At 45.5% G+C, this 115,343-nt stretch carries 106 protein-coding genes, 3 pseudogenes and 1 riboswitch (1 of these 110 cut by a window edge); of the genes and pseudogenes, 38 read left to right on the top strand and 71 right to left on the bottom strand.

What is annotated here, in order from left to right:
* Positions 1–313 precede the first annotated feature (313 nt).
* The 7 genes from BLV90_RS03180 to BLV90_RS03150 form a co-directional block, all read right to left on the bottom strand.
* Positions 314–778, bottom strand: coding sequence for a GNAT family N-acetyltransferase (locus BLV90_RS03180; protein ID WP_091736040.1), 465 nt, complete (start codon positions 776–778; stop codon positions 314–316).
* Between the two features lie 106 nt (positions 779–884).
* Positions 885–1,721: a lipoate--protein ligase family protein gene (locus tag BLV90_RS03175; RefSeq protein ID WP_091736036.1), complete on the bottom strand. Its 837-nt coding sequence runs from the start codon at positions 1,719–1,721 to the stop codon at positions 885–887.
* 401 nt (positions 1,722–2,122) lie between these two features.
* A complete protein-coding gene (locus BLV90_RS03170; protein ID WP_177167871.1) occupies positions 2,123–3,871 on the bottom strand; it encodes a glycoside hydrolase family 3 protein in 1,749 nt (582 codons plus the stop codon).
* A gap of 64 nt (positions 3,872–3,935) precedes the next feature.
* Complete coding sequence (locus BLV90_RS03165) at positions 3,936–5,267, bottom strand: D-arabinono-1,4-lactone oxidase (RefSeq protein WP_091736031.1); 1,332 nt, start codon at positions 5,265–5,267, stop codon at positions 3,936–3,938.
* A complete protein-coding gene (locus tag BLV90_RS03160; protein WP_245726234.1) occupies positions 5,264–6,451 on the bottom strand; it encodes an amino acid deaminase/aldolase in 1,188 nt (395 codons plus the stop codon). Before BLV90_RS03160 ends, BLV90_RS03165 begins: the two co-directional genes overlap by 4 nt.
* Before the next feature lie 64 nt (positions 6,452–6,515).
* Entirely contained in the window at positions 6,516–6,893 is a 378-nt protein-coding gene (locus BLV90_RS03155; RefSeq protein ID WP_091736026.1) for a DUF779 domain-containing protein, read from the bottom strand.
* A 21-nt stretch (positions 6,894–6,914) separates the two neighbouring features.
* Complete coding sequence (locus BLV90_RS03150) at positions 6,915–8,447, bottom strand: aldehyde dehydrogenase family protein (RefSeq protein ID WP_091736023.1); 1,533 nt, start codon at positions 8,445–8,447, stop codon at positions 6,915–6,917.
* 389 nt (positions 8,448–8,836) lie between these two features.
* Between BLV90_RS03150 and BLV90_RS03145 the strand changes: the two genes are divergently transcribed.
* Entirely contained in the window at positions 8,837–10,759 is a 1,923-nt protein-coding gene (locus tag BLV90_RS03145; protein WP_091736020.1) for an alkaline phosphatase D family protein, read from the top strand.
* 62 nt (positions 10,760–10,821) lie between these two features.
* Here the strand turns inward: BLV90_RS03145 and BLV90_RS03140 are convergent, their stop codons facing one another.
* From BLV90_RS03140 to gcvT, 5 genes are all read right to left on the bottom strand, one after another.
* Positions 10,822–12,663, bottom strand: a complete 1,842-nt coding sequence (locus tag BLV90_RS03140) for an AMP-dependent synthetase/ligase (RefSeq protein WP_245726233.1) — start codon at positions 12,661–12,663, stop codon at positions 10,822–10,824.
* A 285-nt stretch (positions 12,664–12,948) separates the two neighbouring features.
* Complete coding sequence (locus BLV90_RS16790) at positions 12,949–13,203, bottom strand: SDR family oxidoreductase (RefSeq protein WP_177167870.1); 255 nt, start codon at positions 13,201–13,203, stop codon at positions 12,949–12,951.
* Between the two features lie 19 nt (positions 13,204–13,222).
* Complete coding sequence (gene gcvPB / locus BLV90_RS03135; RefSeq protein WP_091736017.1) at positions 13,223–14,698, bottom strand: aminomethyl-transferring glycine dehydrogenase subunit GcvPB; 1,476 nt, start codon at positions 14,696–14,698, stop codon at positions 13,223–13,225.
* The gene (gcvPA, locus tag BLV90_RS03130; protein WP_091736014.1) at positions 14,695–16,041 is read right to left on the bottom strand and encodes an aminomethyl-transferring glycine dehydrogenase subunit GcvPA; all 1,347 of its coding nucleotides are present in this window, start codon (positions 16,039–16,041) and stop codon (positions 14,695–14,697) included. Before gcvPA ends, gcvPB begins: the two co-directional genes overlap by 4 nt.
* A gap of 28 nt (positions 16,042–16,069) precedes the next feature.
* Complete coding sequence (gcvT, locus tag BLV90_RS03125; RefSeq protein ID WP_091736011.1) at positions 16,070–17,164, bottom strand: glycine cleavage system aminomethyltransferase GcvT; 1,095 nt, start codon at positions 17,162–17,164, stop codon at positions 16,070–16,072.
* 150 nt (positions 17,165–17,314) lie between these two features.
* A riboswitch (glycine riboswitch) is annotated at positions 17,315–17,406 on the bottom strand.
* Positions 17,407–17,652: 246 nt separating this feature from the next.
* Here gcvT and BLV90_RS03120 point away from each other — a divergent pair.
* A complete protein-coding gene (locus BLV90_RS03120; RefSeq protein ID WP_091736008.1) occupies positions 17,653–17,835 on the top strand; it encodes a hypothetical protein in 183 nt (60 codons plus the stop codon).
* Positions 17,836–18,016: 181 nt separating this feature from the next.
* Complete coding sequence (locus tag BLV90_RS03115) at positions 18,017–18,211, top strand: hypothetical protein (protein WP_091736005.1); 195 nt, start codon at positions 18,017–18,019, stop codon at positions 18,209–18,211.
* Between the two features lie 67 nt (positions 18,212–18,278).
* Here the strand turns inward: BLV90_RS03115 and BLV90_RS03110 are convergent, their stop codons facing one another.
* Positions 18,279–19,379 (bottom strand): CotH kinase family protein, encoded by a 1,101-nt coding sequence (locus BLV90_RS03110; RefSeq protein ID WP_177167869.1) that lies wholly within the window; start codon positions 19,377–19,379, stop codon positions 18,279–18,281.
* Positions 19,380–19,586: 207 nt separating this feature from the next.
* Here BLV90_RS03110 and BLV90_RS03105 point away from each other — a divergent pair, with 207 nt between their 5' ends.
* Together BLV90_RS03105 and BLV90_RS03100 are read left to right on the top strand one after the other, a co-directional pair.
* Positions 19,587–21,311: a DEAD/DEAH box helicase gene (locus BLV90_RS03105; RefSeq protein WP_091735998.1), complete on the top strand. Its 1,725-nt coding sequence runs from the start codon at positions 19,587–19,589 to the stop codon at positions 21,309–21,311.
* Positions 21,292–22,104, top strand: a complete 813-nt coding sequence (locus tag BLV90_RS03100; protein ID WP_091735996.1) for a YqhG family protein — start codon at positions 21,292–21,294, stop codon at positions 22,102–22,104. Before BLV90_RS03105 ends, BLV90_RS03100 begins: the two co-directional genes overlap by 20 nt.
* Before the next feature lie 10 nt (positions 22,105–22,114).
* Here the strand turns inward: BLV90_RS03100 and BLV90_RS03095 are convergent, their stop codons facing one another.
* From BLV90_RS03095 to betB, 3 genes are all read right to left on the bottom strand, one after another.
* The gene (locus BLV90_RS03095; RefSeq protein WP_091735993.1) at positions 22,115–22,894 is read right to left on the bottom strand and encodes an N-acetylmuramoyl-L-alanine amidase; all 780 of its coding nucleotides are present in this window, start codon (positions 22,892–22,894) and stop codon (positions 22,115–22,117) included.
* 139 nt (positions 22,895–23,033) lie between these two features.
* On the bottom strand, positions 23,034–24,242 hold the full coding sequence (gene gbsB / locus BLV90_RS03090; protein WP_091735990.1) for a choline dehydrogenase: 1,209 nt from the start codon (positions 24,240–24,242) through the stop codon (positions 23,034–23,036).
* Between the two features lie 27 nt (positions 24,243–24,269).
* Positions 24,270–25,727 carry a betaine-aldehyde dehydrogenase gene (gene betB / locus BLV90_RS03085; RefSeq protein ID WP_091736291.1) on the bottom strand — a complete coding sequence of 486 codons (1,458 nt, stop codon included), beginning with the start codon at positions 25,725–25,727 and terminating at the stop codon, positions 24,270–24,272.
* 271 nt (positions 25,728–25,998) lie between these two features.
* On the opposite strand from betB, the gene BLV90_RS03080 reads away from it, so the two are divergent.
* From BLV90_RS03080 to BLV90_RS03070, 3 genes are all read left to right on the top strand, one after another.
* Entirely contained in the window at positions 25,999–27,627 is a 1,629-nt protein-coding gene (locus tag BLV90_RS03080; RefSeq protein ID WP_091735987.1) for a high affinity choline transporter 1, read from the top strand.
* A gap of 130 nt (positions 27,628–27,757) precedes the next feature.
* A complete protein-coding gene (cudC, locus tag BLV90_RS03075; RefSeq protein WP_091735984.1) occupies positions 27,758–28,303 on the top strand; it encodes a choline uptake/conversion transcriptional regulator CudC in 546 nt (181 codons plus the stop codon).
* A 103-nt stretch (positions 28,304–28,406) separates the two neighbouring features.
* Complete coding sequence (locus BLV90_RS03070; protein WP_091735981.1) at positions 28,407–28,757, top strand: hypothetical protein; 351 nt, start codon at positions 28,407–28,409, stop codon at positions 28,755–28,757.
* A 66-nt stretch (positions 28,758–28,823) separates the two neighbouring features.
* On the opposite strand, the gene BLV90_RS03065 is transcribed toward BLV90_RS03070, so the two are convergent.
* The 8 genes from BLV90_RS03065 to BLV90_RS03030 form a co-directional block, all read right to left on the bottom strand.
* Positions 28,824–29,606, bottom strand: a complete 783-nt coding sequence (locus BLV90_RS03065) for a carbon-nitrogen family hydrolase (RefSeq protein ID WP_245726232.1) — start codon at positions 29,604–29,606, stop codon at positions 28,824–28,826.
* Between the two features lie 38 nt (positions 29,607–29,644).
* Positions 29,645–30,013 carry a hypothetical protein gene (locus BLV90_RS03060; RefSeq protein ID WP_091735974.1) on the bottom strand — a complete coding sequence of 123 codons (369 nt, stop codon included), beginning with the start codon at positions 30,011–30,013 and terminating at the stop codon, positions 29,645–29,647.
* Positions 30,014–30,458: 445 nt separating this feature from the next.
* Complete coding sequence (gene megL, locus BLV90_RS03055; protein WP_091735971.1) at positions 30,459–31,646, bottom strand: methionine gamma-lyase; 1,188 nt, start codon at positions 31,644–31,646, stop codon at positions 30,459–30,461.
* Positions 31,647–31,662: 16 nt separating this feature from the next.
* On the bottom strand, positions 31,663–32,040 hold the full coding sequence (locus BLV90_RS03050) for a hypothetical protein (protein ID WP_091735968.1): 378 nt from the start codon (positions 32,038–32,040) through the stop codon (positions 31,663–31,665).
* Positions 32,041–32,104: 64 nt separating this feature from the next.
* Positions 32,105–33,409 carry an anti-phage deoxyguanosine triphosphatase gene (locus BLV90_RS03045; RefSeq protein WP_091735965.1) on the bottom strand — a complete coding sequence of 435 codons (1,305 nt, stop codon included), beginning with the start codon at positions 33,407–33,409 and terminating at the stop codon, positions 32,105–32,107.
* A gap of 179 nt (positions 33,410–33,588) precedes the next feature.
* Positions 33,589–34,998, bottom strand: a complete 1,410-nt coding sequence (locus BLV90_RS03040) for a family 10 glycosylhydrolase (RefSeq protein ID WP_091735963.1) — start codon at positions 34,996–34,998, stop codon at positions 33,589–33,591.
* A gap of 18 nt (positions 34,999–35,016) precedes the next feature.
* On the bottom strand, positions 35,017–37,884 hold the full coding sequence (dacB, locus tag BLV90_RS03035) for a D-alanyl-D-alanine carboxypeptidase/D-alanyl-D-alanine endopeptidase (protein WP_091735960.1): 2,868 nt from the start codon (positions 37,882–37,884) through the stop codon (positions 35,017–35,019).
* A 215-nt stretch (positions 37,885–38,099) separates the two neighbouring features.
* Positions 38,100–39,032 carry a hypothetical protein gene (locus BLV90_RS03030; protein WP_143034984.1) on the bottom strand — a complete coding sequence of 311 codons (933 nt, stop codon included), beginning with the start codon at positions 39,030–39,032 and terminating at the stop codon, positions 38,100–38,102.
* Positions 39,033–39,301: 269 nt separating this feature from the next.
* On the opposite strand from BLV90_RS03030, the gene BLV90_RS03025 reads away from it, so the two are divergent.
* Both BLV90_RS03025 and BLV90_RS03020 read left to right on the top strand, forming a co-directional pair.
* Positions 39,302–39,700, top strand: a complete 399-nt coding sequence (locus tag BLV90_RS03025) for a fluoride efflux transporter FluC (RefSeq protein ID WP_091735954.1) — start codon at positions 39,302–39,304, stop codon at positions 39,698–39,700.
* Positions 39,697–40,056, top strand: coding sequence for a fluoride efflux transporter FluC (locus BLV90_RS03020; RefSeq protein WP_245726231.1), 360 nt, complete (start codon positions 39,697–39,699; stop codon positions 40,054–40,056). Before BLV90_RS03025 ends, BLV90_RS03020 begins: the two co-directional genes overlap by 4 nt.
* A 707-nt stretch (positions 40,057–40,763) precedes the next feature.
* On the opposite strand, the gene BLV90_RS03010 is transcribed toward BLV90_RS03020, so the two are convergent.
* The 12 genes and pseudogenes from BLV90_RS03010 to BLV90_RS02955 form a co-directional block, all read right to left on the bottom strand.
* Positions 40,764–41,465, bottom strand: coding sequence for an RHS repeat-associated core domain-containing protein (locus BLV90_RS03010; RefSeq protein WP_177167868.1), 702 nt, complete (start codon positions 41,463–41,465; stop codon positions 40,764–40,766).
* Between the two features lie 309 nt (positions 41,466–41,774).
* Positions 41,775–42,398 carry a GNAT family N-acetyltransferase gene (locus tag BLV90_RS03005; protein ID WP_091735945.1) on the bottom strand — a complete coding sequence of 208 codons (624 nt, stop codon included), beginning with the start codon at positions 42,396–42,398 and terminating at the stop codon, positions 41,775–41,777.
* Between the two features lie 40 nt (positions 42,399–42,438).
* The gene (gene rsgA, locus BLV90_RS03000; protein ID WP_143034982.1) at positions 42,439–43,503 is read right to left on the bottom strand and encodes a ribosome small subunit-dependent GTPase A; all 1,065 of its coding nucleotides are present in this window, start codon (positions 43,501–43,503) and stop codon (positions 42,439–42,441) included.
* Between the two features lie 197 nt (positions 43,504–43,700).
* Complete coding sequence (locus BLV90_RS02995) at positions 43,701–44,345, bottom strand: flavin reductase family protein (protein WP_091735942.1); 645 nt, start codon at positions 44,343–44,345, stop codon at positions 43,701–43,703.
* A gap of 82 nt (positions 44,346–44,427) precedes the next feature.
* On the bottom strand, positions 44,428–45,585 hold the full coding sequence (locus tag BLV90_RS02990) for a homogentisate 1,2-dioxygenase (protein WP_091735940.1): 1,158 nt from the start codon (positions 45,583–45,585) through the stop codon (positions 44,428–44,430).
* 83 nt (positions 45,586–45,668) lie between these two features.
* Positions 45,669–46,172, bottom strand: a complete 504-nt coding sequence (mobB, locus tag BLV90_RS02985; RefSeq protein WP_177167867.1) for a molybdopterin-guanine dinucleotide biosynthesis protein B — start codon at positions 46,170–46,172, stop codon at positions 45,669–45,671.
* Positions 46,173–46,281: 109 nt separating this feature from the next.
* Positions 46,282–46,905, bottom strand: a complete 624-nt coding sequence (locus BLV90_RS02980; RefSeq protein WP_091735934.1) for a SurA N-terminal domain-containing protein — start codon at positions 46,903–46,905, stop codon at positions 46,282–46,284.
* 126 nt (positions 46,906–47,031) lie between these two features.
* Positions 47,032–47,544, bottom strand: coding sequence for an adenine phosphoribosyltransferase (locus BLV90_RS02975; protein WP_091735931.1), 513 nt, complete (start codon positions 47,542–47,544; stop codon positions 47,032–47,034).
* A complete protein-coding gene (gene recJ, locus BLV90_RS02970) occupies positions 47,517–49,910 on the bottom strand; it encodes a single-stranded-DNA-specific exonuclease RecJ (RefSeq protein ID WP_091735929.1) in 2,394 nt (797 codons plus the stop codon). The genes BLV90_RS02975 and recJ overlap by 28 nt, the downstream gene beginning before the upstream one ends.
* Positions 49,911–50,025: 115 nt before the next feature.
* On the bottom strand, positions 50,026–50,928 hold the full coding sequence (locus BLV90_RS02965; RefSeq protein ID WP_091735926.1) for a cation diffusion facilitator family transporter: 903 nt from the start codon (positions 50,926–50,928) through the stop codon (positions 50,026–50,028).
* Between the two features lie 85 nt (positions 50,929–51,013).
* Positions 51,014–53,159: pseudogene (secD, locus tag BLV90_RS16750) on the bottom strand (protein translocase subunit SecD).
* 102 nt (positions 53,160–53,261) lie between these two features.
* Entirely contained in the window at positions 53,262–53,558 is a 297-nt protein-coding gene (locus BLV90_RS02955) for a post-transcriptional regulator (RefSeq protein ID WP_245726228.1), read from the bottom strand.
* A 184-nt stretch (positions 53,559–53,742) separates the two neighbouring features.
* On the opposite strand from BLV90_RS02955, the gene spoVB reads away from it, so the two are divergent.
* Positions 53,743–55,329 carry a stage V sporulation protein B gene (spoVB, locus tag BLV90_RS02950; RefSeq protein ID WP_245726227.1) on the top strand — a complete coding sequence of 529 codons (1,587 nt, stop codon included), beginning with the start codon at positions 53,743–53,745 and terminating at the stop codon, positions 55,327–55,329.
* Positions 55,330–55,337: 8 nt separating this feature from the next.
* Here spoVB and BLV90_RS02945 read toward each other — a convergent pair whose 3' ends face one another.
* Positions 55,338–56,024, bottom strand: a complete 687-nt coding sequence (locus tag BLV90_RS02945) for a DUF421 domain-containing protein (protein ID WP_091736282.1) — start codon at positions 56,022–56,024, stop codon at positions 55,338–55,340.
* A gap of 154 nt (positions 56,025–56,178) precedes the next feature.
* Here BLV90_RS02945 and BLV90_RS02940 point away from each other — a divergent pair, with 154 nt between their 5' ends.
* Both BLV90_RS02940 and BLV90_RS02935 read left to right on the top strand, forming a co-directional pair.
* A complete protein-coding gene (locus tag BLV90_RS02940; protein WP_091735920.1) occupies positions 56,179–56,574 on the top strand; it encodes a TIGR04086 family membrane protein in 396 nt (131 codons plus the stop codon).
* A 187-nt stretch (positions 56,575–56,761) separates the two neighbouring features.
* A complete protein-coding gene (locus BLV90_RS02935; protein WP_091735917.1) occupies positions 56,762–57,604 on the top strand; it encodes a phosphatase PAP2 family protein in 843 nt (280 codons plus the stop codon).
* A 139-nt stretch (positions 57,605–57,743) separates the two neighbouring features.
* On the opposite strand, the gene yajC is transcribed toward BLV90_RS02935, so the two are convergent.
* From yajC to ruvC, 7 genes are all read right to left on the bottom strand, one after another.
* A complete protein-coding gene (yajC, locus tag BLV90_RS02930) occupies positions 57,744–58,064 on the bottom strand; it encodes a preprotein translocase subunit YajC (protein ID WP_091735914.1) in 321 nt (106 codons plus the stop codon).
* A gap of 34 nt (positions 58,065–58,098) precedes the next feature.
* Positions 58,099–59,244: a tRNA guanosine(34) transglycosylase Tgt gene (gene tgt, locus BLV90_RS02925; RefSeq protein WP_091735911.1), complete on the bottom strand. Its 1,146-nt coding sequence runs from the start codon at positions 59,242–59,244 to the stop codon at positions 58,099–58,101.
* Positions 59,245–59,357: 113 nt separating this feature from the next.
* Complete coding sequence (gene queA, locus BLV90_RS02920; protein ID WP_091735908.1) at positions 59,358–60,389, bottom strand: tRNA preQ1(34) S-adenosylmethionine ribosyltransferase-isomerase QueA; 1,032 nt, start codon at positions 60,387–60,389, stop codon at positions 59,358–59,360.
* A gap of 53 nt (positions 60,390–60,442) precedes the next feature.
* On the bottom strand, positions 60,443–60,661 hold the full coding sequence (locus BLV90_RS02915; RefSeq protein ID WP_091735905.1) for a DUF2905 domain-containing protein: 219 nt from the start codon (positions 60,659–60,661) through the stop codon (positions 60,443–60,445).
* Positions 60,658–61,659, bottom strand: coding sequence for a Holliday junction branch migration DNA helicase RuvB (gene ruvB, locus BLV90_RS02910; RefSeq protein WP_091735902.1), 1,002 nt, complete (start codon positions 61,657–61,659; stop codon positions 60,658–60,660). Before ruvB ends, BLV90_RS02915 begins: the two co-directional genes overlap by 4 nt.
* A gap of 34 nt (positions 61,660–61,693) precedes the next feature.
* Positions 61,694–62,311, bottom strand: a complete 618-nt coding sequence (ruvA, locus tag BLV90_RS02905; protein WP_091735899.1) for a Holliday junction branch migration protein RuvA — start codon at positions 62,309–62,311, stop codon at positions 61,694–61,696.
* Positions 62,308–62,814, bottom strand: a complete 507-nt coding sequence (gene ruvC, locus BLV90_RS02900) for a crossover junction endodeoxyribonuclease RuvC (protein ID WP_091735896.1) — start codon at positions 62,812–62,814, stop codon at positions 62,308–62,310. The genes ruvA and ruvC overlap by 4 nt, the downstream gene beginning before the upstream one ends.
* Positions 62,815–62,971: 157 nt before the next feature.
* Here ruvC and BLV90_RS02895 point away from each other — a divergent pair, with 157 nt between their 5' ends.
* The 7 genes from BLV90_RS02895 (at position 62,972) to BLV90_RS02865 (ending at position 69,254) form a co-directional block, all read left to right on the top strand.
* A complete protein-coding gene (locus BLV90_RS02895) occupies positions 62,972–63,451 on the top strand; it encodes a hypothetical protein (protein WP_091735894.1) in 480 nt (159 codons plus the stop codon).
* A gap of 313 nt (positions 63,452–63,764) precedes the next feature.
* Positions 63,765–64,034 (top strand): FeoA family protein, encoded by a 270-nt coding sequence (locus tag BLV90_RS02890; protein ID WP_091735891.1) that lies wholly within the window; start codon positions 63,765–63,767, stop codon positions 64,032–64,034.
* The gene (locus tag BLV90_RS02885; RefSeq protein ID WP_091735887.1) at positions 64,018–64,815 is read left to right on the top strand and encodes a FeoB small GTPase domain-containing protein; all 798 of its coding nucleotides are present in this window, start codon (positions 64,018–64,020) and stop codon (positions 64,813–64,815) included. Before BLV90_RS02890 ends, BLV90_RS02885 begins: the two co-directional genes overlap by 17 nt.
* Entirely contained in the window at positions 64,787–66,187 is a 1,401-nt protein-coding gene (locus tag BLV90_RS02880; RefSeq protein ID WP_091736262.1) for a nucleoside recognition domain-containing protein, read from the top strand. The genes BLV90_RS02885 and BLV90_RS02880 overlap by 29 nt, the downstream gene beginning before the upstream one ends.
* Before the next feature lie 125 nt (positions 66,188–66,312).
* Positions 66,313–66,669, top strand: coding sequence for an ArsR/SmtB family transcription factor (locus tag BLV90_RS02875; RefSeq protein ID WP_091735884.1), 357 nt, complete (start codon positions 66,313–66,315; stop codon positions 66,667–66,669).
* A 27-nt stretch (positions 66,670–66,696) separates the two neighbouring features.
* Positions 66,697–68,817 (top strand): heavy metal translocating P-type ATPase, encoded by a 2,121-nt coding sequence (locus tag BLV90_RS02870; RefSeq protein ID WP_091735881.1) that lies wholly within the window; start codon positions 66,697–66,699, stop codon positions 68,815–68,817.
* Positions 68,818–68,993: 176 nt separating this feature from the next.
* Complete coding sequence (locus BLV90_RS02865) at positions 68,994–69,254, top strand: hypothetical protein (RefSeq protein WP_091735878.1); 261 nt, start codon at positions 68,994–68,996, stop codon at positions 69,252–69,254.
* Between the two features lie 74 nt (positions 69,255–69,328).
* On the opposite strand, the gene BLV90_RS02860 is transcribed toward BLV90_RS02865, so the two are convergent.
* The 3 genes from BLV90_RS02860 to BLV90_RS16630 form a co-directional block, all read right to left on the bottom strand.
* Positions 69,329–70,075 (bottom strand): YebC/PmpR family DNA-binding transcriptional regulator, encoded by a 747-nt coding sequence (locus BLV90_RS02860; RefSeq protein WP_091736259.1) that lies wholly within the window; start codon positions 70,073–70,075, stop codon positions 69,329–69,331.
* 189 nt (positions 70,076–70,264) lie between these two features.
* Complete coding sequence (locus tag BLV90_RS16110; protein ID WP_281241995.1) at positions 70,265–71,335, bottom strand: phosphotransferase; 1,071 nt, start codon at positions 71,333–71,335, stop codon at positions 70,265–70,267.
* Positions 71,232–72,308 carry a LysM peptidoglycan-binding domain-containing protein gene (locus BLV90_RS16630; RefSeq protein WP_177167865.1) on the bottom strand — a complete coding sequence of 359 codons (1,077 nt, stop codon included), beginning with the start codon at positions 72,306–72,308 and terminating at the stop codon, positions 71,232–71,234. The genes BLV90_RS16110 and BLV90_RS16630 overlap by 104 nt, the downstream gene beginning before the upstream one ends.
* A 201-nt stretch (positions 72,309–72,509) precedes the next feature.
* Between BLV90_RS16630 and BLV90_RS02845 the strand changes: the two genes are divergently transcribed.
* From BLV90_RS02845 to BLV90_RS02835, 3 genes are read left to right on the top strand one after another with little or no spacing between them, the layout of a single operon-like run.
* Complete coding sequence (locus BLV90_RS02845; protein ID WP_091735872.1) at positions 72,510–73,307, top strand: GDSL-type esterase/lipase family protein; 798 nt, start codon at positions 72,510–72,512, stop codon at positions 73,305–73,307.
* 4 nt (positions 73,308–73,311) lie between these two features.
* A complete protein-coding gene (locus BLV90_RS02840; RefSeq protein ID WP_245726226.1) occupies positions 73,312–74,241 on the top strand; it encodes an ABC transporter ATP-binding protein in 930 nt (309 codons plus the stop codon).
* Positions 74,234–75,226 carry an ABC transporter permease gene (locus tag BLV90_RS02835; protein WP_091735866.1) on the top strand — a complete coding sequence of 331 codons (993 nt, stop codon included), beginning with the start codon at positions 74,234–74,236 and terminating at the stop codon, positions 75,224–75,226. Before BLV90_RS02840 ends, BLV90_RS02835 begins: the two co-directional genes overlap by 8 nt.
* 71 nt (positions 75,227–75,297) lie before the next feature.
* On the opposite strand, the gene BLV90_RS02830 is transcribed toward BLV90_RS02835, so the two are convergent.
* On the bottom strand, positions 75,298–75,576 hold the full coding sequence (locus BLV90_RS02830; RefSeq protein WP_091735862.1) for a hypothetical protein: 279 nt from the start codon (positions 75,574–75,576) through the stop codon (positions 75,298–75,300).
* Between the two features lie 452 nt (positions 75,577–76,028).
* Between BLV90_RS02830 and BLV90_RS02825 the strand changes: the two genes are divergently transcribed.
* The 9 genes from BLV90_RS02825 (at position 76,029) to BLV90_RS02785 (ending at position 87,466) form a co-directional block, all read left to right on the top strand.
* Positions 76,029–77,393 (top strand): aspartate aminotransferase family protein, encoded by a 1,365-nt coding sequence (locus BLV90_RS02825; RefSeq protein ID WP_177167864.1) that lies wholly within the window; start codon positions 76,029–76,031, stop codon positions 77,391–77,393.
* Between the two features lie 13 nt (positions 77,394–77,406).
* The gene (locus BLV90_RS02820) at positions 77,407–78,984 is read left to right on the top strand and encodes a pyridoxal phosphate-dependent decarboxylase family protein (RefSeq protein ID WP_091735856.1); all 1,578 of its coding nucleotides are present in this window, start codon (positions 77,407–77,409) and stop codon (positions 78,982–78,984) included.
* Positions 78,938–80,776: an IucA/IucC family protein gene (locus BLV90_RS02815; RefSeq protein ID WP_091735853.1), complete on the top strand. Its 1,839-nt coding sequence runs from the start codon at positions 78,938–78,940 to the stop codon at positions 80,774–80,776. Before BLV90_RS02820 ends, BLV90_RS02815 begins: the two co-directional genes overlap by 47 nt.
* The gene (locus tag BLV90_RS02810; RefSeq protein ID WP_091735850.1) at positions 80,751–81,344 is read left to right on the top strand and encodes a GNAT family N-acetyltransferase; all 594 of its coding nucleotides are present in this window, start codon (positions 80,751–80,753) and stop codon (positions 81,342–81,344) included. Before BLV90_RS02815 ends, BLV90_RS02810 begins: the two co-directional genes overlap by 26 nt.
* Positions 81,337–82,710, top strand: coding sequence for a lysine N(6)-hydroxylase/L-ornithine N(5)-oxygenase family protein (locus tag BLV90_RS02805; protein WP_091735847.1), 1,374 nt, complete (start codon positions 81,337–81,339; stop codon positions 82,708–82,710). The genes BLV90_RS02810 and BLV90_RS02805 overlap by 8 nt, the downstream gene beginning before the upstream one ends.
* A 5-nt stretch (positions 82,711–82,715) precedes the next feature.
* The gene (locus BLV90_RS02800; RefSeq protein ID WP_091735844.1) at positions 82,716–84,530 is read left to right on the top strand and encodes an IucA/IucC family protein; all 1,815 of its coding nucleotides are present in this window, start codon (positions 82,716–82,718) and stop codon (positions 84,528–84,530) included.
* Positions 84,531–84,602: 72 nt separating this feature from the next.
* On the top strand, positions 84,603–85,769 hold the full coding sequence (locus BLV90_RS02795) for an MFS transporter (RefSeq protein WP_091735841.1): 1,167 nt from the start codon (positions 84,603–84,605) through the stop codon (positions 85,767–85,769).
* Between the two features lie 94 nt (positions 85,770–85,863).
* The gene (locus BLV90_RS02790) at positions 85,864–86,502 is read left to right on the top strand and encodes a GNAT family N-acetyltransferase (RefSeq protein ID WP_091735838.1); all 639 of its coding nucleotides are present in this window, start codon (positions 85,864–85,866) and stop codon (positions 86,500–86,502) included.
* A complete protein-coding gene (locus BLV90_RS02785) occupies positions 86,486–87,466 on the top strand; it encodes an alpha/beta hydrolase (protein ID WP_177167863.1) in 981 nt (326 codons plus the stop codon). The genes BLV90_RS02790 and BLV90_RS02785 overlap by 17 nt, the downstream gene beginning before the upstream one ends.
* A gap of 58 nt (positions 87,467–87,524) precedes the next feature.
* On the opposite strand, the pseudogene BLV90_RS16745 reads toward BLV90_RS02785, so the two are convergent.
* From BLV90_RS16745 to BLV90_RS02760, 4 genes and pseudogenes are all read right to left on the bottom strand, one after another.
* A pseudogene (locus BLV90_RS16745) lies at positions 87,525–87,925 on the bottom strand (VOC family protein).
* 103 nt (positions 87,926–88,028) lie between these two features.
* Positions 88,029–89,060 carry an NADP-dependent oxidoreductase gene (locus tag BLV90_RS02770; protein WP_091735826.1) on the bottom strand — a complete coding sequence of 344 codons (1,032 nt, stop codon included), beginning with the start codon at positions 89,058–89,060 and terminating at the stop codon, positions 88,029–88,031.
* 231 nt (positions 89,061–89,291) lie between these two features.
* Positions 89,292–89,747, bottom strand: a complete 456-nt coding sequence (locus BLV90_RS02765) for an SMI1/KNR4 family protein (protein WP_091735823.1) — start codon at positions 89,745–89,747, stop codon at positions 89,292–89,294.
* Between the two features lie 24 nt (positions 89,748–89,771).
* Positions 89,772–91,103 carry an HNH/ENDO VII family nuclease gene (locus tag BLV90_RS02760; protein ID WP_143034981.1) on the bottom strand — a complete coding sequence of 444 codons (1,332 nt, stop codon included), beginning with the start codon at positions 91,101–91,103 and terminating at the stop codon, positions 89,772–89,774.
* A 642-nt stretch (positions 91,104–91,745) separates the two neighbouring features.
* On the opposite strand from BLV90_RS02760, the gene BLV90_RS02755 reads away from it, so the two are divergent.
* On the top strand, positions 91,746–92,687 hold the full coding sequence (locus BLV90_RS02755) for a 6TM ABC transporter family protein (RefSeq protein WP_091735820.1): 942 nt from the start codon (positions 91,746–91,748) through the stop codon (positions 92,685–92,687).
* A 254-nt stretch (positions 92,688–92,941) separates the two neighbouring features.
* Here BLV90_RS02755 and BLV90_RS02750 read toward each other — a convergent pair whose 3' ends face one another.
* The 6 genes and pseudogenes from BLV90_RS02750 to BLV90_RS02720 all read right to left on the bottom strand — a co-directional run bounded on the left by BLV90_RS02750 (position 92,942) and on the right by BLV90_RS02720 (position 97,473).
* The gene (locus BLV90_RS02750; RefSeq protein WP_091735817.1) at positions 92,942–93,844 is read right to left on the bottom strand and encodes a hypothetical protein; all 903 of its coding nucleotides are present in this window, start codon (positions 93,842–93,844) and stop codon (positions 92,942–92,944) included.
* Between the two features lie 17 nt (positions 93,845–93,861).
* Complete coding sequence (locus BLV90_RS02745; protein ID WP_091735814.1) at positions 93,862–94,398, bottom strand: sigma factor-like helix-turn-helix DNA-binding protein; 537 nt, start codon at positions 94,396–94,398, stop codon at positions 93,862–93,864.
* Positions 94,399–94,560: 162 nt separating this feature from the next.
* Complete coding sequence (locus BLV90_RS02740) at positions 94,561–94,914, bottom strand: RusA family crossover junction endodeoxyribonuclease (protein WP_091735812.1); 354 nt, start codon at positions 94,912–94,914, stop codon at positions 94,561–94,563.
* Positions 94,915–94,947: 33 nt separating this feature from the next.
* A pseudogene (locus BLV90_RS16470) lies at positions 94,948–95,543 on the bottom strand (DnaB-like helicase C-terminal domain-containing protein).
* Positions 95,506–95,742, bottom strand: a complete 237-nt coding sequence (locus BLV90_RS16625) for a DnaB-like helicase C-terminal domain-containing protein (protein ID WP_091735803.1) — start codon at positions 95,740–95,742, stop codon at positions 95,506–95,508. The pseudogene BLV90_RS16470 and the gene BLV90_RS16625 overlap by 38 nt, the downstream one beginning before the upstream one ends.
* A 276-nt stretch (positions 95,743–96,018) precedes the next feature.
* Complete coding sequence (locus BLV90_RS02720; RefSeq protein ID WP_091735800.1) at positions 96,019–97,473, bottom strand: amino acid permease; 1,455 nt, start codon at positions 97,471–97,473, stop codon at positions 96,019–96,021.
* Between the two features lie 407 nt (positions 97,474–97,880).
* On the opposite strand from BLV90_RS02720, the gene BLV90_RS02715 reads away from it, so the two are divergent.
* Both BLV90_RS02715 and gndA read left to right on the top strand, forming a co-directional pair.
* On the top strand, positions 97,881–99,008 hold the full coding sequence (locus BLV90_RS02715) for an alpha/beta hydrolase family protein (RefSeq protein WP_091735797.1): 1,128 nt from the start codon (positions 97,881–97,883) through the stop codon (positions 99,006–99,008).
* 130 nt (positions 99,009–99,138) lie between these two features.
* Positions 99,139–100,551 carry an NADP-dependent phosphogluconate dehydrogenase gene (gndA, locus tag BLV90_RS02710; RefSeq protein WP_091735794.1) on the top strand — a complete coding sequence of 471 codons (1,413 nt, stop codon included), beginning with the start codon at positions 99,139–99,141 and terminating at the stop codon, positions 100,549–100,551.
* Between the two features lie 100 nt (positions 100,552–100,651).
* On the opposite strand, the gene BLV90_RS02705 is transcribed toward gndA, so the two are convergent.
* The 6 genes from BLV90_RS02705 to BLV90_RS02680 form a co-directional block, all read right to left on the bottom strand.
* A complete protein-coding gene (locus tag BLV90_RS02705; RefSeq protein WP_245726225.1) occupies positions 100,652–101,797 on the bottom strand; it encodes an ABC transporter permease in 1,146 nt (381 codons plus the stop codon).
* A gap of 37 nt (positions 101,798–101,834) precedes the next feature.
* A complete protein-coding gene (locus BLV90_RS02700; RefSeq protein ID WP_091735787.1) occupies positions 101,835–102,749 on the bottom strand; it encodes an ABC transporter ATP-binding protein in 915 nt (304 codons plus the stop codon).
* Between the two features lie 29 nt (positions 102,750–102,778).
* Entirely contained in the window at positions 102,779–103,495 is a 717-nt protein-coding gene (locus tag BLV90_RS02695) for an ABC transporter permease (protein ID WP_091735784.1), read from the bottom strand.
* Positions 103,492–104,205, bottom strand: a complete 714-nt coding sequence (locus tag BLV90_RS02690) for an ABC transporter ATP-binding protein (protein ID WP_091735781.1) — start codon at positions 104,203–104,205, stop codon at positions 103,492–103,494. Before BLV90_RS02690 ends, BLV90_RS02695 begins: the two co-directional genes overlap by 4 nt.
* A complete protein-coding gene (locus BLV90_RS02685) occupies positions 104,202–104,594 on the bottom strand; it encodes a GntR family transcriptional regulator (protein WP_091735778.1) in 393 nt (130 codons plus the stop codon). Before BLV90_RS02685 ends, BLV90_RS02690 begins: the two co-directional genes overlap by 4 nt.
* Before the next feature lie 139 nt (positions 104,595–104,733).
* The gene (locus BLV90_RS02680) at positions 104,734–105,465 is read right to left on the bottom strand and encodes a polysaccharide deacetylase family protein (RefSeq protein WP_091735775.1); all 732 of its coding nucleotides are present in this window, start codon (positions 105,463–105,465) and stop codon (positions 104,734–104,736) included.
* Positions 105,466–105,615: 150 nt separating this feature from the next.
* On the opposite strand from BLV90_RS02680, the gene BLV90_RS02675 reads away from it, so the two are divergent.
* Positions 105,616–107,289, top strand: a complete 1,674-nt coding sequence (locus tag BLV90_RS02675; protein ID WP_091735771.1) for a pyruvate oxidase — start codon at positions 105,616–105,618, stop codon at positions 107,287–107,289.
* A gap of 123 nt (positions 107,290–107,412) precedes the next feature.
* Here the strand turns inward: BLV90_RS02675 and BLV90_RS02670 are convergent, their stop codons facing one another.
* The 7 genes from BLV90_RS02670 to BLV90_RS02640 form a co-directional block, all read right to left on the bottom strand.
* On the bottom strand, positions 107,413–108,390 hold the full coding sequence (locus BLV90_RS02670; protein ID WP_091736250.1) for a S66 family peptidase: 978 nt from the start codon (positions 108,388–108,390) through the stop codon (positions 107,413–107,415).
* 137 nt (positions 108,391–108,527) lie between these two features.
* Positions 108,528–109,484: a branched-chain-amino-acid transaminase gene (gene ilvE / locus BLV90_RS02665; protein ID WP_091735767.1), complete on the bottom strand. Its 957-nt coding sequence runs from the start codon at positions 109,482–109,484 to the stop codon at positions 108,528–108,530.
* Positions 109,485–109,731: 247 nt separating this feature from the next.
* Positions 109,732–110,601 carry a prephenate dehydratase gene (pheA, locus tag BLV90_RS02660; RefSeq protein ID WP_091735764.1) on the bottom strand — a complete coding sequence of 290 codons (870 nt, stop codon included), beginning with the start codon at positions 110,599–110,601 and terminating at the stop codon, positions 109,732–109,734.
* Positions 110,598–111,554: a homoserine kinase gene (gene thrB / locus BLV90_RS02655; RefSeq protein ID WP_091735762.1), complete on the bottom strand. Its 957-nt coding sequence runs from the start codon at positions 111,552–111,554 to the stop codon at positions 110,598–110,600. Before thrB ends, pheA begins: the two co-directional genes overlap by 4 nt.
* Entirely contained in the window at positions 111,541–112,617 is a 1,077-nt protein-coding gene (gene thrC, locus BLV90_RS02650; RefSeq protein ID WP_091735759.1) for a threonine synthase, read from the bottom strand. The genes thrB and thrC overlap by 14 nt, the downstream gene beginning before the upstream one ends.
* Positions 112,617–113,915, bottom strand: a complete 1,299-nt coding sequence (locus tag BLV90_RS02645; protein WP_091735756.1) for a homoserine dehydrogenase — start codon at positions 113,913–113,915, stop codon at positions 112,617–112,619. Before BLV90_RS02645 ends, thrC begins: the two co-directional genes overlap by 1 nt.
* A gap of 24 nt (positions 113,916–113,939) precedes the next feature.
* On the bottom strand, positions 113,940–114,386 hold the full coding sequence (locus tag BLV90_RS02640) for an ACT domain-containing protein (protein WP_091735753.1): 447 nt from the start codon (positions 114,384–114,386) through the stop codon (positions 113,940–113,942).
* Positions 114,387–114,531: 145 nt separating this feature from the next.
* On the opposite strand from BLV90_RS02640, the gene BLV90_RS02635 reads away from it, so the two are divergent.
* Together BLV90_RS02635 and BLV90_RS02630 are read left to right on the top strand one after the other, a co-directional pair.
* The gene (locus BLV90_RS02635; RefSeq protein WP_091736247.1) at positions 114,532–115,008 is read left to right on the top strand and encodes a low molecular weight protein-tyrosine-phosphatase; all 477 of its coding nucleotides are present in this window, start codon (positions 114,532–114,534) and stop codon (positions 115,006–115,008) included.
* Between the two features lie 225 nt (positions 115,009–115,233).
* Positions 115,234–115,343, top strand: the 5' end (the start) of a protein-coding gene (locus BLV90_RS02630) for a NupC/NupG family nucleoside CNT transporter (RefSeq protein WP_091736244.1). Its footprint extends 1,111 nt past the window's final position; the window shows 110 of its 1,221 coding nt (coding positions 1–110); its start codon is at positions 115,234–115,236; the stop codon falls past the right edge of the window.

The following is a 115,343-nucleotide window of genomic DNA, read 5'->3' as shown; positions in this document are numbered from 1 at the left end:
GGACTCTTCCGCGGTACCACCATTGGTTGGCACGTGTTAACCATCACGTACCCGCTCATGCGACAATTTGTCGCCTTTCCCGATAACGGTGGGAGCCGATCCGTTTTTACAAACGGCCACATCGAGAAGTGGGTTCAGACAGACATCCCCACGAAACCTTCCAGCCTATGGGTTTCGCTCTCTGCATGGTTGGTTAAGTCCATCCTACTAACTTCTGTCTACACGTTTCTCTATTCACTATCCGCTCATAGTTTGTGTATGATTATGCAATGGGGAGCACTTTGATGTCAAGTACTTCCCATTGCTTTTTCGATCACAATTGCTTTTCAAATTGTACCGCATCAAAATTTTGATCGGGCCAACGGATTACTCCAACCTTCTGATATCCCAACTTCTCATAAAGGGAAGGAAGCCAGGGATGATCCTTGGCTGTATCCAAGTAGATGCCATGACGTCCACGCTTACGGGATCGTTCCTCCGCGTAATCAATTACCTTCTTCCCCAGACCAAATCCTTTTAGGTCTGGGGAAATGCTAAACCAGCCGAGATGATCCATGTCATCTGAGTGATTTTTTAAGCGAACCGTTCCTTTTATGCATCTCTCATGATTGACCAGCACAAAGACCTCATGTTGGCGCACATTCTCCTCAACTGTCTCTAAGGACACATCTGTCGCTTCCATGTTATATCCCTGTTTTTTGATCGGGCGATACGCTTGATGTAATTGTTTTTGTATCGATAACGCATCCTGTAGTGTTGCCTTGCGAATCGTCCACATGCTCTCTTCCCTCCCGCCAACCCCGTTCAGTTTCGCTCTAGGAGCTTTTACTGGGGAATTATAACCTCCTGACAAGAAGGTGAAAACAGAGTTAACAAATCTGACACTATTTCTTCAAATTCCATTCATTGCATCCATAGCGGGATTGGGCTAACTCCCGGGCTAACTCCTCTTCGTATGCTGTTAGTTTGCCCGGAACGAGCTCTACATCCAACCCCTTTGCAAAACCTTGTTGGAAAGCATCGATTGCTTCCGCCATCGAAACTGGCTGATCTCGCAAATCATTGATAGCTACCGCTTTCGTCACGAAAATTCGCTTCAGCTTCTCCTTCACTTTGGCCGAAGGAAAACGCAGAATATCAAACAACAGATCGACATCCATATCCAAAAGAATCGACCCATGTTGTAGGATCGCACCACGTTGCCTAGTTTGTGCACTCCCTGCGATTTTGCGTCCTTCTACTACCAATTCATAGTTTGATGGAGAATCAAAGCATGCAGCCGATCCAAGGGACTTATACTTGGCTTGTTCCTCTTTTGTATCAAGAGGCACCATTTCTCCCTCTAAGCCTAGATTGCGAAACCCTTCAAGTAAACCTTGGCTAATTACTCGGTAGGATTCGGTGACTGAAGTAGGCATCCCTGGATACTCCTCACTTAGAGTCACACTATAAGTGAGCTCCTGATCATGGAGGACTGCACGTCCCCCTGTCAGACGACGCACAAAACCGACACCCTTTTCTTTGATTACATCCCTATCCACTTCTTTATCTACCTTTTGAAAATATCCGATGGAAAGGGTCGCTGGATTCCAGCCATAAAAACGAATCGTTGGTGGGGTCTTCCCTTCACTATGAGCGATGAGAATCGCTTCATCGATCGCCATATTCTCCGCACTATTTTTCATTCCAGATTGTATTAGTCGCCACTGGTTACCTGTCATCGTGAGATCCTCCACTCTTACTTAGCAAAGTTATGCTCGATATGCTTCCAAGTTAATCTCACCATTGTAGCGTAGAACGATATCCTGGACAAATCCGAGGAGGGGTAGGCATTTCGTTAAACTAAAATAACTAACTGTACAAAGACAAAAATATCTTCTAAAAAGAATTTCTTCACGCACATCGAGACCGATTATAATCTAGCAAATAAATAAATTAATGATTCTTCTTTATGAAGCACCCTAACATAGTAAAAAATTAACAAGTGTTGATTATCCAGAAGTTAGCTAGATGTGCGTGAAGGGGCACCAGGAGACTGGCCATTTCATTAAGAAAAAGGACCGATGATTGCCATCGCTCCCTTAAATAAGATTAGGCCGATTCCATGATTCTGGCTTTAGCCTCAGTTCTCTTTTTTCCAAACATACTTCAAGCCATGCCCATACTCATACAAACCTGGAATCGTCACGGGCAATTTACCCCTCGGAGAATTTGCCCCGAATAGGGTATCCACCGCCGCTTTTATAGAGACAGAGCGAAATCCATATGCGGTAACATAGGCATCTACCTCAGGAAACTTCATGATGTCGTAGGGATTACGAAAAGCGACGACGGTGATGGGTTTACCCAGTTTGGATAACTCCTGTACCAACTTCACCTGCTGGGGATAGAGACTTGCCGAATAGGTACCTACGATCAGGCGGTCCATTCCCCTTGCCATCTCTACAGCCTGAGCAATCTCGCTATCAGTGGGGCTAACCTTTGTCTGGTGAATTTCTGTTGTATTGGCATGGTAGGGAAGGACGTAGTCGCGGATGGAATACTGGCTAATAATCCCTAGTTTCTCATTCGCTTGCAATTTCAAAGGAAGTTGTTGGTTTTTATTTTTTACTAGGGTAATGGATTTTCTAGCCAATTGCATGGCTTTATTTTTGTGCTTAGGGGTTCCTACTCGCTCAGGCACCCTTTTTACATCGACTTGACGATGCTCGAACAACCCATATTTCCGTTTTACCTTGATAATCCGTCGAACAGAATCATTAATTCGTTTCTCTGAAATAGCACCTGAATGTACTGCTGCTACTAATTCGTTATACACATCCATCTGTTGGCCTGAGGTCAACTCAGGAGTTAGGAGAACAATATCGGCCCCTGCTTGAACTGCTTTCACCGATGCTTTTGGCACCCCTCCAAAGGTATCGGAAACACCTGCCATGGTCATCGAATCGGTGATAATAATCCCTTTGTAACCCATCTCTTTACGAAGTAAATCCGTTAAAATCGGTTTAGAGAGAGTAGCAGGTAATTCGGGGGTAGAATCGAGTGCTGGGACATGAATATGGGCCGTCATGATCGCGTCAATATTACTCTGGATCGCTCGTTTGAAGGGGACGAACTCTACCTTCTCCAGTTCTGCTCGTGGCTTATTAATCTCGGGTAAGCCTAGGTGAGAGTCCACAGCTGTATCTCCATGACCAGGGAAGTGTTTTGCTGTAGCGATCACACCGTGTCTCTGATAGCCCTTAATCGCTGCTTCACCTAAATCCGCAACCAAGGAAGGGTTCTCGCCAAAGGAACGCACCCCAATGACGGGATTGGCTGGATTCACATTGACATCTAAATCCGGGGCTAAATTCATATTGACCCCAATTGCCCTCAATTCATTCGCCGTAAAACGAGCCGCATCATAGGCTCCCTTGGATGACCGTGCCGCACCTAGGGCCATATTGCCAGGTAACTCCATCGCTCCTTGGGTTAAGCGGGCTACCACTCCACCTTCTTGATCCGTCGAAATTAAAAGGGGTACCTTCAGCCGTGTTTTAGCTGCAATCTCTTGTAATCCATTTGTTAGGTTTGCTACCTGGACAGGTTCTTTCACATTCTCTGACCAGGCAAACAAAATCACGCTTCCTGCACGAGTCCTTTGAATTAGATTACGAATTTCCTCCGTCGGCTCCGACCCTTTAAAGCCGACCATCATCATCTGACCCACTTTTTCTTCCACTGTCATCCGCTTCAGTACCCTCTCAACACTCTGTTCACCCTGATCCCCCCTTTTATGCCCCTCTGCACTGCTCATCGGTGCCCCGATAAACAGGGAGCATACAAGAAACAAGGACACTATCGTTCCCATAACCCTTCTCGACTTCATCCTCATCGCCTCTCTTTCTCTACCCATTGTATTGCAATGGGAATACAATGAAAATAAAGAAAATTCAAACCCTAGCACCCAGCCGCGATGTGTCTAAGATTGTTTTCAAATAGGGATTTAAAAACACTCCCTGAGGATCCATCCTTGAACGTAGCTCCTGAAAATCCTCCCAATGCGGATACATCTCAGCGAATTGCTCCGCCTTCAAACCATGCATCTTTCCCCAATGAGGGCGACCTTGGTAACGAAGGAAAATTTCCTCCATCGCCCGGAAATAAGGTCTCCACTCCATCCCTTTGTACATATGAACCGCTACAAATGCAGAATCTCGACCAAACGCTGGACTTAGCCAATTTTCCTCCCCACACACAAACCGACACTCCACCGGAAAATGAACAGCAAATCGTTCCTGTAAAATCCGTGATTTCATCTCTTCGAGCACCGACGGTAGTGCTTCGGCTGGGATACTGTACTCCATTTCAAAAAAACGAACCTTCCGCGGAGTCACAAAGATGTGTCGACTAACTCCTGTCTCCTTGACCGAAGGAATTCCCCAGGCAGATAAGCGGCTAACCTTCTCCGAAATACGAGGCTGTATGCGAGCCCCCTCGGAAAGACACCAAAAAAGACCATTTTCTAACACGTTGCGACTAAATCCCCCCCACCAACCACCCCTTGTAGCAGGCAAATCCGTCTTATTAATCCGCTTTGCCTGGACAATTTCTGTATAGGGAAACCAGTAGAACTCAAAATGACGATTCTCCCTCTTCAAATTCTCCAATGAATTCAATACTTCCTGTAATCCCATCCGCCGACTCTCTAATTGAAGCAAGTAACGTGGGAAAACACGGAGCTTTATCTCTACTATCAAACCCAGTGAGCCCAGAGAAATTCGCGAACCACAAAGGGTCTCTGGATTCTCCTCCTTGGTATGCGTCATAATCTCCCCATCCGCCGTCACAAAGGTGATTGCCACCACCTGACTGGAGATCGAACCAAAATTAACTCCAGTACCATGGGTCCCTGTACTAATCGCCCCTGCAATCGTCTGGGCATCAATATCCCCGAGATTTTCCATCGCCCACCCCTGCTCCTCTAACGCTAAACCCAGCACCGATAAAGGTGTACCTGCTCGGACCGTAGCCTCCTGACGGTCAGGATCGATCTTGACCACGCCCTGTAACCCTTCTAGAGAGACGAGGATTTCATCCGTTTCCACCAATGGGGTAAAGGAATGACCTGAGCCCACTGCTCGTATAGTCCGGCCAATAAATGCTGCCCGCCTCACTACATCCACCACCTCCTCGACGGTTACTGGACGCGCAATTTCCACCGGATGACATTCCACAGAGCCCGACCAATTTTTCCAGGGTACAGAAGAGATAGAATCCCTCATAAAAAGCACTTCCCTTCTCCACGGTAAGTTGGATGGCGATCCACGACTTGATCCCCCTTAATTACTAGGATCTCTGTAAAGCGCTCACACATTTCGCCAGCCTTGGCATGGCGAAAAAAGATAGGATCGCCTAAACCAAGCGCAAAACTTCCCTCGTATTGAACTGGAGTCTGTACCTCTCCAGCTCCCTCTAAGGGGAGAAGCTTCGCCCCCTCAGGTAACCATGGAGTAGGCAGGCGATCACTCCCACTAGCCCCTGAAGCAGGATAGCCGCCACCCAAACAGGTCACTATTCCAGGCGTGGGGCGCCGAGTGATCTCTAGAGCAAAGCCAGCCGCAGGCTCTCCTTGAAAGTCGCGATAATGATCAAAGAGGACCGAGCTAAAAAAACCAGAACCAGCAGCCACCTCTGTAATCACATCCTCCTGACTCGTCACCTTAAGACTACCTGTTCCCCCACCATTCACAAAGCGTAAAGATAACCCTAATTCCTTTAACTCCCTTATCCACTCTCCCCGTTGCTGCGCAATACGGCGAATCGAATGCCCTTTTAATAACCGCATCAAGCGATTAGTCAATGGACGGCCAGGCACTTGATCGCCCACTCCTGCCACCTGGGCTTCATACCCCATAATCCCTTCCAACTTTACCGATGGGGATTTTTCAATTCCCTTTACTACATCGATTAGCCGTTTTTGCGAACGAATCGGGGAACGCCGTACACCAAAATGAAGGCCTGGCCATGAAACAGACAGATCCATATCGAGACAAACAGGAAAAACCACTCCTATCCCTTGTCCGACCTCTTCTAATCGGGCAATATGCTCTTCATCGTCTACCATCAACGTCAGTTTCTTCCCGCGTAAAACCTCTTTCCCTACATCAGTTAGTGAAGTTCTTTCCCACGCAGGATAAGCCACCAATAAGTCATCCAACCCTTGCCGACTGAGAAATAAGGCCTCAGAAACTGTGTAACACATCACACCCTCAAATCGATCATCTGTCGCTAAAAGATGACGTATTAAGGGCACACAACGAATGGACTTGCTAACAATCCGAACTTTTTTGGATCCTGCGGCATGGAGAATCCGATCCTTATTCGTCGTAAGTGAATCCAGGTCTAAAAATGCAAGCGGCTTCGGGTAGTCGAGTAAAGCCCTTCGATACCGCTCATATCGATTCACCAAATGTCCCTCCCTTATCAATAAGATGGATGGAAAAACCCGCCATTGGGCGGGTTTTTCCATCTCACATCATGGTTTCAACAGGAGTTAGCGCTTTCTCCTCTTCTGCAGTAAACGGTCTGGAACGAATCAAAAATCGTACCCCCAGTGGGATCTCCAAGGAAAAGGAAGCCCCTCTTCCCTTGGTGATATCCACGGTCAATTGAGTATGCTCCCAGTAGGCAAATTGAGAGCGTGACATATAAAAGGGACAGCCATGCACTTCGCCAAGGAGAACATCTGATATCCCTGTTCGGAATTCACCCTGACGAAAACACATGGGAGAGGAGCCATCACAGCAACCTCCACTCTGATGAAACATCAACTCCCCATGTTCCCCCCGCAACTGATCGATTACCTTCTGCGCCTCATCAGTGACGAGCACGCGAGGCACTCGTTCCATAAAGACCCCTCCTTCCTTGACCTAGAACAGGCCAGTAGGGTTTTGGTCATAGGAAACCAATATATTTTTCGTCTGGCGATAATGATCCAACATCATTTTGTGATTTTCACGACCAATTCCAGATTGCTTATAACCACCGAATGCAGCATGGGCTGGGTAGTTATGATAGCAGTTCACCCAGACACGACCTGCTTCGATTTTACGAGCAATTTGGTAAGCCTGGTGGGTATCCCGTGTCCACAAACCTGCACCTAGCCCATATAAGCTATCGTTAGCGATTTCCAAAAGTTCCTCTTCATCCTTAAATGTGGTGACAGAGACCACAGGGCCAAAGATTTCTTCTTGGAAAATACGCATCTTGTTATTGCCCTCAAAAATGGTCGGTTGCACATAGAAGCCACCTGGGTGATGTTCATTTTTGAAAACATCGCCACCATAAAGGACCTTCGCGCCTTCTTTTTTACCGATATCAAAATAACTCAAGATCTTTTGGAACTGATCCTCAGATGCTTGGGCGCCCATCATGGTGGTTGGATCGAGTGGATCGCCAAGTTTTATGTTACGCACCCGCTCAATCGCTTTCTCCATAAACTCATCATAGATCGACTCTTGGATTAATGCACGAGAAGGACAGGTGCAAACCTCCCCTTGGTTCAGGGCAAACATCGTAAATCCTTCGACTGCTTTATCGAAGAAGGAATCCTTCTTCGCCATCACGCTTTCCGTAAAGATGTTGGGTGACTTTCCACCCAATTCGAGGGTAACTGGTTTAATGTTTTCCGAAGCAAATTGCATGATTAGTCGACCCGTTGTCGTCTCCCCAGTAAAGGCTATTTTGCCGATATCTGGGCAAGTAGCAAGAGCTTGACCCGCTTCTGGCCCAAATCCATTTACGATATTCAGCACACCTGGGGGCAGAATATCGGCGATGAGTTCAGCAAAGAGCAATACGGTCACAGGGGTTTGCTCGGCTGGCTTCAGAACGACACAGTTACCAGCGGCTAGGGCTGGCGCCATTTTCCAAACCGCCATTAGAAGAGGGAAGTTCCAAGGAATGATTTGACCGACGACACCGATTGGTTCTTTTACATGCATCGCGAGGGTTTTGGCATCGATCTCAGACATGCCGCCCTCTTCCGCCCGGATCACACCAGCAAAATAACGGAAATGGTCGCTCGCTAAAGGTAGGTCCGCCGCAAGACTTTCACGAATCGGCTTACCATTATCCCAAGTCTCCGATAATGCGAGTAATTCACGATTTTTATCTAACACATCAGCAATTTTGAGTAGCATTCGGCTCCGTTTTGCTGCTGGTGTATTTCCCCACCGTTCCTTCACGGCATGTGCTTTTTTTACTGCTAGTTCAATATCCTTTTTTTTGGATCGGGGAATGCGAGTGAAGACCTTTCCATCTACAGGAGACGGATTATCGAAATACTCACCACCAGCTGGTGGAACCCATTCACCGCCGATGAAATTTTCGTATTGTTTCTTAAACTGCAAGACACTTCCTTCGGTGTTCGGTTTTTTGTATCCGGCTAAGGTCACACTCATGACAAAACACTCCTCCTTCAAATTGTAAAACTGTGGAATCTAGATAAAGGACATGATCGTCCCTCTACAACACTTCAACAATATGAAAGCGCTTCCCTCCCTATTCACTGATTTTTTACAAAGACAGTATATGGAATAAATACTGTCAAAAAGGATAATGCCTCCTTAGAAAAAGTACGCCAGGAATCGTTTAGCTGAATCATTGCAATCATATTGCTTTTCCTATTGGGCTTTCACTGTCTTTATCCTAAAGGATCATTCGGTGAAAGCTACAGTTGTCTCACATTCAACGAATGAACCATCTATTTACAATCTATTCAAAAAATATTAAAATTTCATTGGTAGGATGTTTAATATTCTCTACTTTGTAAAATGTAGGAGGATGATGGATGACTTCCAATCGTAAATCACCCGCTCACCCCGAACGAAGAATCTTTCTTAAGTCACTGCTGGCAGGTTCCGCCCTTCTACTCTTAGAACATACCGGTGTGGACCGCTTTGCCCGTGCCTTTGCTGCTGAAGAATTCACTTCTGATTTTCCTCGCTATCTTCCTCAACAACCTCCTGGCCAAGGCTTTCCCCAATCGGTAGCCGCCGGGGATCCAACTGCTACAGGAGCCGTCCTATGGACAAGGGTGGACCCAACCATTCTTAATGGGATGACAGCCAAACACGTCGATCGTGGCCTCGTACAATGGCTCAATGGCTCTTCTCCTCCCGACTCTATCCGGCAAGCTATCCTAAAGGGAGAATTTGTGCTCCTTGAAATTTCTCTGACCCCCGACTTTAAAAAACCGATTCTTAGTGGGTATACTCCGATCTGGAAAGATTTCGACAATGTTGTCAAAGTGGATGTAGATGGAAAATTGGCTCCACGCACACTCTACTATTATCGCTTTATCACCCAGACAGGCCATGTCAGCCCTACTGGACGATTTAAAACACTGGTCGCAGCTGGGACCGAGTTATCCTCCGCACGTTTTGCTTATATCAGTTGTCAGGATTATGCCAGTGGTTACTTTCCGGTTTTAAGCTACGTCGCAGAAGAAGAGCTTGATTTTATTGTCCACCTTGGGGATTACGTCTACGAATCCGTCGATGAATCCGCCTATCAAAATCCACTTCCTGGCCGAAGCATCAAGTTGCCTAGCGGAGATTCTAAAGCCTTTACCACTGAGGATTATCGCACTCTCTACCGTACCTACCGCACAGACCCTCACCTACAACGCCTCCATGAAAACCACGCTGTCATCTCTATATGGGATGATCACGAATATGCCAACGATACGTACTATCCAGCGATAGCCCCCGATGACAACCTCACTTCTAATCCTACTAGGCGTCAAAGTGCCAACCGCGTCTGGTTTGAATATACACCTGCTCGTGTCGCCTTTGATGCGACAAAAGATTTTACTGACTCCCTACGTATCTATCGGACGGTACGCGTAGGAAATCTATGTGAGCTGATTCTGACTGATCAACGCCTTTATCGTAGTTCCCACCCCTGTGGTAGTGGAACCTTGGATCGATATTTTACGAATGGTTGCGCAACCATGAATGACCCCAATCAATCCATGTTGGGTACCCATTCTGGTCAAAAAGAGTGGTTCCTCCATCAATTAAAAACCTCGAATGCACTATGGAAAATCTGGGGCAACGAAGTTCAATTTACCCCACTGAAAGTATTGGGCCGTTGGCTGAACCTTGACGCCTGGGACGGATATGCAGGTGAACGCCTTGAAATTATCCGTAATTTGAAGGAAAACAATATCCAAAACTTTATCACCATTACAGGCGATCTTCATACCTTTGAAGCTAGTTTAATTAAAGAGAATTTCAATGAAGATTCTGATCAAAATGCTGTCGGTGTGGAGCTTATGGGTGGCTCCGTCACATCTGCCAACATCCTCGACATGGTCACTCAGTTATTTTCTAAGATAAAAAACTCCTCAAACCCGTTCCCTCTCGAAGCATTGGAGAAAATCACTCAAATGGATAAGGATATTGCACAACAAGTACAAGAAATAAAGGAAATGAGAAAAAAAGGACTTGTTACGATTTCTTCCTCACACCCACTCGTGGAAAAGCTATTTGAACAACTGATCAACTTGGTTCGCTTGGAAAATCCTTGGATCAAGCTTATCAATAGTAGTACCCACGGTTATTGTATCCTGGAACTATCTTCTGCCAAAACCACATGGACCGCGTATAGCGTGAACAATATTCGACAGAGTAGCACTTCCACTAAATCCTTGTTATTTCAATGTGAGGTACCACGAGATGAAGCAAAAATCGATGTTCTCCATAGGTGAAGACCACCCCCCGCGCAGTTGTGCACGGGGGGTGGTTTCACAGCGAAAAGGAGCTTTTTCCATCACGCTTCTCCAACTGCTACTTCCTCTGTCGGCATCGTCCCATCGTACATTGATTGGATCAACTCGCGATAACGCTCCTCGATCACCTTCATCTTCACCTTAAGAGTGGGTGTTAACTCCCCACCATCCACTGTCCACTCCCTATCTACAATGGCTGTCTTCTTAGGACGTTCAAAGGAAGCGAATTCCGCTGTCTTTTCCTCGACCTGTTGTACGATTAATTGCCGCACCTTGGGGTGGTTGATGATTTCTGTGAAGGTATCCGCTTCAATTCCTTCCCTTTTGGCCCAGGGACGAATATGTTCTATATCTGGAACAACTAAGGCAATTGTATACTTCCGCCCGTTACCGATTAGTGCAGATTGAGAAATAAAAGGGCTGTTATTCATTTCACTTTCTAAGGGCTGAGGAGCCACGTTTTTCCCTGTGGATAACACCAAAATACTCTTTTTGCGATCAATTAGACGCAGGTAGCCTTGCTCATCAAATTCACCTAGATCACCAGTATAGAACCAACCATCCTTGATCGCTTTGGCTGTCGCTTCTTCATTTTTATAATAACCTGCCATGACATTGGGTCCCTTGACCAACACTTCCCCATCAGGAGCAACACTTACCTCTACATTGGGAAGAGGCTTTCCGACAGTGCCGACTTTCGCCTTCATGGTAGGATTCGCAGTAATAATCGGTGATGTCTCCGTTAATCCATAACCTTCAATAATCGGAATATTCATCGCCCAGAAAAAGCGATTTACATCGGCATTTAGCGCAGCGCCCCCCGAAACCATCCCTCGTATTCTACCACCCAGTCGATCTCTCACTTTGCTATATACGAGGCGATCCGCTACTCGTAACTGTCGCCGAAGTGTAGGGGTGAGGGGATCACGGAAAACCCAATCCTCTTCATAAGAAGCTTGAAAACGATTATAACGTTCAATGCCCAGACTCATCGCCCAGTTGAAAATTTTCCGGCGTATGGGGGTAGCCTGTTTAATTTGTTCCAATACGGCGACAGATACCTTTTCAAAAAGGCGAGGGACACTCGTCATCATCGTTGGCCGGACTTCCAACAGGTTCTCTGAAATCTTATCGATTCCCTCAGCGAAAGCAACCGTAGAACCGACATATAGAGGAGCATACTGACCAACCATTCGCTCAAATACATGGGATAACGGGAGATAGGATAGACTGACATCCTCTCGACGTAAATCAACCACCCAGAATAGAACTCCTTCGATATTGGAAAGGAAGTTACCGTGAGTAAGCATGACACCCTTTGGTTTCCCCGTAGTGCCTGAGGTATGAATAATGGTAACTAACTGATCCCGATGAATCTTCATCCAGCCTTCTTCCCAAGCAATAATGGGCAGAGCCGCGCCTTCTTGTAATAGGTCTCGAAAGGATAGTACACCTTCTCCACGGGAAAGCCCTGGCTCAGGCTTCATCACTATAATATGTGATAAGTTTGCGTTACCCTCCTTTACCTTGGCGAACTGCGCTTCATTCTCTACGATCGCCGCAACACAGTCTGCGTTTTGTAACATATAAGCTACTTGATCGGCTGGTAGGGTCGGATAAATAGGAACGCTTACACCACCTAAACTAGCAATCGCCAAATCCGATACCGTCCACATTGGATTGTTCTCTGATAAAATCGCCACCTTATCTCCATCTTTGACACCAAGTCTTGCCAATCCCGCTGCAGCATCCCGAATTTGTTCCCAAAACTCCCGATAGGACAAATTTTTGTAAGCGCCTTCATTTTTCCACATCAAAGCCGTTTTATCAGGACAAGCTTCCACTGTCTTTTTTACCATCTCTACAAGGTTTCTCGATTTCAACAGAAGGCCTCCAATCCTGGGAAATCTAAACGATTTCATCCCATTATATATTTATGAAAAATTTCAGGAAATCTTCCCAGGCCTCTAATCATCTTTGATTACAATATTGTCAGGATGAAGCAGGAGCCCGTTTGCAAAATCGGTGTTCGTTGATTCCCCCCTTGTTTTGCTCTTCACTCTTCTAAATCATCTAGTTCTATACTATATATTTATCATTAAATTTAAACCACTACAACAAAAACGTTGTCTCCTAAAAATCAGAAGATGCTAAGAGCAACCTTGATTTTATCCCACCCCTTTTGCGATTCTTTGGTGAACCAATCTCTCTGCTGAAAATTTTCTTTCCACGTACATATTCCCGTGTTGCTGTCCCCAGTCAAAAATATCCTCAGCAAAGACGTCCTCATCCACATCTTCTGGCAAGTCCCCCAACACACTTACCGTCGATACAAAATGGAAGTGTATATTCTCTTGACACTCTGCGATTTGTAAGAGGCTTTCTGTTGACAAAAAAGAAGAAGTGCTTGGATATCCAAGCACTTCTTCTACTAAAATGATCTTATTTATCTTGTAAGGCGTTTCCTTTCTCCCATCGCAAAACCGGTTTACGGGCTGCCCTTACCTCATCGAGGCGTTTCACCAACGTTGTGTGGGGAGCTTCTTGGATCACTTCCGGATTTTCTTCCGCTTCCTTCGCGATCTTCCCCATCACCTCGATAAACTGATCTAAAGTCTCCTTGCTCTCGGTCTCTGTCGGTTCGATCATCATACACTCTTCCACGATCAGCGGAAAGTAGACGGTAGGCGGATGAACCCCGAAATCTAAGAGACGCTTTGCCATATCCAGCGTTCGTACACCTTGCTTCTTCTGCCGATTTCCTGATAGGACAAATTCATGTTTACAATGTTGCTTGAAGGGCACATCAAAATATTTTTCGAGCCGTTTCATCATATAGTTCGCATTAAGCACCGCATTTTCGGAAATTTGCCGAAGTCCATCTGGCCCCATCGTCCGAATATAGGCGTATGCTCGGACCAACATCCCGAAATTACCGTTAAAGGCCTTAACGCGACCAATCGATTGTGGTCCTTCGTAGTTAAGGAAATAGCCTTCCTCCCCTATAGATACGACGGGAACCGGAAGGAAAGGAACGAGGACATCCTTCACTCCTACTGGGCCGGATCCAGGGCCACCGCCCCCATGGGGAGTTGTAAAGGTTTTATGGAGGTTGAGATGCACCACATCAAAGCCCATATCCCCAGGGCGCGTTTTACCTAGGATCGCATTGGCATTGGCACCATCGTAATAGAGGAGTCCTCCCGCCTTATGGACGATATCGGCAATCTCCTTGATTTCTCGTTCAAAGAGGCCAAGGGTGTTGGGGTTGGTCAACATCAGTGCCGCCGTATCCTCTCCAACCACTTTCTTTAAATCAGCTACGCTTACAAGCCCTTCGTTGTTGGATGTAACAGTCACAGCTTCAAAACCAGCTACTGTTGCACTAGCGGGATTGGTCCCATGGGCAGAATCGGGTACGATCACTTTGTTTCGTTTAGTTTCGCCACGACTTTCATGGTACGCGCGAATCATCATCAGACCTGTCCACTCACCCTGGGCGCCCGCGGCGGGTTGTAAGCTCACTTGATCCATGCCCGTAATTTCAGCAAGATCTTGTTGCAATTCGTACATGAGTTGTAAGGCACCTTGAACGGTTTCCCCTGGTTGAAAGGGGTGAATTTTAGCAAATCCAGGGTACCTTACCACATCTTCATGCACTTTGGGATTGTATTTCATCGTACAGGAACCTAGGGGATAAAAGCCATTATCAATCCCATGATTGCGCCGCGAAAGTTCTGTATAATGACGAATTAAATCCAACTCCGATACCTCGGGAAATTCCGCAGGTATCTCTCGGATCATCCCCTCAGGCAACAGATTTTTCGGGTCAACATCAGGAACGTCATTTTCCGGCAAACTATATGCGACACGACCTGGTTTGCTGAGTTCAAAGATCAATTCCTTTTCTGCACTCATAGCAATCCCTCCAATTCAGCAACCAGTTCATCGATTTCTTCTTTCGTTCTCATCTCTGTCACAGCTAAGAGAGTAGAACCTATAAGTGCCTCATCATCCCGACCGAGATCATAGCCACCAATAATACGCTGTTTTATTAGAGCCTTATTCACCTCGGAAACAGGTTTGGACAGTTTGACAGCAAACTCATTAAAGAAAGGTTGCTCAAAGAGCGGCTCCACACCAGGTAGACGACTCAGCTGCTCTTGAGCATAATGAGCCTTGGAGAAATTGAGCCGGGCTAGTTTTTGCAGTCCTTCTTTTCCAAGGGCTGTCATGTGGACAGCAGCGGCCAGTGCGTTGAGTGCCTGGTTAGAACAGATATTGGAGGTAGCTTTCTCCCGTCGAATATGTTGCTCCCTCGCTTGAAGGGTCAATACAAAACCCCGAACATCCTCTTCATCCACTGTTTGCCCAACGATACGTCCAGGAACTTTGCGCATCAGCTTTCGTGTAACAGCAAAAAATCCGCAATGAGGACCTCCGAATTGCACTTGGATACCAAAGGGTTGTGCATCACCCACAACGATATCGGCACCAAATTCCCCAGGAGGTTTTAACAATCCAAGGGAAACGGGATTGGCGCTTACAATAAAGATCCCTTTATGTTGATGAGCAATCGGCTCGATAAGGGATAAGTCTTCGATATTCCCATAAAAGTTGGGGGATTGTACGATTACCCCAGCTGTATCACTATCGGAAGCTGCTTGGAGTCTCTCAAGATCTGTAATTCCTTCACGACAGGGGATCTCGATAACCTCTAGCCCCAATCCCTTCGCCTGAATCGCTAAAATATGGCGTGCTTCTGGATGTACCGCCGCCGAAACGAGAATCTTTTTCTTACCAGAAACCGAAGAGGCAACACCAGCCGCTTCAGCTAATGCTGTGGGACCATCATACATCGAGGAGTTCGCGACTTCCATCCCTGTCAATTCACAAATCATCGTCTGAAATTCAAAGATCGCTTGCAACTCCCCTTGGCTAATCTCAGGTTGATAGGGAGTATACGCTGTATAAAACTCAGAGCGTGAGATCACATGATTAACCACACTCGGTACATAATGCTCATACGCTCCTGCCCCGAGGAAGGATGCATATTGATCAAAAGATGCATTTTTTTGCGCTAAACGCCCCATATGCTTAGTAAGGGCTGGTTCAGACAGCGGCTTTGGCACCGCTAAGCTCCCCTGAAACCGGATCCCTTCTGGGATATCTTGAAATAGTTCATCAACAGACTCGATGCCGAGTACTGACAGCATTTCCCGTCGGTCCTGCTCTGTCATTGGTAGATAACGATATGTCATCCGGTCTCCTCCTCCGCGACTATTCTCTTCATTGTGAGCGTTTATAAAAAGGGGTGGGAACGATTTTCGCTGCCACGCGTTTACCACGAATCTCTACTTCAAGCTCTTGGCCTAACTCTGCTAATTCACTCTTAATCAGTGCAAGTCCTACATTTTTTTGTAATGTAGGCGATTGTGTCCCACTAGTAACAACACCGATTTCCTCTTCCCCACGATAAACAGAGTAATGAGAGCGCGGAATCCCACGTCCTGTCATCTCTAAACCTACCAACTTGCGTGGGGCACCTTCCTCTTTCTGTCTTGCTAATACTTCTCTACCAATAAAGTCCCCTTTATCCGGCTTTACAGCAAATCCGATCCCTGCTTCGATCGGACTAACACTTGCGGATAATTCATTTCCATAGAGAGCAAGCCGCGCCTCAAAACGAAGTGTATCCCGAGCACCTAATCCGCAAGGGATCACCCCTACATCCTCACCCGCTTGCAAAATTTTATTCCATAATACAGAGGCATCCTCTGCTGGTAGATAGATTTCAAAACCATCTTCACCAGTATACCCTGTACGGGAAACTAAACCATGAACCCCTGTAAGTTCGACATCCTCAACAAAACGGAACAATTTGATTGCATTTAGATCCGTCTCAGTCAGCTTTTGCAATACCGATTGTGCTAAGGGGCCTTGTAGAGCAAGTTGAGATGTCTTTTCAGAGATATCTGTCACTTCTACTTCGCCTGTGACGTGCTTTTCAATCCACTCCCCATCTTTAGCGATGTTGGCTGCGTTCACCACAAGCAAAAAGGAAGTCTCCCCCTTGCGATAGACCAATAGATCATCTACAGTGCCTCCATCAGGGTAGCACATCGCTGTGTACTGAGCTTGTCCAGGCACTACCTTCGTCAGGTCGTTCGTCGTCAGCCGTTGCAATAATGAGAATGCATCTGGACCCTTAACCTCGATTTCCCCCATATGGGAAACATCAAAGAGTCCCGCCTTTTCCCGCACTGCTTCATGTTCCCTTTTAATCCCGGAAAACTGGACTGGTAGCTCCCATCCGCCAAAGGGGACGAGCTTCGCCTCATCCTTATACACAGGATAGAGTGATGTCCGTTTTAATTCGGCCATAATTTTCACCTCCATGAGAATTGGAACTGCGTATGCAACTGGAGTGAAAGCTTCCTCATCTACCCCCTGTCCATGGTACCTGAGAGTTAAACCCGAATAAACCGGGTGTGCCCCTTGGGTGGCCATCGAACCAAGCGCTTTCCAGAGGAACGTCCGACGGGCGTCCTTTTGCCTGAGAGATTCACCCGAATGGGCTTGCTCCTTCGGCGCCACAACATTGTGGTCTCTCCTCCCGCCATCAACCGCCGTAGCTAGGAAATTTCCTTTCCATTGTGCCATAACTCTCTTTTTATTTCGATACCCTGCTGTAATCCTGTTCTACAACTCTATAAAAGATGTGCTCTTCTCTTCTACCATTCGTCTAGTCAACTTCTTTCTAATAGCATATGAATATATCAAGAAAGCGAGAAAGGATCAGAAAGATTTAGTTACACAAAAACGTCTTCCAAGATTTCAATCTCGCAATTTCCTTGAAAGGGGGTGACATAATGTCCGACTGGTGTCATGATCCATGTTGGTGTGATCCAAAACATGATCGTAAACATGATCGAAAAAAACGCGATAAAAAAGATGATGGTTGTAATACTAAAGTCGTCAACGTCAATGTCAACATTCTCAACAATGGTTCTATAGAAGATGCTGTTGATACTGATGGCGCAAAAAAAAAGTAGAAATCTCAGAAATCTTAAAAAATAGTGGCCTGTCAGAAGACGAAGCTCAAAGCATTGTTCAAGTAATCCGCAAGCATATCAAACGATAACTCTTCTACTTCGACCGGTCTTACTAGGCCGGTTATTTTTTTAGAAATAAATACTCATCCATGCCCTAGCGAGAATGGGAGGGGTATATACCATGTTTTTCGATGAATGGGAATGCTTAAAATGTCAGGAGTCAAAAAAACAAAAAAAAATCACCAACGTCAATGTGAACATCATCGATACCTCTGAATTGTTAGCGGCTATGCAAGCTCAACATAAGGAAATTCAAGCACTGCGTAAAGAAGTACAACAATTACAAAACCAGGTAAGAAAAAGCAGCAAAAAATAAATCCTCTACTCATACCACCAGAAGTTAGAACGGACCTCAGGATACACTTCTGGGGTCCGTTCTACTGTCATAGTCTCGTTCGACTGCTCGAACTAGGAAAAAGTTTCACTAGTTTTCTCTGTAGATAAGTGCGCCGATGGTAAATATACGAAAGAATGCGTCGATGTTCTTGGCGAAATTCTTCGATATCCCTAGATTTATAGGGTTCTTTTTGTACATAAGGAGTCAGCTGTCGATAGAAATTTTGAATAACCGGTTGTAAAACTTTAGGATGAAAATATTTCCGGAGGATCACGGTCATGATTTCACAATATCGCTTGCGATAAGCAGGAACCGCCAATAATCTAGCCGTTAGCTGATTGTCCCCACGAATGGAGACAAAGTTGGGTTTCATTACCTTCCCATTACAATCTCGCCCCCAAGTTGCATCAAAATCCCAGGGGATAATTTGAAAACGACCCGTCTGATGATTACGGTAAAGAGCGTAATTATGAAGAAACCCATCATAATTTTGTGTACAGACAACGCCTGCTAACCAACGAAGATAATTTTCTACATCTAAAAAGTTCCCCACCTTCGTTCCAAAAACGGAAGGACGAGTTCCATTGACCCATGCTAGAAAACTGCGCAAAGCCTCATCGTCATTTGAATAACCTTCCTTCCGCTCATATCCTGAAAGTAGATCATCTTTGAGTTGATTCAGGGAGTTTTTCTTAGAAAAATTGGCATCATCATTTATTGCATAATGAATCGAACCACTTGGTTTATTTCGCCTGCGAATAAATGAAGCATTCACCGACTCTAATGCAAGGTAAAGTCCTTCATCATGTTTATTTATCCTCAACCACACATGACGCGAACGAGGGGACATCACACCGATACTTCTAAAAAAATCAAGGGAAAGTTTGTTTCGGATAAAGGAGTTATCCACGTATTCCGCATTGAGATGCAATTCGTGTCCTTGATCTTGGTCAGTAATATAATACGATTTTTTTGAAAAGTAACGTGTGTGTGCTCCTCGATAACAGCACCCCACTCTTATACATTCCCCGTCTCCTGCCTGGAGCAGAGCAGGTGCAGGATGGCTACTCCATATATTATATTTCATATGTTGCCACACCGCTGGATCGATCTGCAGAGAGTATATAGGAAGTGTGGACTTCTGCACATCTATCCCCCCATCCCATCTTCTGTTCCTACTACAATATGAATAGGTTGTCATTCGTGAACGGCTTCTGAAAAAACCATCATTCGTCTCTAGACACCTCCGCCCTAGTTCACACCCTTCCTTTTCTAGGTCTCTGACACATAATGAGAGGAAAATACACTCATACTAGGATGGATTGTTCATTCTAATTCCGACGGAGGTATCTGGATGGAATCTATACCTATTCGTATGGATCGTACATGGTTAAACAATTTTCTAAAAAACATGGATCAAGATGCTGGATGGTCCACATGGGAAGGTTATCGGCTTGCCTTGGAAGCGGCTGATCACCAACGTATTCCTGATTTTGACACCCTCCGTTGTTTGGAATATGTTACTGGATTTGACCCTCTACCCCACCAAATCGAAACCGCCCAACGTGTTCTAGGAGAAATGAAAGGACGAGCTATTCTAGCTGATGAAGTAGGCCTTGGTAAAACCATTGAAGCTGGTCTTATTCTAAAAGAGTACATGGTACGGGGGCTTGTCAAAAGCGCTCTCATCCTTGTCCCTTCTTCCCTCGTCATCCAATGGACCCGTGAATTAAATCAAAAGTTCCAAATTCCTGCCACACCACAGAAAAAAGAGTGGATGTGGGAGCAATATGATATTCTCGTTGCTTCGATTGACACAGCAAAACGAGATCCCCATCGAAGTAAAGTACTTAATCGCCACTATGACCTCCTGATCGTTGACGAAGCTCATAAATTAAAAAATCGACGCACAAAAAACTGGCAATTCATTAATGAAATGAAGAAAAAGTACTCCCTCCTGCTTACAGCAACACCCATTCAAAATGATCTACACGAGTTGTACAACCTGGTCACGTTATTAAAACCGGGCCAATTGGGCCAGCAAACCTCCTTCAACACCACGTATGTAGCTGGCAAGCGAAAGCCTAAAAATGAAGAACAGCTACGGGATGAGGTACGCCGGGTCATGATTCGCAATAAGCGGAGTGATGGACATATCGCCTTTACCAAACGTCATGTCCGTACTATACCCATCACACTCTCTCCTGCTGAACGCGCCCTGTACGATGGAATAACTCAGTTTGTCCGAGAGCAGTATCAGTCCGCCCATAGTCAGTTAAAAAGCCTTCTCTCTTTGATCACTTTGCAAAGGGAGGTATGTAGTAGCCGAGATGCTGCTTTCCTTACCCTTTTTAAGTTGCTTAAACGGGGAACGGAAGGAAAAGATACCCTTTCACCCGAAATTACTCAACTTGTTGAACTACTCCGCGCTGTGGAAACTCAATCAAAAGTTGAAGAAGCACTTCGACTTGTACAGGAAATTAATGATAAGGTGATTATTTTCACCGAATATCGAGCTACCCAGGACCTATTGATTCGCGCTCTCAATGAACGGGATATCTATGCTGTTCCCTACCGTGGTGGCTTTGCACGCAATAAAAAGGATTGGATGCGAGAGATCTTCCAAAATCGCGCCCAGGTGATGGTTGCAACCGAGGCTGGAGGAGAAGGAATCAACCTTCAATTCTGTCACCACATCATTAACTACGATCTGCCTTGGAATCCGATGCGAGTCGAACAAAGGATCGGTCGTGTTCACCGCTTAGGTCAATCCCAAGATGTAACAATCTTTAACTTTGCGACCGAAAATACTATCGAAGAACATATTGTCTGGCTTCTTCATGAAAAGATCGATATGTTTCGCTCTGTTATTGGAGAAGTGGACACCATTCTGGAGCAAATGGGCTTAAACGAAGATGTGGAGAAAAACCTAATGCGTATTATGCTAGAGTCTCAGGATGACACAGAGATCAAAGAAAAACTCAACATACTGGGGGATAAATTTACCATTGCTGAAGAAGAAGTACGGTCAGAAATTGAGAGACGGGAAGTGTTGATGGATGGAACCCAGCCAAGTTAGATCCTTAGCCCTTCGATATTTAGAAGCATATGGCTGTCAGATCATCGAGACGCATCCAGACTATATAGAGAGCCGTCTATCGATACAAGTGGATAAGGATCTTATCCACCGCCCTTTTTATTGGATGTATGTAGAGAAGATGGGCTTGGAACCTCAGCCCGCCACACTGTTATTCACCTTTGAACCAGGGAAGGCCCCTCCTGGAGTTCGTGAGGATCTTCTCACCTCAGGAGCCCCACGTTTTCAACAAATGCTTCTTTCTGCACGCAAAAACGGCCGTTTTGTTCGTCTATATGAGGATAACAGCCGACGAGTGCAACGGAGGGACTCTCTTCCCTATGAACCATGGCTTGCTCTTCATTACCAGATTTCTTTTCTATGTGATCGAAAAAAAGATGATCTGGTGAGTCTAGGAATCCATCTTAGAACAGGGGAGATCGTTGAGAATTTTGATCAACAACTCCAACATCGAGAATGGAGCCATAGGCTACCGGATCGACGTCATACCCTCCCTCTACTCCTATCCATTCCAGAAGCCGTCGGAGAATTAGAGTATTGGCTTCAAGGCTGGATTGAACACCAGGACCTCACATGGGCGGATCATGCAATGGCACAGCTCAATCAGGAGCTAGCCCAACTCCATGCTTTTTACCCTGAAGAGTGGCGAATGAGTGACTCCCTCCACGAAGAGAAAAAACAGCGGTTACGTGAAACGGTCTGGCAATACCACCCCCGCGTGGAGGTAGAAACCGTTGGGGCAGGGCTCTTTTACCTTACTTCACAAAAGGAATAGTCCACTCTCTCTATCCGATAAAAACATGGGTCAGTCCCATCCGCTGGATCCGTTGCAAGCGCGCCTCTGCATTTGAACGAACTTGAAAAGCACCGGCTTGAACCTGGTAGTATTTCTGGGATAATCCCACATTCATGATGATCGATTCAATACCCCCTAGTCGTAGAAACCGCTGTCTTGCTACCGCTAGGTCTCGATCCAAAAAGGAGCCCGCGATAATTCGATAGACGATCCCGGCCCGTCTAGAAGATAATTGCAAAGCTCTAGCAACCCCTTCTCCCATTGCATGAGCCAACGTCGTCATAAAGGAGTGATTTTGTAAGTATCGTCGCTCCTTCATGGTATCGATAAATAAAGACTCCAAAAGCACCCCAGGCATCCTTGTGTAACGAAGAACATAAAAATCCGCCTGTTTTTCTCCACGGTCGATGATCTTGTAGGGTTCCAGAAGACTCATTACCTTGGAATGAAGTCGATGTTGTGCAGTTAAATATGCATTCGGCGTTGAGGTACTCTTCACATAACTTTCCCATCCCTTCTCCCCACCCGAATTGATGTGAAGGGAGCAAAAAAAGTCGGCATTCAACTGATTAGCATACGCAACTCGTTCTAAAAGACTAAGTGTACGATCGGTTGTCCTTGTCATACAGACATGAACACGATATCGACTCATCAGATAGCCTCTCATCCTAAGAGATAGTTGAAGGGTCAAATCCTTCTCTCGCAAGTCCCCCACAACTACTCCTAAATCATTCCCTCCATGACCTGGGTCAACAACAATTTTCACCATATAATAGAAATCATCTCCTTACTCTCCTTCCTATAAGTATATGAATCCTTCTCCTAGCCGCTTAGTACGAAAGCGGATGAGAGCAATACAAATTCAACACAAAAAAGACTTCCCAAAGGAAGTCTTTTTTGTGAATGAATCAATACAGTGTGGAGTCTTCCAGACCAAGGGAACGACGGTAAATCCATTGATAGTCCTCTACCCGTTTAATCACACGTGGGTTCCCAAAGGTTTGCGGATCTTCAAGAGCAGCTTGAGCGTACCGTTCGATTTGTTCTGGATCCACCCCTTGCTCGATCAAGCTGGGGATTTCGACATCCGCCACTAACTCTTCAACTGCAATGACAGCAGATTTTGCTGCTTCTTCCAAGGTCATCCCTTCCGTGTCTACACCCATCGCTTCAGCAATCCGGGCAAATTTCTCAGGGAAGCCCATCCAGTTAAATTCCATAACTGGAGGGAGCATAGCAGACACACACTGACCATGCATGACGGGAACCATCCCACCAAGGGTCTGAGCCATTGCATGAGCCGCACCTGCTGAGTCACTACCATAGGAAAGCCCTGCTAACATAGCAGCTTGAGCCATACCATAACGTGCTTCAATGTCACTGCCATTGGCGTAGGCGCGACGCAGATATTTCGCTGCATATTCAATGGCCAGTAATGCAAAAGCATCGGTGATCGGCTGAGACTGATGCATGGTGTAACACTCAATGGCATGGGATAGCGCATCTACACCCGTTGCTGCTGTAATATGAGGCGGCATCGACATATGGAGCTCAGGATCGATGATTGCTAGATGTGCTGGGATCAAAGGGCCACCCACGTTAAATTTGATTTCTCGTACAGGGTCTTTAATCACTGCCCACTGGGTTACTTCAGATCCAGTACCCGCTGTTGTCGGGATCGTGGTAAGGGGAGGAATTCGATTTTCCAGAGGTTTCCCAGCATCTGATGCTTCATAGGTTAAAAGTGGTTCAGGGTGAACCGCTTCTACTCCGATAGCTTTGGCTGTATCCATGGAGCTACCCCCACCAATCGCTACCAAGCCATCACAGCCCTGTTCTTTATAGATGCTACTTCCTTTTGCTATGAGATCGGTATCCGGTTCTCCTTGAATCTCGTGGAAAATATAAACTCCTAGACCTGCCGCCTGCAAGGATTCAGCGATAGGATCAATAATCCCGGCTTGATAAATCCCATTATCGGTTACAATCATTGCCTTCGTAACGCCCAACGCTTTAATTTCATCTGCAGCTTGCTTAGAAGCACCAATTCCAGATACTACTTTGGTTGGCATAATAAAATTCTTCTGATCCATCATTTGTTCAAATCGCATGGTCATTAGTGTTCAGCCTCCTCGTGATTCTCTTTAGTTGAACCAACCCATCGGTTGTGGGTTCAGATTTTTGAAGATGTGTTTCTGTTCGGTGTACTCTTCTAGCCCTGTTTTACCAAGCTCACGGCCAATGCCTGATTGCTTATAGCCGCCCCAAGGTGCTTGAGGGAAATAGGGGTGAAAATCATTAATCCAAACTGTCCCCATTCGTAAGCTCCGACTTACACGCTGAGCTCGATTCATATTCTGAGTCCAAACAGCACCTGCTAACCCATATACAGAGTCATTGGCAAGGGCAATCGCTTCTTCCTCCGTCTTAAAGGTTTCAATCGTCAAGATTGGACCAAAAGTTTCCTCTTGCACAATCCTCATACGTGCATCGCATCCATCAAAGATCGTAGGCTCTAGGAAAAATCCTTTTTCAAACTCGGGTCCTTCCGGCCGTTTTCCACCGATGAGGAGTTTAGCTCCTTCTTCTTGACCTACTTGAATATAGCCTTCTACCTTTGCACGATGCTCTGCTGAAGTAAGCGGACCGATTTGGGTAGATTCATCCATCCCATTACCGAGACGGATTTTTTTCACCCGTTTTACAAGCTCATCCACAAACTTATCGTGGAGGCTCTCTTCGATGATTAATCGAGCTCCTGCGGAGCAAACTTGTCCAGCATGAAAATAAACAGCATTCATCGCATAATCCACAGTGGTCTCAAAGTCACCATCCGCGAAAACGATATTGGGGTTTTTACCACCCAATTCGAGAGCAATTTTTTTCATATTGCCGCTAGCGGCCTGCATCACTTTTCGTCCTGTTTCAATTCCCCCTGTGAAGGAAACTAAATCGACTTGATTAGATTCTGCTAACTCTGCACCTACCGTTGCCCCTGGGCCCGTCACAACATTGACAACACCTGTCGGAAATCCAACCTCTTCCATCAACTCGGCTATTTTCAAGGTAGTTAATGGTGTAATTTCACTGGGTTTGATAACCAACGTACATCCAGCTGCTAAGGCGGGGGCGAGCTTCCATGAGGCCTGAAGTAACGGATAATTCCATGGGGTGATCATGCCACAAACCCCAACGGGTTCACGGACCACTTGGCTAGTCGCATCCGGCATCGGCGGATCGATCGTTTCACCACCATCTTTATCTGCTAATCCTGCATAATAGCGAAATACGCCTGCAATATCTTCCATGTCCGCGCGACTTTCCACAAGGGTTTTACCAGTATCGAGGGTTTCTAGCTTTGCCAATTCTTCATTATTCTGCTCAATAAGGGCTGCTACCTCAAATAGCTTCTTCCCTCGTTCTGTAGCAGGCGTATGCGGCCATTCTCCATTGTCAAAAGCAGCCCTTGCCGCCTGAATCGCTTTTTGTGTATCTTCACGACCCGCTTCAGGAACGATGGCGACCGTCTCCTGATTAAATGGGTTGATAATTTCTCGAGTTTCTCCAGACTCTGCTCCGATCCATTTGCCATTCACAAACATTTTTTTCGTTTCCAAGGTTTCACCCCTTATTGTTTGTACAGTTTTTTCTGTACGAACTGTTTAATTCTAATAATACCATTTCCCTTTCCGATTTGACAACCCGTCCCCTTTTTATTATGTACATTTCGTTATGCTTTCATTTTATAGCACCATCCCAACGCTCCTATTTTCGGTGTAGAATACCCTGCTTCCCCGTCGGAGATACTGAAGACGATGCTTTCGGCAAACTCATCCTACGAGTAGGTATCAAAAAAGGGGTTGAATATCCTTCATGGGTGGCACATCTAACAAACCTAACTGGAACATCATCGGGTTTATCGGGATTGGAGTCCTAGCTGTATTTCTATTGGTATACGCTACCCTCAGTGGTCGTGATATTTTTTGGACAGGCTTAATCTTTATGCTTTTTTTCTTCTTTATCATTTACTTCATCGGTGTCTATGCCGGGAATAAAAACGATACTGGATTACAAGGCATGATGTTAGCAGGAAGGTCGATCCCTCTCTGGATCGGGATGTTCTCGATGAGTGCTACCTGGGTCGGTGGAGGTTATATCAATGGAACCGCCGAGGCCACCTATAGTCCTGGTCTTGTCTGGGCGCAAGCTCCCTGGGCCTATGCGATCAGTTTGATAATCGCTGGTATTTTTTACGCACGCCGGATGCGTAACTATGAATTTACAACGATGATCGATCCACTTGAAGCACGCTTTGGGAAAAAAATCGCCGCTGTTCTCTTTCTACCAGCGTTAGCCGGAGAAATTTTCTGGAGCGGAGCTATCTTAACCGCATTGGGCACTACCTTTGGTACGATCCTTGGACTCGACTTCACCACATCCATCATCATCTCCGCTATCTTTGCTATCGCCTATACTGTGGTAGGTGGTATGTGGTCTGTGGCCTACACGGATGCTGTACAATTGTCCATCATTATTGTAGGTCTTTTCCTCATCGTTCCCTTCGCCATGAAACATACTGGAGGGCTACAGGAGAACTGGACACAATATGTGTCCAGTATTGGTAAAAATGGAACCAACTACGCCAGTTTTTTCCCTCCATTAAACGGTTGGAAAGACCCTAGCTGGGGAGATAAGTACTGGCAATGGTGGGACCTTGCCTTCCTACTTCTCTTCGGTGGAATTCCTTGGCAAGTATACTTTCAACGTGTTCTCTCTTCCAAAAGTGCATCGATCGCCATGTGGTTATCTATCATGGCTGGAGGTGTCGCCTTGATCGTAGCTGTCCCATCCATGCTAGTGGGGATTATTGGTTATAATGCAGACTGGACAGCACTGGGATTTCCCAAACCGGAAAACGCAGCCATGGTGTTCCCGTATGTGCTTCGCTATCTAACACCTAGTTTTGTAGCTGCAGTTGGGTTGGGCGCATTAGCAGCGGCGGTGATGTCCTCTGTGGACGCTTCTATCTTATCTGCGGCAAGCATGTCTTCCTGGAATGTTTATCGACCTCTCTTCAAACCGAAGGCAACTGCTAAAGAACTTGGAAAAGTAATACAACGAGCCATTTTGCTCGTTGGGGTAGCCGCCACTATCATCGCTCTCAATGTGAAGAGTGTAAGTGAACTATGGGTTCTTTGTAGTGATTTTGTCTATTGCATGCTTTTTCCTCAACTAACGATGGCACTCTTCTCTAAATCAGCGAACTGGTATGGCTCCGTCGCTGGTATCATCGTCGCCTTTATTCTCCGCATTGGCGGAGGAGAACCTGTTTTTAACATTCCGCATTTCCTGCCTTACCCCATGATCCATGAAGGAGTAGTACTCTTTCCCTTCCGTACCTTTGCAATGGTATGTAGCCTGATCACGATTTACGTTGTCTCTAAGCTTACTACAAAGCTAAGTCCCCCCGTTCCTCTACACAACCCACGTAAGATTACTTAATTTATTTCCTCATTCACCCCTTGGTTAACAAACAAGGGGTGAATTTCGATTGACAAAACCGTACAATATAAACTGTATATACAGATTGCAATGCTGTTTGTGATTTTCCCCTTAAAAAGGAGGGTACCCTTTGGTCACCCCTACAAAGATTGAAGAAGCACGGCGTGCTTACATTGAGTCCCTCACCGAGACAATGGCGATGTATGGACTAAGTCCTTCCATGGGCCGTCTTTACGGAACGATGTTTTTTCATGAAGATCCGATGACACTGGATGAAATGATGGACCTGACTGGTATGAGCAAAACTAGTATGAGCACTGGCGTTCGTGCGCTATCAGCTCTAAAACTAGTCCACAAAAAATGGCAAAAAGGGGTTCGAAAAGACCTTTATGAGGCTGAACATGATCAAGTTCGTTCCTTCATTGAATTTTTCTGTGTCATGTGGGATAAAGAAATTGAGCTGAATGCCCGTGCCCTATCACGAGCCGAAGAGAATTTAAATGGCTTATTGGATGATCCTGAGATCACTCCTGAAGAAGTAACGAACATAGAAATGGACCTTAATCGTCTAGCAAAAGCAAAGCTATATTATACCTGGTTACGTAATCTAGTAAAAACCTTTGAGAGCGGGGAAATTTTTGATCATGTTCCTGTCCCTGAATACTTGGACAAGTAGTCATTCATGGTGGCAAAGAAAAATCATGGATTGTCCACGATCAACCTTTACCTTACTGTGATACCAACTTTTCGATCAATTCAGCATAGGAGGAAGCTATCACATGTATAAATTGGATATTCAAATTGATATTGCTCGGGAAATTGAAGAAATGGACAAAAAAGCTTTCCATCAGGATCTGCGAAAGTTACTTAGTAAATATTTTGAGCTCAATTCCATCCATATCCGTAAGGAAATTCATAGGGTTGAAGTGGAGAGCCTTCATTTCCGTGAAAAAACAGAAACGGAGGCAAATCAGCTACCCCTTTCCGAACCCCTTATAGACATCGAACGGAAACCCCTCGTTACCGAATTTAACCCGAAAATTCATCAACCAGCCCTCCCTCAATCTCAAAGAGATACAAAACAGGGGAAAAACAACTCAACAAGCGAAGATGAAACACTATATTACTAAAAGAGCGTGGCGGAGTCGGCCACGCTCTTTTAGTAATATAGTATCTATCTACTTTATACCTTCATATTAGATCTTATAGCGCTCTGGCATACGATCCTCAAAAACTGGAATCTGGCTCCGCACCCTGGATACTTGACTCAGATCGATATCGACAGTCAACATTTCCTCGTTTTCTCCACCTTCGGTAAGGATTTCCCCCCATGGATCCACAACCATGGAGTGGCCACAGAAGGTATTGTTAGGATCAGATCCCACTCGATTGACAGCGACAACCATCATCTGGTTTTCTATCGCACGGGCTTGGTTTAATATCCTCCAGTGATTAAGTCGTGGATGCGGCCATTGAGCTAGGACGAAGAGAATTTGAACTCCTTCGATAGCAAGGGAGCGTGCCAATTCTGGAAAGCGAAGATCGTAGCATATCATCACACCACCTACGCCGTCCTCGACAGGGAAGACAACCTTACCTTCCTTCCCTGGTGTTAGCACTTTCTCTTCCTCCATCAAACGGAAAAGGTGGACCTTCCCATAACGGGCAATCTTCTGGCCATCAGCGGAGAACACATAGGATGTATTATAAAAATCATCACCCTCCTTCTCCCCAATAGAGCCCGCAACTAAGGTAATTCCATGTTGCTTAGCAAGTAAAGACAATTTCTTCTGTAACGAACCTCGGTCGGCGATCTTTTCAAACCGGGTTAAGTCATATCCTGTATTCCACATTTCCGGTAGGACAACCAAATCGGGTTGCTCTTCCCTTACAGCCTGGGCGATTTTCTCTTCAACTTGTAGCCAATTCGCCTCAGGATCTCCAAACACGACATCCATCTGGATGATTGAAATACGCATCGCTGTCCCTCCCTCAATACCCATCAACACATCATCGACTACATGTTGCTAATTCTTCGTTTCATTCGTCTACTATAACCGTACTGGGGGAAAAAGCGAAAGGTACGAAGCAATGTTTTATAGCGTCGCTTTACTTCCTCTCGGTAGGTTAAAAATGATTCACCCTCCATGTAGAGTAGACTGAAACAACTAAGATACATAAAACTAACCACTTCATGCACCTCAGGATACCGACCGACCAGATCACGATGGTGTAATGTCTCCTGTACAGCTTGTACACGTTCCAAGATCAACTTCGCTGTACTGAGCTCTCCTCTTCCACTCATGCGAAAAAGTGCCTGCGCATTTGTGTCAATCTGCGGGAGGATTTCTCTCAATTCTCCATGTAGGCGACATTGTAAAAGCACCAGAAAACCACCTGCCATTCAAGAAGTAAAAACACCCCAGTTACCATTCAACGAAAAGTAAAAATTTTATTTTTATTATAATTTTAACAATGAACCCTCTGCATCTGATCCCACCTAATTGCGGAACAACTAGTACCTATGCAGTCCCAATGCTACGATCGCCTTATTTCATCAACAATCGTGAAATTTCGATCTCTTCAATCGCTAATCGTGTCGAGGAATGTCTCCTTACGCCTGTCAAGTGATAGTCGATAAAAAAATTAAATTTTTTGGTTCTTTTTATAGATCCAATATACCATCATCACTCAATCCTCTTCAAGACCATTTTGATACAGAAAATTATACGTTAAAAATAGAAGAGAGGCGGATTCCTCTCCTTATACCCCTCTCCATCATCGGGAACGCTTTTCTGCCCACTCATTCTACTAGACGAAATAAAGTGGAATCACCCTTCAACTTCCTCTAAAGCGCTTTGCAAATCAGCGATAATATCTGTCACATCTTCTAATCCTACAGAAATGCGAATCAAATCATCAGTCACTCCCATACGTAAACGCTCCGGCTCGGGAATGGCTGAATGGGTCATCGTGGCTGGATGCTGGATTAATGTAGTGACTTCGCCCAAACTGACTGTTAAATGACACAACTTTACTTGATCCAGTACCTGACGTGCTCCTTCTAACCCACCTGTAACATGAAAGCTAATCACACCCCCGAAACAATCCATCTGACGTGCTGCTAACGCTCTTTGGGGGTAGCTGGATAAGCCGGGATAAAACACACGCGTCACTCGTGGATGGCCCTCTAAAAATTCAGCAACCGCCATTGCATTCATCCGATGACGATCCATCCGCACCTCCAACGTTTTTAACCCTCTTAGTAGTAACCAAGCATCAAAGGGTGAGAGTACGCCACCAATATCCTTTAAGGTAGACTTCCGTAAAAAATCGATTTCCTCTTTTCTGCCAACCGCCAATCCTGCAATGACATCTCCATGTCCACCGATATATTTGGTAGCACTATGGATAACAAAGTCCGCTCCTAGCTCAATGGGCCGCTGTCCATAGGGAGTAGCAAAGGTATTATCTACAACCACCTGTGCACCTTTTCCCTTGGCAATTTTGCTAATTTGATGTAAATCGGCTATCTTCATCGTGGGGTTAATCGGTGTTTCCAAAAAAATCACGCGTGTGTTGGGGTGTATCGCTTGATGAATAGCATCTTCATCGGATATATCAACATAGTCGGGTATTACACCAAAACGATCCTGAAGGTACCCTAGTAAGCCATAAGTACAGCCATACACACCATCTCCACAAAGGATATGATCCCCTGATCGTACAAGCCCCATCAACACCCCTGAGATCGCCGCCATCCCCGAACTAAAAGATAGCCCTGCTTCAGCCCCTTCAAGATCAGCGATCACTTCTTCTAATTGCTGTAATGTCGGATTCCCCAGACGGGTATAGATATAGCCCTCCTCTTCCCCGGAAAACCTGCAAGCGCCTTGTTCCATATTTTCAAAAACAAAGGTAGATGTTTGATATATAGGAGGGATTAATGATCCTGTCTCGCGGCAGGGTTCTGATCCGCCATGAATCAACCGTGTTGAAAATTTTTTTCTCTCCTCCATGGTTCCACTCCCTTTTCTATCCTTTTCTATTTGGAAAAGAGGATCTCTCAGGGCTTTCCCCTCCATCATAGTGAATCAATCGAATCAATCGCACATAACGACCAACCATACACTTCCCATATCGATTGGAAGCGCTTTCAACAAGTAGGGTAACACGTAGACCCTCGATTTGAAGACCTTTCAGGATCGCTGGATCCCCAATCAACTGAAATCGCTCCCCATTATCGCCCTCAACAATCCAACAGCCACCCTCAAGATTTAGATACCGCATGGTTCCAAAGAGGAACCATTGCGGATTCTTCTCGGCTTCTGCGGCCTTGGGAAGGATTCCTCCTAAAACAATCATGAATAATAAACCAACCACCATCCACTTTCGAAACAAAACGGATATCATTCAGCCTTTACCTCCATCCAAGTGATATCCGCTAGTCTCCCATCATCCTGAAGGATTTACTCCTTTAACTCCGCCCAGTACCAAAGAGTCGTTCATGCATCCGTAGAGCATAAGGATCTGTCATTCCTGCGATATAGTCACAAACCACACGCGCCCGAGTAGAAGGATCCCCAGCAATGCGATGGCGATCATTATTTAGCAATAATTTTTCTTCCTCCATCATCGCTTCAAATAGCATCCGTACCACGCGATCCCCTTTCCACGCCAAGGCTTGCACGGATTGCGAATGAATGACTTTCTCTCTCACGATTGATTTCAGCTTCTCATTCAGCGCTTTTAGATCAGTTGGTAGTTTGGCACGGTACATCAATCGTTTAGAAGTGAACGGTGGCCCATGTTTCTCACACTCGACATGATTAACAAAAACGGAGATGAGGGATGCAAAAACCTGTTTGAGCCGGTGTTTAAAATCATCCTGCCCAAGATGGAGCTGATCCGCTGCCTCACCAGCCTCATGTAACTCCTCATACCTTCCCTTCCATGGACCGGTATGTAAAACTTCTCGCAACTCTTCAATTTCTACTAAACGCAGGTTAACCGCATCCTCTAAATCATGGGTTGCATAAGCAATATCGTCAGCCAATTCAATGATCGAGCATTCAAAGGAGAGGTGCTGGGTTTTTCGATAAAGCGTATTGGGGTCTACTACAGTTGTTTGAAAATAACGACGTTCTTCCTCTGCGAAGGTAGCTAATACCCACTCAAAGACAGGGAGGTCACTTTTATAAACCCCGATTTTAGGTGGCCATTTGTTTACCAGGGTGGGGACTACCTCAGCTACAGCATCTTCATAAAGAATAGGGTATTTCATCACAGCTAATAGAAGTCCACGTGTTAAATCCAGCCCCTGTTCGTTTCTTCCCTCTAAACGGGTTAAAATGCGAAAAGTTTGGGCGTTTCCTTCAAAACCACCGAAAGAAGCCATCATCCTATTCAGTGATCGTTCTCCTTCATGGCCAAAGGGTGGATGGCCCAGATCATGAGCAAGGGCTGCTGCTTCAACGAGGGAGATGTCGATAGACTCTCCTTCTGGTAGTACCCCTGAATGGTTAAGGAATATGCCAACCCCACGTGCGATTTGGGCCACTTCCATCGAATGTGTCAAACGAGTCCGATGTAAGTCCCCTACATCTGTACCGATTACCTGCTTCTTGGATTGTAGTCGACGAAAAGTAGCACTATGAATGATGCGCCCATAATCACGTTCAAAGGCATCTCGTACATCACGAGAGGAACGAGAAAATCCTCCCACTCGACGCTGGTGATCGGTATCGTTATAAAAAGCATTTTGATTGATTGTCCTTTTCATCAGTAACCTCCTACAGTTCTTCCCTTGTATTCAATTCCCGTCTATTGTTCGCGTTCCTTTTTTTCAGGATAGTCTCCTTATTTAATAGTATGTAATCAACTTTAAAAGCCCGCATACATGATCACGGGCTGAATGGTTTCATTATCCACCTATTTCTACCCTATATCCACTTTACCACTCTAGTGAGCACGCACCACCAATTGTGTTACGTTTCCTCCTCGAACGATTAACAGATAGAGATGCGATTGGCCAGGTGGATTTTTTAAACGGAGGGTGTAGAGTCCCGGGCGAACACTCGATACACCAAAGAACCCATGCCCATCGGTTTTCATCTGAATCCTTTTACGCCCTAGCCCCCTCATGGTAATCTGTGCGTTATCCATGGGTAGTCCATTTCGGTCAAGGACATTTCCTATCACATACCCTTCGCCGATACACCCCTTCCAAGGCATATCGGGTGTCGGAACAGGTTGCTTAAAGAGCCTTGCCTGCAATTGTTGATAGAAAAGGGAATTTTCCTGGCCATCCTTGTTTGTCATAGCATAGCTATATAAGCAAGCTCCTACCAATCGATTTCCCCCTACAGAGGAAATACGTGTCCGGTCAATTTGTGCTATGCTGCCATCAATAGCGTTAAGATAAATGCCAGGGCCAGCCGCAATTTGACGTTTGTATTGGTGATCTTTTTCCCACTCGATCCATTGGTCGTACCACGATTTTTGGTCAGCCACGTGCTCTCGATCATAATTCATAGGAATGAGAAAATCCATAATTCCCTGTTCCATCCACCCAACCCAATCCTGCAATACTTCATGATACGGGGCGCTTTCTTTATACTCTTCCATGGTTACTGGACCTTTGCTCCATGCGATTACTGCCGCCGATACTTTGATATCGACTCGAATGGCCAGGGCTTGTAGATAAACTTTTCGTACCAGATGGGTAACTTGTTGCCGTCGCCACTCTTTCCAGCTTTCATCGAGGGCATCGGGTATACCCGTAAACCCTGTCTGTTTTTGAAAACGCTCCAAACTGGTTGGGTTATACCCCCAATCCACTCCCATATAACGCACTAAGTCAAGGTGTATACCATCTACTCTATACTCTCGCACCACATTGAGATACTGCTCCACCGTATAATCGACAGCATCCGGGTGACCCGGATCCAGGACATAATCCGCCCCACTGCGATTCACCCCATCCTTCCGATCCATCAGCCAATAGTCACGCCCCTTAGCAGAAGGGCCATGTTGGTTAAAGACATGGTCAGGGGATAAGGGGGGTGTAGCCGAATTCCATATGGGAAGGGTAGCTAGCCAGGCATGTACCTCGATAGAAGGTTGGGAGTTATGCGCCTTTTGCAGCAGATCCTCGAGGGCATCAAAGCCCGGTGTTAAGGAGGGATCTTGCGTGCGAGGCTCCAACGCTCGGTTGTAATAGGCATCTCCACGCCGGCGTACCTGTACGATTACCGCGTTGGCCCCCGCTGCCTTTACATCGCTTAGGAGTTGATCTACTTGTGCAGAGGTTTTAATCCCGTCATGAAATGCATCGACCCAAAACCCTCGAAATTCAGCGGAAGTAGTCATTCTTCATCACGATCCTTCCTATTGGATGTGGGCCTTTCCCTTCCGAGAGTAACCTGCCAACGCCACCCCAATCTTATCCTGAAGGGATGTCTCTGACTTGGCAGTGTACCCATTCATCATGATGGAATAAGCAAGCCACTCATTGTCCTTGGTACGTACATATCCCGCAAGGGTACTTACATGGGTAAGTGAACCAGTCTTCCCACGTAGGTTGTTAGCAGCAAGCGTATTTTTCATGCGATTAGCGAGAGATCCATCCTTCCCAGCCACAGGCAAGGTTTGATAAAAAGCATCAAAATAAGTCGCCTTTTTTTGAACCGCAAGGAGAGACACCAGTTGTTCAGGAGAGACAAAATTATATCGGGTCAGTCCAGATCCATCTTCAATTCGCTTATTTCCTGGAAGATGGATACGCCTAAGATAGCTCTTTACAACAGCCAATCCAGTAGCCGCTGACCCTCTCCCTCGTTTCTCTGAGCCAAGGGTTTTTAATATCATCTCTGCATAAAAATTGTCACTCGCTTTGTTGAGATATCGGGCCACCTCAGAGAGCGGAGGTGACTGATATACAGCGAACGCCTTTTTTCCTTGAGGTACTTGCTTTTCGACGACAGGAGAAGAGTCAATCACCTTGATGCCTTCTTGGGTGAGGGTTTCTTTTAATATCGTCCCTGCATACAGGTGGGGATTTTCCACGGGGACACGGGTGTAATCCCCTTTAAAATCAAGCGGGAGGCTACCACTGAGACGGATGTGATTGGTTCCGCGCTCCCGTTCTATTTTAAAGGTATTTTTTGAGCCAGCGGCTCCCGTCGTTACATTTGCTTCTACTTGAATGCTTTTTGTTTTTGGAGTAACCGTCCAACGTGCAGGTTCCCCTTCCTTTTCTCCTGGCAAATAATCAAAGCGAACGGTACCACGGTTTAAGCTAAGTGCTGTGATCTGAGGTTGATAATACTCATTTTCGTTGTCAGACGCCCATCCTTTACCATACACCTCATCAGAGAAAGCTGTAGAATCAACGGCGACATTCCCTTCAATTCGGCTAATTCCCTTCTCCTTAAGATCTTTGACCATTCCTTCAATCGTAGGCCCTTCTTGTACTCGCAACGAGCCCTCTGTAGCTAGGGTGGGGTCCCCATAGCCTTTGAGGATGAGATCCCCATTCAGCGTACCATTGCCCACATCACCCTCAGCCACTAATTCCGTACGAAAGCGATAATCTTCCCCCAAAGCATCAAAGGCTGCTGTTGAGGTTAATAGTTTGGTATTGGAAGCAGGGGTTAAGTGCGTCGTCCCACTTCGTGCATACATCTCTTCCCCTGTGTCGAGAGAACGAACCACCATGTTCGTCTGTAACCCTTCGTATCCTTCACTCTCCACCAAGGGATCCAATATCCCAGAGAGCGGATACGTTCTTTTTTTAGGTAATGGTTTGGAAGCAGGTATATTGGGATAAGAGGCGAGTGTAGCTCCAATTTGATCCTCCATGTCATCTGCAACCGACTGTTGGTTCACTCCATTCACCATCACTGAAAAGGCTACTTTCTCGCCTTGGCGATTTTGTACAATCCCTGTCAATCCACTAATACCCGACCCATCCACTGGGTAGGCTTGCAATCGCCCCTCTGCAGGTGTACCATCCATACGGTCCTTTAATACTCCTCTGCCCGCTGTCGTTAAAAGAGGAGTCACTGGTTTCTGAGCCTTTTGCATCAAGCTGGTCAATTGTCGTGGAGACATCACACTCATCCGAGAAAGTCCCGATCCATCCTTCGGCTGAAAGGTATCCTCTACTCCCACTTGTTCTTTCGCATACTGGCTCAGAACATCGATTCCCTCTGTATCACTTCCAACCTCTCCTGCTTCGACTGCCAATTGTCTAAGTAGCATCTCACCGATCAAGCTATGTTTCTCGCTCTTCATTCGCGATACTATTTTTTTGATGGAAGGAGATTGGTGCACCAAAAGTGGATTCCCCTTGGGTGCACTCCCCCTTTTAACCTGGGAGCTCGATGCAAAATGAATACCAACACGCTCCATCCGCTCTTGAAAAACTTTTCCCGCGAACAATGAGGGATCATTTACCGTACGCCTCCGATGAATCGGTGGATGCATTTTGCTAATCTTCCCGGTGACTACGAGTTCATTTTTAGCCCTTGTACGGCTAACAGCCAAGGATTCACCAACTACCGAAGTGGATGCTTGATTGATGACCTGGAAATTTTGCGAAGCAGGAGAAACCCTTACCCCAGGTTTTCCACCCAAGTGACCTGGCTTCACCGTGACATCTACCGTATTACCATGAACCGCCAAGGCACCAATGGGTGCACTAGCCGGATAGGATTCTTGATCCCACATCCAACTGATTCCGAGCCGTGTCGGATCAAATCGCGTGTCATCTACGAGGAGATCCCCCTCAACTCTCCGAATCCCTCTCTCTTTCAGATCACGGGCCAGCTTATCCACTTCAGCTACATCCAGAGTAGGGTCTCCTCCGCCTTTTATAATCACATCTCCTTGCAAATCTCCCCGTTTTACTTTTCCACGGGTATATAATCCCGAAGAAAAACGGTGAGTTCCCGGCCAGGTATGTAAGGAAGCACCTGCCGTCCACAACCGGGCTACGGAGCCGGGTACCAATGTTTTTTTAGGGTGATAGGAAGCCATCACTCGCCGATCCTTCAGTGACACCACATTAAAGGCAACAGACATCCCTGCGGCACGAGGCTGTTCTTCCATTCCCCTCACAATCGTCAGTAGGCGCTGTTCCAATCGTTTGTCAGGATCATCTGCTGCTTCTGTTGTCATAGAAACAGGGACAAGTCCCACCGTTAGCCCCACGATTACCCACAGAGAACACCACCATCTCCATTGACTCCACATGGGCAACCCACCCTTCTCAGTTTCAAGCCAATCATAGCTTATCCTGATTCTACCAGGTTATCGGAGCAAATCATGGCGAAACCCGTCGTTCGTCAGCAAAAGATCCTGAAAGTACAGACAACATATGGACGAACCTGGGTTGTACACCATAACAAAAAAAGCGGGGCATATCCCCGCTTTTTAGCTATTCGTCTATTCATTTCATTTTTGTAGATTCATCCAGTCTGACGAACGTGGTAGCTTGTGCTCTCTGAAAGAGGATCATTTTCTCGTTGCCCAGCAAAGGACGGACTACCATCAATTACTGCAAGAGGCATAAATACTTTGCGCTCACCCTCCCAAACATGTGGAGAGTAAAAGCTATACCGCCGTCCTTCCATTGCTTCTGCATAAACTACCCGACCTGTCTTTGGACGAACTAAAGCCGTACTTACTCCAAGGGTGTCTTGCCCTGCCCGTTCAAAAATTAAATCAAAACCCCCTTCGCCCTCGGGTAACAAATTGGTTACCCTACGGGCAAAGGGCTCAATGGTCCTCTCTTTATATAGCCCGATAGTATCCTGACACTCCTGCCAATATCGATCAGACTCAGGGAGCCATGGCATTGCTGATGGCCAATCAAACCGATTTCCCTCTTCTAAAGCGATCTGCTCTAGGCTTATCACACCAATTAACATCTCTGCGTACCGATCCTCTAAGTATAGACGTTGTTCTTCCGTATTCGTCACCGCAATAATCCGGCCACCACTGCGATGGAGTGCTTCTAAGATCTCAAGACCATTCCGGTCAACCTTTTCCCGGTTACTACACCCATAGTAGAAGAGTGCAAACTCGCCTCTGGTAAAATCAGCCCGTTGTAGCATCCTCTCTGGCCTTAAGGCAGCCCCCTTACCGAGAAAGGTCATATGTTTCCCTCTTGTAGAGTCCGAAAACCCAATCGTCCCACCCTCAGCCAGCATTTGAAACAACCGTGGAAATTCTGACTCTGCTCCTGAATACATCAACTGATCAGGCAACTGTCCTCCGTTCCGCCGCCGTGCTTCTTCCACCAAAAATTCACCCATCGCGTGCCACTTTCTCCACCGGGAGGGGTCACCCGGAATTTTAGTATAGATTCCCCGGTAACGTAGGCTGCTTTGGTCCATCATCGCGTATCGCTCCTTTGTAAGGTGTTTTCGCTTGTTTTGGACCCTCCCAGGATCCCATACCATCCGAAACTGCCACCGAGATTGTATTAGTACAGAGGCTCTAATTTGTTCTTTGTTATATAATACACAGAGACGCTTCAGATGACAAGGCTTTTTTCCGGAAATTCAAAAAAAGAGGCGAACCAATGGACGATATTGATCATTCATCCGGCATTGGCTACACTAAGCCATGAGCATAGATTAACCTACAGAAAAAGGAGGCGCCCACGATGCCCTATCTTCTGATTGGATTTGCCGGTGCTTGTGGAGCACTCCTTCGCTACGGTTTATCCCTTTTTTTCTCTTCATCAGGAGGCGGCTTCCCTTGGATCACACTTTTCATCAATTGCTTCGGTAGTCTTCTCCTCGCTTGGATCAACGAAGGGGCGGGAAGATTTTTCAACCTTTCACCTCAAGTGAAAACGGCTATCACCTCAGGGTTTATTGGTTCATTTACCACTTTCTCTACCTTTAGCCACGAAACGATCACTCTGGTCACAACCGGGCATATCTACCAAGCTATTCTTTATGTTTTGATGAGTCTTTTCGGAGGTCTCCTCTTTGCTTGGATCGGCGTAAAGCTTGCCTTTTTCAAACCCCACTTTCACCAAGGGGAGGGAGATCGATGATGTTACCCATCATTAAAGTGGCCCTTGGGGGATTTGCTGGTTCCCTCGCCCGTTTTTACCTCAGCCTCCACTTTAATCGCCCCACCGATAAACTTCCATGGGGAACGCTTCTAATCAACTGTACAGGTTCCTTTCTACTTGCTTGGATGTACGGAGCTCACTGGTCTCCGGATACACTTCTGCTAGTAGGGACTGGTTTTATGGGAGCTTTCACCACCTTTTCTACCCTTAACTGGGAGCTATACGCCCTGGGAACTCAAGGAGAGCGGAAACAACTATTTCTCTATCTGGGACTCACCTATACTCTTGGAATCGGACTTGCTTTTCTTGGATTTTGGATAGGTGGAATTCAATGAGCAAGGTCTGCCATTCTTTTCGGAGATCTGATCACGGTTATTTTCTTATCCCTTGCTATCACCCAGAACTTATCACTGTTTTTAGGACTTTTACCTACCCGCTGCAATCAAATAAAAAACACCCGACTCATAGTCAGGTACGTTTTCTCTCAAAAAAACTTTATATCATAATTATATTTATATCCGTCGAAATCTGAATTTTTTCCGCACTTTTTTCGGTTCCCATTACTTCTTTTGAATAGAAGTAGTAATAGTTGCAGGGAGGAGAACCCTATCACTATTGGTAGCTACCGTAACGGACGGCCAAAGCTTCGAAGAAGTAACGCAAACCTACGAGCGGGTTACTTCTTTTGAGCCCGTCATTCAGTTTCCCTTTGGTTGTCAGGATCACACGATTTCATTACACTCGGAGAGGTATCACTGGACGGGGATAATTACTTATGGGGTTGTTTGTGGGTTCCAAGCTTTCCTTGGTGCCCGTCCTTTTACTCGGATAATCACCAACCCTAACATACCTCCATTACTTAAAGAAAAAAACCAACGAAATTACTAATATCACTAAAAAAACGATATCAATAGAAGAAATAATATAACTTGACCATCGATCCATGAACCCCGATCCCCTTTTTGTTAAAGAAAAATATACTGCAATTGAAAAAATAATCAAACTTATAATCACAATACTCACGATATAACCCCCATCCTACCTACTTTATTCGAGACACAGCGCACCTTACATACATATATCGATAGTGCCACTTAGATTTATGAGGATGATAATAAATATAATAAAACATGAATGTCCAACATCGAAATAACGCCCTTTGATATCTACTATAGCTATACAAAGAATAGATCCATCTTATAGGGCTCCATCTTAACCAGCGAAATATCTTCTTAAGTATCCTCTTTGCAAAATATTTACGACTTCTCTTACCGTCTGGATCGACCATCAGTATAGGACTATTCTCAGTATATGCATACTTATTCAAACTCAATGGATCGGTATCCTCACCCTCAAATGTATCCCTCGTCAAGAAGCGCCCCATGCCCGGATCATAATACCTACTCTGCAAATAGTAGAACCCTGTCCCCTCATCATACCGATAGCCTGCATACCGATACGGGTTCACTATATCCCCGGTCTCTTTTACGAGATTTCCGAAGGCATCATATTCATAGATGGCTACGTCTACCCCTTTGGAATCCGTCAGCGTTGTTACATCCCCACGGTAGTTGGTCTGGTAGTAGTAGGTCTTCCCATCCCGGGCCATGCTGACCACTTCCCCATTAGCTCCATAGGTATAGTTTGCTACAATCTTTCCACTCTTGTCTGTCTCAAAGGTGACATTGTTATCCTCAGTAACGTTGCTCCACACATAGAGATAATAACAATGATACTTATCCATGAACATTTCTTTACCCAAGATGATTGAATACTTTTCCCCTTACCTAAATATTTAGTCGTTTTAAATAAGTAAAAAATCTCAATTCTCCCTGTGCAGGTATACCCAATAATCCCCCCTTTTTTATCCCTCAATTTATAATTCGAACACTTGCCCTTTTTTGTATCCACTTTTATTATCAAATTTCAAAAAACTATCAATTAAATTATTTTTCCTTTAATAGGATTAAATAAAGAAAATACTTACTTAACAATCCACTAAAAAAACTAGAGAAGGCACTCCCTATTAGGAAGTGCCCCCACATAAACTTCTCTAAAGCTTCACTTTTTTATGATCTCTTACAAAGGAAGAAGTTGCTTTCCACTCCTCGTATTCCTTCGGGATCATCCCATAAATAGCAGTGTGTACTAACTGTCCCTCAGAGGAACGCATTTCATTGCGCAGGATTCCCTCTAAGATAAAACCTGAACGCTCTGCTACCTTACTACTTCGAATGTTGTCTGCATCACAACGGATCTGTACCCGTTGTGCACCCAATTCCACAAAGGCTAGTTCCATCAACCGGTGCACAGCTTCTGAAACATATCCTTGACCCGTCGCACTTGTACGGCACCAGTAACCAATTTCAAAGCGTGGAACAGACCAATCAACACTGTATAAACCACAGGTTCCTAACAACTGCCCCTGATCCCGACGAATCATCTGGAAGATCAAGTCGGTTCGATTTAAACAACGGACCTGATTGTGACGCGCTTGCTCTTCCATATCCATCTCTGTTGGCTTCTTTTTTGCCCACTCCAGCCAACGAGTCAACTCTGGCCAACTTTCTTCAACGGCTTCAAAAAGAAGTGGACCGTCGCCTGGCATCGGTTGGCGAAGAAGAAGCCGTCCCGTCTCAATCGAACTAGGAGCCTCTTGTAATATCGGATGAATCACGCCTATGACCTCCCGCCGTCAGCAGCTAGTCTCTATCTAGTTACCGTCGGTGCCTAGTATTTTTACGATACTGTACCTTTTGCTTTTTCCAACGCTCTCTCTCAGAGCGCATCGCGCCAGCGTCTTTCTTCCGCTCCAGATATGCTAACTCGCGACCAAGCTTTCGGTAATTTTGCAAACGTGCCGCATCTAAAAGCCCCTGATCTATCGCTTCTTGCACCGCACAACCCGGCTCTGTTTCATGGGCGCAGTCACTAAACTTACACTTTTGCGCCCACTTAAGGATATCCGAAAAGGTATGATCAACTCCACCCTCATCCTCCCACATCTTAAGCAGCCGCATCCCTGGTGTATCTAACAATAGACCACCTTCCGGTAGACGCACTAACTCCCGATGTGTAGTGGTATGTCGACCGCGACCATCTGCTCGGACTTCTCCTGTTTCAAGCAACTCAGAATCGGCAAGGCAATTAATCAGAGTCGATTTGCCCACACCCGAAGAGCCCGTTAGAGCAACTGTACGTCCAGAAGTCAGGTACGCTTGTAGCTCTTCAATCCCCTGGCCATTTATCGCGCTGACAATGTGGATAGGAACACCTACTGCGATGTGCGCAACTTGCGCCCGCTTCTTTTCGATATCTGGACAAAGGTCCGCCTTCGTTAAGACGATGACAGGCATCGCTCCACTCTCCCATGCAACAGAGAGATAACGCTCCATTCGTCTCAAATTAAAATCCTGGTCGGTACCCATGACCAAAAACACCGTATCCACATTGGCAGCCACAATCTGCTCATCAATATGAAAGCCCGCTTCACGACGGGTAAATTTACTTCTTCGTGGGAGAATGGCATCAATCACCGCTCTCCCTTCGCCACCTTCGCGCAGTACTACCCAATCACCCACAGCGGGAAAACCATCTCGCCCCACAGCCTGATGACGTAATTTGCCCGAAATCGAGGCAAGACGTTCACCATCTTCGACCTGCACACGGTAAATGTGCTTATGTTCAAGTGTTACCCGTCCTCGTAGGATCTCTTCCTCTTTATTATATGTTTGGTACTCTTCTTCGAAAAACGAATCCAAACCCCAATCTTTTAAGTTCAATGCTTATATCCTCCCTATTGGTTCGTACTTGGTTCATAAATGGGTTGGAAACAGCGTTTTTAACAATGCTGGACATAAGACATCACCCTTTCAGATCCTGGCCGGATTCCGACGTAGATCAATATATTCCTTCTCATTATAGAAAAAGTCTGACCCTTTGTGTAATAATTTATTGATTGGCATATGGCCTTTCTTATTTAAGATTGGCCATATTTCTCTTTCCATTCTTCCGGGCTCAGGCGGGGCATCGAAAACGTTTCACCAATCGTGCTAAAGGTAGTTCCAGCAAGACGGCCCACCGGATCCAGCTTCTCCGTTAGGATCCTCCCTTGGTCATATAGATCATCCTGGACATGAAAAAAAACCACTTCCCCGATGATTAAATCAGTGTTGGGTGAGGAACCATCGCCACCTATCGGAAGGATCTCATGAAGACGACACTCCATCTGCACCTTAGATTGAGCAATACGAGGGACCTTCACCTTTACACTGGATAACAGATCCATCCCCACTGCCTCTACTTCGCTAACATCTGGTGGGAACTCGGTAGCTGTTTGGTTCACTTGCTCTACGTTCTCCCCATCCACCACTTGGATGACAAACTCTTTGGCATGCGCAATATTACGTGCGGTGTCCTTTTGCACACCACCTGGCTTGCGGCCCACAGAAACAGAAATCATCGGGGGATCCGTACTAACAACCGTAAAAAAACTGAAAGGGGAAGCATTCACGGTCCCATCCTCCGCTACAGAAGTTACAAAAGCAATCGGACGAGGTAGAATACTACCAACTAGCAACTTATAATTATCTACTCGTTCTTGTTTTGCTGGATCGATTTGCATGATTAAATTCTCCCTTCAATTTACACCCTACTTACCCTTTCCATTCTGCAATTAATCATGCTCTCTGATCCTCTGCAACCCCTTAATCTCCCAGCCAACTTGTAATATAGTTCGAATCTTCTAACTCGAGTGCTGCTTGCGTCACATAGAGGGGCCGGAAGGTATCTATCATCACCGCTAACTCTTCGGTTCCTTTTTTCCCAATGCTGGCCTCTACTTTGCCTGGGTGGGGACCATGGGGTAGTCCACTGGGATGGAGAGTGATCGACCCTTCCTTCACCCCTTTACGGCTCATAAAGTTCCCCCCTACATAATAGAGCACCTCATCCGAATTAACATTACTATGCCAGTAAGGAGCAGGAATGGATTCCGGATGATAGTCGTATAGGCGAGGGACAAAGGAACAAATGACAAAATTGGGACCAGCAAAGGTCTGATGCACAGGCGGCGGTTGATGAATACGACCGGTAATGGGTTCAAAATCTTCTACATTAAAAATGTAGGGATACAGATATCCGTCCCAACCTACTACATCAAAGGGATGAAAATCATATCCGTAGGAGTGAAGACGGTTATGTGCCTTCACCCGTACCTCGTACTCTCCCCGGTCAGTCCGTGTCTCTAAGCGTTCAGGTAACCGGATATCCCGTTCGCAAAAGGGACTATGTTCCATTAGTTGTCCGTATTCGTTTCGATATCGTTTTGGCGGAACGATCTCTCCAGTGGATTCAATGACCAAAAAACGACTCGCTCCTGTACCCAACTCTATCCGATACGTCGTCCCGACAGGTATAACAATATAATCCCCTGGGCGGTAGGATAAGGTACCAAAGACCGACTGAAACTCCCCTTCTCCCTCATGAACGAAGATCACCTCATCTCCATCACTATTACGGAAGAAATAGTCCATCGATTCGGTCGGTTGGCAGGTTGCCAGCGCAACATCATCATTGACCAACAAGTGTCGTCTTCCTTCTACAGCATCCCCACTCGGTTCCATATCCGCAGTTAACAGATGGCGGTGACGATTGGCCCCCTCTTCTTCAAGAGCAGGTGCCCAATCCCGGAGCTTTTCTGCTCGAGACAACCTCGTTGGCGGATGAAGGTGGTATAGGATCGACTGAATACCAGAGAAGCCCTTCGTCCCCATCACTTCTTCGCGATACAATCCCCCATCCTCTTTACGAAACTGCGTATGCCGTTTACGGGGAATCTTCCCCATCCGATGATAAAAGGGCATCGTCATCCTCTCCCTTTGGTTTCTTAATTGAAAGGGCTTTCATCCTTATTGTATCAGAAATGTTACGAAGATTTCGTTGGTAATCAACCCTTTTCTAGATCAATCTTCCTACTTAACATCCGAGCCATTTGGCCAACCTCATGTGTGTAGTACACGTCATAAGGGAAGTGACCCACTGGTTCAGATACCACTACCGCTTCTAAGTACGTCAATTCCTCCAACCAATCTAGGGATTCACCTGTCTTCAGCAGTGCCCACTTTGGGTAGTTCTCCCTTTTGAATCCTTCAACGAGGACAAGATCCGTTTGGCTATAGTGAAGCAACAGTTCTGCCAATGAACGCGGCTGAGAATAATAAACCGCAGTCTGATTTTGACTCACCAGTGTGACAGGTACGGCTCCCGCTTCACGATGAAGCCAGGAATCTTTTCCCCGAGTATCTAATTCTAATTTCCCGGAATGATGCTTAATTGTCCCCACGCGATAACCCATGGTAGATAGTTGAGCCACTAATTGAGTAATCAATGTGGTCTTTCCAGAATTGGCATGACCGACGATCTGGAGTACAGGTGGATGATGTCTTGTCAAACAGAACCTCTCCTTTATTCTCAGAAACATTTTGAGCGGAAGTCCCCTAATAGAATTTCCGTCTAAAGGCAATAAGTATGATCGCTATTCGTGGTAAAAATTTGCTATCTTATTGAATCGCCGATTCCTGTACTAATCGTTCACCATATTTCTTCCATCTTTGATTCGGTAATAGTTTAGTCTCTTTGCATTCTTTACACTCACCCGTTAGTAATCTTCCCTTTAAATGTCCTATGCTTTTAAGCATTTCATATTTATCAATCATCGATTTCCAGTATGCTTCCGTTGATAATCCTTGCTCTTTCATGATGGTTGTTTTGATTTTTCGCGCAAATTTTGCACCTTCGGTATTTTTTTCTATCATTTTCCTTATTTTTTCCGCATACTTCTCCGCTTCTTTTTTTGATACATTAACATGCCTCTTCTTCGCTTCTTGAAACAATACGATCTGCTGAATATAATCCTTAGTTAATTGTTTCTCGCTAGGTACTTTTTTATGTTGTAATTTTGATTGAATGGCTATATCGCTTTTATAGGTTGCAAAATCTTTCTCATCCACTTTTTCTCCATTAATTATCCTAAAAACATCAGGTTTCCGTTTTGTTTCCTTACTTATTTGTTTAGAAATCAGCTGAATTCTTTTCTCTTGGCCTTCATCATTTAATATGTAGATGACTCCGATCACAACTATAAATGCAATGAGACCCGTGAAAATAATCCAGGGTTTCTTCATTCACTCCACTCCCCTCTTGAGAGGTAATCAAACAATATATTTACTTATATACCAAGTCAATGAAACAGATGCCTATTCGCTTTTATACTACAAAAAACACCGAATATCATTCGGTGTTTAGGTCCATCAATATTTTAGCAAAGAAATAACATCTACGCCCTGCATTTTCTCCCGGCCATTTAAGTAGGTTAACTCCATCACGAAAGCAGCTCCTACTACATCGGCTTGCAGTTGCCGTACTAGGTTCAAGGTAGCATTGATCGTGCCGCCGGTAGCTAATAGATCATCGACGATCAACACTTTTTGTCCCGGCTCAATCGCATCCGTATGAATCGCCAGTTTGTCCTTGCCATATTCCAGGCTGTAATTCGTTTCTACCACATTACCGGGTAGTTTCCCTGTTTTACGAACGGGTATAAAGCCTATACCCAGCGCGTATGCCAAGGGAGTACCTACAACAAAGCCGCGTGCTTCGGGTCCAACGATGAGGTCGATTTCTTTTCCTTCCAATTGCCGAGCGATTTCATCGATAGCTGTTCGGAAAGCTTTGCCGTCTTTTAAAAGCGTAGTTATATCTTTAAATCGGACACCCGGCTCGGGGAAATCCTCAATTACCCGGATTTTTTCTTTGAAGTCCATGATTCTGTCCCTCCCAGATTCAGTTCATATGGTAATAATGCATGGATATATTGATATAGATCACGAGTAGAGGAATAAACGAAAAGTTCCTGTACTTTCTCTCGTTCCAATTGACGTGAATACAAAGGTGATTCAGTAAGGGGACGTTTCTCTGCATTGGCGATCAATTCCACATTGCCCCCATCCAGTCGGAGGAAGCCAAGCTCTGCAAACACCTTCGTCATAAAGCGAATCCAGGGGCTTGATAAGCCCGTAATTCGAGCTAGACGTTCGGTATCCCGAGGGAAGCGGATTCCTTTCTTCCCGATCAACGAAACATACAGACGCTTAAACTGCTCCCGATCTGGTGTTCGGCTTAATTCCCCATCTAATTCCGCATCGCCATAGGCAAAATAAAGTCTCTCCAATTTGGTTAAGGAGCGAATCACATCAGGGAATTTTTGCGTAGAAACGGGCAGATCCATCAATACTAGGGTACGGCACTCTCGTAACCGTCCATTAGTAGCTACTTCCTCCGCCTCTTGCCAGGAAAGAAGATCCCCACTCCATTCCTTTCCCAAGAACGCAGCACTTTTTACCTTATCTGAAACGATAAAGAGCACATGGAGGAGCGAAGAAAGATGATAAAACCCTTTTCTCTTGTCCCCATTGCCTCGCCAATCAAAAACCTGCACATGAGGAATCGAGATATCTCGTATCAACAGTTGAGGCATGCGGCGGTTGTTCCATTCGTTAACAGATAGTTCCCCGAGTATCTCTAGATTAGCAGAAGGAGAGATTTCCTCCGCTAATTCACCCAGGCGAAAGCCTACCGCATCTAACGAGCGGCCCCCTGCTTCTAAAAGGAGCTTCAGATGGTTTTTATCGCGCCCGATCCGTTGCATCTTACCCAGGCGAGCCTCTTTGATGCAAAAACGGGGGGTTGCATTCCCCACCCCATAGGGGGCTAATCGCTCCAACTCTTCAACAAGGGGCAAATCTACCTCTGCCACGCTCAGCTCCGCGTCCACTTTGGAGAGCGGTATATAATCTTCCTCTGTGAGCCACTCCTTTGCTACTTCGGAGAGACGCTGATGAAGCTCAGCTAGATTTTCTACCGGTAGACTCATCCCAGCCGCCATAGGATGTCCTCCATAGTGGGGAAGAAGTTCCTTACATCGGTTGAGGGCTTGGTACATATCCAGACCTACAATACTACGAGCAGAGCCTTTAGCCGTTCCCTTCTCTTCATCGATACCCAGAACGATCACCGGTCGATAATACTTTTCCACTAAACGAGAGGCAACGATTCCAATCACACCGACATTCCACCCTGGAGCTGCTACGACGATAAAGTGCTGATGTTTTTCTGCTTCAGCTTCTACCATCGCCATCGCTTCAGTGGAGATCTCCTCCACCAGCTGTTGCCGTTCTCGGTTCATGCTGTCCAATTCTTCAGCAATCAACTGTGCTTTAGCTGAATCTCCTGTTAATAGAAGCTCCACTGCCTGATTCGCTGAGTCTAGGCGACCACTTGCATTGATCCGTGGCGCTAAGGAAAAGCCTACGTGACCTGCTCCAATCTCTCCATCACAGCCTGAGACGTCCATTAAGGCGGACAATCCTAGATGATGACGTCGGTTCATCTCTTTCAGTCCCAAAGCGGCTAATACCCGATTTTCATCCAGCAAAGGGACGAGATCTGCGATGGTACCTAGAGCGGCAATCTCCAATACCTCCTCTGGTACCCGGCCAAGGAGGGCCTGACATAACTTAAAGGCAACTCCTACCCCGGCTAGCATCTCAAAGGGATAAGAACAGCCCAGTTTTTTCGGATTGAGCACCACCAACGCATCAGGAATCGTTTCTGGTGGCTCATGGTGATCCGTGATGATCAGATCAATTCCCAGTTCCTTTGCGAGGGCCGCCTCGGCAACAGCGCTTATGCCGGTATCCACTGAGATCATCAGATCGATATCAGCCGCAACAGCTTGATGAAGAGCCTCTCCGTTCAGGCCATAGCCTTCGGTAAATCGGTTGGGTATGTAATAATCCACATTGGCACCTAAAGAACGTAGCACTTTCATCATCACACCTGTGCTTGATACCCCGTCAGCATCGTAATCCCCATATATCCGAATCTTCTCCTTCTTCTCCAATGCAGAGCGAATACGATCCACCGCATCCTGCATCCCATCCATGAGCAATGGATCATGAAGTTGCGAAGCATCCACTGTTAAGAAATGACGAGCTTCCTCCACATCCGTCACTCCGCGGTTACATAGAAGGCGGGCAGTTAAAGGATGGATACCTAGCTCATTTGCTAGCAACTGTTTGCAGGATTCCTCTGCATCGACAGTCTGCCAACGTGTTTTGGATTGTAACATCGTGCGGCAACCCTCCGTCCCTTCTCTTGCCGCCTCCCATTATAGCACAGGAAGGAACTTAGTATGAAAAAGGAACGCAGGACTTAAAAATCACCCCTAGGACAAGTAATTTCCCTCAAACCTCCTCGTCGGAGTGGTAGGGATTGATGTGTACCAAAACATCCAACACATGATCAAACCGCGTAATCAACGTCTGTTTCAATGATTTTCCGATACGATGCCCTTCCTCTACTGTAATCAAAGGATCTACCGATATCTTCACATCCACGATCACATAAAAACCATGTTCCCTCGCATGGAGTTGATCCACCCGTTTGACCCCATCTAATTCCATAGCTGCCTCCACCAATTCCGCGGCATCCTCTTCATGTAATACATGATCCAATGTGCTATGAATCGACTCTCTCGCCAAATCATACGCCATTTTCAAAACAAGTAGGGAGACGAGAACCCCTGCTACTGCATCCGAATATACCAAAAGGTTAATCGTTAGCTTCTCCCCGAGGATCGCCCCTACGATCCCGATCAGAGCAGCGATGGAGGAGTAGACATCGGAACGATGCTCCCAGGCATTGGCGATAATCGCTTGGCTATTAATCTGTTTTCCAATCCGATATTTGTAACGAAACATCGCTTCCTTCGCTACAATGGAGACCAGAGCCGCTATTACCGCTGGCCACCCAGGTGCTATCACCGGGCCAAAAAGCGCTTTAATCGAAGCATAGCCGATTTCCAATCCCACTAACGCCAAGAGAATCGATACAATAATGGCCGAAATGGACTCAGCTTTACCATGTCCATAGGGATGGTCTTCATCCGGAGGGAGTTTAGCTGCTCTAACACCGATCAGCACTGCCAAGGAGCCGACCACATCCGAAGCAGAATGAACCGCATCTGCTACCAGTGCACGGCTATTTGCCAAAACACCTGCTACTCCTTTCAATAACGCTAGGGCTACATTTCCTAGGATTCCGACCCAAGCCCCTCTCTCGGCCAAGCGATAAGTTTCAGATTGCATAGCGTCCCATCCTTTTCGTCCTAGGAAAGCCGCAGGGGTTCCCCTGCGGCTGGTTTATGCTAAGTGTATGGGTTTCTCGTCCTTCTTATTCAGCAGACTGAGGCTTGAGGCGTTCTTTTTGCAATGAGCGCCACTTCCACCCTACCCAGATCTGACTGGCGATACAGATCGAAGAGTAGGCCCCAGAAAACAACCCAACCAAAAGGGCAATGGAGAAATATTTAATGCTCTCTCCGCCAAAGATGAGTAGGGCAACTGCTGCAAAAATCACGGTCAATACCGTATTAATGGAGCGCACTAAGGTTTGCTGGATACTAACATTTACTACATTGGATAATGCTTCAAAGGTCTTGGGATTCTCTCGCTTGAGGTTCTCGCGGATCCGGTCAAAGATAACAATCGTGTCATTGATCGAGTACCCCACAATCGTAAGAACCGCCGCGATAAAGACGATGTCTACTTCCCATTGGAAAATGGAGAACAGACCGATGGTAAAGAGGGCGTCATATAGGATCGCAATAATCGCCGAAAAAGCAAAGCGATACTCAAATCGGAGCGTGATATAGGCGATAATCCCAATGGAGGCAATCAATACAGAGTAAATGGCGTTACGTGCTAGCTCCCTCCCGATGATCGGATCGACAGTCTGCTCATTCACTGCTACCTTTTTACCAAAATCCTTACGGAAAGCATCCCGGATATCGTTGACTTTCTCTTTACTAATCGCCTTATCTGTCCGGAAGACCAACAATTCCTTGTTATTCCCCGCAACACGGGTATTAGGATTTGGGTAACCAAGCTCTGCTAACTTCGCATCCGCCTTCTCTTTATCAAAGGCTTGTTGGATATTGATATCCAGCCTGGATCCACTGACAAAGTCAATACCTAGATTAAGACCCTGGGTAAATAGAGAGACAACACCGAGCAAAATGGTAGCGATAGAAAAAAGGAAAAACCACTTCCGCGCCTTTACAAAGTCCAGTTTATAGTTCACTGATCTCATCCTCCTTGACACCAAACCAGCTGTGCTTCTTGTGCAACAGGTTGGAGCGGACAAGTAGGGTGAGCAGAATCCTTGAAAGTGCTACCGCCGTCAAAAAGCTGACGAAGATACCCACCAAAAGGGATACCGAAAACCCACGCACACCTGAGGTACCAAAATAGAACATCACAGCAGAGGCGATAATCGTTGTTACATGAGCATCAAAGATCGTTAAGAAAGAGCTCTTGGAACCGCTCTTTACCGAAATAGGTATGCTCTTCCCGGAGCGAAGCTCGTCCTTGATCCGCTCATACATAATAATGTTGGCGTCCACCGCGATCCCAATCCCTAAGATATAGGCCGCAATCCCTGGCAGAGTAAGCGTTACATCCAGGAGGGAGAAAAAGAGAAGAACCAAGTAACTGTAGCTGATCAAGGTCATCACAGCAATCAACCCCGGCAAGCGATAATATCCAATAACAAAAAGGAAGATAAACCCGATTGCATAGAGACCCGCGAACAAACTCTTATGTAAGGAATCCTGTCCGAGGCTAGCATCGACGGCATTGGACGAAAGTTGTTTCAGTTTGACGGGTAAGGAACCTGCGTTGAGAAGATCCGCTAGTTCTTTCGCTTTTTCGACGGTGAAATTACCGCTGATCATCGATTTTCCGTTGGGAATTCGTTCTTGAATAATAGGATTACTTAGTTGTTTATCATCCAAATAAATCGGCATTTTCTGTCCAACGTACTTTCCGGTAATATTCGCATACTTCTCAGCATCCTTAAACTCAACAGAGACTACTGGCTCGTTATTTTGAGGATTATAATCCTGCTTCGCTGCCCCCTGAACGAGATCAGACCCTTTCAGAAGCACTTTCTTTCCCGATGGATCACGGAATTCGAGTACAGCAGGCTTCCCGAGTAATTTACGAGCCTGATCGGGGTCTTTCACCCCAGCAAGGGACACCCTAAGGCGATCTTTCCCTTCGACAGAGATCTCGGGTTCAGTCACCCCGATGGAGTTGATTCGTTTGTTTAATGCATCTGCCGTATCACTTAATGTTGCGGGTGTGATTTTCTGACCCTTTTCAAGCGGTGCAGCTTTGTAAAGTACCTCAAATCCCCCACGCAGATCGAGGCCTAGAGTAAGGTTATCCACTACCCATTTGGTCGTACCTCCCATGATAGCTAGGAGTCCTACGATCCATAGGGAGAAAATAACGATTTTCCCCTTGCGAACCCTCATGCTGACGCTCCTCCTTCGAATAAAGACAATCTTTTTTCATTATCCCAAGTTCAATAGGGGCTTGTCAATTTATGACGTTATGAACAGCAAAAAACCCGGACATTATTGCTCGCCCGGATTTTTATATACACTGACCATCAGCCAGTTCATAAACCGTGTTCCCTTGAGAGATAAAATATCGTTTACTAAACGATTAAGCCGTGGCCAACCCCGGCGATAGCTCTCAGAAACACAAGCCCATACCTGTTCACCAGTCACATCTTCATACCCGTAATAACGGAATTCCTCTGCCTTACTGTTACAAAGATCTTCGATGCATTGCATTAGTTCAGACTCTGACAACAGTTCAACGGATTTCTCTCGTTCAGGACTTACTGATTTTAGTGATTTTTGTCTCACCAGGCTCTTCCCCTCCTCTATCTATATGCGCCATTCCCTCGGAGGCTCGTCTGCTTATTAACCATTATAATTCTTTCCTTCTCTTTTGAACACCTCTACCTATGTCTTTCCAGTCATGAAGGTCGGGGACAAGCGCATAAGCTTGTATCAATAACCACCTTACGGAGAAGGAAGGGGCCCACTGGTGACCAAGCAGACGTTCCTCCATGGCACATTGATTCTCGTTGGAGCGGGTTTTGTAACAAAGGTACTCGGCTTCGTCTATCGTATCGCCCTCTCCCGTATGATCGGCGATGAAGGAATTGGCCTCTTTCAGATGGCCTTCCCCATTCTCATTTTCGCCATAACGATCACAACAGCGGGTCTTCCTGTGGCCATTTCCAAATTGGTCTCTGAAGCGGAAGCGATGAAAGATGAACAGCGTGTTCGCTCTACTCTGATCATCTCCATCATCATCGTTTTTATATCTAGCGTCCTCATTACTGGATTGATCCTGCTAGCCGCACCCTGGATTGCTCACACCTTGCTCACGGATGCGCGGGCGATCTATCCCTTGATGGGAATCGCTCCTGTGTTGCCCATTGTTGCTGTCTCCTCCATTTTTCGCGGCTATTTTCAAGGCCGTCAACATATGAGCCCCTTTGCTTGGTCGCTCGTCGTGGAACAAGTGGTGCGCATCTTCACCGTTTTACTCTTAGCACGCTGGCTATATCCCTATGGACTTCAATATGCCGCCGCTGGCGCCATGGTTGGTGTCTTGTTAGGAGAAGGGGCAGGAATGTTCTTCCTCTTTCACTCCTATCGTAAAGACCCTAAACGGCCCCCGTTAAAATTTAAGATACGGGAAGCTTTTCACATCAATCTTTGGAGCCGCTTCTCTACGGTAATCCAACGTCTGATGCGAATTGCCATCCCTGTCACTACAAGCCGTATGATCGGCTCACTCGGCTATGCAGTTGAGCCGATTGTCGTCTCACAGAGCCTTGCTATTGCAGGGATCTCCGTTGCTGCATCCACCGCTCTATATGGACAACTAGAAGGAATGGCCATCCCGCTTCTTTTTTTTCCTGCGTTTATTACGACGGCTCTCTCCACCTCCCTCGTACCTGCTGTCTCCGAAGCAGCTGCCCAGGGAAAATACGGAATTGTCGAACATCGGCTCAACCAATCCCTGCGGCTCTCCCTCGTCGTTGGCGCCCCATGCGCCATGATGATGTATATCCTAGCAGAACCCTTGACCACCCTGCTCTACCACAACGCTTCTGTTTCCCGACTGTTAGAAATTATGGCTCCCTTCGCGATCTTTTTATATATACAAGGTCCCCTCGCCGCTGTCCTTCAGGGCTTGGATAAAGCGAGGGATGCTATGCGTAATTCCATTTTTGGTGCGATTGTCAAAACCGCGCTGATCTTTTTCCTTGGTTCACAGCCCCAATTGGGGATCGATGGAGTCGTTATCGCCCTCAATTGTGGGTTAGTACTCGTCACTGCCCTTCATTTTATCAGTGTGATGCGTTATGTTCCCTTTACCCTGATCGCACGTGACACTGTAAAACTAACGCTTGCAGTAGCATCTATGGGAGCTGCTGGTTGGTGGGGATTGAAACATGCCTATATAACAGGATCGCTCCCTGCTCGCACCCTATTATCTAGTGGGATCAGCTTTACGATATACCTCGCGCTTCTCATTCTCCTCTCTCTTATAAAAAAAGAAGACATCCGCCGTGTTCCCTATATAGGAAAGTGGCTGTCTCCCCTTCTTCCTCGTTGATTGATCCATCATGGACCGTTATCTTTGCGAACATCGATATACAATCGTCCATGATCATCTATACTTGCAAAAAAAATCTCTTTTAAATCTTTATAACCATACTGTTGAATTTGATTCTTAAGCCAAAATCGATTCTGACCGATTTGGTGTAAAGCATCCTCTTGCACTTTACTATCGATGATGAGGGGAGTTGGCAAGGAAGGTTTTCGCTCATCACTAAATCCCGGGAATAGATCCTTCACATGCTTTACCTTCTCTTTTTGAAAGACAGTGAGTTGCCCTGAGGTCTCTAACACCGCAAATTCTACATCAGCTACATTTAAAACATTCTTCTCTCTTAGTTGCATCATGAGATCGTCTATCGTGTAACGTTGCTCACGCATCTCTTTTTCTAATATTTTTCCATCTTTAATCAATGTAGTAGGTGATCCATCTATCCAGCGACGGACTCTCGGGCTTTTTAAGGAAATATAGGCTAGCAAAACCTGTGTAATAGCAAACATAATAATGGGAATCAGCCCGTGAATGAGGGGCATATGAAGATCATCTACTGACAACACAGCAAAGTCTGCCATCATTATCGAAACCACAAAATCAAACACCGAGAGCTGGCCAATCTCCCTTTTTCCCATGATACGCATAATGATCAGTACAAAAAAATAGATAAATAAGGTCCGTAATATCAGTGTCCACATATCACCCACTTAGGTCCTCTCCTTCCAGCCTATCACCTCCTTAGCTTCTTCATTATCAGCTGGTTTTATCACGTTTTACTTTAAATCCTCCTTGAATAAAGTGAGAGGCACGCTCATAACCTGTACAAAGTCTATTTGACCGGAGGTGCTTTAAATGAAGCAACCCACAACCAGCGGGACACACCCTGCTCTGCGGTCGCCTTTGCTAGTTGGAATGAGCATCATCTTGGGAGTTGTACTCTCCGGTTCCATTATCACCGCGATGTTATTACGTTTTACCAGCGTCGAAGAATCCTCCCTTCCCTATTTCGCCTACGGTATCAACGCCATCGCATTATTGTCAGGAGGTTGGATATCAGGTAGGCAAGCGGGGCACCGTGGTTGGTTATATGGGGGATTGACGGGTATTCTCTATGTCTTACTCGTTCTGATCATTGGTTTTCTCGCCTTTGACACCAATATGCGTGTCCAACCCGTACTATTTACCCTATGCGCTTCAGGAATCGCTGCTATTGGGGGTATCTTCGGAGTCAACGCCGGTAGTCGTTGATTGCAAGAAAAAGGGTTTAACCCTATAATATGAAAAAAGTTTTATTCCCTTTGATCTGTGGAAAGGGTAATATGGAGGTAAGGTCTAAGGTTCCGGGAGAAGCCGGATCTTTCTTTTTTAACGAGGCCTTCTTTCTAGTAGCCTTATTAAAAATAGGCTCATTCTTTCCACTGGGGAGTGTATATGATTGTTTCAATCCACGATATCGATCTTATTGAGTACCTTGGTCACCTTCCTAGTGATCTTAACTATATCCTTACGTCAAAACCCAATAGCTGTCATCTCTGGATTTACGCGTGATCTCTTCCGGGATCGATTGCTCATGGTTCACGTCATCGCCTGCCTTGGTATCCTGGCTCTCAACAAGCTAGAGTTATTAATCGAACCCACTTTGGATAAGAGCTGGGATTGGACACCGTATATCCGTACCTTTGAAGGAAATGTGACTCCCCTACTCCAACATTGGTTTAACTATGAACCCCTTACCTATTTTACGACTTACTTTTACGTGATCGTTTTTTCTGTGTTGATGGCTTGCTCCTTGCTAATTTATCATCGTGAAAAGGATTACCGCTCCCTGTATGTGCTCTTATATAGTATCGGCTTTAATTATATATTTGCGATTCCCTTTTACCTCTTCGCACCAGTGTCTGAAGCTTGGTATAATCATTCAGATATAAAATTCCTCATCCCCTCCGTCTATCCGGGATTTGAGGCTGGATATCGCAGTTTTTCAGGATTAGATAATAGCTTTCCTAGTCTCCACACATCCCTTTCAGTCACCCTTGCTCTCATTGCGTGGCAATCTGTCAATCGACGCTTCGGTCGTATCACTTTCTTCACTGCCGGGGTCATCCTATTTGCTATCATCTACCTTGGCATTCACTGGTACCTCGATCTGATCGCAGGAGTAGTACTCGCTCTATGTAGTGTCGCCCTTGCCTATCGCTTTAGTGAAGTTCCCCTTGGCAAAATGTCGAACCTTTCTTCTCGGCAACAGGCTTCGGATCATGTTGCGGATGCTCAATAATAATCCTGGTTTTCTGATACCCTCCATAGGAAGAGGCAGCCTCTTCCTATGGAGGGTATTTTCTTATGAGAACCGGTATAAATAATTAAAAGCCCGGTAGGATTACCGGGCTTTTAATTATTTATACGTGGTAGCTTTTTTATTTCTCTTCTTTTGTATCCGAACTCTCTTTTTCGTTCGCTACTTCTTTTACTTCTTCTTTTTCAGAGACCACCGCATTGATCGAGGAGCGTTCAAAAACGAGGCGGCTATTTTCGTTCACTTTTAGGGTAACACGCTCGTCTGTCAGATCCATAATCGTACCATGCAAGCCACCGATAGTGATGATCTTGTCCCCTTTTTTGATCGAGGCTAGCATCGAATTTCGCTGTTTCCGTTGCTTTTGCTGGGGACGGAGCAACATAAAGTAAAAGATGACAACAACGATGATAATTGGGAGAAAGCCTGTGAATTTTTCCATGACATATTTCCTCCTTCAAAATGGTAATAACTGATCAAAATCCACGCCGCAAAGCATCTGCATTCGTTGAGCCGTAATACTTTGTAAAGAATTGATCCCGGAAAGCCTGAAGTTGATCTTCCCGAATAGCCTGGCGAACACCTTCCATCAATTTTAGGAGGAAGTACAGGTTGTGATAAGTCGTTAATCGCAACCCCAGTGTCTCCTCCGCCTTAAACAAATGGCGAAGATAAGCGCGACTATAATTGCGACAGGTGTAGCAATCACACTCCGGATCAAGCGGACCAAAATCTCGGGTATATTTGGCATTGCGGACCACGATGCGCCCTTCGCTAGTCATTGTTGTGCCATTGCGCGCAATTCGGGTCGGCAATACACAATCAAACATGTCAACTCCCCGCAGTACCCCCTCTACCAGAGCATCTGGGGAACCTACACCCATCAGATAGCGCGGTTTATCTGTAGGCAAAAGCGGAGTAGTCTGTTCAAGGGCTTCATACATCAGTTCCTTGGGTTCTCCTACAGACAAACCACCAATCGCATATCCTGGTAGATCGATGGAGGTGATTTGACGCACACTCTCTTTGCGTAAGTCTCCATACATTCCACCTTGAACGATTCCAAAAAGCCCTTGCTCTTCAGGACGTTGATGCGCATCAACACACCGCTTTAACCAACGATAGGTCCGTTCCATTGACTGCTTCACGTAGTCACGATCTGCAGGGTAAGGAGGGCATTCATCAAAGGCCATAATGATGTCTGCACCGAGGGCATTCTGAATTTCGATGGACTTCTCCGGACTGATGAAAAGAGGCTCACCACTTAAATGGGAACGGAAGGAGACACCCTCCTCGGTGATCTTCCGGAGATCGGAGAGGCTAAATACTTGAAAGCCTCCACTATCCGTCAAGATCGCCCGATCCCAGTTCATAAACTGATGTAAGCCACCAGCCTCTTTTACCACATCCTGTCCCGGACGTAAAAAGAGATGATAGGTATTGGATAAGATAATGCCACTACCCATCTCCTTTAACTCTTCTGGACTCATCGTTTTTACAGTTGCCAAGGTCCCTACAGGCATAAAAGCTGGGGTATCAATCGTACCATGTGGGGTATGTAACCGCCCTAAGCGGGCACCTGTTTGTGAACAGGTTTTTATCAACTCATAACGAACAGCCACTGAGCGTTCCTCCTACTTGTACCATTATACCTTAGGACCCCTTCAGGATAAACCTTCAGAAGAAGTCGATAGGATAAAAGTTGTGGCGAAAAAAGAAAGGGAGAAGATGTCAACTAGGTTATCAACATCGCATCTCCAAAGCTAAAAAAGCGATACCGCTTAGCTACTGCTTCCCTATAAGCGCGCAGAGTAGCCTCTCGACCCGCAAAAGCGCTCACCAACATAATCAATGTGGACTTAGGTAGATGGAAGTTAGTCAGCATCGCATCAACGACGCGAAATCGTACACCCGGATAGATAAAGATATCCGTCCAACCATTTGCCGCCTGAATTTTTCCATAATCCCGGGCAATCGTCTCCAAGGTACGTACCGTTGTGGTGCCAACTGCAATCACTCGCCGTCCCTCTGCCTTTGCTTGATGGATCTGCGCGGCGGAATCCTCATTGAGAGAATAAAACTCCGCGTGTATTTGATGTTCCTCTACATTCTCTACACTAACGGGCCGGAAGGTACCAAGGCCAACATGAAGGGTGAGGAACGTAACCTCTACTCCTTTTTCCTTCGCAGCATTGAGGAGTTCTGGTGTAAAGTGAAGCCCTGCAGTAGGTGCTGCCGCTGAACCCGTCTCTCGGGAGTAGACCGTCTGATATCGCTCCTTCTCAGCCAATTCCTCTCGAATATAAGGAGGCAGAGGCATCTCTCCGAGCTCCACCAACAACTCCTCTAAATCAGAAGCGGTATACTCCAATCGGAAAACACGCCCCCCTGCCATATCAGCCGCCTCTTGTGCTACGGCTTTAAGGCGACCATCCCCGAAGGAGATCACTGACCCTTCTTTGACTCGTTTGGCGGGTTTCACCAATGCCTCCCACCGGTCTTCTCCAAGGGGTTTGAGGAGCAATAGTTCAATCTGCGCGCCGGTTTCCTCCTTCACACCAATCAATCGCGCAGGACGAACCCTTGTATCGTTTAATACAAGTACATCTCCAGCATGTAAATAGCCTAATAAATCAGGAAAGGAAGCATGTTTGATCTCCTCCGTCTCTCGATCCAGAACAAGAAGACGTGAGGAGGAGCGATCCAACAAAGGGGTCTGTGCAATCAACTCCTCTGGAAGATGAAAATTAAATAAGGATACATCCATGAGAAACCTCCATCAACTATAATGAAAATTATAATGAAAAAACCACCCACTCCTCACCGGAACAGGCGGATCAGATACAGGATCAACGATACAATCACACTGATCACGATACAGGTGACTATCGGAAAATAAAAACGAACATTTTCTTTCTCCACTAGGATATCCCCTGGAAGACGGCCTAAATGGAGATAACGACCGCCTATTTGCCATAGAAAGCCCACTACGATGAGGGTAATACCCAAAAAGATCAGTAGTTTAGCTACTGGATTCATGTTCCTGGCATCTCCACTCCAAAGTGTTGATAACAACGAGAAGTGACCACTCGACCCCGTGAGGTCCGTTGCAAAAATCCAATCTGCATCAAATAGGGTTCATACACATCCTCTACGGTATGGGATTCCTCTCCAATCGTAGCGGCAATCGTCTCTAATCCAACGGGTCCTCCCCGGAACAGATCCATGATGGAACGTAATAATTTATGATCCACCTCGTCCAGTCCCAGTCTATCCACCTGAATGCGCCGCAATGCACTGCGAGCGGAATCCGCAGTAATCACTCCGTCTCCCGTCACTTCTACAAAGTCACGCACCCGTTTCAATAAACGGTTGGCCACCCGTGGGGTCCCCCTGGCTCGACAAGCGATCTCTTCCGCCCCATCCTCTTGAATTCGAACACCCAAGAGGTCGGCTGACCGTGATACGATGAGTTCTAAATCATCCGCAGAATAATATTCGAGCCGACTTACCACCCCAAAGCGATCCCGTAGGGGGGATGAGAGGGAGCCTGCTCGTGTGGTTGCTCCCACTAGGGTGAAAGGAGCTAGGTCAAGGCGGACGGAACGGGCACTCGGTCCCTTACCAATTACGATATCTAAGGCGAAGTCCTCCATCGCGGGATAAAGTACTTCCTCGACGCTCCGATTTAAGCGATGGATCTCATCGATAAAAAGAAGGTCTCCTGCCTGTAAATTCGTCAAAATTGCCGCCAAATCGCCAGGGCGTTCAATTGCAGGGCCAGAGGTTGTCCGTACTTGTACACCCATTTCATTGGCGATGATATGAGAAAGTGTGGTTTTACCTAACCCAGGAGGACCATAGAGAAGAACATGGTCTAATGATTCATTTCGCTGCTTTGCTGCTTCTATGTATACTTCTAGATTTTCTTTCACACGCGATTGGCCGATATATTCCCTTAAAAAACGAGGGCGTAGGCTGAATTCGACCGTTTCGTCTTCCATTGCCATATGGGAAGAGATAATACGCTCTTCCATCCTTCATTCCCCCTCGTTTCGCATCGGTGCTTCCTTATGCCTTCATCGAAACTTGAAGGGCTTTTCTAATCCAATCATCTACCGAGGGATTCTCTTCTTCAAAGGATTCCCCAGCGAGATGAACCGCGGTTTCTGCCTCTGCTTCATTATAGCCTAGGGCCATCAGGGCATCAATCGCCTCCTGAGAAACCACCGACTTCATTCCACCAGGATTACTTTCTACTCCCTTTGCTCCGGTGATCAAGGAACTCCAGCCCGCCTTCTCCAGCTTATCCTTCAGATCTAAGATCAAGCGTTGTGCCGTCTTTTTTCCTACACCGGGTAACTTTGTTAAAAAATGAAGATCTTCCCGTTGCACAGCTTCCACTAACGCTGTCGGCGACCCTGACCCGATGGCCGCTAAGGCAACCTTTGGTCCAATCCCCGACACTTCTAATAGTAGCCGAAAAAGATCCCGTTCATCGAAGGTCTTAAATCCGTATAGGGACTGGGAATCCTCACGCACCACATGATGGGTAAACACCTGAGCGGTCTCTCCCTCCTGCCAGTGAAAAGGGTGAGGACAGAAAATGCGATACCCAACCCCTGCGGCTTCTACCACCACAGCGTCAAGTGAGTGATACGCTATCTGGCCACGAATATAGTCGATCATTCCTTCCACCCCCTTATACTCATCCGATCCGTAAATGTCGTGGAGTGCGCTTGGCAAATAGCCACTCCAAGGGCATCTGCAACATCATCCGGTTTCGGAATCTCTGCTAAACAAAGAAGCGTCTTCACCATTTCTTGTACCTGTCGTTTCTTCGCACCACCATAACCTACTACCGCCATCTTCACTTCCATCGGAGTATACTCGGTGATAGTAGCTCCTGCTTCCTCAGCCGCCAACATCACTACCCCTCGTGCCTGTGCCACATCAAAGGCAGTGGTAGTGTTTCGATTGAAAAAAAGTTTTTCGATTGCCACCACATCTGGATGGGTCTTAGAAAATAGTTGCGTAGCCGCATCATAGATCTGCTTCAATCGAGTCGCCTTCGCCGTTCGTGCAGGAGTTTGGATGCTTCCATAATCTACCACCTTCAGCCGATTCCCCATCCGGTCTAGCACGCCATATCCAAGGATGGCAACCCCTGGATCGATTCCAATTATCCGCACTCCACCGCCCCCTCTCTATCGAACATCCATTCTCATAAGAAGACGATTATACCATAGTTCGTCCCAAGACTGTGCTTTTCCTAGGAATCCGCACTAATTCATGAATGAGAATCGATCCATTCGCAAAAGCTGTGAAAAAGGTCGAAGGAGTGTCCCCATGTCCATGCGAACCAAGCACCTAGCTACAATGGCACTGCTTATCTCCCTTATACTCCCTACTGCATGTAGTACAGAAGATACTAGTACCGCCGAGCAGACCGCTGTCCGCTTCTATAAAGAAGTATGGGTCAACGGAAATGATAAAGCAGCTAAATCCATGCTCGCAGAGCCCAAAAAGACACAAGAATTACACAAGCCGATGCAACAAGTTAAAAATGAAGCCACTCAGAATCCAGCCATCTGGGTAGTAAAATCTCCTACAGATCACCAAATGGGTACACGAACCATCCTCATCTACCGACCCTCGGATAAACGCGACTACAAAGTTCGTCTTTACAAAACCCAAGGTACCTGGAAAGTGATCTCTTTCCAGCAAAATTTCGACCCTAAAGAAGGGGGCTATGCCAGTTTTGAAGCTTATCAACGGTTATCCTCTGAGTATCCGGATTTAAAGTGGAAGAAGATTGACAACCCTTAAAACAGCAGCTACCCATATCTGTTGGTCCATTTATTATCGTACTTCCTCCCGAAGTACGATTCTTTTTTTCCCCAGAGGCTGAACTCTATACACCAAGCGTTCTCAGGCGAATATCATGGATGGATCCAACTGAATTTTCCACTATTGACAACGAATCTCCTCTTGCTTTAGAATGACTATAAGAAAAAGTTTCCCTAGAGCAACTTATGTTGTCTTGATAAAAATAATTGTCTACGTTTAAAACCTTTGTTTTCTCACCACTCTTTGCATTCCCTCCTCGCCAAGAGGATGTTTATACAGGAGGTCATCACTAGTGAGTCAGTCTCATATAATTCCCCTCACAGAGGGGTTACCTGGCCAAACGATTCGTATTCATCATCTGACGTTGGAGGGCACGATGCGACGCAGACTGTTAGACTTGGGTTTTGTTCCTGGTTCTGATGTAACGGTGCTCCAACGTAGTCCCTTAGGTGATCCGGTTGCTTTTCGCGTCATTCATACAACAATTGCTCTGCGTAAAGAAGAAAGCTCACAAATTTACGGAGAGCTCATCGGGAGTGAAAAGAATGAAACCACTACCTAGTACCCATACTCATCCCAGGTCCCTAAAACAGCATAAGAAAAGTGATGATGCTACTTTCCGCATCGCCCTCGCAGGCAATCCCAACACTGGAAAAAGCACGTTATTTAACGCCTTAACTGGTTTACGGCAACACACAGGCAACTGGCCAGGAAAAACTGTCATTCATGCGGAGGGAACGTATTCATATAACGGTAACTCCTATACGGTAATCGATCTCCCTGGAACCTACTCACTCTTCTCCAACTCCGCTGATGAGGAAGTAGCGCGGGATTGCATTATTTATGAGAAACCTGATGTGACAGTTGTTGTACTGGATGCTACTGCGATGGAACGAAATATGAACCTTGCCTTACAGGTGCTTGAAATGGCGGATCGAGTGGTATTGTGCATCAATCTGATCGACGAAGCGAAGAAAAAAGGCATCCACATTAATGAAAAACGCCTCTCCAAACAACTTGGAGTACCTGTGGTCAAAACATCTGCTCGTAATCGTGAAGGATTATCTCACCTGCAAAAGGTGATTAAAGAGATGGCTTACGGAAAAATAAACACCAATCCTTATCGCATACGCTATAGCGATGAGTTAGAAGAAAAGATCTCTGCTATAGAGGAGACTGTTCTCTCCACCTTTGGTGATCGGCTTCCTTCTCGTTGGGTTGCTCTTCGACTCCTTGATGGTGATCAAAGCCTTATCGACTCTCTTCAACATCGAATTGAGCTACGTAGAAAGGAAGTTGGCGCTCATGGGACCGATGAACCCCTCTATCCCGTCGAAGCGTGACGGCCTCAAAACCCTCTTAAACCAAGCCCAAGCCCTTTCCGATGACTTTACTCGGGATGAGGTCATTGCTCAGATTCACCAGACGGGAAAAGAAATTTGTCATGAATCGATTCGTTATAACGATGCCGAAAAAATGATGCGCTCTGAAAAACTGGATCGTATTCTCACCTCAAAAATCTGGGGTTTCCCAATCATGCTAGCCATGCTCGGTGTTGTATTCTGGATCACTATTGCGGGAGCCAATATCCCCTCCTCGATGCTCGCTGAGTTATTTAGCTGGATTGAGGGCTACCTGACCCTTGCTTTTAAAGCCATACACGCTCCTGACTGGTTACACGGTGTCCTTGTTCTTGGATTGTATCGTGGACTTGGTTGGGTAGTGAGTGTCATGCTCCCCCCCATGGCCATCTTTTTTCCTGTATTTGCGCTCTTAGAAAACTTCGGATACCTGCCCCGTGTCGCCTTTAATATGGACCGCCTATTTAAAGGGGCTGGTGGCCATGGTAAACAGAGCCTCACCATGGCGATGGGTTTTGGTTGTAATGCAGCCGCTATTATGTCCACACGGATCATTGAATCTCCCCGTGAACGGATGATGGCAATCTTGACAAATAACTTTGTACCCTGTAATGGAAGATGGCCAACACTGATTCTTCTTGCTTCACTCTTTATGGCTGCTGGTTATACGGGTGGAGCACAAACGCTAGTAACCGCATCGGTTGTGATGGGCATGGTCATCATCGGAATTATCGTTACACTCGCTGTTTCATGGGCACTATCCAAAACGGCTCTCAAAGGGGTACCCACTCATTACACACTAGAACTTCCTCCTTATCGCCGGCCGAAGTTCTGGGACACGATCTTACGTTCCACCCTGGATAAATCCCTCTTCGTCCTGAAACGCGCCATAATCATCGCTGCTCCAGCTGGTGTCATCACCTGGATTCTCGCTAACATCATGGTGGGTGACATGAGTGTCTTGGAGCATGTGGTTGCTTTTCTTGACCCCTTTGCAAAGGCTCTTGGCCTGGATGGCTTTATCCTCATGGCTTTCATTCTTGGTTTGCCAGCGAACGAAATTGTCCTCCCCATTCTTTTGATGGGTTACCTATCTACTGGGGCTATGCTGGAAATAGAAAACTTGACGGAATTAAAGCAGCTCTTCCTCGATCATGGTTGGACCTGGCTTACCGCACTAAACATGATGCTCTTCTCGCTCCTCCACTATCCATGTGGGACAACATTGGTAAATATCTATAAAGAAACAAAGAGCTTTAAATGGACCTTCTTGTCCTTCCTTATCCCTACTGTCCTTGCAATCGGTGTTACCTTTGCAATTGCTCAGATTGCACGTGCGATGGGCTGGGTATAAATAAAAATTCCGCATGAACCCTCAACCGCCGCCCAGGCGGTTGACATCATGTTTGTATATGATAATGTGTGCATATAAGGATCATTTAAAACGGCATCCTAATAAAAAGTGAGGCGACCCAACCGATGACAAGCAATCATCAACCTGAAAATAATGAACACTCAATCAATACCCACTCAGCTGGTCACCACGAACCCCTCGATGAAGAGACCCTTTTTATCATTACCCAAACCTTTAAAGCACTAGCCGATCCCACCCGGGTACGTATTCTTTATTTGATTGCGGAACGAGAGGTCTCTGTCAATGAGATTGCAGATTGCCTATCTCTCTCCCAGTCCACCGTCTCTCATCAACTTCGTTTTCTCAAAAATCTACGTCTGGTTACCTTCCGCCGTGCAGGTACTACCTTGTACTATTCCCCTGAGGATCAGCATGTGATGACCATACTTCGGCAAACGATCCACCACGCCCAACACGATTAAACAGAAATCAAAGGAGAGCGAAGTCCCTTGAATGAATACCGATTAAATGGCCTTTCCTGTCCAGGATGTGCTTCTAAAGTAGAAGGCCAAATCAAAAAAATCCCTCATGGGGAAACTGCACGCATTCTTTTCCAGAGTGGAAAATTAATAGTGGATGAACAAATAAACCTAGAGAAAGTGAAAAAGATCCTCTCCGAAGAAAAAATATCCCTACGCACAACCGATCAGGAGAGTGATAATCACGGTCACGATCATTCTCATGCTCACGGCCAGGGAGAAAAGCGTAACCTAATCATTGCCACCCTTCTCTTTCTAGTGGGATACCTAATCGAAGAGCGCGTCTCCTTGCCATTATCCATCGGCTTCTATGTCATCGCCATCCTGCTCACGGGTACCACTACCTTTCGCAAAGGGATTCGCAATCTTCTACGGCTTCAATTTAATATGGACACATTGATGACCATTGCTCTGATTGGAGCTGTCTCCATTGGCGAATGGAGAGAAGGAACCTTTGTCGCCATCCTTTTTGGCCTTAATGAATTCCTTGAGGGGTTCGGCATGGAGAAAGCTCGCCGCTCGATGGAAAAATTGATGGAGGCCGCTCCAAGAGAAGCCACGCTAGTTACTGAAAATGGCGACACGACTATTATCTCCATTGATCATTTAAAAGCTGGAGATATCGTACTCGTAAGACCTGGTGAAAAGATTCCCTCTGATGGGGTTATTATCGAGGGAAGTAGCTCAATCAATGAAGCCGCCATCACTGGTGAATCTCTGCCCCTTTATAAAGGAATTGAAGATAGTGTCTATGGTGGTAGTATCAACAATGAAGGGGTTATCAAAGTACGGATTGAGACTCCCTTTTCCCAATCCGCTATCTCTCGCATTTTGCAACTCGTTCAAGAAGCCCAAGACCAGCGGACACCGACTGAATTATTCATTGACCGATTCTCTCGCTACTACACTCCCTTCATTATTGCAGTAGCCGCTATCGTTATTATCCTACCGCCCCTTTTCGGTGCTGGTAGTTGGAAAGAGTGGCTCTACCAAGGGCTAGCTGTCCTTATTGTTGGTTGCCCCTGTGCACTGATCCTCTCTTCTCCCATCGCCAATATTGCGGGAATCACGCGCAACGCCCGTAATGGTATCCTGGTCAAAGGGTCCAATCACCTGGAACAGTTAGGGAAAATTACAACTATCGCCTTTGATAAAACAGGAACGTTAACCAAGGGTACCCCCCATGTAGTTAAAGCGATCTCTTATCACACTTCATTCCTAGCTATAGCTGGAGCACTTGAAAAGGACTCCACTCACCCCCTTGCCAAGGCAATTGTCAACGAGGTACAAGAAAAAGAGAAAACGCTTCTTGAGGCAACCTCACTCACAACCCTTCCGGGTAAGGGAGTAACCGCCTTGGTCGACGGCAAACGCTACTGGGCTGGTAATGAAAGCACTGCCCATCATCTTACCATCCCTGAACAGATCCAAAGGGATATTGATCAACTAAAAGAAGCAGGCGCCATCCTTGTCATGGTTACTGATGAAGAGCAAGTACTTGGGCTCTTTGGCCTAGCGGATGAGATTCGTGAGGAAAGTGCTGCCGTGATTCGCGCTCTCCACGAAGCTGGGATTCAGGAGACCATTATGCTGACAGGTGATCACCCGCAAACAGCGGAAAAAGTTGCCCAGTCGGTAGGTGTTAAAACCGTCCATGCAAGCCTATTACCTGAGGATAAGGTAAAAAGGGTCCAATCACTTTCTGCTCAGTCCAAAACCGCTATGGTAGGTGATGGAATCAACGATGCTCCTGCGCTCGCCGCCGCTGATCTAGGTATTGCAATGGGTAAAGGAACCGACAGTGCCATTGAAACAGCCGATATCGTACTCATGCAGGATCATATTGAAAAGCTTCCCGAAGCGATCTCCATCTCTCGTCGGGTAAATCAGACGATACGTCTAAATATTGCCTTTTCCCTTGGACTCAAGCTTTTGGCTCTACTGTTAACCATACCAGGTTGGTTAACCCTTTGGATTGCTATCCTTTCGGATATGGGAGCTACCATCCTCGTTACACTGATTAGCTTGACCATTCTTTGGGAGAAACGTCCACCCCAACAAAAACCTTCCTCGATTTCTCTTGCAAAATAATATAGCCTTCCTAGTGAAGATATAAAAAAGCTACCGGAATATGGTAGCTTTTTTATATCTTCAACGAACTGTTCCCCTTGATATTTTCAATTTTTTCTAAAAATCAACACACGTCCAAACTTCTCTGCCCCTCTTGAATAAGATAGATTGATTATACAACTAGGAGGTCTTCACCATTGGCTTCTCGTTCACAGATAGAAAACCAAGTCTTCTCTAATAGGGTTTTACGGGCTGAGTTTAATAATAAATGGGTAACGAGAGTGACGAGGAATGGTTTTATACGATACAAAGCCACTGCCAAAAATGCCAATCTTATCGTACTATTGACGAATGGCCAACAAAAGTTAATCATTTTCCCTAAAGGCGGAGAAGTTTTGGTAGGTGGGGGAGGAGCAAGTTTTTACAGCAAGCCACACATAGCAAGAAATCTTCCTTAATAAGCTAGTGTCCTCTATTCCATACAAAAAACCTACCAGGACAGTAGGTTTTTTTTGTAGCGAAAAAATTACGGTTAATAGTTCTCCCAATCAGCATCATCCGCTTCAAAATTAGCATACACGTTCTGTACATCATCATTATCTTCTAAAGCGTCAATCAGTGCTAACATGTTATCGATCAAATCACCAGTTAGCTCCACGGTGTTTTCAGGAAGCATCGTCACTTCAGCAGTGGTAAACACTTCCCCTTTAGATTCAAGAGTCTCTTTTACTTCTTCAAAGCTTTCAGGAGCTGTCGTAATCTGAAAAGTATCCGCGGTCACTTCCACATCCTCTGCACCCGCTTCTAGTGCAAGGAGTAAGAGATTGTCATCGGTTGCATTCGTCTGTTCTTTTTCAATCACCAGAAGACCTTGGCGTGAAAACATCCAGGAAACACAACCAGCCTCCCCTAAGTTACCGCCTCGCTTGGAAAAAATATGACGAACATCCGCAGCGGTCCGATTGCGATTATCCGTCAAGGCCTCCACCATCACGGCTACACCGCCTGGACCATAACCTTCATACATAATGGTTTCATAATCTCCGCCGCCTTCTTCGCCGGAGCCTTTTTTAATCGCCCGTTCTATATTGTCGTTCGGCATGTTATTTGCACGTGCTTTCGCGATCGCGAGCCGCAATCGTTGATTAAGTTCAGGATCGCTTCCGTTCCTTGCAGCTACCGTAATTTCCCGGGATACCTTTGCAAAGATTTTTCCGCGCAATGCATCCTGGCGTCCTTTACGATGTTGAATATTTTTCCATTTTGAATGACCCGCCATGTTCTTCACCTCTCCTGCCAAAATCCAAACAAACCAAAGGACCCACCACTCAACAAACAACGGCGGATCCCCTCTCAACCTTCGCGAATGGTTAAGACCGTACTCTATATCGAAACAGTTGTAAGAAACCGTTTCTGTACGGAAATATAGTGGGAATATCCCTTTTATGATACCACAAGGAAATCCTTTCTACCAAGCAACTTCGATTTCCTTTAAAAAGGAGCGCCAACAGGGGATATCTCTAGCTAATTGTTCAAGATATGGAAGGGTTTTATTTTTCCCATACCCATCCTTCTGTAAAATTAGCCCAAGAGCCTCTCGATAAAACTCATTGGGAAAGGAGAGGAGGGTAACTAAGATTCGTTTTTCCAAGACTGTCAGTGGTCGATGAGCTTCATAAGCCGCAAGAACCTCCTCTGCTACACTCCGATTCCATTGTTGTTCACTCAATCCACGGGAGAGAAGTTGCCATATATCACCGACTTGACAATCATAAGCGGCCGTCTCAAAGTCGATTAACCAAGGGGTATCCTCTTTATTCAATAATATGTTATGGCTGGCAAGATCTCGATGGGTGATTGAATGGGTGCGACGATCCCACTCACATAATTCAGCAAGAGGGAGTTGATTCAAACGCCCTAGAGCTTCTTGACCATAAGTGTGAAAAATAGAAGCTACATGATGTAAATCATACTCATCTTCCTGCCATTTTCCTAGTGAATGAAGCAGGGAAGAAAAGGACTGAAAACGGGAGTGGACTCGATGCAGCAAATGTTGGCGATGAATTCCTGAATCGGTAACGGCTAATCCTCTGCCAAGAGCATGGAATTTTCCCAACATACTAGCTACGATAGTGATTTCTTTACGATTCTTGTACGTGGTTCTCTTCCCTTCCACCCAGGAACTCAGGAGCCATTGCCTCCCATCTGTACGAATGAGAGGCATCTCATGAAATCCTTTTTCCCGTAATTCTCTATCTACTTTGATCCACCAAAGGAGTTGATCAGGATGGTGAAGCTCCTTCGTCACCCACTTCCCGTGAGGGGTGATTAGTAACCAATTCTGATAGAGACGTTCCACACCCTGAATCGATGTGCCTAATATTTGTTCCCATTTCGTAGAATAGCCCTCGATTTTCCCCTCTTGCGAACTTCTTCTAGATCCCTTCTCCAGAACTACTCTCCTTTGTTTCCCCGGTTGCTCCGCGAAAAAAGGATTGAAAGTCTGGTGATTCCGAAGTCTTAATACTAGAGGTTCCATAGCTCTGCATAGGATAACCCGGCATCCCTGGGGACCCACTCCCCTCTTGGTAACCATACTCTGGTTGATTGGTACTCTGCTCTCTATACCCTGGTTGATAACCATACCCTGGTTGATTGGTACTCTGCTCTCTATACCCTGGTTGATAACCATACCCTGGTTGATTGGTACTCTGCTCTCTATACCCTGGTTGATAACCATACCCTGGTTGATTGGTACTCTGCTCTCTATACCCTGGTTGATAACCATACCCTGGTTGATTGGTACTCTGCTCTCTATACCCTGGTTGATAACCATACCCTGGAGATGGGGTATATCCTGGTTGGTGATAAATAGGGTACCCTCCTGGTAAACCATAGCCGTAACCTGGAGGCATATACATTTGCTGGCCTCCTGGCGCTCCGTACCCGAATCCGGGGTAACCATAGCCTGGATAACCGTACATCGGTTGGCTTCCATAGCCTGGATAACAGGGAGCTTCTGGCTGTGAATCTCGAGAAGACTCATCATCACAAGGCATTTGGGGCAACCCATAACCTGGCGGTCCTCCAAATTGTGGCTGCTCGGGGATCATACCTGGAGGCATATACGTCGGCGCTTCTGGCATAGGAGGCATTTGCGGCCGTCCATAAGGTTGTTTTGGCGGTTTGGGTGCTTCGTATCGAGGGGGTTGTTTTGGTTTAGGGGGACTGGGTTTCATAGGAGGTTTTCGTGGTGTTTCCGGCTTGGAGATAGGCGGCTGTTTGCCTCCTCCTGGTTGTCTTGGTCTTCCCTCCCCGCTTGTCGGTAGCTCCTCTTTTTGATGTACATGGACACTTACTTTCCCTGTGGGGATCTTCACTTTCATCCCCGCTTCTAACTGATCGGGATCAGCAATATTCGGATTGGCATCGATCAGTTTTTGTAGGGACATGTCATAGTGTTGAGCAATCTTCCACAACGTGTCACCTGATTGAACAATGTGGAGTTTCAAAATAGGCTCCTCCCTTAAAAGGCAAATATATTCTATGTATATGCACGACTGGGCGGTTTGCCCCCCTTCTGATCGGAAAAGATAGGAAAGAAGATTGACGGGTGGTATCTTCCAACTGTATTTTTAATTGAAAAGGTCCTATAAAAACTTAGGCGATATTCATTTGGATAATAATTACAAATTATAGATAAGGAGCATTTTATGAAAATTAAAGGGCAACCTGTTTGGGTGCTATTTAGCATCATAACTGTAGTTTGTTTATGTCTACTCCTCACCGGTTTCCTGATTGCTCTAAAAGATAGCTCTGGTGCCTCCTCATCTTCCTCTGTGGAAAAGTCAGCTACTCCTGAAAAGGGTACAACCGGCAACAAAACCCTATTTCTCGCCTTAGGTGATTCTCTCACCCGAGGAACTGGGGATTCAAGTGGACAAGGTTATGTAAGTCGAGTTCGGCAAACGCTGCAAAAAAATGAAACATCGGTCAATGTCGTCAATTTAGGAATCAAAGGTCAAACCTCTCATCAATTACGAGCACAAATCAAGCAACGCCGGATTGGTCAGCTTCTAAAAGAAGCAAAGCGGATCAGCATCACGATAGGAGGCAACGATCTTTTTCGTAAGGGTGATTCGTTAGAAACCTTGGACAACCAACAAGCTATACAGGCACGTCAAGCATACGAGAGCAACCTACGGAGGATTTTGTCAACCATTCGTAAACAAAACCGAGATGCACCCATCTTTCTCCTCGGTTTATACAATCCCTTTGGTGCGCTCTCGGATAATAAGAAAACTTCAGCAGAAGTCATTAAGTGGAACGACTCCCTTCAAACCATCGCCCAGGAATTTGATCAGATAGTGGTCGTCCCTATTTATGATATCTTCCAACTTAACCCTAAAGCCTATCTCTACAGCGATGATTTTCACCCCAATGATAAAGGGTACGACTACATTGCAGAACGGTTGCTACAAGCCATGGATCAAAAAAAGAAAGGGGGTTAACACATTGGACACTAACTCCTCTCACGTTCTCGTGGTCAATGGACTCACAAAACGTATTGGCAAGCGAGAGATCGTCCGTGACATCAATTTTGCGGTTGGGCAGGGAGAAATCTATGGATTCCTTGGTCCCAATGGTGCAGGTAAAACAACGACCATTCGGATGCTCGTAGGATTGATCCGTCCCACACAGGGCCGTATCCAGATTGCAGGCTATGATTTAAGCAAACAATTTTTGCAAGCGATACGTCATGTTGGCTGTATTGTAGAAAATCCAGAGTTATACCCTTACCTTACTGGACGTGAAAATCTAGAACTCTTTGCCCGAATGGCAGAGGGAATCACCCAACAACGAATCACTGAGGTGGTACAACTCGTTGAATTAGAAGATCGTATCGATGATCGAGTTAGAACCTATTCCCTTGGAATGCGACAACGCTTAGGGATTGCCCAGGCCCTACTTAGCCGTCCTCAACTCCTTATCCTTGATGAACCAACCAACGGCCTCGATCCCGCTGGAATCCGCGAGATGCGTCAGTTTATCTATCGTCTCGCCAGGGAAGAAAGCATCAGTGTCTTTATTTCCAGCCATATTCTCCATGAAGTACAACTTCTATGTGATCGTGTAGCTATTATCCATCAAGGACGTGTTGTAAAAACCGGGCAAGTCCATCAGCTCCTAGCAGGAGAGCCTCCTGTCATCTGGCAGCTTTCCCCTACCGAAAAGGCGATCAACCTGCTAAAGTCCTTACCCGATGTCACGAATGTGGAACTCCTTGAAGATGGTCAACTTCGTACCCATCTTCCTCAAAATAAAATCGCTAACGTCAATCACCGTCTCAATCAAGCGGGTATTCAAGTTACTTCTATTCAACAAAAAAAGCCAACTCTGGAGGATATCTTTCTCCAGATGACCGAGGGGGGTCCCCTTGAGTAATTTCATCGGTCTACTCTACAATGAACTTTTAAAAATGGTGCGGAAAAGACGAATTCTCGTTATCCTACTCATCCTTTCGATACTTATCCCGATCTTCACCTATGCCCAATATCGTACTGTACAAACGAACATCCAAAATCTAGGCACCTCTGATTGGAAAACCCTCGTCCAACAGCAAATCGTCGATAATCAAAACCGCCTTTCCTCTAGCCGTATTCCAGAGGAGTGGCGTGAACTGATCAAAATCAACATTCAACAACAACAATACTACTTGGATCATGACATCAACCCTACATCTCCAGGTGCCCCTACTTTTATCCGCAAATTTGTTGAACAAGCCATCTCCCTGTTTATGCCGCTATTAATTGTTGTGGTCGCCGCCGATATTGTCTCGGCGGAACATACAGGGGGAACGATCAAATTATTGTTGACCCGACCGATTCGACGATGGAAGATTCTTCTTGCTAAATATCTATCACTGACGCTCCTCGTCTCCTTTATTGTCATTGCCACAGCACTACTTGGCTATCTGTTTTCAGGATTGGTCTTTGGTTACTCGGGTTGGGATATGCCTGTACTGACTGGCTTTGAGACTCAAAATGACGAACTCATCACCAATGGTGTCCATCTAGTACCCCAATGGAAATATATTTTGATGAGCTATGGGCTAGCTTGGTTTACCTGTATCGCAGTCGCAACCCTATCCCTGATGGTCTCTGTTCTCGTTCGGAGCACCGCAGCAAGTATGGGGATCATGTTGGCAGCGATTGTTGCGGGCAATCTCTTGACGCAACTATCCCCCACATGGACAACGATCAAGTATTTCGTCTTTACTAATTTGAGCCTCACTAACTATCTTTCCGGTACCCCGATGATGATTGAGGGTATGACCTTACCTTTTTCCCTTACCGTTCTCACTGTATGGTCCTTAGTTAGCCTCTTCATCGCCTTTGCTGTGTTTATAAGGAAGGATGTACTGGCATAAGCTACATCCTCTAAAGATTAGCTCTCTTTCCCTAAAAAGAAACGCCCCTTCGTTACGAAGGAGCGTTTCTTTTATCGAGACGACTGACCAAGTTTCCGTACATTTTGCGGCTCTGCTTTTATCTCTTGATTATTCTTTCCAGCCATCCGTTGCAATCGTTTTTTCAACTGACGAGTTTCCTGGAGTGTACTCCAGCCATCGTAAATCTCATTCAGGGTCTTTTCAACCCGAGCTTGTTTTGTATCTTCACAAAGTCCATCAAACATCTGCTTCATCACGTAGAGGATTTTTTCCTCCCGAGCCTGCAGACTAACCATTAGATTTTCATATTCACTTTGACTAAAATCCATTTTACATACTCCCTTCCAGTTCCCCGCAATCCCAACTGCCCCATGCTATTAAACATCGATTAAGTGAATCACACTCTTATCATACTACTTCTCCCTACAATCTGGACAGACCCGATTCTTATTTCAGGCTAATATTTCTAAAAAAATAGAACCTCTACTTCATATCCGTTCAAAATAAGCCAAAAATATCCTTATCATTTATTTTAATACATAATATTTAGAGCCTACCACTCAGGGAACTCGAGATGGCTTTTAAGTTAATTACTAGGAACCTTTCCTAGGCAGCCTTCACCTGAGAACGTTTAGTTCCATGAATTTTCATATTCCGTCAAAAAATTTATTGAGAACTTTTTTCAATTACTATTTACAGTAACCAAGCCTGATGGTACGATAGGCCTCAAGGTAATGATAATGATTCTCATTTTCGGAAAACCATCGGGATGGTGATTGAGATGCGGTTCACCCAGGCATCCACTAATGACTTTTATTTAACCAACCAAGAACGTTGGGAATCCAACGCCCGTTCATATCCTCGCCGGATTCCAATTGCAATCCGCGAAGCATCCGGTATTCACGTTACGGATATAGAAGGAAATGTCCACTACGATTGTCTCGCTGGCGCAGGTACCCTCGCCCTTGGCCACAACCACCCCGCTGTGATTGAAGCGATAAAAAAAACTCTCGACGGTAAGTATCCCCTTCATACCCTCGATCTGACAACTCCTATTAAAGATGAATTTGTGGAGGAACTTTTTTCATTGCTACCCTCCCACTTCTCTTCCCGAGCGAAGATACAATTTTGTGGTCCAACTGGAGCCGATGCCATTGAAGCTGCTCTAAAACTGGTGAAAACCTCCACTGGAAAACGTTCGCTCCTCTCTTTCCATGGTGGTTATCATGGCATGACCCACGGTGCCCTCAGCCTTACCGGAAATAAGGGTCCTAAAGAGCATGTCCCCGGACTGATGAGCGATGTTCACTTCCTGCCCTACCCCTATTCTTATCGGTGTCCCTTTGGTCTAGGTGGAGACCTGGGCGCTGAAGTAGGTAGTCGATTTATCCAACGTACACTGGATGATCCTGAGAACGGAATTGTTTCTCCTGCAGGGATGATCCTTGAGGTTGTTCAAGGAGAGGGGGGAGCTGTACCCGCTCCAGACGACTGGCTACGGGATATCCGTACCATCACCCGTGATCGTGGAATTCCCCTCATCATCGATGAAGTACAAACTGGATTTGGCCGTACGGGGCAATGGTTCGCCTTTGAACATGCAGGTATCGTACCTGACGTACTGATCCTCTCAAAGGCAATCGGTGGCTCGCTTCCTCTCTCCGTCATGGTTTACGACAAGGATTTGGATAATTGGTCACCAGGTGCTCACTCTGGTACCTTCCGTGGTAATCAAATGGCGATGGCTGCAGGAATCGCGACCATCCGTACGATTCGCCAGGAGCGCCTCGATAAACACGCTGCCCAAATGGGAGAACGATTCTTCCGTCACTTTGCCCAAATAGGGGAACGTTCTATCTCTATTGGCGATGTTAGGGGTCGTGGTCTGATGATCGGTGTGGAAATTATCGATACTAGCCGAGATCCTGATCTCCTTGGTAGCTATCCTGCTCATCCAGAATTGGCACGTAAAATTCAACAGGAATGTATGAAGCGCAAATTGATCGTTGAACTTGGTGGCCGTCATGGTAGCGTTGTTCGCTTCCTGCCTCCGCTGATCATCACCCCTGAACAAGTCGATGAAGTATGTTCCCGTTTTGCTGATGCCGTCGAAGCAGCAGAAAAGAGTATTCCTGTGTACGCATGAAAGGAAACGAGACATGATGAAAACAATCCACGACTCGTCTCTGGATGAGTGGTTTCTCAATAGGACAAGCACTTCCCAAACTGCATACAAACAAGCGGTAGGTGCCGCTGTCAATACCGTTCAAACTCAATTCTCTTCGCTAGAAAAACCCATGAGTGGTGTACAAGCAGATTTTCTCTCTTCACTCCTTAGGGAAGACACTATCTGCCCTGAAGAGGGGCTTCATCTTGATACGGTCCTTTATGAAGTGGGCCAAAAGGTACTTGGCCATTCCGTCGCAGTACACCACCCTGCCTGCGTTGCCCATCTCCATTGTCCACCCCTTATCCCCGCCCTCGCCGGGGAGGTCATGGTAAGTGCCACCAATCAATCGATGGACTCCTGGGATCAAAGCCCAGCCGCCACTCTGTTAGAAGAACGAATGATTCAGTGGTTGAGCCGTACCTTTGGCTTAAGTCCCCAAGGGGATGGTGTGTTTACTAGTGGTGGTACCCAGTCCAACTTTATGGGTCTCCTTCTGGCTCGGGACCACTATGCATGGACTCGGTTTGGTTGGAATGTACAAAAGCGCGGCCTTCCTCCAGAAGCTAGAGAGATGCGTATCCTATGCTCGGAAGCCGCTCACTTTACTGTCAAACAATCCGCGGCACTCCTTGGTTTAGGGGAAGATGCTGTCGTCACAGTAAAAACCGACGAGAGGCATCGCATCCATTTAGATGATTTAGACCAGCAACTTTCACAGCTCTATGGTGATGGCCTTCACCCCTTTGCTATTGTTGCAACTGCGGGCACAACGGACTTCGGAAGCATAGATCCTCTACCTGAACTAGTCTCACGGGCACACGCCCTTGGGCTATGGCTTCATGTGGATGCCGCCTACGGTGGGGCCTTGATATTAAGTAACTCCTATAAGGAACGTTTACAGGGCATCGAAGCTGCCCATTCGATCACTGTTGATTTTCATAAGCTCTTTTATCAACCGATCAGCTGTGGTGCCTTTCTTGTGAACGATGTAAAACATTTCAATCGCATTAAACAAAACGCGGACTATCTCAACTCTACTGAGGACGAAGAGTTAGGGATTCCTAACTTAGTCGGAAAATCAATTCAAACGACCCGTCGTTTCGACGCGCTAAAGCTTTACATCTCCCTACGTACTTTAGGCCGAGCCCAATTTGCCAGTATGATCGAAAAAACGATCAATACTGCTACAGCAACCGCACAAATGATTGCTAAAGACCAACGATTGGAAGTAATCAATCCTGTCCCTGAACTAAATGCGGTTGTCTTCCGTTTCATCCCTGAAATGAACCACCCAGATATGCCCTACTCCAAGTGGCAAGATCAGATCAATCATGAGATTCGACATGCCCTTTTAGCAAGTGGCGATGTGGTGTTAGCCAATACCAAAGTAAACGGAAACGTCTGCCTGAAGCTAACCCTATTAAATCCACGCACCACATTAGAAGATACCCATGCCATCCTTGATCGAGTCAAGAAAACAGGCAAACGAAGGGAACTACAGAAAGGAGAGTGGAATCAGCATGCCTCGAACATCGGCTCGGCAAGCTACCATGCAGAGCTTCTTTAATTGCTACTTAAAGGAGGTTGGCAACTACACGATTCTAAACCAAGAAGATGTGTCCTATGCAGAAAGTCCCTATTATTCGATATTGCAGACTTCCCCCATTGGTAAGGCGATTCACTGTCCATTAAAACATCATCAGATGGAGTTCCTCGTCCCATTACGTTACTGGTCTGCAACAGAGCGTCATCTTTTTTCCTTTCCTTTCTATTACCGAGTAAACTCAGCAACGGAGTTTATGTCACTCGACTATGTTACCTTTATTGCCCTTTTAACGAAGGAATTGACGATAGCCCAGGGGCTAAAGGAATTCCCAAGCGATTTGGTGGAACGCATCATTCAAAGTTGTCGCCAGATTGAATCCTTTGTTGATGCCCGCCAGCAAGATCAGGAAGAATTGTACGGCACGGATTTTCATTTCCTTGATGCAGAGCAATCCCTCATCTTCGGTCATCTCATGCATCCTACACCGAAGAGCCGTCAGGGACTCTCTGATCTAGAACATCACGATTACTCTCCTGAATTAAAGGGAGCCCACCCCCTTCATTTCTTCCGGGCCCATCTGTCTCTAATCCGGGAGGATTCAACCACAGAAGACCGCGCTACCGATTTAATCAAAGCTGAACTGGCGGCAGATCCGGATCTATCCCCAGAATTTAAGAAGGAATACTGTGGCTCTGACGAGTATGCACTCCTGCCTATTCATCCTCAGCAGGCGACCTACTTACTCCGAGAGCCCCATGTTCAGGCTTGGTTAAAGGATGGGCTAGTAACGGACCTAGGTCTTCAAGGAGGCCATTGGTTTACAACCTCCTCCCTTCGTACGCTCTATCGTCCAACGTCCAAATTTATGTTAAAGGTCTCTGTCAACATCAAGATCACCAACTCCCTCCGTCTCAATAAATACAAGGAATTGGAACGAGGCGTAGAGGTTTCGCGCATCATCGCCAGCCAAATCGGTCAAGAAATGAAGGAAGCTCACCCTACTTTTCAAGTGATCGAAGATCCTGCCTTCCTCACACTCGCCCATCCGGATCAAGAGGAATCTGGCTTTGAGATCTCTTTGAGGGTCAATCCTTTCCAAGGGGATGAAGGGAAACACGTTTCGCTTATTGCTGGACTTTGCCAAGATGCCATGTTTGATGGGCAATCCCGGCTCGCGCGTATCATCCACGCTATTGCTGAGAAAGAGCAACGAAGTACCAGTGAGGTAAGCATGGATTGGTTCCGGCGCTACCTGGATCTCTCCTTTGAACCTCTTATCTGGCTTTATATGCGGTATGGAATTGCCTTAGAGGCCCATCAACAAAACAGCCTGATTAAGCTTGTCGATGGATACCCTAACCATTTCTACTATCGGGATAACCAGGGCTACTACTATTGCCGTTCCACTTTTCCAGAGCTCCAACGCATTCTACCTGGAATTGACGAGAAGAGCCAAACAATGTGTGAGGATCATGTCGCTGACGAACGTTTCCGCTACTATTTCTTCCAAAATCATCTCATGGGATTGATCAACGGCTTTGGTGTCGCAGGTCTCGTCGATGAAGAACTCCTTTTATCCGAATTGCGCACACGACTGACAAACCATCTCCCTGATAACCGTGAGCCTTCTACCCTGCTGCACAGCCTGCTTAATGACGAGCAAATCCCGTGTAAGGCGAATCTCTTGACCCGTGTTCATGATATGGACGAGTTAGTCGGCCCTATGGAAAGTCAATCCGTCTATGTACGGGTAAACAACCCACTAACGAGAGGGGTGCAGGTGAAGCATGAACTCACAAGTACCAACATCTAAGACCTCAGAAGAAGAGTTCTCCACCTTCCATTCTGGAATCCAGAAAACCATCTCCTTTCGTCCTGTTGAATTTGAGCGGGACATTGATCGACTCTATCAATGGCATAAGCAGGCCCATGTCGTTCCCTTCTGGAACCTCGATATCCCACGTGATCAATACGAGAAACACTTGACCGCTTTCTTAGCGGATGAACATCAAGACCTTCACATCGGCTCCTTAGATGGCACACCGATGAGCTACTGGGAAACCTACTGGGTCAAGGATGATATCCTTGGAAAAGTGATCGATTTTCATCCCGAAGATCAAGGAATCCACCTCTTGATCGGACCTCCCTCCTTCTTAGGGAGAGGGTATGCACAGCCTTTGTTATCTACGTTAACAGGGCGTCTTTTTCAACATCAAGCCACACAAAGAGTAGTTGCTGAACCAGAAATTCGCAACGAAAAGATGATCTATATCTTTGAAAAGTGCGGATTTCGCTTCCAAAAAGAAATTGAGCTCGCAGGCAAACGAGCTGCCCTGATGGTTTGTCATCGGGATACATGGGAGGAAAATCAGCATGTTTGACCAAGTACAGGCAGATCAGCATGAAATCCTCGATCTTATCGGGATTGGAATTGGCCCCTTCAACTTAGGTTTAGCAGCCATGTTGAAAAAAACACCGGAAGTACAAGCTCTCTTTCTTGAGCGAAAGCCAAAGTTTGAGTGGCACCCCGGACTTTTGATTGAAGGAACTACCCTTCAAGTCCCCTTCTTGGCTGATGTGGTCACCATGGCGGATCCAACCAGTCCTTTTAGTTTCTTAAATTACCTCAAGGAACATCAACGCCTCTACCACTTTTACTTCCTTGAGCGATTCCATATCCCGCGTAATGAGTACAACCATTATTGCCAATGGGTAACACAAGAGTTAGACAATTGTGCTTTTAATCGCAATGTGCTCAATATCCAGTGGGAGGAAAATGATACCGATAGCCATTATCGCATTACAGCCATTGACACCGAAACAGATACTCCTGTGATCTATCGCGCTCGCCATCTCGCTCTAGGAACAGGAAGTGTTCCTAATATGGACCCGCGGTTTAGTAACCTGCCTTCAGAGGATGTCTTCCACTCTGCACACTTTTTAGATAACCTGGAGCGCTACCGTGATGCCCGTTCGATTACTGTAGTTGGTTCAGGTCAAAGTGCAGCTGAAGTCTTTCACACCCTCCTTCAGGAGCAAGAAACCTACGGGTACAAGCTTGACTGGTTTACCCGTTCCAATGGCTTTTTTCCCATGGAATACTCCAAACTTGGGTTAGAACACTTCTCACCCGAATATACTCGGCACTTTCACTCCCTATCTCCTGCTGCGCGGGATGAAAAGATCCGTAACCAAGACCTTCTCTATAAAGGGATCAGCGCAAGTACAATCGCCGATATCTACGATCTGTTATATGAAAGAACAGTTGCTGGGAAAGAAACTCCGGCTCGCTTGCTCTCCCATGTAGAACTACGAGATATTAAGCCAACTGAGCAAAATGGTCTACGTAGCTACCATTTACATGGCTACCATCGGGATGAACAACAACATTTCACCCATGAGAGCGATGTAGTGATTCTCTCTACTGGGTATCAACATTCCATTCCTAACTTTGTCTCTGGTATTCGTCACCTGATCGAATGGGATGAGCAAGGGCGTTATGTAATTGGTGAGGATTACCGGCTATCTCTCATCCATCACCGCGACAACTCCGTATTTATTCAAAATGGTGAGCTTCACACTCATGGTGTGGGAGCCCCAGATCTTGGACTTGGTGCCTTCCGCAACTCGGTCATTATCAATACCTTAACAGGACGGGATGTTTATTCCGTCTCTGAGCGCAATGTGTTCCAGCAGTTTGGACTGGTACATCAAGCTTCCCAGCAAAAATCTCCGGTGAAAGGTTGAAACCTATGATGAAAAACCAAGAACTCTCCACAATCCTGAATCCAGCTGCCTGGGAAACGGTCTCCCGCCAATTATTGACCAAAATGCTCGAGGAATTTATGTATGAAGAGATTATCTTCCCTAAGCTCATCGAAGCTAAGGGAGACAGCAACCTCTACTCCCTCGAACTGAAAAACGGCATTCGTTACACCTATAAGGCCAAGGAACGGGGAATCTTTGATAGCTACCGTGTCTTTTCCGATACCATTCAACGGGAAGAAAAGGGCACTCTCTCCCCTGCTACGAATCCCATTCGCTTCCTTTTAGACATGCAAGGAACTGTGCCCATGTCTTCTGAAACAACTGCTCACCTCATTCGTGAGTATCACAATACCTTGATTGCTGATGCACACATCCTTGAAAAGAAACGGACCACCACCATCGATGCCGTTGATCGAGACTACGCTGAACTTGAAGGGGAAATGGACGGTCATCCATGGATTACTTATAACAAAGGGCGCATTGGCTTTAGTTATGATGATTATCTGAAGTATGCACCAGAGAATCAACAAGCCATTCAGATCAGCTGGATTGCTATCCATCAGGAACATACCGACCTACACACCATCCAATCGGTAGACTTCGATACCCTGATTCGCCAAGAATTAGGCGATAACATGGTAGAAGGCTTTAACAAGCGCCTTCAGGGGGAAAACGTGGATCCTGGTGACTACCTCTTCATGCCAATCCATGAATGGCAATGGACCCAAATCCTTGTCCCTCTATTTGCTGAGGAGATAGCTACACGAAACATCATCCCTCTTGGTCAGAGCGATGATTGGTATCTTCCTCAACAATCAGTTCGAACCTTCGTCAATGTCAGTAACAAAGAAAAGCACCATGTAAAGTTGCCAATGAGCATCCTTAATACCCTTGTTTACCGTGGACTTCCAGGAGAACGCACCGTTCTCGCTCCAAAGATCACCGAATATATCAAAGGCATCTACGCAAAGGATGATTTCCTGCGCGATGAATGCCGGGTCGTACTCCCAGGGGAAATCGCTAGCCTCAACTACGATCACCCCTACTTCACTGATCTTCCAGGCGTTCCTTATCATTACCTTGAAATGCTAGGGGCAATTTGGCGAGAGAGTGTTCACACTTACCTAGATGAAGGAGAAAAACCAATTACCCTTGCAGCACTCCTTCATATCGACTACAACGGCAAACCGCTGGTCAGCAAATTGATCGAACGCTCTGGCCTCCCTGCAGAAGAGTGGGTGAAACGTCTAAACGATGTGATCCTCCCTCCTCTTCTCCGCTTTCTATATCGCTATGGGGTTGTCTTCTCCCCCCATGGACAAAACACCATTCTGATACTGAAGGACTCGATTCCTCATCGTCTTGCTGTGAAAGATTTCGTCGATGATGTCAACGTCAGCGACCAGCCCCTTCCTGAGTTAGCCAATATCCCTGCCGACCTAAAGGAAGTATTGCGAAGTGAGCCACCAGAAGGGTTATGTCAATTCATTTTTACTGGACTTTTCATCTGCCATTTCCGTTATCTATCGGGCATCTTGGAAGAACATGAAGGGTTGGCCGAAACCACCTTCTGGTCCCAAGTACGTAAGACGATCCTCGATTATCAAGCACGTTTTCCTGAGGAAAAGGAACGCTTTGAGCTCTTTGATTTACTGCAAGATCAATTTACTAAACTCTGCCTCAACCGTAACCGGATGCTAGACTACGGCTATGGTAATGATGGAGACCGGCCCCATGCTTCGGAACATGGCACGGTAAACAATATTCTTGCCCAGGTAGGACAGGCTTCCCAGGTATAAATTTAAATCATCCCCACTGCCCGTATCCTTCGGTACGGGCAACCTCTTTACCGTGTCTAAGGAGTGATCGCCATGAGATCGACCCTAATCGGAGCCTCTTCCACACCCTTTTTGTCCCGTAACTTTATCCTGATCTGTATATCCAATGCCCTCGTCTTTTTTACTTTCCAACTACTTTTGCCTACTCTCCCGCTTTTTGTACGTGAAGTGGGCGGACGACAAGATGTGGTAGGGCTTGTGATTGGGGTTTTCACCCTCGCCGCTGTTATCAGTCGACCTTGGATCGGACGTTGGGTAGATCTGCGGGGCAGACGAGATATCTATCTAATTAGTCTACTTGTCTTCCTCGTCACAACAGTAAGCTATCTTGGCATGACAGCCATCTGGCCCTTACTTATTCTTCGTGCAATCCATGGGCTTGCCTGGGGAGCCGTTACTACCACTGCTGGAACCGTAGCTACAGACCTTATCCCGTCTCATCGTCAAGGTGAAGGAATGGGTTACTATGGTTTATTCACCTTGATTAGCGGTGCTTTTGGTCCTTTTTTTGGACTATGGATAATCGAGAACTACTCTTTTACTGTACTCTTCTTCATTTCCACCTGTCTCGTAGCCATTGCCTGGACGGCTGCCCAAAAAATTAAATACCCACCTGTATCCTCTATTTCTCCAGCACAGCTACTTGAAAGGAAAGCCCGTGAATCTTTTATCCCAAAAGGTACAGGCCTACCGTCGCTGATGGTACTCTGTTCTACGCTCACCCTGGGAGCCATCTCTACCTATTTGCCTCTCTTTGCAGCAGACCGTAAAATCTCTAACATCGGTTTATTTTTTACGGTGTATGCCCTAGCCATGGTCTGCAGCCGTCTATGGTCAGGAAAGCTCTTTGATCGAAAAGGGCCCCTGTTGGGCATGATCAGCGGACTATGTTTCATGACGCTCTCCCTTATTCTCATTTCCTTCACTCAAGATTTAAAGGGATTGTTATTTTCCGCTATTTTGTACGGTTTGGGCTTTGGCTCTGTTCACCCTTCGCTGCAAGCTTGGACAATCCAACGCGCTTCCAATGATGCAAAGGGACGCGCTAATGGAACCTTCTTCGCTGCCTTTGATCTAGGGATTGGTCTAGGTTCGATCCTAGCCGGCCTGATCGTAGAGTGGCTCGGCTATTCGCCAATGTTCCTACTCTGTATCGTACCGATCATCTTTACCGTGCCCCTCTTTCTCCGGGCACGGTAATTTTTTGAAATGATTTAATCAATGATATTGAGAATCATTTTCAATTAAATTATAATCAGAGATATCCCGCTCACTTTTGAAAGGGGTTTCACTGATGGAGTATAGACTAGAGGAACAACAAGACTCTCATGTTATCTTCCAATTCGATAGCCCTGAATTGAATACGACCCTCACTTATCGTTCTTTTTCCTATAAAGAACACCTACACACCCTACATAAGTGGATGTGCGCTCCTCACATTTCACCCTTTTGGAAATTGAAGGTTTCTTTAGAAGAATTTGAAGAATATCTTTCGAAATCATTGGCAAGACCTCATCGTGATCATTACATAATTTTCTCTGGAGAGACTCCCATTAGCTATTTAATGCGATATAGGGTCGCTCATGATATCATTCGAGACTACTATGATTATGAACCTACTGATATAGGTGGTCATATCGTAATCGGTGATAGGTCCCATATTGATCCTTCAACCATCGTTCCAATCGTAAGAGGGATAATAAACTACACCCTTCAAACGGAGCCTGTCAACACCTTTGTCGTCGAACCTGATTCTCGTAATCGCATTATCGTCCCTGCACTGAAAGAGGTTGGGTTTAAAGTTCACTCTCGAATCACCATGCCTCATAAAAGAGCCACATTGATGATATGTAAACGCGAAGAATTTACGCAATGGCAAGAGATTACCATCTATGATTCCACAAAGGAGAACGGTGATGGCTATCGATCCTGAAGTGAAAGACTTGTTAGCCATCACCTATTCACATTTAGAAAAGTTGAAGCACCCGCCATTGCATGAATTAACCCCTAATCATTCTCGATTTTTTTATAAAAAATGGATCCGAATTTTTTCCCATGTACCTGTCGAGGGAGTACGAGTCACGCAACACACCCTTTCTCGTGCGCAGGCAGATCTCTCTCTACGAATCTACACACCTAGCGGAGCCGGACCTTTTCCAATCCTAATCTATTACCATGGAGGAGGATGGGTACTCGGAGACCTAGATAGTTCAGAAAATATTTGTTTATTGATCGCCAGCCATTCTCGTTCCATCGTAATATCCGTTGATTATCGGCTAGCACCAGAACACCCCTACCCCCAGCCAGTAGAAGATGCGTTAGATGCCGTACAGTGGACCTTTAACCATGCCACCCAATTAGGTGGGGACGCGACGCGTATCTCTGTTGGTGGGGAGAGCGCTGGAGCTAATTTAGCTGCAGTTGTTGCTATTCTTGCTCGTGATGCTAAGGGCATTTCTCTACACAGCCAACTTCTCATCACACCTGTAACCAACTATAACTTTGATACACCTTCCTATATAGAAAATCCAAGTCCTAATCTCACCCGAGAACGCATGATGTGGTTTTGGAATCACTACCTAGAACATCCATCCCACGGTTTTGAACCATATGCTTCGCCTCTTCTAATCTCTGATGCTTCTCTCCTCCCACCAGCCCTCATCGCCACTGCAGAGTTCGATCCCTTACGAGACGAAGGGAGAGCATATGCCACATTGCTGGCAGATGCAGGTGTCCCTGTCACCTTTCATCACTTCAAAGGCCTAGTGCACAGCTTTATCTATATGACAGCACACTCTTTAGCAGCCAAAAACGCCTTTCACCGGATTCTCTCTTCCTGGTCTGATATGATTCACCCTGGAAAACCACCTAATCTCTACAAGGAGAGTCCTGCATAGACAAAAAAACCTGCGTTATTTAAAAAACTTTCCGAGCATGCCTCGGAAAGTTTTTTTATCATCCCTGCATCTCTTTTCCTTCTACCATCACAAAGGTATTGCCATAGAGGTCCTCAAACATTGCTTGAACTCCCCAGGGAAGATCAGATGGACCATCCACGATCTTTACCCCCCGTGAACGTAATAATTCCACATCTCCACGACAATCATCGGTCCCAAAAACCCACTTCGATATCTGTCCTAAACGTGCCATTCGGCTATCTTCTTCCCTAGGCCCTGGTTGATAAAAAACAATCTCAGTATCCTGGTGTGATGGCGGGCACCTAATGTGACCCAACGATATCCATTACCGAAGGGATTATCGCTTCGTAGTTCCAGTTCCAGCTTCTCGGTATACCATTGGATCGCTTCATCATAGTCTCTTACCACAATACATACATGAGCTAATTTGTTGAGCATAGGAGTGCTTCTTCTCCCTTCTATATCCTGACCTGAACTTGACCTATTGCCATGCAAGAAAGCCTCCGCTTGGAAGCGGAGGCTTTCTTGGCATGGCAATAAATTATTGGACATCCGATACTTTTACTAATTGTTTCCCTAGGTTTTCCCCTTTAAATAAACCAAGGAACGCCTGTGGAGTATTTTCAAGCCCTTCAACAATATTCTCTTGGAATACAATTTTCCCTTGAGCTACCCACTCACCCAGTTGTTTTACACCTTCTGGGAAACGAGACTGGTAATCAGCGACGATAAACCCTTTCATCAACGCACTATTGATCAGTAGACTTGTCTGCACACGTGGCCCATGCTCTGGATTTTTTAGATTATACAACGAGATTTGACCACAGATGGGAATGCGAGCAAATTTGTTGAAAAGCGTAGCAACCGCATCCGAAATTTCGCCGCCCACATTATCAAAATAGACGTCTACACCATTAGGACAAGCTTTTTCTAACGCCTTTTGTACGTTTTCCGTTTTATAATTAATGACGGCGTCAAAGCCTAACTCTTCCTTCAAATAACGAACCTTCTCCCCCGAACCAGCGATCCCCACGACGCGAGCGCCTTTAATTTTAGCAATCTGACCAACAATTGTACCTACTGCACCCGCTGCACCCGATACGACAACGGTTTCACCTGCTTGTGGTTGCCCAATATCTAACAAACCAAAGTAAGCAGTCAACCCAGGCATACCAAGTACACCGAGATAGGCAGAGGGAGATGCTAAATTGGCATCGATCTTGTTTAGTTGATCTGCCTTCACTACCGAATAATCCTGCCAGCCAAGATTCCCTAAGACCAGATCCCCTAAGACCAGATCCCCTGCTTGAAAACGATCATCATTCGAAATCTCTACCTGGCCTACAGCGCCTCCGCTTAATACCTCATTAAGCTCAAAGGGTGCAGCGACATAGGATTTTTGATCACTCATTCTCCCACGCATATAGGGATCTACTGACAAATACACCGTCCGTAGGAGGACCTCTCCAGGACCTGGTTCAGGTATATCCGATGAACGCAATTCAAAGGTATTCTCATCAGGGGTCCCATGAGGGCGTTCCATGAAATAGATTTGACGGTTAATCGTAGACATAGTTGATCACTCCGATTTATCACATTTTATTTCGGTACCAGTAATATTCGCCCTAAGTAATAGTATACCAAAGATGAGCCTGAAATGCTTATCAATTTGATCCATCGATAGGTTGATTTCGTATCCGGAAATTCATACAGACAAATTGATCAACTTACCTTCTACCTTACCCCTTGTTTCATTTCTCCTTGCATACAAAAAAGCACCCCGGTAGGATGCTCTTCACAACAATCAAATTCCATCATCATCGTCTAGGTTATCAATGGATTCCTGAAAACGATCAATTAAATAAGAATAGAAGCTCTCATAATTAAGTTTACCTAAACCACCTACTTGAGACCAATTGACTACAGGACATTCTCCGTTTTTCATATTTCCTGTGTCTAAACACCACATGTATTCCCCTAAGTTTTGTATAACTACATACGACTTTGGCAATCCGTACTTCCTATAGTCCTCTGTAGCCTCCACAGTAGTAGGGACTTCTGTTTTAGCAACTCCTTCAATCACTACCCCTTCAATCCCGCCATATCCATAATTCCTAACAAACCATTTATAACTCTCAGGTAGCTCAAGATTCAAACTCTTTTCTATTTGCTCAATTCTATTTTCTGAAACAGGTCCTGTATGGAACCCGGTACGCCCATATTCCTGCATCATCTGAATAATTATTTCCTGTTGGCTCATCACTCAACCCTCCAAGAAGTATATCTACTCTAAATTCAATCCCTTATACCTTCTCTTCCAATACTGTTTTCTAAAATTATCGTACTGTTTTTCCAACACTGGGTTATTTCTAAAGCTATTCCCATCATCAACTAAGCCATGAAGGACTTTCGTGTACTTTTGATGTACTGATCCCTCTATTTCAACCATAGCCCCCGGTTCTTTTTGGGTCAAGTGATGTAGATTAATCAACTTTCCATCATTTCCATAAGGGGCATTTCCTTTCTGAACTAACTGTGTGTTAGTAAGGCCAGATTTGGGGTCAACTCGATTCCAATCAATATCATTTCTCTGGTACACACGTCTACTTACATCATGAGGTTGCCCACCCACTCTTACTTTCCCACTGTATTCAATTGGCTTATATTTGCTCGCTTCTTTTCGGCCTACAATTTCAGCGATTTCACTTCTAGTTGCCTGTTTGGCTGCCGCTTCAACGCCAGCTTTTGGAGTGATTCCCATCACTGGGGCAGGTGAACTCGGCACAACGTGCATGCCCACAGTGACCGCTATACCAAGTACTGCACCCCCGGCCGCTCGACGCCAACTAAATTTCTTACCTCTTAGCGCATCATCGGCAGAGACCCCAGCGGCTCCACCCGCCGCATCTCCTAGTAGTATACCAGCTCCTCGGCGGCCAATCATTCGCCCTCCTGCTCGAATGATAGATGAAGTAGCACCACCAACCGCACCAGAGACACCACCGATTGCAATATCTCGAGCTATGGTTTTGGCGTCGCTTCCCATCGCATAGGAAATCCCGCCGCTAATCCCAGCTCCTGCGAGAATGGCGACCCCAGCTCCTTGACCACCCGGTACGAAGAGAAGAACAACCCCTGTGGCAACTACCGCCGCCGCTGCTATCTCCTCTTTATGTTCCTTCGCCCAATCCCAGGCATCGCCGGCATACTCCTTCGTCTTATCCCATGCGTAGCTGGCACCCTTTTTCGTCTTGTCCCAAACGTATTGAGCACCTTGCTTCACTTTATCGTATCCATCGGACACTTTATCTTTCAACTTATCGAGCCAGCTACCCCCATCATCTGCGGCAGGCTTGGGTTTCTTACCTTTGTCCGGGCTCTCCTTTTTTGAACCTTCCGATGCCAACTCTCCACATTTCTTATCCCCGCTATAGGTCATCGTGGGCAACGATTTTTCAATGGTTTGAATCAATTTACACTGCACGGGTTCACTTTTGACCGCAGAAACAAATGCACCGCCTATCGCTACCGCAACACACACGATAATGACATATTCAACCGTCTCTGCACCTTTATTGTTGCGGAAAACGTTCCAAAGGGACTTAAAAAAACGCAAATAACCACCTCTCTATTTCCTAAGAATAAGTTGGTGGTTATATTTTATCTTTCTAAGCCTGAAGCAGATATAGACTAAAAGGACTATTTTACATTTAAATACACATCCTGCTCTCTTTCCTTTAATCCTCAATCGGCCACTCAGCTCCAATGATTTCATCCATTAAATCCCGGGTAATAGATCCATTTTCAATTTTTATCCACCTCTCATAACAATGCACTTTGGAAACAAATCCACACACCTTACTGAGCCGAATGTTTCAGCCGTCACAATTTCAATGGGTCGCTCTTCTTTCATTGCCTCAAAGATTTTCCGGTTAATCTCCTCTAAAGCATCCTCCGCTAAGATCGGTGGCTTAAACCTAATAGCTTCTTGCTAAGAATCAATAAGACGTTTCTCATGCTCCGGAAAGATGAATTTACTTTACCAAATATTATCAACCCCTAGATCTATTATATAAGAACATAGGTTCGATTATACTAGTAAATCCTTTCTCCTCATGGCTCATGAAATCCACTTTTCAACTGTTTTTACCTGGATTGAGCTAATCAAAATCACTGGTATTTTTATATATAGACAAAATAATTGATATTATTATATAATAAAGGTGAATATTATTCAAATACAAGGAGGGAATTAATATTGGTTGATTATAGAAATAACCATGAAGAAGAACGTATTAACTATACTCAGGTATTATTTGGTGATGTTATTTTACTTGCTATTATTTCCACTATTATTTACTGTTGTGCGTTTGTTTATGAAAATTCTTATAAATCATACTATGGAATTGGAAGTGAATATATTTTATTTAGCACTTCTCAAACGATAAATAATTGTATAGACATGTTTTTTAATTCCCCCTTAATGTCATTTCTTATATTTGTGCTGATCATTAACCATAGAAATTCTAATGATAACTTCATAAGAAGAAACTATACTAAAATTAACATTATTTGCTTCATAACAATTTTATTTATTTCCTCTTTATCTATTAGCCCTCCGTTCTTTTTAATTAATTTATATATTTTGTCTCTGCCCTTTCTCTTGTTCATACCTTCGTTTTTTATAATATCGATGTTAGTATTATATAGAAAAATAAGAAATACAGGTAAATATTTTGGGGTTAAGTGGTTATATGAATTTTATTTCATTAAGACCTTGAAAAATATAAAATCTTTCGCATCTCCAACTCAAACTCAGAAGCGTCTAATATTAGTACTATTTATTTTTGTGTATAGCTTATTTACATCAGTTGCATTGGCTGATAAAGTTACCAAGGAAAGAATTAATTATCTTATTTTATATAAGGAAAATCCCAATGACGAGAGCTTTAAATGCGAAAAATATAAAAAAATACCATCCCCTTGTAATGCAAAGAATAAAAACTCAAGTGATTTAATTGGAATAGCTGTTGCACCATATAAGGATTACTATTTGGTTGCAAAGGTAAGTGATAGTGAATTGAAAAATAAAAAAGTAACTATTTCTCCTGAATATACGCTTGTATCAAAACAACAAATATCTGAGGATAAAATAAAACTTATCTACAAAGATATCGGCAAAATAAAAGTTAAAAAATAAAAAAGCCACCCTTGACAGCACAACGATAAAAATAAGGGCACAGGAGAGTCGCACCCAAGTGTAAGGGGCATTGGTTCCCTCACTATTAGTTGGCATTCGTATCTACAAATCTCCACGAAGTCAGTTATTATGAAATGATAAGAACATATACCAAAGATGATGTATACATGAAATCTGTCAAAGAAGAACTCTTTTGCGGGTAAGGTCGTGAAAATTCAATCGTTTTACTTTTCTTTTTTCTCTTTGTATGTTATTTATTCTTTTAATACACTTTTTAATCTGGTGTCAACTTCGATTTTCCCGGTTTTTACTAACTTAATTTTTGCATCTTCTTGTTTAATTAACTTAATTTCTGATTCAACAGTAAGAATATTTTCTTTTTTCTTAATGGGCAATGTAATATACGAATTATTATAACTATCGACAACTAATCTATTTTTATATTTATCCGGACTTTCTACTATATAATGTTCACTTTCAGATGAAGATAAATAATTATATCCATATAAATAGGCTGATGTACAAAGTAAACATGTATAAAAAACAAACAATCCAGTGTACTTAATAAAAACAATAGTAGCACTACTTGTTTCAATCAAAGCCTCTTTCGTATGTCTTGATTTTACTAACGATTTAATGCTTTTATATTTCAAGCTTCTCTTTCTGTGTTTGAATAAATAGTAAATAAAGTGCAATATATAATTAGAGAAATATAAATATAGAAATGAAGAAATGACTATAATTAAAAATATTATATAATATTTCATAAATTGATCATGATCATTAGTTGACATACTTAAAAAATACGGGGGCAACAATACATATACTATTATACTAACAATCGATTTCAACACTTTCATTTTCCAACTCGATTTAATTTTAATGTTATTAAAGGGTAAAAGTAATGTGGTGTAAGAAAATATAAATAAAATTACACACACACCCAAATAAGTAAAGTAACCGAGTTCCGGAACGAATAACATTTTTAATTCAACATTAATAAAATTTGAGGGTATATTATAATAAGCAAGAATACCTACTTTGCAATAATAAGCAAGAACATACCAAAGAACAATAATACTCCCCATAATCAACTCTATGGATAAAAAATTTTCAATATACATTTTCAAATTATAAGTTTCACTTCTCTTTTTCATATTTATCACCTCTATAATTATGATCTATATCTATAATAACATATTATATAGCACGTATTACACAAACAGAGACCGACAAGGAATAGACTGGTCTCTGTTTGTCTAGCCATCTTTTGCTCCGCCCTTTTCATCATTACCTGAACTGAACTCTTGCTAACTCCCATAAATCCTGCTACCTGCCCAAGTGTAAATCCCTGTCCTACCTTCATCATGTACACTTCTCGTCCCAGCTTCGTCAGACCTGACAAAGCATCTTCGATTCGCCATTTTTCCCATTCAATAATTTCCTGAACATCCTCTTTGTAAAACGCGGACCGCATCGCATATCTCTGAAAGTGGATCGGATCAATGGGGCGTTCTCGTTGGTATGCTGCTCGCCGTTCTATTCCTCTACGATTTCCCGGTCTCCGGCCTGTTGTCATCCACTCTATGGCATATTCAAGATCCCCAATCATTCCCCCTAGCAACTTACGGGTTGAAGAGTCCTCTTCCGCATCCTTTTGCCTGCGAACTCGTCGTAGAGTTTCTTTGTACTCCTTTATCAGATCCACCATCAGAATCACTCCTTCAGAGTCTTATCCAACGCTTCATCCCAACATGGAGTACGATCCCTATCGCTGAGTCCTCTCCTTCAACCTCCGCCCATGTAATCAGCTTCTCGCACATCGAGCACCTTGGCAAAACCCTAACCCTCCCGCGTAGCTTCAGTTCAATCATCATCCTGTCTCTTCTATCCAAATCACTACCCTCGGATTCTTCGAATCGACCTTCCCCTGTCGATGCCTAAGCTCGATATGATCAAAGGAATCGTCCACCATGAAACCCAGTTCCACTAGCAGGTCCAGAATGAACTTCCCTGAGTAGTTATCCGGATCGCGTCGCCGCCGATCTCTAAAATGATAAGTCAAGGTGACAATCGCTTGATCCAAGGGTGTAGCAGGCTTGTTCCTGGCCGCTACCAAGAAGATGATCTGAGCCCATTCCTTCTTGAGGCGGTTCCATTGAAAATGATGGGTGTTGCGCATTTGATTCAGACTGGGAGGAATACCGGGAACCTCAATTCGAATCACCTTGTCATCACCCCATGTTTATCTACTGAACCATCACCTTTTTGTCATCGACAAGAAACTCCCATACTCTTTCATGAACACCATCTCCACGGTTCCCACCGGGCCATTTCGCTGTTTGGCGATGATGAGTTCGGCGATACGTTTCTTCTCGCTATGTGGGTTGTAATACTCGTCTCGGTACAAAAACAAAACCAGATCCGCGGTCTGTTCGATTTCCCCGCTTTCTCTTAGATCGGATAGGATGGGCCGCTTATTTTGGCGTTCCTCTACCTTTCGAGAAAGCTGGGCCAGGACGATCACAGGGATTTGAAACTCTTTGGCTAGGTCCTTTAATTGACGGATATTATCGGATACCAGTTCGTAACGGTCCATCCGTCTCTCACCACCGATGAGCCCCAGGTAGTCGATGTTGATACAAGAGAGCCCTCGTTCTCGCTTCATCCGCCGTGCTTCGCCTTGATTTCCGAAACGGTTACCCCTGCCTGATCATCCATCACTAGATTGGCATCTCCGAGGATCGATAAGGCCATGGTGTATTGTTGGTACTCATCCTCGTTAAGCAGGCCGGTCCGCATATTTTCAAAATCAACGCTACCAATGAGGCGGCAGGCAAGGTCTTTCTTGGACATTTCGAGGGAGCAGAATAAGGTGGGGTGCTGTTCCCCTTCGTTGGAAAATATGCTGGGCCAGGTGCAGGGCAAAGGCGGTTTTCCCCATCGATGGCCGACCCGCTAACACCACCAAATTTTGCTCTTGAAAACCGGCCGTCATACAATCTAGATCCTCGATTCCTGAGGAGAGACGGGTGATGCCGGATCGGTTTTGCATCGTCACCTCAAATGCATGGTGAAAGTCATACAAAATATGTTCGATGGCTACTGTGGCACTGGCTTACATCTGTTCTTCTGTTGCCAATGCCAACTGGGCCTCCGCCCGGCTAATGGCTGCTTGAATCTCTTCTTTCTCGCGTAGTCCACCTGCCAAACTCAGTTAAACCGGATCGCATGAAGATCGAAGGGGATCTCCTAACTCCATAAAAAAGGCCGCCCTATGGCGACCAACAACGGAAAGAGCCTGGGCTCTTCTTTTTTTTATTATCGTGTATCAATCAATTGGATCGGTATCAAATTTACATTCTGTCAGAGGTATCACCTTCGTTTTCTTCACCCATTTATAGCCAAGCCACAGAATGAGAAATAGGGGTATTCCAATATAGGAAACCAACATCCCATACCAATCAATGTTATCTCCTGTAAAGGCAGTATAGTTTTGGCCAGCAATAACAAATAAACAGAGGGCAAAGGCGAAGAGTGGACCAAAAGGAAACCATTTTGCCTTGTAGGGAAGATCTGCTAAATCTTTTCCTTGGGCAATATACGCTCTACGAAAACGATAATGACTGATTGCTATACTTAACCAGATGATAAATCCAGAAAGACCGGAGGCATTTAATAACCAAACATAGACCGTTCCATCACCAAAAATCGATGCCAGGAAGGCAAACATTCCTACAATCGCGGTAGCGATCAAAGCGTAGACTGGAATTCCTCGCTTATTGATATAGGAAAAGAACCGAGGAGCATGTCCCTCCTTTGCCATATGCCATAGCATCCGAGTCGAAGCGTACATCCCAGAGTTTCCTGCAGAGAGTACGGCCGTTAGGATTACTGCATTCATCACAGCAGCAGCAAAGGCTAATCCCGCTTTGCTAAAAACGATGGTAAAGGGACTTACTGCGATGTTGCCTAGGTCGTCGTTTACCAGCTTAGGATTGGTATAAGGAATGATGAGACCAATCACTAGGATCGCAAACACATAGAAGAGTAAGATCCGCCAGAACACTTGGCGCATCGCCTTAGGAATGGTTTTTCTTGGGTTTTTACTTTCTCCAGCTGCTACCCCAATCATTTCTGTTCCTTGAAAGGAGAACCCAGCTACGATAAAGACTGCAATCGCTGCTGTCCAGCCGTTATGGAAGGGAGCATCCCCGATGGACCAGTTTTTAAATCCAATCGCTTCGCCACCCATTACACCAAAAATCATTAATACACCAACAACGAGGAAGATAACCACGGCCCCTACCTTGACGAGGGCAAACCAGTACTCAGCTTCGCCAAACCCTTTTACCGAGAGAAAGTTAAGCGCAAACAATAAAGCAAGAAACAACCCGCTCCAAAGGAACGATGGGCTATCAGGAAACCAATATTTCATTACCAACGTCGATGCAGACAAATCCGCAGCAAGAGTAATCGCCCAGCTATACCAATAATTCCACCCCATGGCGAACCCGAGAGCAGGATCAACAAAGCGTGTAGTATAGGTGCTAAATGATCCTGTATCTGGCATAAAGGCAGACATTTCTCCAAGGCTTGTCATTAGGAAATAAACCATTAAGCCAACAGCCATGTAAGCCACTAGAGCTCCACCTGGACCAGCTTCACTGATCGAGCCACCACTCGCTAGAAAAATCCCTGTACCAATAGCACCACCGATAGCAATCATTGTCAAATGACGGGAATGCAATTCTCGCCTTAATTTATTATGTTCTTTATTCTGCATAAAAGTAGTGCTCCTTTTCTACAATAGCAATCCATCAATTCATAGGCATCAAATAATCGCTTTGCTTTCAAGGCCGCAAATGCTCGTATGATTATACGGAAGAGTGCACAGTTTATCAATGGAAGGTTTTGGTTGATTAATACGAAGCAATCGTCCTTTGAGCAGTTCTACATCAACCCCCTCCCTTTACCTCCCTAATATAATTTCCTTCTGTTTCCCCTTAAATCCTCCTTCCCTTAAATACCTCAGGCTTTTTCTATCTCAGTAGGGTCCTTACCAGTCTACAGGGGGAAGTTATTTAATTAACGCTGAATATATATAAATTAGGCACCTCCACTTTACACTCATTCCCCCGTCAACCTACACCTTGATATGCTGTTACCTGGAGGTTATCAAGGAGGAAGAGGATGAGCAGAACACAAAACCTTACCCTTTTGATTATCCATGGTATTGGCCAGCAACAAGAATTTGAGACCCTTGATCTGTTTACCAGAAACTTGATCCACGCTTTACACCAACATACGGGAGCATCCATTCATCTCAAGCATTGCCATCGTCCAGGAAAGCCTGAAACAGAAAATTTTATACGATTGGAATGCTCCAACCCTACTCCTACGCAGATCAATATTCACGAATACTACTGGGCTCCTACCAGCCAACGTTCGATTTCCTTCAAAGAGACGTTTCAATGGTTACTTCGGGCTTCTTCAGGCGCCCGCCAATTTTATCAAACTCATCAAGAATTAGCTATCCAATACGAATGGAGCCAACAAACCCAAAAAACAGATTCGCTATATCTAAAAAAAGTTGGGGGAGTCACTGAGCGCTTAGGAACGCTACCATTGTCATACCAGCGCCTTCCTCGCTGGCTTGACCCATGGATCCGTCTAGCCATGAGTAAACCTGAACAATTGGTTGTCGACTATCTCGGCGATGTTGCAACCTATACCACCACAGATAAACGTCTACAACAGTACGCGACCCGTTTAAAGATACTAGACGGAGCCATTGATAAAGTTCGTTGCCTTTTGAAAGATAACTGTGAGCACCTTATCCTAATTGGCCACTCTCTAGGCAGTATCATCACCTATGATGTGCTTAATCGCATCCACCTTGCTATTAAGACCGACCCGCTATTTACTGAACATCACAAGGCTTTTACCAAATTGATCACTTTTGGCTCTCCCCTCGATAAAGTGGCCTTTTTTCTCAGGGACCAAACTCCTGCAAGTGCCTATATCAAACGTTGGATGGTGGACAATCTTCTCTCCTATCGCCAACTAGCTCCCTCTCTCTCTTTCCCCCCGTATGTCCATGCCGAGCCCATGATTCATCCCCTACTAGAAAACATGCCCTGGGAAAATTATTGGGACCCAAAAGATCCAATCTCAGGTCCTCTAGATACCTACACCCATGTCAAAAATATAAAAGTAGATAATGGTTTTTCCTGGGGGTACGCCCATACAGGCTACTGGACAAATCAAAGGATTTATCTCCAAGGGATCGCTTCCATATTGGATGAGATTAAAAAATAGTATGAATCATTACACATTATCTTGTTCAACCATAAACGATTGACCCTTTCCTTCTAGGGGAATATATTAAGAGAATATCGTTTTATTGGTTTACTCTAATTAGTAACGACGCAGAAAGGGATGAGCACTTTTGTCAAAACAACAGATCGGAGTTATTGGCCTTGCCGTTATGGGGAAAAATCTTGCACTCAATATCGAGAGTCGCGGCTTCTCCGTAGCAGTCTATAACCGCACCCCTGATAAAACAGAAGAACTTCTCCAAGAAGCACAAGGAAAAAATCTAGTTGGCGCAACTAGTCTCGAAGAATTCGTCAACTCACTAGAATCTCCTCGCCGTATCCTTCTCATGGTGAAAGCTGGAGAGCCTACGGATAATACTATCGCTAGCCTTACCCCTCTACTTGATAAAGGGGATATCCTTATCGATGGCGGTAATGCTTTTTTTGAAGATACTCGCCGGCGCAATCGCGAGTTAGAAGAAGCTGGTATTCGCTTTATCGGTGCAGGAGTTTCCGGGGGAGAAGAAGGAGCACTCAAAGGACCTTCCATCATGCCTGGTGGGCAGGAAAGTGCTTATCAACTGGTGGAGCCTATCCTAACGGCTATCGCAGCCAAGGTTAATGGGGAGCCCTGCACTACCTATATCGGTCCTGATGGCGCTGGACACTATGTAAAAATGGTGCACAACGGAATTGAATACGGCGATATGCAACTGATAGCAGAGGCTTATCATTTGATGAAAGATGGTTTGGGTCTTACCAATGAAGAACTTGCGGATACATTTAAGGAATGGAACCAAGGCGAATTAGATAGCTACCTCATCGAAATCACCGCCAACATTTTTACTAAAAAAGATGAAGAGACCGGGGAAGCGCTTGTCGACCTTATCTTGGACACTGCAGGACAAAAAGGAACAGGAAAATGGACAAGCCAAAGTGCTCTTGACTTAGGCGTTCCCCTCTCCATCATCACCCAATCAGTCTTTTCTCGTTTCCTCTCCGCTATGAAGGAAGAGCGGCAAAAAGCATCTCAAATCTTAAATGGTCCGGAAGCTGGCATTTCCACTGAAGATAAGAAAAAGTGGATTGAAGCCATCCGACAAACGCTTTATACCAGTAAAATCTGCTCTTATGCCCAAGGGTTCGCTCAAATGAAAGTAGCTAGTGAAGAGTATGGCTGGGATCTTGATTATGGTAAGATCTCGATGATCTTCCGTGGTGGATGTATTATTCGTGCTCGCTTCCTCCAAAACATCAAGAATGCATACGACAAGGATCCCAATCTCGCCAATCTCTTGTTAGATCCTTACTTCCAAGAAATCGTGGACAACTACCAGGCCTCCTGGCGCAAAGTGGTCGCCCTTGCTGTGCATAGCGGTATTCCTGTTCCTGGAATGTCGAGTGCCCTCGCCTATTATGATAGTTATCGTTTAGAGCGACTTCCTGCCAATCTCCTTCAGGCCCAGCGAGACTATTTTGGTGCTCATACCTATCAACGGGTAGACAAGGAAGGTACCTTCCACACCGAATGGTTAGAAAAATAACGTTCATCTGACCCACTAAAAGAACTCCCCTTGGATCAAAAATTCCAAGGGGAGTTCTTTTTATTGTGAGTAACCCTCATTAAACGACGAATCGATCTCCTTAACTTGTCGCTGAACGCAGAAAGCGATTAAATTGGACCAAAGCAAGTAACAATCCCGCCACACCAATAATCAAGAGGAATCCTAACGTTTGCTCCACATCTCCAAGGTGAGCCCCTCGAATCATAACATCTTGGAAGCCTTTTTGTGCCCAGTACTGTGGTGTAAAGCGTCCGATCACCTGAGCAAAGGATGGTAATAAATCAAAGGGAAACCATAGACCACCGATCACTGCCCCACCCAATGCTATCAATTGAGTAAAGGCCAATCCCTGGTTTTCGCCCCGTACGAACAAGGATAGTGCGAGACCAAGACCGGTTCCACAAATTGCGAGGCAGAATACAATCGCCGCAATGGCAAGACTGTCCCCAAGATTTAGGTCATATACCACGTGTCCAAATGTGAGCAGGACCGTACATTGAATCAACACCATGATGAGTGCTGGTACCCACATCCCGATGAGATAATTGAGTGGCTTCATCGGTGTACTACGTAGACGAGCGATCATTCCTGACTCTCGTTCGCGGAAAAAGCGCCGTACCATGGTTATCATGATATAAAAGACAAACATCACTGTATAACCGGGTACAAATTGAGCCATTGGACTGCCCACTTTCCCATTCTCCTCAATATCGCGAATTTGCAGGGGAGATGCCATCATTTTTTTCACTTTCGTAGCATCTTTTTCTACTGCCATCAATTCAGCAGAGAGTTTGCGATCATGATAACCATTTGAGATGTTCGCCAATACAGCTCGAATCGGGGAAACGGAATCTTCAGAGGATGAATCCCGATAGAACTTTACATTCACTGGGGATTTACCCGACTGCACTTTTTCGCCAAAGCCTTTCGGAATCACGAGCAAGGATGATAACTTTCCTTTTTTGATTTCCTTTACCTGCTGTTCCAGTGAAGTAGATTTCGTCTTATCCACTTTGAAGCCGTCTACTTTATCAACCTGACGGATAAAGGCTTTGGATGCCTTTGAACCATCTTGATCCATGTAGTTCACTGTGACTGTACTACTTTCATTCCCAAAAACGGAACCAAATAGGACGATAAAAAGCATTGGCATAATGAGGAGAAAAAAGAAACTTCCCTTTTCTCGTACAAGGATTTTCAACTCTTTTATAATGATGCTAAACACCAATCAACGCCTCCTTCGTTTCTCCTACCACCCCTACCTAGTCCCGTAGCTGAGTACCTGTTAGCGATAAAAACACACTTTCCAGTGAAGGGCGAACAATTTCCAATCGAGTCACCTTAGCACCGACATCGGAATTTAAGAAATAGAGCATGGTCTCCTTCAGCTTTTCAGTTTCAATCATCCATCCTTCCCCTTGCGGGTACGTACGGATCGCTCCTGGAGAAGTAGGCGGTTCTTTCAGTGTGGGTGCCTCAACATAAATCGCCCGCTGACTATACTCTTCTAACAGCTCATGCAAATGCCCCTGGGCGATGATCTTTCCATGGTCGATGATGGCGATATCATCACAGAGCGCCTCTACCTCTTCCATGTAATGAGTCGAGTAGATCAGTGTAACCCCTTCTTTTTTCAACATTCTAATCATATCGAAAATATGATTTCGCGATTGGGGATCGATCCCTACAGTAGGTTCATCCAGGATTAATACCTCTGGCTTGTGCAGGAGGGCCGCTGCAATATTGACACGACGTTTCATTCCACCAGAGAAGGTTTCTACTGCATCCTTACTACGATCCTTCAAGCCGATTTGTTCTAACACTTCCTTGATTCGCTGTTGAAGTTTCTTACCACGAACCCCATACATTTCACCAAAAAACTTCAGGTTGTCATAGGCACTTAGCTTTTCATATAAGGTGATCGACTGGGGAACATACCCTACCCGCTGACGTAAACCTTTTCCCTTCTCGGAAGCATCGATCCCTAACATATGGACGCTCCCTCTATCAGCCTCAATGATTCCGGTAAGAATTTTCATCGTTGTGGACTTCCCTGCTCCATTGGGACCTAACAAACCAAAACAAGTGCCTGATTTTACCGAGAAAGTTACTCCCTGTAGTGCCTGTTTTTGATCGTAGGATTTTTGGAGATGATCAATTACCAATGCTTCTTCCATGATTTATCCTCCTTTCGTTCTCCAAACACTTATAAGACAGCGTGTTGATCCAGAATATGGGTAGCAAGGCGAACCACCCCCAGTGTAACGATCCAACTGACTGCAATAATCCCCAACATCTCTCCCCCTGTAAGTGAAGCCGTTAGGAACAGCCAGGCAAGTATATTGATCACAATGAGTGAAAGGATCCATAGGAGAGGAAACATAGGACGAAACATAGACTTACGTATTACCCAATTCAAGATTCCCACCCCTATAGCGAAGGGACTCAAACTGATAAAGAGGACGTACCACTGTCCCCCTTTTACCAAGACGTCGAATATTTCACTCCCCTTTCCTTCTAAAGCCATGACATATAGGATGAAAATAAACAAAGCGATATAAATCACTGCTGATGTTTTTACCCAGCGGATCAAATTAACGAAAAATTTTGCCGTCAACAACGTTCCTCTGGAATATGGAAGGGAAAGCCACCAACCAGCGGTCTCATTGTCCCATTCCTTCTGAACACTTTTTCCAGCTCTTGCTGTAGCCCAAAATAGCATTCCCCAGTTGAAATACCAAATTTCTTTAAATTTCGTCTCTCCTTGAATCCCTAGGTACGTAGCAATGCCAGCAACAATGACCAACGCAAGGGCACCATAGATCGTTATCCACTTCTTTGGCATAGAAGTACTTCCACTTCTTTCTCTATGCCGTGTCTTCGATCTCAATTCATTTTTAATGAGTAACCGTAAAGTAGTCACCGCCCTCTACCTCCATGAGACATTTTTCCTACTAGTTCAACCATCGAGCCATGTTTGGCACGTAACTCTTCTGCTGGCCCACTTAACTCAACTCGTCCTTCGTTCATAAAAAACACAGAGTCAAACAAACCTTCCGCCTCATAAATCTCATGGGTACTGATCAAGATGGTCTGCTCCCGTTCCGTAACACGGTCGATTAACGCATCAATAATCCGCTCTCGTGATGGGGTATCGATCCCAGTAAAGGGTTCATCCAGAACGATCAAAGGAACATTCCGGGCGAGACACATGATCAGCATTAAACGAGCTTCCTGTCCTTTACTCATGCCATCGACACGCATCTTTTTGTCAATCTCCATCCAATCAGCCAACTCATTTGCTTTTGAGGCATCAAATCCAGGTAAAAGATCCATCCCCCACTGAAACGCACCTTCTACCGTATGATCTCCATACCAGCGAGCACGATCAGGAAGATAGGCAATCTGGTGATTATTGTTCCAACCCGGCTTTCGACCCAAAACGGAAATCTCTCCACTGTCTGGCTGATTCAACCCTAAAATTAAACGAAACAACGAGGATTTCCCTGAACCATTGGGGCCAAGAATACCCACAACTTGATGTGAGGGAATCTTGACGGTTATATCCTGCAAAGCAGTACGGGTACCAAAAGTTTTTTTCACATCCTGACAACGTACAACAACATCCATCATTCCTTATCCTCCTTCTTGCGCTGGATTACCAACTGGATATCGTCAACGGTATAACCCAGGTTCTCCATCTTACCTAAAAACTCATCAATCACTTGTTCCGCCCACTCCGAGCGAAAATCATCCACCTTTTCTTGGGCACTCGTGATAAACGTCCCTTGCCCACGCCGCGTTTCAGTCAACCCATCTCGTTCCAACTCTTTGTATGCGCTCATTACAGTATTGGGGTTAATTTTTAGTCCATGGGCTAACTCTCGTACGGATGGGATTTTTTCTCCCAAAGCGATTTCCCCCCTAGCAATAGCCCCTCGCATTTGCTCGACAATTTGTTCATACAACGGTTGGCTAAAATCCAATCCCAACCGTAAGATGCCAATCTCTTGTTCATCCACATTCCTCCCTCCAATCAGTGAACAACAGACTCAACCATTCAGTGTACTAAGTGTATTACATCTATTAATACACATGCAAGGGGTAGCTCTAAAAAAGGGCAAAAAAAATGGCCCTCCACAGAGCCCTTTTTCAATCTCATCATTTTTTATGTTTGCTAAACGGCAGCAACTCTGACACTGAAACAAAGCGATATCCCTTCTTTTTCAAGATAGGGATAATATAGTTCAACGCCACCGCCGCCCGCGGTTCTGAATCATGGAATAGCACGATGTCCCCATTACTGGCACCAGATATTACCTGCCGGACAATTCGTATCACACTCCGCTTTCTGTAATCCTGTGTATCTTGATCCCAGGACCAGAGAATCATCTGATGTTTTGTTTTTTTAGCGACTTTTATGATCTTGTCATTATAATAACCGCCAGGTGATCTCATCAAATGTGTCTTCGTACCTGTGTTTTTAAAAACCACGGCTTGTGTTTTTTCAATCTCCTCTTTTAATTTTTGAAGAGAAAGACGTCTAACCCCTGGATGGCTGTACGTATGATTGGCTAACTCGTGTCCTTCTTTACGGATCCGGCGCGTCAATTGAGGTTCTCTTATTACATTTTTACCCACAACAAAAAAAGTGGCTTTCACATGATGCCTTTTTAAGGTTTTTAGGATACGACGTGTATAAACTGGATGTGGGCCATCATCAAAGGTAAGGGCAATTTTTTTTCCCGCCTTTGGTACCTCCCATACAATGTCCCCGCGTCGTTCATAGTACCAGCGGTTTTTCTTTTGCCCATCTCCTTGTGCATTGGCAACCGTGGTAAAAATGAAAATTAAACAACCGATCCCCAGCACCCATATATGCCGTTTTCCCATGTACACGCACCCCTCTACTACAAAATAGGATTCGAACTCGGGATCTTCTTTATACATAACACATCTTTCTCTATAGATCCGAACATACTCAAAATGACCCGATCTTTTGGATTCAGTCATCAAGGAGATTTCTCACAAGGAGGCACCACTATGTTTGAACAAACAGCCGGTGAAGCATTAATCGAAATCCTCACGGACTGGGGAGTGGAATACATTTTTGGTATGCCCGGCGATTCCATTAATATGTTGATGGAACCTATCCGCAAACAAGATAAAATCCGTTTTATCCAAGTCAGACACGAAGAAGTTGGCGCTTTAGCTGCCGCCGCCTATGCAAAATTGACAGGTAAATTAGGCGTCTGTTTAGCCATTGCAGGGCCTGGAGCTATCCATCTCTTAAATGGCCTTTATGATGCAAAATTAGATGGTGCTCCCGTCCTGGCCATTACAGGGCAAGTAGAGAGTGACTTAATTGGTACTGATTTCTTTCAAGAGGTTAATCTTGACCGCCTGTTTGATGACGTCGCACTCTATAATCAGCGCATAATGTCTGCTGAACAATTACCCGTTGTGGCTAATCAAGCGATTCGCATGGCGTTAACCCATCATAGTGTCTCTCATCTGAGCATCCCTGATGACATCCCTCACTTTCGGGTAAACCGAGAAGCACGCCGTACCAATTCTATTCTTGTAAAAAGCATTCCGATGGCCGAGCCTCATAATCTGGATCAAGCTGTTCAGTTGTTGGCCAAGCCAGGAAACACCGTTATTTTGGCGGGACGCGGTACCCATAGTGCCCGTGAGGAACTTCTCAACTTCGCTCTCAGTCAAAAAGCACCGATTGTGCTCTCTCTTCCTGGAAAGGGAGCCATTCCAGATGACCACCCCTATTGCCTAGGGGGGCTTGGGCTCCTTGGCACAAAACCTGCTTATCATGCAATGAAAGAGGCAGATACCCTGCTGATGATCGGCACCTCTTTTCCTTTCACCGGCTTCCTGCCAAAGAAAGTTAACACCATCCAGATCGATATCAATCCTGCTCAAATTGGAAAACGTTATCCAGTGGATGTCGGTCTCGCTGGGGATGCTGGACTCACTTTGCGTACGTTAAACGAGCGTTTAATTGAAAGAGGCGAAGATGAATTTCTCAAACAATGCCAAAGTCGCATGAAGGACTGGCATGCAAAGATGACCCAACAAGGTCAGGAAGAGCTTCTACCTTTGCGCCCCCAGACTGTTCCTGTACTTCTACAGGATATTCTAGAGCCAAATGCGATCATCTCTTGTGATGTAGGTAATGTTACCGTCTGGATGGCACGAAATTTCCGTATTTCGCAGCAACAATTCATCACATCGAGCTGGCTGGCTACCTTGGGTTGCGGTCTACCTGGAGCCATCGCGGCCAAATTGGCCTACCCCGATCGCCAGGTTGTAGCCGTCGTGGGTGACGGAGGATTTGCGATGACGCTCTCGGACTTTGTAACGGCTGTAAAGTATCAACTTCCCCTTGTCGTCATTGTGTTGAACAATGCCAAAATCGCGATGATTAAATACGAACAAGAGAGTATGGGTAATGCAGAATTTGGTACAGATCTTACCAACCCAGACTTTGCTCGTTTTGCAGAGGATTGTGGGGGAATCGGGATCACAGTACATACACGGGATGAGCTAGTCGCAGCCCTACCTAAAGCATTCTCGGCTAGCAAACCAGTGATTTTGGATGTATTTGTCGATCCAGGAGAAGCACCCATGCCTGCTCACATCACCTTTAGTCAAGCTAAAAATTACGCCATTCATTTGGTAAAAGAGTGGATGGCTGATTAACAATATTCCTAGCTCGACAACATAAAAAATAGCTAACACCTGACTCACTTTTCCAATGGATCCGTGTAATCAGGGTTAACTATTTTTTATTGTTTATTAATAGAAATAATGGCTTTTCTATACTCAATGCTCATCGATAATGACTTGAGCACCCTCTTCGGTCACTGTTAACCGGGCTACCCCTCCGATGGGGTAAGTAATGAAAGGGGTCGTATGGCCAAAGTCGACGTTAGCCACTACAGGAATAGGGTGTAGTTCAGGCTTTGTGTTGTGGATTTTCTTTAAAAATTCATGGCTCATTTGACTCTCTCGTTGAAATCGTCCGATGACTACCCCCCTTACCTTATTAAAACTGGGTTGGTGAAGTAACGCTTGTAGGTTACGATCCCATATTTCTGGGCTGGAAAGGTAATCATCTTCTAAAAATAAGATGGTATTGCGCAAATCGGGCATATATTCTGTACCCAAAAGGAGATTTAGTGTACATAAGTTCCCACCAACAATTCTCCCTTGCGCTTCTCCAGGGGAAAGCGAAAGCCAACCAGTCGTTGGATCAAATTGACGATTCTTTTGATCAAGATACCATTCATCATCACTCCAAGTAGGTGCTTCTTCGATCGAAAATGGAGCGGTTTCCATGACACATTTACAAAAATACGCCAGGGTGTAATCGAACCCTTTTTTCATACCAAAGCTAGAAAAAGCAGGACCACTATAGGTAACGACACCTGCCTTTGCCAAGATGGCATTCTGTAAAGCGGTGGTATCTGAATAGCCACAAAAAATTTTGGGGTTTTTTCGAATCAACGAAAAATCCAAGCCTGACAGTAGTTGATTAGAATTAAACCCTCCAATCACTGTAAGAATACCCTTTACATTCGGATCAGCAAAGGCTTCATGTAGATCCTGCAAACGGCTTCTCACGGAGGAAGAATGAAATTCATCCATCTCCTCAACATGATCCGAAAAAGTAACCCTTAAGCCTAGATGCTCTAAACGATGCCGGGCAATTTCTCGTACATCTTGTGCGATAATTCCTAAACTTCTGGATGGAGCGACAACACGAACTTCATCTCCTGGAGCTAGTTTTGGAGCAATAATCAACACTCTCCCCCCATTTCCTTTAACTCCAAACAGACACCGATTAAAATAACTCTGAAAATCTTATTTTATACTAACCAATTAAATAAAAAAAGACAAGGAGAATATCCAACTCCTTGTCTTTTATCATAATTCTTTTATCCAGCATGCCCAGCAGTTGCAGCCTTAGCCTGCTTCTCTACAGCCGTTAGTTTTGGTTCTTCCGTATCTTCTGGATATGCTTGGCTGCCATCCACAGTAACCAGTCCACGGAACTCCTCCAAGAGATGATTAGTAATTGGGCCTGGTTTCCCGTCTCCAACAACACGTCCATCTACTTTTACCACGGCGATTACCTCTGCAGCCGTACCTGTGAGGAATACCTCATCCGCTACATATACATCGTGGCGGGTAAAGGGTTCTTCTTTTACTGTATAGCCATGGCGATCACATAAATCGATAATGGCCTGGCGAGTAATCCCCTCTAATGCTCCGATATAGCCTGGAGGTGTGTAGAGAGTGCCCTTTTTGATAATAAAAATGTTATCGCCCGATCCCTCAGCAACATACCCTGCTTGGTTTAGCATCAATGCTTCCCCTACACCCGCTTGGTTAGCTTCTAACTTCACCAAAATATTATTCAAATAGTTAAGCGATTTGATCTTGGGATTTAAAGCATCCGGTACATTCCGCCGTGTGGGTACGGTCATGATGGATACCCCTTCATCATACATTCGCTGAGGAAACATCGCTACTTGATCAACAATAATGATCACCTGTGGCTCTTTACACGTAGCGGGATTTAAGGAGAGATCTCCTTTTCCACGCGAGACAACAAGCCGGATATAGGCATTTTTCAAGTCATTCTTACGAACTGCCTGTAGAACTAGCTCTTCCATTTCTTCTATCGTGTATGGGATTTCCAAGAGAATGGAATGGGCCGATTCATACAGTCTTTTGAGATGATCCCGCAGCCGGAATACATTTCCCTCATAGGCTCGGATACCTTCAAAAATGCCATCTCCATATAGAAAGCCATGATCAAAAATGGACACCGTGGCTTCTTCTTTCTTCACATAATCTCCATTCATATACACCCAACGTTGTTCTTCCATCGGATTGCACCCCTATTCCCATTTGATAGATAAAATGAAAAGCCTTCAAGCGCAGTCTGAAATAAAAAAATCAGAACCTGCCGCATGAGGCTTTTTTCCCCACGGTGTACACTGTTTTCAGTGCGGCACCACTTGGACCAGGCCTCTAACATAATAGAGCGGAACCCTAGATGCCCTCCTGATCATGCAAAATTGCGCACTATTGATTTAACGACGATTATAGGCCCTCGGTACTTTCTTTGTCAACCTAGGAACCCTTAATTTTTCGATAATCATAACAAGGGTAGGAACCCATCTGACGTACCTGACAGCCCCAGCTTTCTACATCGGCAATTGCTTTTTTCATCCGAGGATGATTTCCTTCTTCTATATCAATAAAAAAATAGTAGGTGCCTAATTTTTTCTTTGTCGGTCGTGACTCGATACGGGATAAGTTGATCTTTTCCTTTACAAAGGATTGAAGCACCTGATGTAGAGCCCCTGGATAATCAGAAGGGAGAGAGACGAGTATGCTTGTTTTCTGATGTTCCCAAGAACTGTGAGGGTGCGTCCAAGACTTTCCCACTGCAATAAATCGAGTAAAATTATTATGATAATCCTGAATCGATTCAGCAACCATTTCTAACCCATAGAGTTGATGGGCCGTTGAGCTACCGATTGCTACCCAGGATTCGTCAGCATGATCCCGTACCTTCCGTGCCGCATCTGCGGTACTATCGACATAGGTGATGGTAGCATTTGGTAGATGCTCTCGCAAAAAACCGCTACATTGTGCTACTGCCTGAGGGTGTGAAAGGATACGTTTCACCTCGGTAAGAGGTAACTCCCGCTGATTGGGGTGGATCATCAGATGCTGGGCAATCGGATAAACCAATTCCCCGGTGATCGGCACCTGTACATGGTGTACCAACCAATCGAGGGTAAGAGTGACCGACCCTTCAATCGCATTTTCCACTGGAACAACACCGTATAAAAATTCCCCCTGATCCACTGCTGTTAAAACATCAGGGATTGAATCACAAGGGACAAGTTGATAACCCTCCTCAGGAAATAGGGACCTTGCCGCCTCGTAGGTAAATGTTCCACGTGGGCCTAGATAAGCGACCGACTCGTTCATCGATTCTCTCCTTTTATTTTTCCCACCACTTTACTAGGAGCTACATCCTTTGTCAAATGAAGAGTGACTCCCTCTGAGCATGAATCAAGGCGAAGAATCCGTACGGAGGTACTATTCTTACGAAATACACTTTCCATATAGTGGAATGTCTTTTCTTCATCCTCTGTAAAAGCAATCACCGTAGGACCAGCGCCTGATAACGCCACACCAATCGCTCCCTGATTGGGTGCCTCGCTGATCAATTCCTCTAAGCCAGGTATCAAGGAGAGCCGGTAAGGTTGATGAAATCGGTCCTGCATCCCTACTCGTAACGCCTCACGATCTCCCGTCAACATCGCCGCTGTGAGTAAATTGGCCCGACTGCTTGCTAAAACTGCATCAGCGTGTTCCATATGGTCAGGGAGAACTTCCCGAGCACGGGAAGTAGCTAGAGAAGTATCAGGGATTGCTACTAGGATAGGAAAAGGGGGAGCTTGTGCCTTTACACAATGGGCTTTCTCACCATCCCAGGAAGCGATGACTACCCCGCCATAAAGAGAGGCCCCAACGTTGTCCGGGTGACCTTCCCATTTCGTTGCCAATTGAAAAAGCTCATCCTTGGAAAAAGGATTGTCCAGGAGATGATTAGCCGCCATCAGACTACCGACAATCGCCGAAGCACTTGATCCAAGTCCTCTCGCTAGCGGAATCTCACTTTCCACTTCGATGCGCATTGAAGAAAAGGATTTTCCCGCCTGGTGAAACAATGGCTCCATCACCCGAAAAATGAGATTCTCCTCGCTCTGGTTCAACCTAGCTAACTCATTCCCAACAGCGTGGAACTGTAATTCGTCTGAGGGCTCTACACGTAGATAGAGAAAACGATTTAGCGCAAGGCCTATCGAGTCAAATCCAGAGCCGAGATTAGCCGTACTGCCTGGTACTTTTACCTCAAAGGGTTCAAACTCCCTCATAGGCCCTCTCTCCTTCGCCTTGCACCGCCTTTAAGACAGCGTCTTTATCACAGGGGATCTTTTTCGGCTTGATTTCTATTGCCTCCATAGCAGTGGAGGGGTCTTTCAATCCGTTGCCCGTTAAAACACAAACTACCTGTGCCCCAGTAGGGATATCCCCTTTCTGAATGTGCTTCTTTAAACCCGCCACCGAAGCCGCAGAGGCTGGTTCGCAAAATACACCTTCGTTACCGGCTAACTCCCGATATGCTTCTAAGATTTCCTCATCCGTTACACTATCGATTAAGCCACCCGATTCCTTAGCGGCATTCACTGCCGTCTCCCAACTAGCAGGGTTTCCTATCCGTATCGCAGTCGCCACTGTCTCAGGGTGCTCCACCCGTTCTCCTCGTACAATGGCCGCTGCCCCCTCTGCCTCAAATCCACACATACGAGGAAGACGGGAGCTAATACCTTGTTCATGATATTCCTTAAACCCTTTCCAATAGGCTGAAATGTTCCCCGCATTTCCTACCGGAATCGCCAAGATATCAGGGGCATCGCCCAATCGATCACATACTTCAAAGGCCGCTGTCTTTTGCCCTTCAATCCGGTAAGGATTAACCGAGTTCACCAGGGTGACATCGGAATCCTCAGCGATCTGGCGCACGATTTCTAAGGCCTGATCAAAATTTCCCTCTACCGCTAATACTTCGGCACCGTGTACTACTGCCTGAGAGAGCTTTCCTAAAGCTACATGGCCATCGGGTACAACAACGATACAACGAATTCCCATCCGTGTAGCAAAGGCCGCCGCAGAGGCTGAGGTATTCCCAGTAGATGCACAAATCACCGCACGGCTCCCCTCTTCTACCGCCTTTGCAATGGCTAACACCATCCCACGGTCCTTAAAAGAGCCTGTTGGATTAAATCCCTCCACTTTTAAATGAAGGTCAATCCCCCATTTTTCAGACAAATGAGAAGCATGGATTAGTGGCGTATTTCCTTCGTGTAAGGTTAGAGCAGGGGTCTTTTCTGTTACCGGCAAAAATGAACCATATCGGGCGATAATTCCTTCTTTCATTACTCGCTTCCTCCCTCGACACGATAATAGCTTTGGATTGACTGAACAGCTTCCAAAGAGGAAGCCTTACCTTGTATACGTTCCAATTGGTGACGACTAGCTAAATGAGTGATCAGGATAATCTCCGCCCCGTTTCCTCTATAGGGAAGTTGAAGTACCTTTTCGAGACTAACATTTTCATTGGCAAAAATCATGGTTAGTTTGGCTAACACTCCTGCTTCATCCAGTACATGCAAGCGCAAAAAATGTTTAGAACGAATCTCTCCAGGGGATTTCAAATTGCATTCTTGATAGGGAGCTACGGTTCCCCTTCCGTTTACCCCAAGACGTCGATTCTTCACTACAGTTACCAAATCCGAGACTACTGCCGTTGCAGTAGGCATCGCACCCGCTCCGGGGCCATAAAACATCGTCTCCCCTACAGCCTCCCCATATACTGTCACAGCATTAAAAACACCATCGACCGAAGAAAGAGGGTGACTGAGCGGCAAGAGTACAGGTTGTACACTTACTTCTACTTTCCCGTTATCCCTTTGCGCGATACCAACCAATTTAATCCGATAACCCAATTGATGTGCAAAACTTACATCTTCCTGGGTTACATCAGCGATCCCCTTGACCGCTACACCGGATAGGGGCATATCGATATGAAAGCCTAAGGTTGCTAAGATTGCCATCTTCCGCGCCGCATCAAGACCATCCACATCTGAAGTAGGGTCCGCCTCAGCATAACCAAGGTCTTGGGCCTGACTTAAGGCTTCCTCAAACAATGCCCCTTCTCGCTCCATCTCTGTCAGGATGTAATTGGTCGTCCCATTGACGATTCCAACCATCTTCGTGATCCGATCCGAGGAAAATCCCTCTACCAATGCCCGCAAAATAGGGATACCACCTGCGACACTTGCTTCATAAAAGACATCGCATTGCTTTTCAGCCGCTACGGAAAGAATCTCCCCACCATGTAGGGCGATCAAGTCTTTATTGGCAGTAATCACATCTTTACCACGTTCCAATGCGCGCAAAATATACTCCCGGGTAAGGTCAATCCCTCCCATCACTTCAACGACAACATCGATCTCATCATTCTCCAAAATTTGTGCTGGATCATCTGTCAACAACTCTTGCAACTGTACGGATCGTTCTTTACTGGCATCCTGTACAAGCACCTTGGTAATCTCAATCCGTTGCCCGGTTTGTTTTTCTAAATCATCCCTGTGGTCTTCTACCAAACGAACAACCCCAGATCCTACTGTTCCAAGTCCCATCAACCCTACACGAACAACATCCTTTTGTTGCATCTCTTCCCACTCCCTCTCTGCTCTTTACTCTCCACGCGCCACGATCGACGCTCGGTGAACCCCATCTAATTCTTGGATACCTTCTACTAAGGCTGTTACATCCGCATTTATTTGGGCTGTATCGAGAGACATCGTCACACCCGCCATCCCTTGCAAGGGAATCGTCTGATTAATAGTCAATACATTTCCGCGTTGTAAGGTGAGGTAGGAGAGAATCCCTGATAAAACACCCGATCGATGCTCCAAGCTGAGAGAGACTGTAATGATCTTCTCTTTCATCAAAGCGTTAAATGGGTAAACCGCGTCCTTGTATTTATAAAAGGAGCTACGACTCATACCTACTTGCTCCACTGCATCCTGAACCGTTTGCACAGCTCCAGAAGCAAGTAACTCCTTTGCTTCTACCGTTTTTTGTACCGCTTCAGGTAACATATCCGAACGAATCAGATAATAAGTATCGTTCTGAGCCAACTCGCCGTCCTCCTTTTAAGAACATTTGTCTTCATATAACGGACATTATAGAAGTCCTAGAAACAGAATGCAAGAATTTTTTTTTAGAGAAAATGAATCCCCTGTGTTAAGATGGACGTTAATGATCGAAAATGGAGGCGATAAGATGATTTCCATGTTATTCGTTTGTCTGGGTAATATCGCCCGCTCTCCGATGGCAGAAGCTGTACTAAGACACCGGTTAGAAGAAGCAGGACTCCAAGACCAAATACGTGTCGACTCTGCTGGTACTGGGGATTGGCATGTTGGAGAATCTCCTCATAAGGGTACTCAAAATCTCTTACGTAAAAATGGAATCTCCTTTCAAGGAATACAAGCTCGGCAGTTTCATGAGGGGGATTTTTCAGCCTTTGACTATATCATTGTGATGGATGAAAGCAATTACACCAATGTGACTTCTCTTAAACAAGACGGTGAATCCTCACATGTTCACCGTCTTGTCGACTTCATTCCAGGCACTCCCTATAAGGAGGTTCCTGACCCTTATTTCACAGGAGATTTTGAGGAAACCTACCGTTTGGTGAATGCGGGATGTCAAGGAATCCTGCAGATGATTCAGGAGAAGCATGAGCTGCCCAACTAATTTCTATTTTTCTATCCTATGTAAAAAAACAACAACTCAAAGCGCATCCTCCACTTCGAGTGGATCATCGGATTGCTTTGAGTTGTTGTTTAAAAGCCCTACATAATCTAATACCTACAGGACAACCTATCTTTTATCAATGTACTCATAACAGTAAGAACCCCTATAAAACACACCCCTCTTACATAAACACGCACTTTGAAACGGAGTGGTTTCATGAATTTATTGAATTTTTTATGGGGCCTCTGTGGGATCGTTGGCATCCTGCTGATTGCCTTTCTTTTCTCCAACAATAAACGGACGATTCCCTGGCGAACTTTGCTCGTGGGACTTCT

This window comes from Marininema mesophilum (assembly GCF_900106775.1).
Classification (GTDB): Bacteria; Bacillota; Bacilli; order Thermoactinomycetales; family DSM-45169; genus Marininema; species Marininema mesophilum.
Note: the sequence above shows the minus strand (reverse complement) of the source record. Positions and strands in the feature narration are given on the sequence as shown.

Coding starts and splice junctions, on each gene's coding strand:
- BLV90_RS02880 (WP_091736262.1), top strand. CDS start 64,787: ATGAACCCCTCTATCCCGTCGAAGCGTGACGGCCTCAAAACCCTCTTA.
- thrC (WP_091735759.1), bottom strand. CDS start 112,617: ATGAAAGAAGGAATTATCGCCCGATATGGTTCATTTTTGCCGGTAACA.
- BLV90_RS02965 (WP_091735926.1), bottom strand. CDS start 50,928: ATGCAATCTGAAACTTATCGCTTGGCCGAGAGAGGGGCTTGGGTCGGA.
- BLV90_RS03150 (WP_091736023.1), bottom strand. CDS start 8,447: ATGAGTGTGACCTTAGCCGGATACAAAAAACCGAACACCGAAGGAAGT.
- BLV90_RS16110 (WP_281241995.1), bottom strand. CDS start 71,335: ATGGAACCTCTAGTATTAAGACTTCGGAATCACCAGACTTTCAATCCT.
- BLV90_RS02750 (WP_091735817.1), bottom strand. CDS start 93,844: ATGAAAAAGAGAAGTGAAACTTATAATTTGAAAATGTATATTGAAAAT.
- BLV90_RS02675 (WP_091735771.1), top strand. CDS start 105,616: ATGTTTGAACAAACAGCCGGTGAAGCATTAATCGAAATCCTCACGGAC.
- BLV90_RS03070 (WP_091735981.1), top strand. CDS start 28,407: ATGTATAAATTGGATATTCAAATTGATATTGCTCGGGAAATTGAAGAA.
- gbsB (WP_091735990.1), bottom strand. CDS start 24,242: ATGACCATGCGATTTGAACAAATGATGGATCAGAAGAATTTTATTATG.
- BLV90_RS02995 (WP_091735942.1), bottom strand. CDS start 44,345: ATGCAAATCGATCCAGCAAAACAAGAACGAGTAGATAATTATAAGTTG.
- BLV90_RS03095 (WP_091735993.1), bottom strand. CDS start 22,894: ATGGTGAAAATTGTTGTTGACCCAGGTCATGGAGGGAATGATTTAGGA.
- BLV90_RS02715 (WP_091735797.1), top strand. CDS start 97,881: ATGAGCAGAACACAAAACCTTACCCTTTTGATTATCCATGGTATTGGC.
- BLV90_RS02825 (WP_177167864.1), top strand. CDS start 76,029: ATGCGGTTCACCCAGGCATCCACTAATGACTTTTATTTAACCAACCAA.
- BLV90_RS03155 (WP_091736026.1), bottom strand. CDS start 6,893: ATGGAACGAGTGCCTCGCGTGCTCGTCACTGATGAGGCGCAGAAGGTA.
- thrB (WP_091735762.1), bottom strand. CDS start 111,554: ATGAGGGAGTTTGAACCCTTTGAGGTAAAAGTACCAGGCAGTACGGCT.
- BLV90_RS03065 (WP_245726232.1), bottom strand. CDS start 29,606: ATGCGTATTTCAATCATCCAGATGGATGTCGTGTTTGGAGATCCTGAG.
- BLV90_RS16625 (WP_091735803.1), bottom strand. CDS start 95,742: ATGCAAAACCGATCCGGCATCACCCGTCTCTCCTCAGGAATCGAGGAT.
- ruvB (WP_091735902.1), bottom strand. CDS start 61,659: ATGGAAGAGCGTATTATCTCTTCCCATATGGCAATGGAAGACGAAACG.
- pheA (WP_091735764.1), bottom strand. CDS start 110,601: ATGAACGAGTCGGTCGCTTATCTAGGCCCACGTGGAACATTTACCTAC.
- megL (WP_091735971.1), bottom strand. CDS start 31,646: ATGGAGGAGAGAAAAAAATTTTCAACACGGTTGATTCATGGCGGATCA.
- BLV90_RS03105 (WP_091735998.1), top strand. CDS start 19,587: ATGGAATCTATACCTATTCGTATGGATCGTACATGGTTAAACAATTTT.
- yajC (WP_091735914.1), bottom strand. CDS start 58,064: ATGGAAAAATTCACAGGCTTTCTCCCAATTATCATCGTTGTTGTCATC.
- BLV90_RS03120 (WP_091736008.1), top strand. CDS start 17,653: ATGTCCGACTGGTGTCATGATCCATGTTGGTGTGATCCAAAACATGAT.
- BLV90_RS02820 (WP_091735856.1), top strand. CDS start 77,407: ATGATGAAAACAATCCACGACTCGTCTCTGGATGAGTGGTTTCTCAAT.
- BLV90_RS02845 (WP_091735872.1), top strand. CDS start 72,510: ATGAAAATTAAAGGGCAACCTGTTTGGGTGCTATTTAGCATCATAACT.
- BLV90_RS03040 (WP_091735963.1), bottom strand. CDS start 34,998: ATGACTACTTCCGCTGAATTTCGAGGGTTTTGGGTCGATGCATTTCAT.
- ruvA (WP_091735899.1), bottom strand. CDS start 62,311: ATGATCGACTATATTCGTGGCCAGATAGCGTATCACTCACTTGACGCT.
- BLV90_RS03180 (WP_091736040.1), bottom strand. CDS start 778: ATGTGGACGATTCGCAAGGCAACACTACAGGATGCGTTATCGATACAA.
- BLV90_RS03045 (WP_091735965.1), bottom strand. CDS start 33,409: ATGAAAAGGACAATCAATCAAAATGCTTTTTATAACGATACCGATCAC.
- BLV90_RS03080 (WP_091735987.1), top strand. CDS start 25,999: ATGGGTGGCACATCTAACAAACCTAACTGGAACATCATCGGGTTTATC.
- BLV90_RS02945 (WP_091736282.1), bottom strand. CDS start 56,024: ATGTGGACACTGATATTACGGACCTTATTTATCTATTTTTTTGTACTG.
- BLV90_RS02795 (WP_091735841.1), top strand. CDS start 84,603: ATGAGATCGACCCTAATCGGAGCCTCTTCCACACCCTTTTTGTCCCGT.
- BLV90_RS02830 (WP_091735862.1), bottom strand. CDS start 75,576: ATGGATTTTAGTCAAAGTGAATATGAAAATCTAATGGTTAGTCTGCAG.
- BLV90_RS02860 (WP_091736259.1), bottom strand. CDS start 70,075: ATGGCGGGTCATTCAAAATGGAAAAATATTCAACATCGTAAAGGACGC.
- BLV90_RS02975 (WP_091735931.1), bottom strand. CDS start 47,544: ATGGACTTCAAAGAAAAAATCCGGGTAATTGAGGATTTCCCCGAGCCG.
- BLV90_RS02700 (WP_091735787.1), bottom strand. CDS start 102,749: ATGGAAGAAGCATTGGTAATTGATCATCTCCAAAAATCCTACGATCAA.
- BLV90_RS03020 (WP_245726231.1), top strand. CDS start 39,697: ATGATGTTACCCATCATTAAAGTGGCCCTTGGGGGATTTGCTGGTTCC.
- BLV90_RS03165 (WP_091736031.1), bottom strand. CDS start 5,267: ATGAGGGATTCTATCTCTTCTGTACCCTGGAAAAATTGGTCGGGCTCT.
- BLV90_RS03170 (WP_177167871.1), bottom strand. CDS start 3,871: ATGAAGTCGAGAAGGGTTATGGGAACGATAGTGTCCTTGTTTCTTGTA.
- BLV90_RS03175 (WP_091736036.1), bottom strand. CDS start 1,721: ATGACAGGTAACCAGTGGCGACTAATACAATCTGGAATGAAAAATAGT.
- BLV90_RS03050 (WP_091735968.1), bottom strand. CDS start 32,040: ATGATATCCGTTTTGTTTCGAAAGTGGATGGTGGTTGGTTTATTATTC.
- BLV90_RS03010 (WP_177167868.1), bottom strand. CDS start 41,465: ATGGATAAGTATCATTGTTATTATCTCTATGTGTGGAGCAACGTTACT.
- BLV90_RS02765 (WP_091735823.1), bottom strand. CDS start 89,747: ATGAGCCAACAGGAAATAATTATTCAGATGATGCAGGAATATGGGCGT.
- BLV90_RS02815 (WP_091735853.1), top strand. CDS start 78,938: ATGCCTCGAACATCGGCTCGGCAAGCTACCATGCAGAGCTTCTTTAAT.
- queA (WP_091735908.1), bottom strand. CDS start 60,389: ATGGATGTATCCTTATTTAATTTTCATCTTCCAGAGGAGTTGATTGCA.
- BLV90_RS02810 (WP_091735850.1), top strand. CDS start 80,751: ATGAACTCACAAGTACCAACATCTAAGACCTCAGAAGAAGAGTTCTCC.
- ilvE (WP_091735767.1), bottom strand. CDS start 109,484: ATGGAAGAACAACGTTGGGTGTATATGAATGGAGATTATGTGAAGAAA.
- BLV90_RS02645 (WP_091735756.1), bottom strand. CDS start 113,915: ATGCAACAAAAGGATGTTGTTCGTGTAGGGTTGATGGGACTTGGAACA.
- BLV90_RS02915 (WP_091735905.1), bottom strand. CDS start 60,661: ATGAATCCAGTAGCTAAACTACTGATCTTTTTGGGTATTACCCTCATC.
- BLV90_RS02785 (WP_177167863.1), top strand. CDS start 86,486: ATGGCTATCGATCCTGAAGTGAAAGACTTGTTAGCCATCACCTATTCA.
- recJ (WP_091735929.1), bottom strand. CDS start 49,910: ATGTTACAATCCAAAACACGTTGGCAGACTGTCGATGCAGAGGAATCC.
- betB (WP_091736291.1), bottom strand. CDS start 25,727: ATGTTTGTGAATGGCAAATGGATCGGAGCAGAGTCTGGAGAAACTCGA.
- gcvPB (WP_091736017.1), bottom strand. CDS start 14,698: ATGAGTGCAGAAAAGGAATTGATCTTTGAACTCAGCAAACCAGGTCGT.
- BLV90_RS03025 (WP_091735954.1), top strand. CDS start 39,302: ATGCCCTATCTTCTGATTGGATTTGCCGGTGCTTGTGGAGCACTCCTT.
- BLV90_RS02980 (WP_091735934.1), bottom strand. CDS start 46,905: ATGAAGAAACCCTGGATTATTTTCACGGGTCTCATTGCATTTATAGTT.
- BLV90_RS02690 (WP_091735781.1), bottom strand. CDS start 104,205: ATGATGGATGTTGTTGTACGTTGTCAGGATGTGAAAAAAACTTTTGGT.
- BLV90_RS02680 (WP_091735775.1), bottom strand. CDS start 105,465: ATGGGAAAACGGCATATATGGGTGCTGGGGATCGGTTGTTTAATTTTC.
- BLV90_RS03115 (WP_091736005.1), top strand. CDS start 18,017: ATGTTTTTCGATGAATGGGAATGCTTAAAATGTCAGGAGTCAAAAAAA.
- gcvT (WP_091736011.1), bottom strand. CDS start 17,164: ATGGCCGAATTAAAACGGACATCACTCTATCCTGTGTATAAGGATGAG.
- BLV90_RS03030 (WP_143034984.1), bottom strand. CDS start 39,032: ATGATGGACCAAAGCAGCCTACGTTACCGGGGAATCTATACTAAAATT.
- BLV90_RS03145 (WP_091736020.1), top strand. CDS start 8,837: ATGACTTCCAATCGTAAATCACCCGCTCACCCCGAACGAAGAATCTTT.
- BLV90_RS02720 (WP_091735800.1), bottom strand. CDS start 97,473: ATGCAGAATAAAGAACATAATAAATTAAGGCGAGAATTGCATTCCCGT.
- BLV90_RS02745 (WP_091735814.1), bottom strand. CDS start 94,398: ATGGTGGATCTGATAAAGGAGTACAAAGAAACTCTACGACGAGTTCGC.
- gcvPA (WP_091736014.1), bottom strand. CDS start 16,041: ATGACATATCGTTATCTACCAATGACAGAGCAGGACCGACGGGAAATG.
- BLV90_RS02635 (WP_091736247.1), top strand. CDS start 114,532: ATGATTTCCATGTTATTCGTTTGTCTGGGTAATATCGCCCGCTCTCCG.
- BLV90_RS02805 (WP_091735847.1), top strand. CDS start 81,337: ATGTTTGACCAAGTACAGGCAGATCAGCATGAAATCCTCGATCTTATC.
- BLV90_RS02770 (WP_091735826.1), bottom strand. CDS start 89,060: ATGTCTACGATTAACCGTCAAATCTATTTCATGGAACGCCCTCATGGG.
- BLV90_RS02800 (WP_091735844.1), top strand. CDS start 82,716: ATGATGAAAAACCAAGAACTCTCCACAATCCTGAATCCAGCTGCCTGG.
- BLV90_RS02940 (WP_091735920.1), top strand. CDS start 56,179: ATGAAGCAACCCACAACCAGCGGGACACACCCTGCTCTGCGGTCGCCT.
- BLV90_RS02990 (WP_091735940.1), bottom strand. CDS start 45,585: ATGCCCTTTTATCATCGGATGGGGAAGATTCCCCGTAAACGGCATACG.
- dacB (WP_091735960.1), bottom strand. CDS start 37,884: ATGTGGAGTCAATGGAGATGGTGGTGTTCTCTGTGGGTAATCGTGGGG.
- BLV90_RS02895 (WP_091735894.1), top strand. CDS start 62,972: ATGTCCATGCGAACCAAGCACCTAGCTACAATGGCACTGCTTATCTCC.
- BLV90_RS02875 (WP_091735884.1), top strand. CDS start 66,313: ATGACAAGCAATCATCAACCTGAAAATAATGAACACTCAATCAATACC.
- BLV90_RS02885 (WP_091735887.1), top strand. CDS start 64,018: ATGAAACCACTACCTAGTACCCATACTCATCCCAGGTCCCTAAAACAG.
- BLV90_RS03100 (WP_091735996.1), top strand. CDS start 21,292: ATGGAACCCAGCCAAGTTAGATCCTTAGCCCTTCGATATTTAGAAGCA.
- BLV90_RS02790 (WP_091735838.1), top strand. CDS start 85,864: ATGGAGTATAGACTAGAGGAACAACAAGACTCTCATGTTATCTTCCAA.